The organism is Burkholderia sp. HI4860 (assembly GCF_002223045.2).
Taxonomy (GTDB): Bacteria; Pseudomonadota; Gammaproteobacteria; order Burkholderiales; family Burkholderiaceae; genus Burkholderia.
Map to the genome: position 1 here is coordinate 2200667 of NZ_NKFO02000003.1, position 112207 is coordinate 2312873.

Here is a 112207-nt window from a genome sequence, read left to right on the forward strand (position 1 = left end):
CGTAGTCCTTCAGCAGCTTGGCCGACTGGTTCACTTCGCCCTGCACGCTGAACGAGTTGTACGCGTCCGTGAACTGCTTCTTGTCGACGCCCTGCGTGGCCAGGAAGTCGGCCTGCGCCTGCGGCGTCAGCAGGTAGTTCTTCTGCTTGTGGATCGCGTTGAAGATCGCCGGCGTGACCTTCTCGGAGATGCCGAGCGCGGACACCGCGTAGAACAGCTTCGAGTGCGGGACGAAATCGTCACGGAATGCGACGGGGACGCGCTTGAAGTCGATGTTGTTGCCTTGTTTCTTCACCCAGGCTTCGATCGTCGGTTCGAATTCGTAGCAGTGCGGGCAGCCGTACCAGAAGAATTCGATCACCTCGACCTTGCCGGCCGGCGCGGACACCGGCTGCGGCGACTTCATCACCTCGAAGTCCTTGCCGGAGACCGGTGCGGCGGGCGAAGCCTGCGCGAGGCCGGCGGCCAGGCCCAGGGACAGAAGGAGCGTGCTAAGCAGTTTTTTCATGTTGTGAACGTCGAATCAGTTGCTCGGGTTACGAAACGTAACGGGTTCTGAGTGGGCTCGGCCGGTTGCTTACTGCTTCGTGAAACGGATCACCGCCGTGTCGACACCTGCATCGGACAGGCGCTGGCGAGCCGAGTTCATATCCTCGAATTTCGAGAATGGGCCGACACGCACGCGGAAATACGTCACGCCGCTGACATCGCGCTTCGACACCTTCGACTCGAAGCCCTGGAAGCCGAGGCGCGCGCGCTGCTGCTCGGCGTCGCCTTCCGTCTTGTACGCGCCCACCTGCAGGAAGTAGCCGGTATTCGCGTCGTTCGCGGTCGGCGGCTTTGCCGTCGCGGCGGCCGCGGCCGACGAGGTCGGCTTCGGCGTGTTCGCGGCCAGTTGCTGTTGCTGCTGCTTTTGCGCGGCCGCTTGCTGCGCCTGCTTCTGCGCGGCGAAGCGGGCGAGGTCGTCCTCGCCGCCTTGCTGCTGTTGCTGCTGCGCCTGCTGCGTCTTCTTCGGCGGCGGCGTGGTGTCGGCCGGCTTCGGCGCGACGGCCACGCCGTTGCTCGACGACGTGTTGTTCGACGCGGTCGAATTGTTCGAGCTGCCGGTGTTGTTCGAGCCGCTCGACCCGTTGGCCTGCGGCGGCACTTCGACGATTTGCGGCTCGGGCAGCAGGCCGCCCTGGGTCTGGTTCGCGGCCTGGCCGGGCGCGGTGTTCGGCGGCGCGGGCTGCGCGGCTTGCGGCACCGGCTGGCCCGGCGTCTTGCCCTGCAGCGCGCGGTTCGGATCGAACTGCTGCGGCTGGCTCGCGCCGTTGTCGGCCGGCGGCGGCGCGACCTTCGATACGAACGGCGACGGGGAACGCGTGATGTAGAGCGCCACCACCACGGCGATCGCGAGGCCGACGATCAGGCCCAGCACGATTCCAAGAAATGTCCCTCCGGCTTGTTTCGATTGCTTCGAAGTTCGGCGTGGTTGTGCCATTGCTTGAGTCACCTGCAAAAAGAATCGTGAAAAGGCTGCGACGGGCGCTCCAGCCGCAGCCATTCGCTGCCCGGTTCGGGCCGCTTACTGCCTTACATCTTGGCGGGCGCGGACACGCCGAGCACCGCCAGGCCGTTCTCGAGCACCTGCCGGGTTGCGGCGAGGAGTGCGGCGCGCGCATTGCGCGGCGCTTCGTCGTCGACCAGCACGCGCTCCGCATTGTAGAACGAGTGGAATTCGCCAGCGAGGTCGCGCAGGTAGAACGCAACGGCGTGCGGCGCCAGTTCGTTGGCCGCGTGCGTGAGCATGTCCGGGTACTCGGCCAGCTTTTGCATCAGCGACGCCGCTTGCGTGCTCGTCAGTTGCGACAGGTCGGCGCCCGGCAGCTGCGCGACGTCGACGTTGTAGCGCGACTTCAGCTCGTTGAGCACCGAGCAGATCCGCGCATGCGCGTACTGGACGTAGTAGACCGGGTTTTCGTCGTTCTGTTTCAGCGCGAGGTCGATGTCGAACACGAACTCGGTATCGGCCTTGCGCGAGATCAGGAAGAACCGCACCGCGTCACGGCCGCGCGTGATCGTCGCTTCGTCGATCAGGTCCGGCGCCGCTTCCTGGCCCGCCGCCGCGCCGCCCGACCATTCGATCAGGTCGCGCACCGTCACGTAGCTGCCCGCGCGCTTCGAGATCTTCACTTCCTGGCCGTCGCGCATCACGGTGACCATCTTGTGCAGCACGTAGTCGGGGTAGCCCTTCGGGATCCCGATGTGCAGGCCCTGCAGGCCGGCGCGCACGCGCGCGATGGTGCCGTGGTGGTCCGAACCCTGGATGTTGATCACCTTCGTGAAGCCGCGCTCCCACTTCGTCACGTGGTACGCGACGTCCGGCACGAAGTACGTGTACGTGCCGTCCGACTTGCGCATCACGCGATCCTTGTCGTCGCCTTCGTCGGTCGTGCGCAGCCACAGCGCGCCGTCCTGCTCGTAGGTCATGCCGGCCTTGATCAGCGCGTCGACCGTCTTCTCGACACGGCCTTCGCTGTACAGCGATGACTCGAGGTAGTACTGGTCGAACTTCACGCCGAACGCCTGCAGATCCATGTCCTGCTCGCGACGCAGGTACGTGACCGCGAACTTGCGGATCGCGTCGAGATCCTCGACGTCGCCCGTGCCCTTGACCGGCTCGCCGTCCGACGCGGCGACCGTTTCGCCGTTCAGGAAGTCGCGTGCGATGTCGGCGATGTACTCGCCGTTGTACGCGGCTTCCGGCCAGCCCGCGTCGCCCGGCTTCAGGCCGCGTGCGCGTGCCTGCGTCGAGATCGCGAGGTTGCCGATCTGCACGCCTGCGTCGTTGTAGTAGAACTCGCGGTGCACCGCGTAGCCCTGGCTCGCGATCACGTTCGCGAGCACGTCGCCGAGCGCGGCCTGGCGGCCGTGGCCGACGTGCAGCGGGCCGGTCGGGTTCGCCGACACGAATTCGAGCAGCACCTGCTTGCCTTTCTCGCGATCCGACGTGCCGAACGCGCGGCCCTGGTCGAACACGGCGGCGATCACCGCCTGCTTCGCGGCGGCCGACAGGCGCAGGTTGATGAAGCCGGGGCCGGCGATCTCGGCGGCTTCGACGAGGCCTTGCGCGCCCGGCTGGGCGGTGAGGGCGGCGACGATCTGCTCGGCGAGCTGGCGCGGGTTCGTGCCGAGCGGCTTCGCGAGCTGCATCGCGACGTTGCACGCAACGTCGCCGTGCGCGGCGACCTTCGGGCGCTCCAGCGTGATGGCGGGGGCGACGGATGCCGCGTCGGCGCCTTTCAGCGCGTGTGCGACCTGCTTGACGCTATCCGCGAGCAGGGCTTCGAGGGTCTGTTTGTGTGCTGGCAGCATGCTGGTAGAAGGCTTCGTTGGTGGCGGCCGGAAACGCCGGCCCGCCGGCGCGCTTTTTAAGCGCGCGTTTCAGGGATCGCAGAATTTTAACAGGTGCTAATATGCCGCTCAGGCGGCCCGCGTCCGCGAGGCCGGACGCCGGTCTGCCGGCGTTCCCCAACCGCGCCGCGCAGGCACAACAAGATGAAAAGGGAATTGTCATGATTACGTTCAAGAGCAAGGCGGCACAGGATCTCGACGTGCTGAAGGATTTCGCCGTGTATGTGCTGGGTCTCGTCGGCAAGCAGCTGGGCGAGCGCGGGGTGATTACGCACGACGAGCTGGACCACGCGATCGCCAAGCTGGAAGGCGCGGTCGCGCAGGCGAAGCAGGAGCGCGCCGAGCACGCCGGCCATTTCCACGAGGACGAAGCCGACCACGCGCACCACGAAGTGCCGGCGAGCCTGGCCCAGCGCGTTGCGCCCTTCCTCACGATGCTGCGCGAAGCGAAAGCCGGCGAAGCCGACGTGCACTGGGGCTTCTGAGCCTGCTTGCCCGGCCGGTCCGAAAGGATCGAAAGGCAGAAAAAGCCCGCGTTCGAGCGGGCTTTTTCTTTCGTCTGACGAAAGGTGCTGGGCGGTGGTGTACTCGAATCGGGTGGGGCGCTCGCCTTGACCGAAAGGTGAAATTCCTTATAATTCAACGCAAGACCATGTGAAAGCGGGTGCGAAAACATGGCGCCGCCCGAGCAATCGGGCCCCACCTGGAGTGGGTACTTCGTCGAAAGACGGAAAGAGAATCCCGCATACGACGGCTGCCGAAAGGCGGCCGTTGGCTTTTCTACGCCCGGATTTTGCGGCCCTCCAGGCTTGCGCGCAGCAGCGTGCGCAACGCCACCCTCCTGGCTTCCCGCTGGCGCCTGTTCAAGCCGCCATCCAGCATATAGGCCGACTGGACGCGCAGGATGAGCCGGCGTTTTCTGGCCCGGTCCCGCGAAACCTCGAAGAACACGGCATACATCCGCTGTACGCCATCCGACGAGGCTGTCTCTACCGTCACGAAATTGGGCTGTCGTTCATCGGCGACGACGATCCGGCGCGTCGCCAGCCCGACGATCACGTCGCGCAACAGGCGTCGCGACGCGTGGTACCGGTCCGCGCAGAGCACGCGCGTCTCGCGACCATCGTCGTAGATCTCGTCGTCCGGAATGGTGTCGCGGGGGCGCGGATCCCATTTGAAACTGCGGGTGAAGCAGTGACAGGAGAAGAGGACCAGCACCGTTACGTCGAAGCCGGTTTCCAGGTCGCACGAGAACGTCAATGGACGCAAATGACTCAGGTCCCAGTGTTCGCCGCGGTAGCGCGTCGGCGGGAACGGACTGGCTGCATCGATCGGCGTTTCGTTGATCCGGATCTCGAAGGTCGACATGGCGGGGCGAATTTCGGGCTAAGCGGAAAGGGCGACTCCTGCGCCTTTACCTGATGGCCAGGGCGTTTGCAGCCTGGGATGCACAATATTGAGATTAGGTATCCTGAGTGATTGGCGCGTTGTACAACGCGCCCCGTGAACGGGGCGCGCGATGGCGACGCGCGGCGGAAGCGCCGCGGTTCGATCGATCAGAGCTGCGGCGCGAGCGCGCGGCGCGCGTCGTCGAGCGACAGCGCCATGCGCTGCGCGTAGTCCTCGAGCTGATCCTGGCCGATTTTGCCGACCGAGAAATACGTGCTGTCCGGATGCGCGAGATAGAAGCCCGACACGCTCGCGGCCGGCAGCATCGCCAGCGAGTCGGTCACGCTCATGCCGATCTCGTCCGCGCGCAGCACGTCGAACATGTCGCGCTTCACGAGGTGGTCGGGGCAGGCCGGGTAGCCGGGCGCCGGGCGGATGCCCGCGTACTTTTCCGCGATCAGCGCATCGTTGTCGAGCGTCTCGCCGCTCGCATAGCCCCACAGCTCGCGCCGCACGCGCGCGTGCATCGCTTCCGCGAAGGCTTCCGCGAAGCGGTCGGCGAGCGCCTTCAGCATGATCGCGCTGTAGTCGTCGTGGTCGGCTTCGAACTGCTTTTCCTTCGCGTCGACGCCGAGGCCGGCCGTCACCGCGAACATCCCGATGTAGTCGGCGACGCCCGATTCCTTCGGCGCGATGAAGTCGGCGAGCGAGCGGTTCGGCCGCATCACGCCGTCGACCACCGGGCGCACGCTCTGCTGGCGCAGGTTGCGCCACGTGAGCAGCACTTCCGAGCGCGACTCGTCGCTGTAGATCTCGATGTCGTCGTCGTTGACGCTATTCGCCGGCAGCAGCGAGATCACGCCGCTCGCGGTCAGCCAGCGGCCCTGGATCAGGCGCGCGAGCATCGATTTCGCGTCGGAGAACACGCGCCGCGCCGATTCGCCGACGATCTCGTCGTTCAGGATCGCCGGGTACGGGCCCGCGAGATCCCAGGTCTGGAAGAACGGGCCCCAGTCGATGTACTGCGCGAGCTCGTTCAGGTCGTAGTTCTTGAACACGCGGCGGCCGATGAACTTCGGCTTCACCGGCTGGTAGGCCGCCCAGTCGACCTTGGTCTTGTTCGCGCGCGCTTCGGCGAGCGTGACCATCGGCTGCGCCTTGCGGTTCGCGTGCTGGTCGCGGATGCGTTCGTAGTCGGACTTCAGCTCGTCGAGGTACTTCGTCGCGCCTTCGTCGGACAGCAGGCTGGAGGCGACCGACACCGAGCGCGACGCGTCCGGCACGTACACCACCGGGCCTTCGTAGTGCGGCGCGATCTTCACGGCCGTGTGCACGCGCGAGGTCGTCGCACCGCCGATCAGCAGCGGGATCTTCTTCACGCGGAAGTAGTCGTCGCGCTGCATTTCGGACGCGACGTAGGCCATTTCCTCGAGGCTCGGCGTGATGAGGCCCGACAGCCCGATGATGTCCGCGCCCTCGACCTTCGCCTTCGCGAGGATCTCGTTGCACGGGACCATCACGCCCATGTTGACGACTTCGAAGTTGTTGCACTGGAGCACGACCGACACGATGTTCTTGCCGATGTCGTGCACGTCGCCCTTCACGGTCGCGATGACGATCTTGCCCTTCGCGCGCACGTCGCCGCCCGCTTCCGCGAGCAGGCGCTTTTCTTCCTCGATGAACGGGATCAGGTGCGCGACCGCCTGTTTCATCACGCGCGCCGATTTCACGACCTGCGGCAGGAACATCTTGCCCTGGCCGAACAGGTCGCCGACGATGTTCATGCCGTCCATCAGCGGCCCTTCGATCACGTTGATCGGGCGGCCGCCGGCCGCGGCGATCTTCGCGCGCACTTCTTCGGTATCCTCGACGATGAAGTTCGTGATGCCGTGCACCAGCGCATGCGAGAGCCGCTTCTCGACCGGCTGGTTGCGCCACTCGAGGTTCTCTTCCTTCTTCGCGCCGCCTGCCTTGAACTTGTCGGCGATCTCGAGCAGGCGGTCGGTCGAATCGTCGCGGCGGTTCAGGATCACGTCCTCGACGCGCTCGCGCAGCTCCGGGTCGAGGTCGGCGTACACGCCGAGCTGGCCCGCGTTGACGATGCCCATGTCCATCCCCGCCTGGATCGCGTGGTACAGGAACACGGTGTGGATCGCCTCGCGCACCGGGTCGTTGCCGCGGAACGAGAACGACACGTTCGACACGCCGCCGCTCACCTTCGCGTACGGCAGGTTCTGCTTGATCCAGCGGGTCGCCTCGATGAAGTCGACCGCGTAGTTGTTGTGCTCCTCGATACCGGTCGCGACCGCGAAGATGTTCGGGTCGAAGATGATGTCTTCCGGCGGGAAGCCGACTTCGTTCACGAGGAAGTCGTACGAGCGCTTGCAGATCTCGGTCTTGCGCGCGAACGTATCGGCCTGGCCGGTTTCGTCGAACGCCATCACGACGGCCGCCGCGCCGTAGCGGCGGATCAGGTGCGCGTGGTGGCGGAACGCTTCCTCGCCTTCCTTCAGCGAGATCGAGTTCACGATCGCCTTGCCCTGCACGCACTTCAGGCCCGCCTCGATCACGTCCCACTTCGACGAGTCGATCATGATCGGCACGCGCGCGATGTCCGGCTCCGATGCGATCAGGTTCAGGAAGCGCACCATCGCCGCCTTCGAATCGAGCATCGCCTCGTCCATGTTGATGTCGATCACCTGCGCGCCGTTCTCGACCTGCTGGCGCGCGACCGCGAGCGCCTCGTCGAACTGGCCGTTGAGGATCATGCGTGCGAACGCCTTCGAGCCGGTGACGTTGGTGCGTTCACCGACGTTGATGAAGAGCGTTCCGGACGTGACGTTGAACGGCTCGAGGCCGGCGAGGCGCATCATGTGATCGGTCATGGCGGTGCGAATTCTGGTGATGAAGGACGGGGGACGGTCGGGTCAGGCGTTGTCGCTGTACTGGTTCGGCCAGCGGCGCGGCTTCACGTCGGCGAGCGCCTTCGCGATCTCGGCGATGTGTTCGGGCGTCGTGCCGCAGCAGCCGCCCGCGAGGTTCACGAGCCCGGCTTGCGCGAATTCCTTCAGCAGGCCCGACGTGACGTCCGGCGTTTCGTCGAAGCCCGTCTCGGCCATCGGGTTCGGCAGGCCCGCGTTCGGGTAGCACGACACGTAGGTATCGCACAGCTTCGCGAGCTCGGCGATGTACGGGCGCATCAGCGCCGCGCCGAGCGCGCAGTTCAGGCCGAACGTGAGCGGCTTCGCGTGGCGCAGCGAATTCCAGAACGCCTCGACCGTCTGGCCCGACAGGATCCGGCCCGACGCATCGGTGACGGTGCCCGAGATCATGATCGGCAGGCGCTCGCCGGTGTCCTCGAACAGTTCGTCGAGCGCGAACAGCGCGGCCTTCGCGTTCAGCGTGTCGAAGATCGTCTCGACGAGGAACAGGTCGACGCCGCCGTCGAGCAGTGCCTTCGCCTGCTGGTAGTACGACGCGCGCAGCTCGTCGAACGTGACGTTGCGCGCGCCCGGATCGTTGACGTCCGGCGAGATGCTGGCCGTCTTCGGCGTCGGCCCGATCGCGCCCGCGACGAAGCGCGGTTTGTCGGGCGTCGCGTATTGCTCGGCCGCTTGGCGCGCGAGCTTCGCCGATTCGATGTTCATCTCGACGACGAGATCTTCCATCTCGTAGTCGGCCTGCGCGACGGTCGTCGCGCCGAACGTGTTGGTCTCGACGATGTCCGCGCCGGCCGCGAAGTACTGGTCGTGGATCTCGCGGATGATCTGCGGCTGCGTGATCGACAGCAGCTCGTTGTTGCCCTTGATGTCGCGCGGGAAATCCTTGAAGCGCTCGCCGCGATACGCGGCTTCGTCGAGCTTGTAGCGCTGGATCATCGTGCCCATCGCGCCGTCGAGGATCAGGATGCGCGATTTGAGCAGCGCAGGCAGAGCGGCGCCGCGCGTGTAGGACGCGTCGAGCGGGACGGAAGCGGCGAGAGGAGTCGCAGACATGGGCGAAAGACCGGCGAAGACGGGAAAACCGTCATTGTAGCCGGTGCGCATGGGCGCCGCCCGCTAGGGCCTGTTCACGCTAATAACGGGCTTGCGCTGGCCACCAGAAGGGCCGAGCGCAAGGATTGCGACGAAGCGAATACTCAACGTATTCGCGAGGAGCATGACGCGGCGATCGGCCCTTCTGGTGGCCAGCCCCACGAATGAATTTTCCCGAACAGGGGAACGCGCCTTGCCGGCCGTATTGCGGCGTCGATCGTCGCTTGTTTGGCTCGGCCAAACGGCGCTCCTCACTCCTTGCACTACGACCGGCAAGGCGCGTTCGCAAGCCCGTTATTAGCGTGAACAGGCCCTTGCGCCGCGCCGGCCGGGCCGCCAAATGAAAACCCCCGCCGGCGAAACGGGGCGGGGGCAGGATCGGAGTGCTCGCTACGCCGCGTCGATGCGCGGCGAATGGCCCGGCCGCACGAGGCGCCGGGCTGCGGGTCGTCAGTGCAGCACGACGGGCATCATCATCAGGCTGTCGAATTGTCCGAGGAATTCGTCGACTTCATCGAGCGACGGTTCATCCTCGATCAACTGCTTCACGTGCGCGCGGAATCGTTCGGCAAGTTCGCCGTCGATGAAGATTTCGCGCTGCGCGTTCTTGTCGACGATTTCATATCCGCCGGCATTCATCAGGTGGTGGCCGGCCTGCGGCGCGAATTCGACGACGCAGTAGTTGGGGCTGTTGTAGATCATTTGCATGGCGGCACTCCTCTTCGCAGTGGCATCTGGCCTTGTTGTCCCCTAGGTGGGGCGAGCCTTGCCGGTTTCAAGGGGCTTGCGCTGCACACCCCGTTCCCGTTTGCGTGGGGTGTATCGGTTAGAAGCCGATGTCTATGAAACGTTTCCCATTGTCTGCCGGTGGACTGAAATAGTTGTTAAAGAGTGTCATCGGCCATTTCACGGAAATCTGTAATCGGTCGAAATTGCCGAATCGCGTGCATTCGCGCGCGAGTTCACTGTGTGACAGGCGATGTGACAGGCGAGGGCGCGGGCGGTGCAGCCGGTGGTGCCGGTGGTTGCACGGGAGCCGGCGGCGCGGGTTGGGCCGGTTCCGCAGTGGGAGCGGCCGATGCGTCGGGCGTCGGCGTACCGGCGGGCGCAGGCGTTGCGCCGCCTGCGGGTGCTGCGTCGGCCGGCGCGCTGGGCGCCGCGAGCCGGCCATGCCACAACAGCTCGATCTGCGCGCCGTTCGGTTCGGTCTGCACGAGCCGCGCGGGCAGCCAGCCGAGCGACGGCGCGAGCCACATGTCGATGCGGCGCATGTCGCCGTCGCGTCGCGGCAGGCGCATGAAGTGCCGCGCGCCGATGATGCCGGCCTGCGTCTGCACCTGCTCGTCGCCGATCACGGTGATCGGCCAGGTTTCGCCGCTGTTGTTGTCGATCACGAAGAACTGCTGCGTGACGCCCGGCTTGTACGCGGACGGATTGCCGCGCACGAGCCCCGACAGCTGCATCAGCATGCTGAAGCGGTCCTGCACGCCGTCGGGCAGCGGCGCGTTGTTCGGCGTGCGCGTGAACACGACCTGCCGGATCTCGCGGTTGAAGATCGCGATGTCCTCCGGCCGCTTGCCGCGCTTCTCGACGTAGCGCTCGGGCGCGACGCCGAACGCGTCGATGCGGCCTTCGCTGCGGTAGGTGAACGGGCCGACGAACGGCACGGGCATCGACACCGACAGGTCGTAGGTGTGCCAGTCGGTGCGCCAGTGGATCGTGCCGATCATGTTCTGCATGCCGTTGTAGAACGTGTCGTACTGCAGGTCGCCGGACGGCGGCGCGTTGAACTTCACGCCGTTCGTCGCGGGGCCCGGAGTCGCGGTGACGGCGGCGCTGGCGGCGGCGGCAGCCGACGCGGCATGCGGGCCCGATGCGGCAGGCACACCACTCGCTGCTGCGGCGGCGGCCGGCGGCTCGCCGTGCTCGGCCGTTTGCGTCGACGTGAGGACCGGCTCGGGCGCGGGTTTCGGTGCGGCGGCCTTCGGGGCCGCCGGCGCGGGCGCGGCCGGCTGCTCGACCGGCTTCGGCGCGGGCGGCGCAGGCTGACGCTCGATCGGTTGCGGTTTCAGCAGCTCGATCTGCACGGGGACGTCGGCGGGGGGCGGCGGCGTGAACGAATCGCGGTTGCGCATCAGCGAGAACGCGGCGAGCGCATGCAGCACGAGCACGATCACGAGCGCAATGCCCACGCGCAGCCAGTGGCGGGGCAACGCGTGACTCGGGCGGGTATCGGCAGGCTGCATGGGCATCGGGACAGGATCGGGGCGTTCGCGTGAGCTCGGGCGCGCGGCGCGCGCCACAGGATTCGGACTGTCGAATGCGCCTCACGTTCGCGCTGCGTGACGGGCAGGTGCCGGGGGCGGTTACCGGATGCGTCAGGCGTCGCGCGCGTCGGGACTATAGCCGAGTTCGTAAGACAGTTTCTGCGCGCAGGCGCGCAGCGCCGTGTCGATCTCGCCGCCCCATGCGATGTCGAACGAGCCTTCCTGGCCGAGCGCGACGATCGCGAGCGCGAGTTCGCCGACCGCATCGAACACGGGCATGCAGAACGCGTGGATCGTCGGCAGCAGCATCCCCTCGACGCGCGCGGCCTCGTGCCGGCGCACGTCGGCGAGCACCGCGTCGACCTCGTCGAGCGTGCGCGGGCCGCCGTGGTGCGGCGAGCGGCGCGTATCGGCGAGTTCGCGCTCGAGCATCGCGGCGGTCTTGCTGCGCGGCAGGTACGCGGCGAACAGCAGCCCCGTCGCGGAGCCGAGCAGCGGCATCACGTCGCCGAGCTTCAGCGACGCCTTCGCCGGGTGGCTCGATTCCATCCAGTGCACGATCGTCGGCCCCTGGTTGCCCCACACGGCGATGCCGACCGTCTGGTCGAGCCGGTCGCGGAATTCGGTCAGCGCGATCCGCGCGAGCTTCACGCCGTCGACGCGTGCGAGCCGCGCGAGCCCCATCTGCAGCACGAAGCCGCCGAGTTCGTAGCGGCCCGAGACGGGGTCCTGCGATACCACGCCGAGCCGCGAGAAGCTGACCAGGTAACGGTGCGCCTTCGCAGGACTCATGCCCGCGCGCTGCGCGAGGTCGCGCAGCATCATCGCGCGCGGCTCGCTCGTCAGCACGTCGAGCAGGCGGAAGCCGACCTCGATCGACTGGATGCCGGAACGGACCTTCTCGCCGTGTTCGCCGGAAGCGGCGTCGTCGGTGTCGGAGTCGGCGAGATCGTCGTCGGGAAGCGGGCTGGCGGGCATGGGCGGCAGGGGCGCGAAAAGGCGGCAGGAAGCAGGCTGAAAAACCGGACTGAAAAACCGGGCCGAAGAATCGGGGCGAAAACGGCACGCACGATCGCCGCGCGCCGCAGGGATTCACCATCGTAAAATAGATTCCCTCCATCGTCACTACAACGCCAGAGTCCCCTATGAAACTTGCTTCGCTGAAGGACGGCACGCGCGACGGCCAGCTGATCGTCGTGTCGCGCGACCTGCACACCGCGGCGATCGCCGACGCGATCGCGCCGACGCTGCAGCGCGTCCTCGACGACTGGGCGTTCTACGCGCCGCAGCTGCGCGACCTGTACGACGCACTGAACCACGGCCGCGCGCGCAATGCGTTCGCGTTCGATCCGGCCAACTGCATGGCGCCGCTGCCGCGCGCGTTCCAGTGGGCCGACGGCTCCGCGTACGTGAACCACGTCGAACTCGTGCGCCGCGCGCGCGGCGCTCAGATGCCGCCCGAATTCTGGACCGATCCGCTGATGTACCAGGGCGGCAGCGACGATTTTCTCGGGGCCCGCGACGACGTCGTGTGCCCGTCCGAGGAATGGGGCATCGATTTCGAGGCGGAAGTCGCGGTGATCACCGGCGACGTGCGGATGAGCGCGACGCCCGACGAAGCGCTGAAGGCCGTGCGGCTCGTCACGCTGGTGAACGACGTGTCGCTGCGCAACCTGATTCCGGCCGAGCTCGCGAAGGGCTTCGGCTTCTTCCAGAGCAAGCCGGCCACCGCGTTCGCGCCGGTCGCCGTGACGCCCGACGAGCTCGGCGACGAATGGCGCGAAGGCCGCGTGCACCGGCCGATGATCGTCCACTGGAACGGCAAGAAGGTCGGCCAGCCCGATGCCGGCACCGACATGGTGTTCCATTTCGGCCAGCTGATCGCGCACGCGGCGAAGACGCGCAATCTGCGCGCCGGCTCGATCGTCGGCTCGGGCACGGTGTCGAACAAGGACGCGAAGCGCGGCTACTGCTGCATCGCCGAGAAGCGCTGCCTCGAGACGATCGAGCACGGCGCGCCGCAGACGGAATTCATGCGCTACGGCGACACCGTGCGCATCGAGATGTTCGATACCGCCGGCAAGTCGATCTTCGGCGCGATCGAGCAGTCGGTGGCGCCGCCCGACGGCGCGGCGTAAGTCGCGCGGCGCACGCAGCGCTGCGCTTGCGCGAAACCCGGGCCCGGCCCGCGCGCCGGGTTTCGCCTGATGTTTGCCCGCGCGGGCTTGGCTACACTCGATTCAGGGGCGCGAGAGCCTCGAGCAAGGAGCAGCGCATGGCCGATCTCGCCGCGTACGGCGGTTACGAAGCACTGAAGGTGACGCGCCGCGACCATGGCGTGCTCGACATCGTGATGAGCGGCGAGGGCGCGAACCGCAGCGGCCTCGCGACCGCGAACGCACGCATGCATCGCGAGCTCGCCGACATCTGGCGCGACGTCGACCGCGATCCCGACACGCGCGTCGCGGTGATCCGCGGCGAAGGCAAGGGCTTCTCGGCGGGCGGCGACCTCGCGCTCGTCGAGGACATGGCGAACGACTTCGACGTACGTGCCCGCGTGTGGCGCGAGGCGCGCGACCTCGTCTACAACGTGATCAACTGCAGCAAGCCGATCGTGTCGGCGATGCATGGCCCGGCCGTCGGCGCGGGGCTCGTCGCCGGGCTGCTCGCCGACATCTCGATCGCCGCGAAGGATGCGCGCATCATCGACGGCCATACGCGGCTCGGCGTCGCGGCCGGCGACCATGCGGCGATCGTGTGGCCGCTGCTGTGCGGGATGGCGAAGGCGAAGTACTACCTGATGCTGTGCGAGCCGGTGAGCGGCGAGGAGGCCGAGCGGATCGGGCTGGTGTCGCTCGCGGTCGAGCCGGCCGACCTGCTGCCGAAGGCCTACGAAGTGGCCGAGCGGCTCGCGCACGGTTCGCAGTCGGCGATCCGCTGGACCAAGTACGCATTGAACAACTGGCTGCGCACGGCCGGGCCGACCTTCGATACGTCGCTGGCGCTCGAATTCATGGGTTTTTCCGGGCCCGACGTGCAGGAAGGCATTCGCTCGCTGCGCGAGCGGCGCCCGCCCGAGTTTCCCGGCGACGCGCCGTTCTGACACGCGCCGGCGCTATGATCGACCCAGGCGCGGCTCGCGCGACGCACGGCGGCCGCCTCGCTCTCACCCAGTCAACCAGGATGCCCGTATGACGACCGATGCCTCCGGCTCCAACCCTTTCGCCGGCTTTGCCGGCTTCAAGCCCGCCGACATGATGGACCGGATGTGGGACATGATGCGGATGTCGCCGTTCGGCGGGATGACGTCGTTCCCGGGCGCCACGCAAGGGCTGCCGCCGTCGCTGTCGAGCATGTCCGACATGATGGCGCCGCTCACGAGCGTCGAGGAACTCGACAAGCGGATCACCGATCTGCGCGCGGTCGAGCAGTGGCTGAAGCTCAACCTCGGGATGCTGCAGTCCGCGATCCAGGCGCTCGAGGTGCAGCGCGCGACGCTCGCGACGCTGCGTGCGTTCGGCGCGTTCGCGCAGAGCTCGATGTCGGCGGCCGAGGAAGCGGCCGTCGCGGCCGCGCATGCGGCGAAACACGCGTCGGCGGCATCGGGCGACGCATCGCCGGCACCGGAAGCCGACGCGTCGGATGCGGCGGCGGGCGACGCCGCGCAGCAGGCCTTCGACCCGTCGGGCTGGTGGAACCTGCTGCAGTCGCAGTTCAACCAGCTCGCGAGCCTCGCGATGGCGCAGCCGGGCATGCAGCCCGCCGCGCCGGGCGATGCGCCGCCGGACGCGGCCGCTGCGCCGGAGCCGGCCGCGAAGCCGGCACCGGCCGCCGCCGCGCCGCGCAAGCCTGCCGCGAAGCGTGCGAAATCAGCCGGTGCGGCGGGTTCGGCCGCGGCGCGCGCGGCCGCCGCATCGTCGCCCGAAACCCGTCCGCCGAAGCGTTCGACGTGACGCGGCGCAGGTAGCAGGTCGATCATGCGGCTCGCGCTCGTGCTGATGGGAGGCGGCGCACGTGCCGCCTATCAGGTCGGCGTGCTGAAGGCGCTGGCCGAGATCGCGCGCGAGGCCGATCCGCTGCGGCACACGCTGCCGTTCGCGGTCGTGTGCGGCTCGTCGGCCGGCGCGATCAACGCGACGTCGATCGCGAGCCACGCGGACGACTTTTCCCACGGCGTGCGGCGCCTGCTCGAATTCTGGGAGCCGTTGCGCGCCGACTACGTATATCGCACCGACTGGCTCGGCATCGCGGGCGCCGGCGCACGCTGGCTGGCGACGATGACCTTCGGCTGGGCGGCCCGCCGTGCGCCGCGCGGGTTGCTCGACAACGCGCCGCTCGCACACCTGCTGCAGCGCGAGCTGAGTTTCCACCGGATCGAGCAGATGCTCGAGGCGCGCCTGCTGCATGCGCTCGCGGTGACGGCGCTCAGCTATTCGAGCGGGCGGCACCTCACGTTCTACCAGGCGGCCCAGCCGATCCAGGCGTGGCGGCGCGCGCAGCGCACCGCGCGGCTGGTCGACCTGTCGGCGTCGCACCTGCTCGCGTCGTCGGCGATTCCGTTCGTATTCCCGGCCGTGCCGCTCGTGCTCGACGGGCAGATCGAATACTTCGGCGACGGCTCGATCCGGCAGATCGCGCCGCTGTCGCCGGCGATCCACTTCGGCGCGGACCGGATCGTCGTCATCGGCGCGGCCGACCCGCGGCCCGAGATTCCGGCCGCGAACGGCCACGGGCTGGTGCGCGGCTACCCGACGCTCGCGCAGATCGGCCAGCAGGTGCTCGCGAGCGTGTTCCTCGACTCGATCGGCTCGGACATCGAGCGCATCGAGCACATCAACCGGATGATCGAGCACCTGCCGCACCAGGTCGAGTTGGACAGCGGCTGGCGGCACGTCGACGTGCTCGCGATCGCGCCGTCCGAGCGCATCGAGCTGATCGCCGCGAAGCACCTGAAGCAGATGCCGGCGACGATGCGCGGGCTGCTCGGCGCGATCGGCGGCAGCCAGCCGGCCGGCGCGTCGTTCGCGAGCTACCTGCTGTTCGAGGAGGCGTTCACGCGCGAACTGATCGAGCTCGGCTACCGCGACGGGCGCGCGCAGCGCGATACGCTGGCCGGCTGGATCGCGCGCGCGGACGGCGGCAGCGCGCCGGCGGCCGGCATGCCGCCGGAAGATGGCCTCGCGACCGGAGAAATACGGGTCTGATGCTTGCAGGAGAATGTAAGGTTGCGTTTTCGCGACGGTCGGCCGCGACCGATCGCCGCACCGCGATGGGCGGCGCACGACCGGGCGGGCGTCTCGGAACCGTCATGCACGCGTGATATCATGGCCGCCGCCGTATACACCATATCGAGCAGCCCGCCGATCCGGCATCCGCACGGGACCTTTCGGGGAACCCGCCTGGGGCAGGGGACGGGCGCGCCAACGAGCCGGCCAGCGCCGGCCCCCCACTCAGGCAGGCGTGCAGCCGGTTCCGTTCGCGGAGCGTGGCTGCGGCATGCCGCAACGGCGGCGGCGCGGCCGCCCGGCTGCCGGACGAGGAATCACCGTCCGGCTGGCCGGTTTCCCGCGTAAAATTAGAGTCTTGGCTGCAAAAGGCGCGCTCGGGCGCGCTTGCGCGGCAACAGTCACGTTTAGAGAAGTCGCATTGCGCAGAACAGGGGTGGGACCATCATGAACACGATGCTTTATCCGGAACTTTACCGATCGCTCGAAGCCGTCCGCTGGGACATGGAGAAGGACATTCCGTGGGACAAGTTCGACGCTTCGCTGCTCACCGACGAGCAGGCGAAGACGATCAAGATGAACGCGATCACCGAATGGTCGGCGCTGCCCGCGACGGAAATGTTCCTGCGCGACAACCAGCACGACAGCGACTTTTCCGCGTTCATGAGCGTGTGGTTCTTCGAAGAGCAGAAGCATTCGCTCGTGCTGATGGAATACCTGCGCCGCTTCAAGCCGGAAATGGTGCCGACCGAAGAGGAACTGCACGCGGTGCGCTTCCAGTTCGACCCGGCGCCGCCGCTCGAGACGCTGATGCTGCACTTCTGCGGCGAGATCCGCCTGAATCACTGGTACCGTTGCGCGGCCGACTGGCACACCGAGCCGGTCATCAAGCAGATCTACGAAACGATCTCGCGCGATGAAGCACGCCACGGTGGCGCGTACCTGCGCTACATGAAGAAGGCGCTGAACAACTGCGGCGACGTCGCGCGTGCGGCATTCGCGAAGATCGGCGTGCTGATGGCGTCGGCGCGACGCACCGAGAAGCCGCTGCACCCGACCAACCTGCACGTGAACCAGGCGCTGTTCCCGCGCGACACCGTGCAGTCGCGCCTGCCGGATCCGGAATGGCTCGAGCGCTGGCTCGACGAGCAGATCCGCTTCGACGGCGAATGGGAAAAGAAGGTCGTCGAGCGGATCCTGCACAACCTGTCGATCCTGTTCGAGCGCACGTTCGCGACCGCGCAGGAGCTGAACCGCTACCGCAAGGAAGTCACTGGCCGCCTGCAGGCCGAAAGCGGCTCGTCGTCGGCCGCGCAGCCGGCCTGAGGCCGGTCGGCGCCGCAGCCGGCGTGAATCGCGCCGGCCGCGTTGCGCGATGTCGTACCCGTTGCATGAAGCCCGCCCGGTCAGTCCGGCGGGCTTTTTATCTGGCGCCGCCGCCGCGCGCGCCATTGCCCACTTCGTCCGACCTCCATCATGTCCGCCACCTTCGAACGCAAGCTGATCACCCGTGATGCCCTCGTCGCCCTGCGCGCGTCGCTGCCGTCGCCCGTCGTGTTCACCAACGGCGTGTTCGACATCCTGCATCGCGGCCACGTCACCTATCTCGCCGACGCGAAAGCGCTCGGCGCGTGCCTGATCGTCGGCGTGAACAGCGACGCGTCGGTACGCATGCTCGGCAAGGGCGACGACCGGCCGATCAATCGCCAGGAAGACCGCGCGGCGCTGCTCGCGGCGCTGGAAAGCGTCGACTGGGTCGTGACGTTCGAGGAAAAGACGCCGGTGTCGCTGATCGAGGCGGTCCGGCCGGACATCCTCGTGAAGGGCGGCGACTACGACATGGATGCGTTGCCGGAATCGGCGCTGGTGCGTGGCTGGGGTGGCCGGGCGCTGGCGATTCCGTTCGAGCACGATCGCTCGACCACCGCGTTGCTGAAGAAGGTGCGCGCGCAGCAGTCCTGAGCGCGGCCCGGCGCCGTCAGGGTGCGGACGCGGCGAGCGGCTCGGCCGTGACGGACGGCGGCGCGATCGGGCCGCCGATGACGGGCTGGTCGGTGGCCCGTGCGAGCGGCGTCACGCGCAGCGCATCGGGCCGCACCTGTCGCGCCAGCACGCCGGGTTCGCGCGGGCCGGCCGCCGGCAGCGGCCCGAACACGCCGCGCGCCACCACGAACGCGAGCATGTTGGCGAGAAAGAGAACAGCGATCAGCCAGCGCAGCATCGTCGACACTCCTCGTCGTCATTGACGTGGTTCACGTCATTCAATCGGGCCGGCTGCATCGCCGGCGATTTCATTCCTTCTCGTTCCTGCCGTTGACCGTGCGCGCGGGGCCGGCATGGCGCCGCCCGTTCTTCACCGTCATCGTGACGCAGGCCCGCACGGGCTCGCGTTGCCGTGCGCCGGCGCGCTGCCGGCGCTTTTCCGTCACGCCTGCGTCGGCGTGGCGGTTGCCGCTTCCGCGGCGATCAGCGCCAGCCCGGACAGGATCAGTGCATCGTGCCGCGTATGCGGGAGCGTCAGCGCACGCGCGACGTCGTCCGCCGCGCCGCCGGCCAGCACCAGCCGCACGGGCGCCTGCCACGCATCCGCGAGATCGCGCCACGCGCGTTCGATCAGCCCGGCCTGCGCATACAGGCAGCCGGCCGACAGCGAGCGCGGCGTATCGACCTGGAACGGTTCGGCCTGGGCACCCGCGAGCAGGCTGCTCGCGATATCGGTGGTCAGCGTCGGCAACTGCGCGGTGTGCGTGCCGAGCGCGCGCATCATCAGCGCCCAGCCCGGTGCGATCAGCCCGCCCGTGAAGCGGCCGTCCGCGCGCAGCGCCTCGAGCGTCGTCGCGGTGCCGAACGTCGCGATCAGCAGGTGCTCGCCCGGAAACGCCGCGTGCGCGCCGATCAGGCCGGCCCAGCGGTCGCTGCCGAGCTGGTCGGGCGTCGTATAGCCGTTCGTCACGCCGCATTGCGTGTGACGCGCGCGTATCGTCGTGCGCGGCAGGCCCGGCCAGCGTGCGTCGAGCAGCGCGTCGAGCCGGGCGGCCACGTCGGCGCCCGCGACGTTCGAGATCCACGCGCCGCGCGGACGCGGCAGGGCCGACCAGTCGGGATCGGCGCCGCCGTCGCGGGTGTGGCCGAACGCGCCCGTCTCGACGAGCGTGCGCTGCGCATCGGCGAGCGCCCACTTGATCCGGCTGTTGCCGGCGTCGATCAGCAGGTGCGGCTCGTTCATTGCGCTTCGCGCAGCGACACGTCGCCGGCGGCGATCGCCTGCATGCCGTCCGGCGTGTCGAGCAGCAACTGGCCGGTCGCGTCGATGCCGGTCGCGATGCCGCGCACGCGTTCGACGCCCTGTTCGAGCAGCACGACTTCGCGCCCCGCGTACGCGTGCAGCGCGTGCCAGCGCGGCAGGAACGGCGCGAGCCCTTCGGCGCCGAACTGCGCGAGCGCGGGCGTGAGTGCGTTCAGCGACGCGGCGAGCGTATCGGTGAGGTTGGCCGACGCGCACGCGATCGACAGCGCGGCGGGCGGCAGCCCGCTCGCGAGCGTCGCTTCGCGCGCGCGCAGCGCGTCGACCTGCGCGGCGACGGCTTCCGCGCCGCGCACGTTGATGCCGAAGCCGATCACGACGGCGGTGGCGTCGGCGCTGGTCCACGCGGTTTCGATCAGGATCCCGGCGAGCTTGCCGACGATGCGCGGCGTGCCGTCGTCGGTGGCGGTCAGCAGCAGGTCGTTCGGCCATTTGAGCGCGACGCGCGTATGGGCGTCGAGCGGCAGCGCGGCCAGCCCTTCGGCGAGTGCAACGCCGATCGCGATGCTGAGGCCGCCGAGTGCTTCGACGGGGCGCGGCACGATGCAGCCGACCGAGCACAGCAGCGCATTGCCGGGCTGCGCGAACCACGGTCGGCCCTGCCGGCCGCGGCCGGCCGTCTGTTCGAACGCGACGCGCACGAGCGGCGCGGGCAGCGCGTTCGCATTGCGCGGCAGCGCCTTGAGCCGGGTGGCGACGTCGGCGTTGGTCGAGCCGGTGGCGGCGACGATGTCGAGCGGCCACGCACGCGGCGCGGCGTCCAGGTGCGCCTCGAGCCGGTTGCGCGCGATGTGCGCGTCGCCGGAATCGGGCGTGTCGGAGGAGGTGGGGGCGTTCATGGCGCCTATTGTAGCGACAGGGGGCGCTGGCGCGTCGGCAAGGGGGTAATGGTCATTTCCCCGGGAGGCAGGGGCCGATTGAAGTACGACGCTTCCCGCGAATGTGCTCGTACCGAATCGAGAGAAGTTGCATGCAGGTAATTGTGCGCATGCGAGCTGGATTCAATGTAGCTCGGACATTCCGGTTGATCGATCGACGAAACATCGTCGACCGATATCGATCGAGGAGGATTTCGAATTCGTATGATGGATTTCTTTGTGCCGATCGTGCATTTTGGTGCGGTGAGATTTGCGCTGATAGCGACGAGAGGGAATCCGGATGAATAGTCGTGAGCAATGGTTATTCGAGTCTTCGTTGGCTGTTGTCGGCCGGTTGATGGCTAGCGGCGGTCGGTATGCCGCTGGCAGGCCGACCGTCGTCGGATGGGTTGGACCCGGCACTTTCGCGGATGAGCGTTGCTCGGGCGCGATGAGCCGAGGTGACGCCGCATGATCCGCTATTTCCTCGCCAAGGGCGATCGGGGCGGTAGCGCGACGATCATCGAGGGACTGGAATGCGTCACGTGTTCCAATCCGCCGCCGCGTGTGCAGATCGCCACGCTCTACATGAAAACTTACTGCACGGCTTGCGAGCAGGTGGGGTTTGTCGCGCCGAAAGGCCCGCGCTTGCCCGGCAGGGCGCCGAATGGTCAGGGATGGGCGTTGAGTGGGGATATCAACGCATGCGGGTGCAGTCCGCCGCCGGTGTTCTATGCCGAGCGGGGCATGAGGATGCGGGTCGGTGACGGGGTGACTGAGCGGAAAGAACTGGGTGACGATCATTCTCACTCGTCCGTCGCTGGGGCGGAATGCGACGAGCAGTATGTATTGAAAAACGAGAAGACGGGGCAGCCCTTGGTATGTGTGCCTTATCGAATTCATACCAGTTCCGGCCGGGTCTTCAGTGGTATGACTGATCGTGCCGGGCACACACAGCGCGTAGCGACGCGTCATTCAGAGAAACTGCGAATTGAAATAGTGGAGCATGGCCGTGTCGCACGATGACTACGAATACGTGACCGTGCATGACTCGGCCATAACGAATACGACGCGTGGCTCGAAGGTTGAGCTTTTACTGGCAGTCGACGGGCCGCCCATCTGTAAAAACATGACCGATGCGGAATTCCGGAAGAAAGTCCTGACGTTGCGCGACGATGCCGTAAAAATAATCACGCAGAGAGTCGACGAACTCGATGTTTGGAGAGAGCCTGCGCGGGCGAGAGTCAGAGAGTGGTTCGGGATCGCCGACGAGCCCACTCGCGGTGCGCTGACGAACGGATTGGTGGCGTTGATCAAAGTCATGAAGGGATTGACGGCAAGGAATTTCGTTCGCTCCGATCCCGACCTTGATCGGGCTCTCGGCTGTACGCCAAATACCAAAAATCTAGACGGCGAAGTTGCGCACGTTTGCGGCCCCGATACCGCTATGCACACGATATCGATTTCCCCGAAATTCTGTGAGCTTCCGGATACGAGTGCGGGTACGTTTTCCTCGATGCAACTGACCATTGTTCACGAGTGTGTGCATTTTCGGGATACATTCGGAGCGATTGACTACAAGAACACCTATGGACAATTTCTCAGCAGGCGGCTCGCCAAAGAGGTCCCGACAATGGCGATCAGGAATGCGGACAATATTGCGTGGTATATCTTGTGCATCGATTAGCCTTGTGGGGCTTTGTGCTTCAGGCGTCGTGTTTGCTTGCAGCTTTTCCTTGCAATACGCAAGTAAGCTCGACCTCGGCGTCATGGCCATTTCGAATGCTGACCGGATTGCGCTCGCCACCTTGTTGGTGACCGTTCGGAACAGTGCGGCCAACAATGGTCCCGTCGTGATCTACGGATATGCCGACGAGCACGAGCGCGACGCAATGTCGATCGCCCGTGCTCGGGCCGATGCTGTCCGAGCGTATCTGCTCGATCTCGGCGTAGCAAAAGATCGGATTCACATGGACTCTAAAATCTGGCGAAGCAACTCCGTTGTTCCGTCGAGTGAGCGCAATCAGATAGAGATAGAGTTCATTCCAGCCTGTTCATCGGAAGGTTGCGAGAATCCGTGCGGTACGGTCATGCCGGAGCAGAAGTAACGACGTACGGCATTCGCATGCGAGATATCCCCGCAGTGGCGTTGCGTCGCGCCAGCGCTCCATCTGCTTAGCGCCGCATCTCCATCCGCTCCAGCGCCTTGATGTCCTCCTCGGACGTCATCTCGCAGGCCAGCAGCGTCTTGCCTTTCAGCGCCGGGCCCTGGCGGGCCGACACGAGGATCAGCGCGCCGCCCGGGCCGCGAACCGTCAGCCGGCGCGAATAGCCGACGGACGACGCGCCCAGCAGGTGGCCCTTCTCGAGGGTGAGCTGGTAGCGTTTCGCGAGCTGGTCGGCGACTTCGCCGTCCACGAGCACGCCGATCCCGGTACTGACGAACACGACCTGCTGCGTCGTGAAGCCGTCGCGGTGGATCGGCTCCGGCAGGCGATAGACGGCGGCGCCCAGCATCGATTCGTCCGGCTTCGGATCGGCCGCCTTGGCGATGTTGTAGATCGAATCCATCAGGTCCGACGTGAACGGCGGCTTGCAAAGCGCGGCGTTGAAGATGTCGGGCTGAGCGGGCGGCGCGGCGAGGGCGGTGAGCGGTGCGCCGGCAATGACGAGGGCGACGGCGCCGACGGCAGCGGCACCACGCCTGAAAAGGCGATGGGACATGGATGCAGTTCTCTCAGGTTTTATTGTGAGGCTGCATGTTAATGCATTGCCGCGTGTCGAACGGTCGACGTAGCGCAGCCGGATGGCGGCAATGCAACCGGCGCGCGAGCCCGACGCGTCGCGATCGATTCCGTTGCAGGGTGATCGATGCGCGGGGCGTCGGGGCATGCGCTTCATGCAGCCGGTGAGATGCCGGTGCGTGCGGACGAACCGTTACGGCGCGACGACCGGGTGCTTCAGCGCGTGCGCGGTCTCGATCCACTGCGCGTGGAATTCGTCCGCGTCGGGCTTGAGCCCGAGTTCGCCGTTGCGATAGGCCATCGCGAGCGTCTGCACGGCTTCCGGCAGCTCGTGCTCGGCGGCGCGGCGATACAGCGCCAGCGCGCGCGCCTCGTCGCGCGGCACGCCGCTGCCTTCGCGGTACGCGTTCGCGAGCATGAAGTCCGCGGCCGGGATGTCCGCGCGCGACGCGACGTCGAACCAGTGCGCGGCCTGCACGGGATCGGCGGCGACGCCGTAGCCGCTGCGATAGATCAGCCCGAGGTAATACGCGGCGGCCGGGTCGCCCTGCGCGGCCGCTTCGCCGAGCAGCGTGTGGGCGCGTGCGTAGTCCTTCGGCATGTCGCTGCTGCCGAGCAGCAACGCCTTGCCGAGCGCGAGCTGCGCACGCCGGGCGGCCGGCGCGTCGGCCTTGCTGTCTGCCGCCGCGGCCGTTTCCAGCCAGCCGCGCCCCTCGTCGCGCAAGCCCGGTTCGCGCGCGTCGACGAGCGCGATGCCGAGCGCCGCCTGCGCGTCGCTCGAGCCGCGGCGCGCCAGCGTGCGCAACTGCGCGAGCGCATGCGGCTCGGTGGCCTGCGTGACCATCGCCTGCCACTCGTCGAGCTGCACGGCGCTCGGCGCGGGGCCGGCGCCGCGCAGGCCGGCTGCCGCGACGACGGCCGCGACGGTCACGGCCGCCGCCGCGAGCAGCGCGGCCGGCGGGAGTTTCGCGCGCAGCAGGCGCCGCGCGGCGGCGGCGAGGCCGGTTTCGGCCGGCCGCATCGTCCGGATCGGTTGCATCGCGGGTCTCATTGCGTGAGGTCGATTTCGTAGGTGGCGAGGTTCTTGCCCGAGCCGTCGTCGGCCGCGACCTGCGTGATGCCGGTCAGGCCGGCCGCCGCCGCGTCGCCGAGGCGGTTCGGCGCGGACGCGAACTGCACGTGCGCGACCGAGCTCGCGAGCTTCGTGAAGCGCCAGCTGCGCTGTGCGCCGTCAGCCGCGCGCGTGATCGCGCCGCGCTTCTTGACGAACGCGATCAGCACGTCGCGGTTCGCGTCGGGGGACGCGAAGATCGTCTTGCTGCCGTCCAGGCCCGGGAAGTTGCCGCCGCCGCTCGCGCGGTAGTTATTGGTCGCGACGATGAACTGCGCGTTCGGGTCGATCGCCGCACCCTTGTACGTCAGGTTCTTGATCCGGCTGCCGACCGGTTGCGTGACGTCGATTTCATACGCGAGATCGGCCGACGTGAACATGTCGAAGTTGTAGCCGGGGAACGTGCTGACGAGCGGCTGCACGGTCGCCTTGGTCGGGTCGATCCGGTTGAAGCGCTTCGCGGCCGTTTCGAGCCAGTTCTTCACGTCGGCGCCGCTCACCTTCACCGCGTACACGGTGTTCGGGTACAGATAGAGGTCGGCCGCGTTGTTGATCGCGAGCGCGCCCGGCGCGACGTCGGTGTAGTCGGTGCCGCCGCCGAAGCCGCTCTTGAACGGCGCGCTGACCGACAGCACCGGCAGCGACGCGTATTGCGGCAGGTTCGCCTGCACGTAGGTCTTCACGTAGTCGGCCTGCGCCTCGTTGACGATCTGGATCGCGCCCGGATCGCCGACATCGGCGAAGTACGAGTTCATCCGGTAGTCGGTCGAGCCGATCGGCGTCTTCACGTAGTCGATCGTCGCCTGGTGCTCGGCGGCGATCGCGGCGGACACGGACGGATCGGCCGCGACGTAGCTCTTGTCGGCGTTCTGGATCGGCCGCGCTTCGACGGTGGTCTGCGACTTGTCGACGCTCCACGTCTTGCCGTCGAACTTCAGGCCGAGCTTGATCACGCCGAGGTGCTTGCCCCAGTAGTTGGCCATCACGGTCGGCACGCCGTTGACGGTGCCCTTGACCTTGTCGACGCCCGGCAGGTTGAACTGCGACACGGTGCTGTTCGCGTCCGGGAACACCTGGTGCGAGTGGCCGATCAGCATCGCGTCGATGCCGGTCACCTTCGACAGCCACCAGCTGCCGTTCTCCATCGTCGGCGAATACGCGGAATTGTCGAGGCCGCCGTGCGAGATCGCGACGACGAGATCGGCGCCCTTCGCGCGCATCTCCGGAATGTACTTCTCGGCGGCTTCCTTCAGGCCGGTCGTGTAGACCTTGCCGTCGAGCCAGCGCTTGTCCCAGTTCATGATCGCGGGCGGCGTGAAGCCGATGATGCCGATCTTCACGGGCGCGCTGACCGTCTTGCCGTCCGGCGTCGTCGCGGTCACGGTGCGGGTCAGGATCGTGTACGGCGTGAACAGCGGCGCGTTGGTCTTCGCGCTGATCACGTTCGCGAGCACTTGCGGGAAGTTCGGGCCCGCGCACTTCTTCTGCTGGGCCGGCGCCGGCAGGCCGTCGACCTCGAACGTGTTGCCGGTCACCTGCGACAGGTACGGCAGCCCGTAGTTGAATTCGTGGTTGCCGATCCCGCCGCCGTCGAATTTCGCCGCGTTCATCACCTTGTAGATCGCGAGCGTCTGGTCGCAGCCGACCGGCTTCACGAGCGCCTGGTAATCCGACAGCGCGGTGCCCTGGATCGTGTCGCCGTTGTCGAGCAGCAGCGTGTTCGGATACTGCGCACGCGCTTGCGCGATCAGCGTCGACACGCGCTCGAAGCCGAGCGAGTTGTCGGCGGCGAGCTTGAAATAGTCATACAACAGCACGTTGGTGTGCAGGTCGGTCGTCTCGAGCAGGGCGAGCGTGGCCGTCGTGCCGACGGGCGCCTGCGCCGCCGGCGGCGTCGCGGGCGGCGAGGTGACGTCGTCGCCGCCGCAGGCGGCGAGGATGAAGGCGAGGCTGGCGAGCGCGGCGATGGCCGGTACGCGACGGCGGGAAAGCAGGGGGAGACGCATCGGTTGTCCTGTTCGGTGTTCTGTTTTATGAAAGGCGAGAGTCGCAACGATTGGCGGCGCGGGGCGCCGACGGCCTGATGTGCGGCGCGTGAGAGTATCGAAAGGATTCGTGACGGAAGAATGAAAGGTGACGAAGCCGGCAACGGGCCCGGGGGCGGCGGCTTCCACGCGGCCCCCGGGCGGGCGTTCCCGGCCAGTCGCGCCGCCCGTCGCCCGCGGCCGGGCGCCGCACGGAAATCCTCACGTCGCGTCTCCGGGCGGTTCGCTACAATGGCCGCTGTCACCTTTTTGCAAACAACCTGCCCTTGGACTTCGAGACTCCTCCCGGCCTGTCGGTCGACGCCGGCGGCCAGGGCCAGACGGTGCGCCTGACCGGCCAGTGGACCGCGCTCGCGCTTGCACGCAATCGCGGCGCGGTGGCGCGCCGTATCGCGAGCATCGCGTCCGGGCGCGTGAGCGAATGGGATCTGTCCGGCATCGAGCGGCTCGACCACGTCGGCGGCCAGGCGCTGTGGCGCGTGTGGGGCCGCAAGCTGCCGGCCGGCGTCGCGCTGAGCACCACGCAGCGCACGATCTTCGAGCGCATCGAGCGGCTCGACAGCGCGCGCGAGGCGCCCGAGCGGGTGGTGCGCTTCGGCCCGATCACGCGCCTCGGCTTCATGCTGTTCGCGTTCGGCGAACACCTGAAGGGCGGTATCGCGATGTTCGGCCTCGTGATCCTCGATGCATTGTCGGTGCTGCGCCGCCCGAAGACGATGCCTTGGAAGGAAACCTCGGCGAACATCTACAGCGCCGGCGCGCAGGCGCTGCCGATCACCGCGCTCGTCGCGTTCCTGATCGGCATCGTGCTCAGCTACCTGTCCGCGCAGCAGCTGCAGATGTTCGGCGCGAACCGCTACATCGTGAACATCCTCGGGCTGTCGGTGATCCGCGAGCTCGGCCCGGTGCTGTCGGCGATTCTCGTTGCCGGCCGCTCGGGCTCGGCGATCACCGCGCAGATCGGCGTGATGCGCGTGACCGAGGAGCTCGACGCGATGCGCGTGATGGGCATCCCGCACGGGCTGCGGCTGATCCTGCCGCGCGTGCTCGCGCTCGGCATCGCGATGCCGCTGCTCGTGATGTGGACCAACATCATCGCGCTGACGGGCGGCGCGCTTGCCGCGAAGCTCGTGCTCGGCATCGACGTCAACTATTTCGTGCGCTCGCTGCCGGGCGTCGTGCCGATCGCGAACCTGTACATCGGGGTGGGCAAGGGCGTCGTGTTCGGCATGCTGATCGCGCTGGTCGCCTGCCATTTCGGCTTCCGGATCAAGGCGAACTCGCAGAGCCTTGGCGAAGGCACGACCACGTCGGTCGTGACGTCGATCACGGTCGTGATCCTCGCCGACGCGGTGTTCGCGATCCTGTTCCAGAACGTGGGGCTCGGATGAACGCATCGAACGAAACGACCGTGCACGCCGCGGCCATCGGCGCCGGGTCGGCGGGCAACGGGCCGGCCGCGGCGGCCGACGGCGGCGACCTCGTGATCGAGGTGCGCAACCTGACCAAGCGCTACGGGCGCAACATCGTTCACCAGAAGCTCGACTTCGACGTGCGGCGCGGCGAGATCGTGTCGATCGTCGGCGGCTCGGGCTCGGGCAAGACCACGCTCGTGCGGCAGATCCTCGGCCTCGAGCGGCCGACGTCGGGCACGATCAAGGTATTCGGCGAGGACACGGCGACGATCGACGACGCGAGCGCGCGGATGATGCGCACGCGCTCCGGGATGCTGTTCCAGCAGGGCGCACTGTTCTCGTCGATGACGGTGTTCGACAACGTCGCGCAGCCGTTGCGCGAGCTCGGCCGCGTGCCGCCGGACCTGCTGCACGACATCGTGATGCTGAAGCTCGAGATGGTCGGGCTGCCGTGCAAGCACGCGTCGAAGATGCCGGCCGCGCTGTCGGGCGGGATGGTCAAGCGGGTGGGCATCGCACGCGCGATCGCGCTCGAGCCCGAGCTGCTGTTCCTCGACGAGCCGACGGCCGGCCTCGATCCGCAGGCGTCCGACGAATTCGTCGAGCTGATCGCGACGCTGCACCGCACGCTCGGACTGACCGTCGTGATGGTGACGCACGATCTCGACACGATGGTCGCGCTGTCGACGCGCGTCGCGGTGCTGGCCGATCGCAAGGTGCTGGTCGCCGCGCCGGTCGAGGAGGCCGCGAACGTCGACCATCCGTTCATCCACGAATATTTCCTGGGGCTGCGCGGGCGCCGCGCATTGCAGGCGCTGCCGCCCGAGCGGCGCGCGAAGCTGCCGCCCGAGCGGCGCGCGAAGCTGCCGAAGGCGGCCCTCGAACCGGCGCTGTCGAGCGTCGAGCTGTAGGCACGAAGGAATCCGCGAATGGAAAACAAATCACATGCGTTCTGGGCCGGCCTGTTCACGATCGCGCTGACGCTCGCGATCGCGGGCACCGTGTTCTGGTTCAACGTCGACCGCACCGTGCGCGTGCCGTACGACCTGCTCGCGCGCACCAACGTGACGGGGCTGTTCCCGGACGCGGCCGTGCGCTTTCGCGGCCTCGACGTCGGCAAGGTGCAGTCGATCGGCTTCGATCGCGCGCACCCGGGCCAGATCCGGATCCGCATCCTCGTCGACCACGACGCGCCGATCACGCAGTCGACCTACGGCAGCCTCGGCTTCCAGGGCGTGACGGGCATCGCGTTCGTGCAGCTCGAGGACACGGGTCGCGATCTCGCGCCGCTGCCGTCGTCGACGAAGGCGATCGCGCAGATCCCGATGCGGCCGAGCCTGTTCGACCAGATCCAGGAGCGCGGCGACGTGCTGCTGCGGCAGCTCGAACTGGCCGCGAAGAGCGCGAATGCGCTGATGTCGCCCGAGATGCGCGAGCAACTGCGTGCGACCGCCGAAAGCCTGCAGCACGCGGCCGATGGCGCCGCCACGCTGACGAAGCAGCTCGGCCCGGCGGTCACCGCGCTGCCGGAAACGATGCACGAGGTGAATCGCGCGATGGCGTCGGCGAACACGCTGCTGCAGCCGAATGGGCCGCTCGCGTCGAACCTGAACAAGGCCGGCACGGCCGCCGAGCAGATCAGCGTCGCGCTGAACGGTCTCAACGCGCGTGTGCAGTACGACACGCTGCCGCGTTTCAACGCGCTCGCCGGCAACGTCGGCGACGCCTCGCGGCAATTGAAGGACGTGGCCGGTGAACTTGGCCGCAATCCGCGCAGTCTGTTGTTCGGTTCGCCCGGCGCGGCGCCGGGGCCCGGCGAGCCCGGCTTCGTCTGGCCGGGTGCGACGGCCGGGCAGTGACACCCATCGAAACCGGAAACATCATGCAGGAACACGCCATGCCACGAATCCTTGACCGCGCGCTGCGTCCCGCCGCGGCCGCGCTCGCCGTGCTGACGCTGTCGCTCGCGGCCGGCTGCGCCGGCAACAGCGCGGTGCTGTCGAATGTCCGCTACGACCTCGGGCCGGCCACGTCGGCCGTGACCGCAGGCCCGGGCCCCGCGCTGAAGGTGCTCGACGTCGCCGCGCCCGACGCGCTCGACTCCGACAAATTCGCGTACCGCCTCGCGTACGTGGACGCGCAGCACGTGGCCGTCTATCGCGACAGCCGCTGGACCGCGCCGCCCGCGCAACTGCTCACGCAGCGGCTGCGCGGCGCGCTGTCGTCGCGCGGCACGGTGCTCGAAGGCTCCGACGGCGTGCGCGCGCCGACGCTCAAGGTCGACCTGAACGAATTCGAACAGGTGTTCGACGGCCAGTCGCAGAGTCACGGCGCCGTGACCGCGCGCGCGACGCTGATGCTGGACGGCAAGGTGCTCGGCCAGCGCACGTTCGTGGCACGCGCGCCGTCCAGCACGCCGGACGCGGCGGGCGGCGCCCGCGCGCTCGCGACGGCGAGCGACCAGCTCGTGTCGCAGATCGCCGCGTGGGTCGGCATGCAGGCGTACGCGGGCACGCCGTGACGCGTGCCGTGCAGCCGCGATGAGCGCGACCGGCACCCCTCGCGCATCGCCGCTCGCGCGGCAGGCCTTTGCCGCTTATGCGGCCCTCATCGTCTACGCATCGCTGTATCCGTTCTCAGGCTGGATGTCGCTCGGCATCGGGCCGTTTGACTACCTGTTCGCGCCGATGCAGCGCTACGTGACCGCATTCGACGTGGTCACGAACGTGCTCGGCTACATGCCGTTCGGCGCGCTTGCCGTGCTCGCGCTGCACCCGCGCTGGCGCGGCGTGGCCGCGACGCTGATCGCGGCCGGGCTCGGCGTGCTGCTGTCGGGCACGATGGAAGCGCTGCAAACCTACCTGCCGACGCGCGTCGCGTCGAATCTCGATCTCGCGGCCAACGCGCTCGGCGCGCTGCTGGGCGCGGCGCTCGTCGCGCCGGCCACCGGTGCGCTGCTCGATCGCGGCGCGCTGCGCCGGCTGCGCTTCGCGTGGTTCGAGGACGACGGCGCGACGCCGCTGCTGCTCGCCGGGCTGTGGCCGTTCGCGATCCTGTTTCCGTCGCCGTTCCTGTTCGGCATCGGCGACTGGCCGGCCGCGCTGTGGGAGCGCGCCGACGTGTCGATGCAGGACGCGCTGCTCGCGTGGCTGCCGGCCGCGTGGCGCGTGGGCGAATGGCCGGAGCGCGTCGACGGCTGGCTGTCCGACTCCGGTTGGGAAGCCGCGCTCGGCGGGTTGATGCTGTTCGCCGCGCTGACGATCGCGTCGCTCGCGATGCGGCCGCGCGCGCCGCGCATCCGGCTCCTGATCGCCCTCGTCGTCGCGACACTCGTGCTGAAGGCGGCCGCGACCTTCATGCAGTCGGCCACCGGCCTCGTCGTCGTGTGGGCGACGCCCGGCGCACGGCTCGGGATCGAGCTCGGGTTCGCGGCCGCGCTCGTTGCGCTGCACGTGCCGGCGACCTGGCGCGCGACGCTTGCGGTGCTCGCGCTGCTGGCCGGCGTGGCGCTCGTGAACCTGCTGCCGGTCAATCCGTTCTTCGACTTCACGCTGTCGGGCTGGCGGCAGGGCCGCTACGTGCACTTCAACAGCCTCGCGCGCTGGCTCGCATGGATCTGGCCCTACGCGGCGCTGATCTGGCTCGGCCAGCGCGTCGAGCATGCGTGGCTGCCGGCCGTGCTGCGCCGCTGACGCGGGGGCTGATGTGGCGCGGCGGCGGTATCGCAGGCAGCGGCGTGCGCCGGTCGCTATAATCGTCCGAACCCGCCGCTGCCCCGCGCGGCGGCAACCGCTCCTCTTTCCGCACGGCCTCGCGCCGCGCCGCTCGTCACCATCATGGATTCCTACTACCAGCACCACGTCTTCTTCTGCCTGAACCAGCGCGAACCGGGCGCCGAACGCCCGAGCTGTGCGCAATGCGACGCGCAGACCATGCAGGAATACGCGAAAAAGCGCGTGAAGGAACTCGGTCTCTCTGGGCCCGGCAAGGTCCGCATCAACAAGGCCGGCTGCCTCGACCGCTGCGAGGAAGGGCCCGTGATGGTCGTGTATCCGGAAGGCACGTGGTACACGTACGTCGACCAGGCCGACATCGACGAGATCGTCGAATCGCACCTGCGCGACGGCAAGGTCGTCGACCGCCTGAAGATCTGAGCGGGCCGGCGCAATGAACGTTCATACGCAGAAGTCGCTGATCGCGGGCCCGGTCGGGCAGATCGAAATCGCCGTCGACCTCCCCGACGCCGTGCGCGAAAGCGGCGCCGCGCCGCGCGGCATCGCGCTCGTCGCGCATCCGCATCCGCTGTTCGGCGGCACGATGGACAACAAGGTCGCGCAAACCCTCGCGCGCACGCTCGTGCAGCTGAACTACGTCGTGTTCCGGTCGAACTTCCGCGGCGTCGGCGCGACCGAAGGCGTGCACGACAACGGCACCGGCGAAGCCGACGACCTGCTCGCGGTGCTCGCGCACATGCGCGCGCAGCCCGCGTATGCGGACCTGCCGCTCGTGCTCGCCGGCTTCTCGTTCGGCACCTTCGTGCTGTCGCACGTCGCGAAGCGGCTGCGCGACGCGGGCGAGACGATCGAGCGGATGGTGTTCGTCGGCACGGCCGCGAGCCGCTGGCAGGTGGCCGACGTGCCGGAGAACACGCTCGTGATCCACGGCGAAACCGACGACACGGTGCCGATCGCTTCCGTGTACGACTGGGCGCGGCCGCAGGAACTGCCGGTCGTCGTGATCCCCGGCGCCGAGCATTTCCTGCATCGCAAGCTGCACGTGCTGAAGCGCATCATCGTCGACGCGTGGCGCTAGCCAGTGCGCGGGTGCGGGCGTAACGCCGGCACCCGCGTCGCGTCTCACCCAGGATCTCCTGGCACGCGCCGGACGCGCGTTCCCCCACGCGACATCGCGCCGCGCCGTGCGGCGCCGCCTCACTTCCGCCTCGCCTGCGCATGCCTTTCGCACCCCTTCGCGTGCGATGACGGGCAGCTTGTCGTCACCCCGCGCCCGATGCGGATGCGCAACTGTCCGGCGCCAGGTTCGCGAAAACGCGCTGCGCGCCCACGTATAATGGCCGGATTCCGCGTCGCCCGCGGCCCGGCTGGGCGCATTGCGGCGCTCGTTTCGCCGCCTGTCCGCCCGCTCGCGACGGCCGCGAACCGAACGCGTCCGCACGAGTCCAACCGGCGCGTTTCGCGTCGCCCGATGATGTCGGGCGAGTGCCCGAAACGCCCGCCGCCTTGCCGTTCAACCCTGCGCGTTTCGCACCGCACTTTCTGCCATCAGCCTGAATCGATCATGCGTCTGTCTCCCCAAGGCCTCAAGTCCCTCGCTTCCTCCATCGCCTTCGGCACCGCCGCGCGCAACGTCGCGCTCGGCGTGATGCTGCCCGTCGCGCTCGCCTCGACGATCGTCGTCGCCGAGGCGAAGCCGGCCGCCAAGGCCAAGGCCGCGCATGCGGCGCCGGCCGCCACCGAGCAGTTCACCGGCGCGCCCGCGACCTACATGCCGGGCGCGGTGCCGCCGCCGGGCGTGAATGCGCGTTCGTGGGTGCTCGTCGATGCGACCAGCAACACGGTGCTCGCGTCGGGCAATGCCGATGAGCGCGTCGAGCCCGCGTCGCTGACGAAGCTGATGACGGCGTACCTCGTGTTCGAGGCGCTCGACAAGAAGAAGATCTCGATGGAGCAGATCATCACGCCGAGCGAAGCCGTGCGCCGCGTCGGCCGCGACGAGTCGCGCATGTTCATCGAGGCGAACAAGCCGGTGTCGGTGCACGACCTCGTGTACGGGATGATCATCCAGTCGGGCAACGACGCCGCGATCGCGCTGGCCGAACTCGTCGGCGGCAGCGAAGGGCAGTTCGTCACGCTGATGAACGACGAGGCGCAGCGCCTCGGCATGAAGGGCACGCACTTCGCCGACGTGAACGGCATGCCCGACCCGAACCACTACACCACGGCCGGCGACCTCGCGAAGCTGTCCGCCCACCTGATCCGCGATTTTCCGCAGTACTACAGCATCTTCTCGGAGAAGGAATTCAAGTACAACAACATCCGCCAGGGCAACCGCAACCGCCTGCTGTGGCTCGACCCGACGGTCGACGGCCTGAAGACGGGCCATACGCAAGCGGCCGGCTACTGCCTGATCGCGTCGGCGAAGCGCGCGATCCCGGGCGTGGACGGCCAGCGCCGCCTGGTGTCGGTGATGATGGGCGAGCAGAAGGAAAGCGAGCGCACGCAGGACAGCATGAAGATGCTGAACTACGGCTACAGCGCGTTCGATTCGGTGCGCCTGTTCAAGGGCGGCCAGGCGATGTCGACGCCGCGCATCTACAAGGGCAAGGACAACACCGTGCAGGTCGGCGTGAAGGCCGACCAGTGGGCGACCGTGCCGCGCGGCCTCGGCGACAAGATCAAGACGGAAGTCGACGTCAACGCGCCGCTGATCGCGCCGCTCGCGGAAGGCCAGCAGGTCGGCACCGTGAAGATCGTCGCCGACGGCAAGACGCTGTCGGAATTCCCGGTCGTCGCACTGCAGGCCGTGCCGGAAGCGGGTATCTTCGGGCGTATCTGGGACTCGATCCTGCTGATGTTCAGCAAGAAGAAGTAAGCACGACGGGCCTTTGTTTTCGCGACTTCATCCCCATCTGACATAGCTATGAGCCAAGCCGAATTCGAACCGATCGTCTACCTCAGCGTCTCGTCGCAGGAGGAAATGGTGCCGCTGTCGGAAGCCCGTGTACCGGTGCTCGACCGCGGGTTCATCTTCGGCGACGGCGTGTATGAAGTTGTCCCCGTTTATGCGCACGACGGCGCGCACGTGCCGTTCCGGATCGAGCAGCATCTGGCACGGCTCGAGCGCAGCCTGAAGAAGATCGGCATCGCGAGCCCGCACGACGACGCGGGCTGGCGGGCGTTGATCGAGCGCGTGGTCGCGGCGAATGCCGAAGGGCTCGGCGATGGCAACGCGCTCGTCTACCTGCAGGTGACGCGCGGTGTCGCGAAGCGCGGCCACGCGTTCCCGGCGAACGCGGTGCCGACGGTGTTCGCGATGACGAGCCCGCTGCGCCTGCCGTCGGAAGAGGAGCGTGCGAAGGGCGTGCGCTGCGTGACGGCCGAGGATCGTCGCTGGCTGCATTGCGACATCAAGTCGATCTCGCTGCTCGGCAACGTGCTGATGGCGCAGCATGCGGCCGAGCGCGATGCGTTCGAGACGCTGCAGCTGCGCGACGGCAACCTGACGGAAGGCTCGTCGTCGAACGTGTGGATCGTGAAGAACGGCGAGCTGCTCGCGCCGCCGCGCAGCAACAAGATCCTCGAGGGGATCCGCTACGCGCTGATCGAGGAACTGGCGGACGAATGCGAGATCCCGTTCGTCGCACGCGAGATCAGCGAAGTGGAGTTGCGCGCAGCCGACGAAATCATGATCACGTCGGCCACGAAGGAAGTGCTGCCCGTCACGTCGCTCGACGATCTGCCCGTGCATGGCGGCAAGCCGGGCCCCGTATTCGCGGCGTTGTACGACGCGTACCAGCGCGCGAAAGCGCGCGAGTTTGAACAGTTTGACCTAACCCGGAGCAAATGATGAGCGAACCGACCAAAACCATCGAGGTGTCAGGCGCAATCGATACCCGGAAGGAGTCGCTGCTGGAGTTCCCGTGCGATTTCCCGATCAAGATCATGGGCAAGGCGCACCCCGAGTTCAAGGACACGATCTTCAAGGTCGTCGCCGTTCACGACAACGAGATCGACGTCGAGAAGATCGAGGAGCGCGCGTCGAGCGGCGGTAATTACACGGGCCTCACGATCACCGTGCGGGCGACGAGCCAGGAACAGCTCGACAACATCTACCGCGCACTGACCGGCCACCCCATGGTCAAGGTCGTACTCTAAGCGCTTTCCATCCTCCTTCCTGCGCGCACTCGGCGGGGGTCTTCCCCGCCGCGCGCCGCGCGTCCAGCTCGTCGCATAGCCGCTTGTATTCGGCGACTTCCTGAAGCAGCCAGGTCCTGAACGCCTGCACGCGCGGCGTGTTCACGAGCGGCGGCGGACACACGAAAAAATAGTGCCACGGGCTCGGCCCGTCGATGTCGAACAGGCGCACGATGCGCCCGTCGAGCAGGTCGTGCACCGCGAGCGAGCGGCGCACCAGCGCGATGCCCTGGCCGTCGATCGCGGCCAGCAGCAGGTTCGACGAATCCTGGTACAGAATCCCCCGTTTCGGCTCGGTCAGCGTCTTGAGCCCGGCCGCGTCGAACCACGGCCGCCACAGCTCGTCGTCCGAGCGCAGCAGGTTGTAGTGCACGAGATCCGCGGGCGTTTGCGGCAGCTTGCCGCCGTTCAGCGTCGGCGCGCACGCCGGAAAGAACACCTCGTCGAACAACGGCTCGACGTGCAGCCCCGGATAGTTGCCTTGACCGAAGCGGATCGCGATGTCGACGTCGTCGCGCGCGAAATCGGTGAGCGAGTTGGTCGACTGCAGCTCGACGTCGATTTCCGGATGCCGCTCGATGAACGTGCCGATGCGCGGCGTGATGAAGCGCGCGGCGAACGACGACAGCATCGACACCACGAGCCGCCGGTCGCGGTCGCTCGCGCGCACGTCGCGGGTCGCATCGGCGATCACCATCAGCGCGGTGCGGATCTGCTGAGCGTAGCGCATGCCGGCGTCGGTCAGGCACAGCCGCTTGCCGTTGCGCGTGAACAACTGCACGCCGAGCTCCTCCTCGAGTGCGCGTACCTGGTGGCTGACCGCGCCGTGCGTGACGAACAGCTCGTCGGCGGCGCGCGAGAAATTCTCGTGACGGGCGGCGGCTTCGAACGCGCGAATCGCGTTCAGCGCAGGTAGCTGGCGGAGGTCCATTTGCTAATTTTCCTCACATCGACGTGAAAATTGGTCGTTTTGTCCGACGCCTTGAAGTGACTACGATTGTAGCCATCGAAGCACTTTTTGGCGGAGTCGATCATGCAAGAAATTTCTTCAAGCATCACGTTCGAAATCCCCGCGGGCGAAACCGTGCCGATGAAGGTACAACGCAGCACGCGGCTGATCGTCCAGCGCGGGCCGGTGTGGGCGACGCGCAGCAATGACGTCGACGACTACTTCCTGGTCGACGGCGAATCGCTGAAGCTGCGCCGCGGCGAGCGGCTGTGGCTCAGCGCGGAAGGCCGGGAGGGCACGTGCGTGGCGTTCTCGGTATCGCGGCCGCCCCGGGAGGTCGCGCTCGGCGGCCTGGCGCGGCTGCGTGAACGCCTGTCCGCGCTGCTTCACAACGGCTGGCGCACCGTCTGACCATCATTTCCTCCGACGGATACCGGCGATCCGTCCCCCTCCCCAGGCCGGCGAGACCCACGGGTTTTCGGTAAACTACCGCCCATGTCCGTTTCGCCGGTTTCCATCGTGTCCACGCCTGTTGCCGTTTCCGCATCGCCCACCGGGTCCCCGGATCAGCCGGCCGCGCCGGTCACCGTGCGGTGGCGGGGCGTCGAGACCTACGAGGCGAGCTTCGACGCGATGCGCGCGTTCACCGACACGCGCACGGCCGACACCGGCGACGAGATCTGGCTGGTCGAGCACCCGCCCGTCTACACGCTCGGCCAGGCCGGTGACCCGGCCCACCTGCTGGTGGCCGACAGCGGCGTGCCGCTCGTGAAGGTCGACCGCGGTGGGCAAATCACTTACCACGGCCCCGGCCAGATCGTCGCGTACCTGCTGCTGGACCTGCGCCGGCGCAAGCTGATGGTGCGCACGCTGGTGACGAAGATCGAGGAGGCCGTGATCGAAACCCTCGCGGCGTATAATCTCGCTTCGGTCCGCAAGGCGGGCGCGCCCGGGATCTACGTGGCGTCCGGCGTGCACGAAGGCGCGAAAATCGCGGCCCTCGGCCTGAAGATCCGCAACGGCTGCAGCTATCACGGGCTGAGCCTGAACGTGAAGATGGATCTGCGCCCGTTTCTTGCGATCAACCCGTGCGGCTATGCCGGACTGGAAACTGTCGACATGGCGAGCCTCGAGGTTGCCGCCGACTGGAACGACGTCGCCCACACGCTGGTGCGCCGTCTGATCGCCAACCTCGACGGCGCATCCGCGGCCGCCGACAAGCCGCAGGCACTGGAACAACATTCGAATGACTGACGTTACCGCTTCCCCCGCACCGGCCGATTCGGCCGCGACCCCTGCCTACGATCCGACCGCCAAGCAGAAGGCGCAGGCGAAGACGGCGCGCATTCCGATCAAGGTCATTCCGATCGAGAAGCTGAAGAAGCCCGAGTGGATCCGCGTGAAGGCGGCCACCGGCAGCTCGCGCTTCAACGAGATCAAGACGATCCTGCGCGAGCACAACCTGCATACGGTGTGCGAGGAAGCGAGCTGCCCGAACATCGGCGAGTGCTTCGGCAAGGGCACCGCGACGTTCATGATCATGGGCGACAAGTGCACGCGCCGCTGCCCGTTCTGCGACGTCGGCCACGGCCGCCCCGATCCGCTGGATCCGGACGAGCCGAAGAACCTCGCGCGCACGATCGGCGCGCTGAAGCTCAAGTATGTGGTGATCACGAGCGTCGACCGCGACGACCTGCGCGACGGCGGCGCCGGCCACTTCGTCGAGTGCATCCGCGAAGTGCGCGAGCAGTCGCCGGAAACGCGCATCGAGATCCTGACGCCGGACTTCCGCGGCCGCCTCGACCGCGCGATCTCGATCCTGAACGCCGCGCCGCCGGACGTGATGAACCACAACCTCGAAACGGTGCCGCGCCTGTACAAGGAAGCGCGCCCGGGTTCGGACTACGCGCATTCGCTGAAGCTGCTGAGGGACTTCAAGGCGCTGCATCCGGACGTCGCGACGAAGTCGGGCCTGATGGTCGGCCTCGGCGAAACCGAAGAGGAAATCCTGCAGGTGATGCGCGACCTGCGCGCGCACGACGTCGACATGCTGACGATCGGCCAGTACCTGCAGCCGTCCGAGCACCACCTGCCGGTGCGGGCGTACGTGCATCCGGATACGTTCAAGATGTACGAGGAAGAGGCGTACAAGATGGGCTTCACGCACGCGGCCGTCGGCGCGATGGTGCGCTCGAGCTATCACGCCGATCTGCAGGCGCATGGGGCCGGGGTGGTCTGAGCGCCGTTGCTTCGTCGTCTTCCGGCGAAACCAAAAGAAGCCCGCAGCGATGCGGGCTTTTTGTTGGCGCGGACGCGGAGCGTGGCCAAACGGCCGAATTGTGTGCCGGATGGGTGCCGTCGATGATGTATGCGACGACGAAGTGTTGGACGACGCGACACGTCAGAGTCCCGCTGTTGACGGTGCCCGCGTTGGGTGCGGTAGCGTATTGCCCATCAATGAATACCCTTTAAGGTATCCGATGAGAGCTGTTACAAGGGGTAATGGTTCTCGTTGGGGCTCTTAAGGGGTGCTCGCCCTTGAGATCCTGCTGTGTCGACTTATAATGGGTCTCATGGAAACCATTAAGTCAGATAAAGGCTCGGTTGAGAACCGTAAGGTTGAGCGACCTTTGCCCGTCATCGCGCAGCGTACGCTCAAGAAACTGGGTGGTGACATCAATCGTGCCCGGCGTCGGCGAGGGTTGACGCAGCAGGCGTTGGCCGAGCGTGTCGGAGCAGGACTCAGCACGATCAAGCGACTGGAGGCCGGTGATCCGCGCATGCAACTGCATGTGCTTGCGCGCGTGCTTCAGGTGTTCGGTGAGCTCGACCGGCTGAGCGATCTGCTCGACAGTGCACAGGACGACGTCGGGCTCGCGCTGATGGACGAGCAACTGCCCCAACGGATTCGCACGCCCAAGAAGAGCCCCCACGCATTTTGAGCAGCGAATGAACGGTAAAGCGATCAAACCGGATGTCAGCGACGCACTGGACTTGCACATCGGCACGGCCGGGTTGCCGGTCGGGCGCTTGCTCTATGTGAGTCAAGGGCGGCGCGAATTGTCCCAGTTCGTCTATGACGAGCGCTGGTTGACGCATCCCGATCGCTTCGAGATATCGCCGGATCTGCCGCTGCACGCTGGCTATCAGACCCGCCGCGCACCGCGCGCGGTGGATTCGGTCTTTCACTTCGCGCTCGCCGATACGGAGCCCGATGCATGGGGGAGACGCGTCATCGATCGAGCGCACGCCAAGCTGCGTCGAACCCAGCCCGACCTCAGGCCACTCAACGAGCTGGATTATTTGTGTGCGGTCGATGACTTCAGCCGGGTTGGTGCACTGAGGCTGTGTCGTTCGGGCCGGTATTTGCGGACCGAGGAGGGCGGGCGGCGGACCACGCCACCTTTCATCGAACTCGAGCGGATCGCCGATGCCACGCGCGCGCTCGAGGCGGGCACCGACACGGCCGCCGATCTGAGCTATCTGCAGGGCAAGGGTACGTCGCTGGGTGGTATGCGCCCGAAATGCACGGTGCTGGACGAGAACGGCAGGCTCGCCATCGGCAAGTTTCCCAGCATCGGGGATACGATCAACGTCACGCGAGCCGAGGTGCTGGCACTGCGTCTCGCTCGCATGGCCGGTATCGATGCGGCGGGCGCGCGATGCGTGACGGTGGGCGAGACGCCCGTCGCGCTCATCGAACGGTTCGACCGCACCGGCGACGATCTTCGTATTCCGTATCTGTCAGCCGCGTCGATGCTGCAGGCGTCCCGTGACGATGAGCACGCCTATACGGAGATCGTCGATGCGATGCGCCAGCATGGCGCCCGGCCGCTCGATGACGCGCGCGAGCTCTGGCGGCGTCTCGTGTTCAACCTCCTTATCACGAACACTGACGACCATCTGCAGAATCTCGGCTTCCTTTACGACGGCAATCGACGATGGCGGTTGGCACCGGCTTTCGACGTCAATCCGATGCCCGGCAAGCTGCGCGAATCGAAGACGTGGCTCACCGAGGATACGGGCCCGATCGATTCGATTGGCATGCTGCTCGATGCATGCAGTCATTTTTCGTTGACGCGCGACCAGGCGCTTGACGTGCTGGGCGGCGTGTTCGATGCCGTTCAGAGTTGGCGGCGTGTCGGTCAATTGGCGGATATCGGTTTGACGGTACGGGAACTCGACGATCTAGAGGACGCGTTCGAGCACCCGCAGACCGAGCTGGCGCGCAGGTATCTCGGCCGGCCGGTGCGACCCGCGACCCGCGAACGCTGACACACGCGTTCCGCGTCCCCGCACGACAATCGCCACCGGACCGGACGCGCAATCCGGTCAAGCATGGAAAGCAAAGCTGAAACGGCATCGATAGCTTCGCAGGATAAGTTCGCTCCCGCCGCGCGCAAAGCTCCTATAGTCGGCTCTCCCGCACCAATGCCCGCATTCCGAAGGAGAGCCGCATGTCCCGTTTCAGCTTCATCCGCCGCGCCGTCGTCGCGCTGACCGCCTTTGCCGCGTTCGGCGCGGCGCACGCCGAAACGCGCGAAGTCGTGATCGCGTACCAGGACATGGTGGTGCCGTGGCGCTACGCGCAGGCGAGCGGTGAAGTCGAAAAGGCGACCGGCTACAAGGTCACGTTCCGCAAGCTCGACAGCGGCGCCGACGTGATCCGCGCGCTCGCGTCGGGCTCCGTGCAGCTCGGCGAAGCCGGCTCGAGCCCGATCGCGGCCGGGCTGTCGCAGGGGCTCGACATCTCGCTGTTCTGGGTGCTCGACAACATCAACGACGCCGAGGCGCTCGTCGCGCGCAACGGCTCGGGCGTCACCAACATCGCCGCGCTGAAGGGCAAGAAGATCGGCGTGCCGTTCGTGTCGACGTCGCATTTCCACGCGCTCGTCGCGCTGCAGGCCGCGGGCGTCAATCCGAACGACGTGAAGATCGTCAACCTGCGTCCGCCCGAAGTCGCGGCGGCGTGGGCGCGCGGCGACATCGACGCGACCTACATCTGGGATCCGGTGCTCGCGAAGGTCAAGCAATCGGGCACCGTGCTGACGACGTCCGGCCAGGTTGCGAAAGAAAGTGGCAAGGCGACCTTCGACGGCTTCGTCGTGAGCCGCAAGTTCGCGCGCGAGAACCCCGAGTTCGTCACGCGCTTCGTGAAGGTGCTCGCGGCGGCCGATGCCGACTACCGCGCGCATGCGGCGGCGTGGACGGTCGGCTCGCCGCAGGTCGCGGCGGTCGCGAAGGTCTCGGGCGCGAACGCACAGGACGTGCCGGCCAGCCTCGCGCTCTATGCGTTCCCGACGGCGGCCGAGCAGGCATCGCCGACGTGGCTCGGTGGCGGCGCGCAGTCGGGTGCTGCGAAGTCGCTCGCGGCGACTGCCACCTTCCTCAAATCGCAAGGCACGATCCAGACGGTGCTCGCCGACTATTCGGCCGGCGTCGATCCGCAGTTCGTGCAGAAGGCCGCGCGCTGAGCGCGGCGATCATCGCGGAGTCCCGAGCATGAGCACGCTGGAAGTCCGTCAGGTATCGGTTGCCTATCCGGGCGAGCGCGGCAGGCCGACGACGCAGGCGCTCGCGCGCGTCGACCTGCGCATCGATGCCGGTGAATTCGTCGTCGCGCTCGGCGCGTCCGGGTGCGGGAAGACGACGCTCTTGAACTGCATGGCCGGCTTTGTCGCGCCGACGACCGGTGAGGTGTGCGTCGACGGCGTGCCCGTCACGGGCCCCGGCGCCGATCGCGGCGTCGTGTTCCAGAAGTACGCGCTGCTGCCGTGGCTCGACGTGCTCGACAACGTCGCGCTCGGGCTGCGCTTCGCACGCGTGTCGAAGGCCGAACGCGCCGCGCGGGCGCGGGAGATGCTCGCGCTCGTCGGGCTCGATGGTCACGCGCATGCGCGCGTGTACGAGCTGTCGGGCGGGATGCAGCAGCGTGTCGGCATCGCGCGCGCACTCGCGAGTGACCCGCGCGTGCTGCTGATGGACGAGCCGATGGGCGCGCTCGACGCGATGACGCGCGGCACGATGCAGGCGCTCGTGCTCGACGTATGGGCGCGTACCGGCAAGACGGTGTTCTTTATCACGCACGATGTCGAGGAGGCGCTGTTCCTCGCGACGCGTCTCGTCGTGATGACGCCCGGCCCCGGCCGGATCGCGGAAACCTTCGAACTGCCGTTCGCGCGCCGTTACGTCGAATCGCGCGATGCGCGCGCGGTGAAGTCGTCACCGGATTTCATCGCGTGGCGTGAGCGGCTGATCGCGTACCTGCATCGCGACGAAGCGGCCGAGGCGGCCGCGTGATGCATGAACTCGCGCGACAGGGCGCGTCGGTCGGACGCGGTCGGATCAGCACTTTGCACAGGCAGGACAGCATGAGCACGCAGGATTCGTGGACGGCCGACGGAACGGCCGCAGGTGTCGAGCAGGGTGATCGCACGCAGGCTCGAGCGACGGAGCGTCGTGCGCCATCGTCGCGCCGCTACCGGTTGCCGGGGGAGGGCAAGACGGCGGCCTTGAGCACGGCGACGGTCGCGGTGCTGGCCGTGGTGTGGTGGGTCGCCACGCATCGCCAGTGGCTGCCGCCGCTGTTCCTGCCCGCGCCGGAAGCCGTGTGGACGGCGTTCGTCGATGCGTGGCATGGTCGCATTCAGGGTGGGCTGCCGTTGTCCGAGCACCTGCTGTGGAGTGCGGCGCGCGTGTTCGGTGCGTTCCTGTTCGCGACCGTGATCGGCGTGCCGGCCGGCATCCTGATGGGCGTGAGCCGCGTCGCGCGCGGCGTGCTCGATCCGCTGCTGGAGTTCTACCGGCCGCTGCCGCCGCTCGCGTACCTGCCGCTCGTCGTGATCTGGTTCGGCATCGACGAAACGGCGAAGCTCGTCGTGATCTTCCTCGCATGTTTCGCGCCGATTGCGATGGCTGCGCGCGCCGGCGTGCGCGCGGCGACGGTCGAACAGATCAACGCCGCGTATTCGCTCGGCGGCAGTTTCGCGCAGATCGTGCGCCACGTCGTGCTGCCGGCCGCGTTGCCGGAGATTCTCACCGGGCTGCGGATCGCGATCGGCTTCGGCTGGACGACGCTCGTCGCGGCCGAGATGGTCGCCGCGACCGCCGGGCTCGGGCAGATGGTGCTCAACGCGTCGAGCTTCCTGCGCACCGACATCGTCGTGATGGGGATCCTGATCATCGGCGCGATCGCGTGGCTGTTCGATCTCGCGATGCGATGGGTCGAGCGGCGGATCGTGCCGTGGAAGGGGCGCGGATAGGCGGCGAGTCGCACCGGGGCGCGACGCAGGTCGATTGCTCCGCACCGCGAACGAGAGAGGGGCCGGGCTTCGCGTCGAGCGAAGCCCGGCCCCTGCCGCATGATGCCGGCGACTGCGAGAGGACGGCTTACCAGCGATACCCGGCGCCGGCGCCGACCGCAACCGTGCCGCGCGTATTGGTCGAACCGGATGCCTTGACCACCCAGCGCCCGTTGCGCGTGGCGGTGGACAGGCCGAACGCGACGGCCGACTGCCCGCTGTACGTGCCGCCGGCGATCGAGACCATGCTTTCGCCAGCCAGCGACGCCTGCGGCAGGTTCGCGATGGCGACGGCGGACGCGATGCCGCCGCTGGCGTCGCGACGATAGTGGTCGATGTCGTTACGCACGCTGCCGATCTGGTCGTGCAACTGCTGCACGTTCACGGCATCGGTCGGCGCGGTACCGGCCTTGACGTTGGTGATCTGCCGCTCCTGGCCCGGTGCGCCGACGGAGACCGTGTCGTCGCGATCGGCGACGGAGTTGTTGCCGAGCGCGACCGAGTTGTTGCCCGATGCCGTCGAGTTGTTCCCGAGCGTGAGACTGTCGTCACCGGATGCCTTCGAGTTCTGCCCGAGTGCAAGCGAGTTCGATCCCGTTGCGCCGGAGCCGTCGCCGAGCTGCGCGAAGTCGTTGCCGTGGTTGCCGCCGGGCGGTGGGCTCGTGGGTTTGTCGTTCTCGAAGTTCGTCAGGCGCGTATCGAGCAAGTCGATCTTCTGCTGCATCGTGAAGAGCTGCCCGCCGTTGACGGCTTCCAGGCTGCCCGCTGCGATCAGGCCGGGCGCGACGTTGGCAAGCAGCGTGCCGCCGACACCGCCGAGCGTCGCGCGGGCGAGTGTCAGATCGTCGTACACGAGCGCACCGAGCTGCTTGCCGTTCGGGTCGATCAGGCCGGTCGCCTTCAACTGCGCGATGGTCACGGCGTCGGTGTCGTCGACGCCGTTCGACAGTCCGGTCAGTACGCGCGTACCGTCCGTACCGGCGAGGCTTACCGACGTGCCGCCCTTGTTCGCGCCGATCGAGATCGCGAGGCTCGCGGGGTCCTGCCGGACGAGGCCGGTGGCGCCGTTGTCGAGGCGCGTGCCGAGATCGTCGACGTCGACGCGAATGGATTTGACGTCGCCTTCGATGTTCGTGACACGGCCGTCGAGCGTCGTGATCGATTGCGTGTTGGTCCTGGCGCGTTCGTCGAGATTCGTCAGCGCACTGCCGACGTCGTTGAACGACTGGCCGTCGATCTTGTAGTTCGGGCCGCGCACGCTCCCGTCCGCGTTGATCGCGGCATCGCCGCCGAGCGCCTCGACGACCGGCTTGAGCTGCGACAGGTTGACCGCGTCGGTATCCTTCGTGCCGGCGCGGAGATTGACGAGCTGGCGCTCGTTGCCGGCCTGGCCGATCGAGACGGTCTTCGCGCGGTCGGCGACGCTGCCCTGGCCCAGTGCCACCGAATCGTGCGCGGTCACTTTCGTGTCCGCGCCGAGCGCGAGCGCGCGGTTCGCAGTGACGCTCGACGATACGCCGAACGCGCTCGACCGGTCGCCGTGAACGCTGGCCCTTTCACCGATCGCAATCGTGGCTTGGCCATTGGCGCTGGCCTCCGCGCCGATCGCGATGGCCGAGTAATCGCCGCCGGTCTCGCCGTTTGCCTTCGCACCGGGCCCGATGGCAATCGAGCCGGCTCCCGAGGCAGTGGGCGTGCCGCCCGTACCACCATTGACGATGAGATTCTCCAGCACCAGATCGGCGGCCTGACCGTAGCCCGGTGCCAGCACGGCAATGGCGATGGCGAGTTTCGAGAGGCGGGTGGCGCAAGCGGCGCGGCGCAAGCGACCGGAAGAGCGGAGGGGGATGCTGGCCATTATATGAGTCGCAGTCCTTATTAATTTGGGATATTGAGTCGCAGGGTTGGCGCAGGCTGACGAGGCGCCGTCACGATACGGACGTGCCTTCGTCCCGGCGGCTCGTTGGCTGCGCGATGGTGCTGTGGTGGGGGACCGCAACATGCCGTCGCTGCCGACGACCTGCCTGGATAGGACTACGCCGATACGAGCGGCCGACTATACGGATTGACGCAAGGGCCGTCGATGAGACGAATACGAAATTGATGCGGATGGTGCGGGACACATGCGTGCGTCGAGCACGATGCGCAGGATGAACCGAGCGAGCGGACAGGGAGTGGTCCGCACGCGTCGGGCACGCCGACGCGTCGTCACGGCCAGGCGGCCGGACGACATCGCGTAGCGGGCCGCGCCGCCACGCCCGGGAACCCTCATTCCCCCATCGCCATGCCTTCGCGCCGCGGATCCGCGCCGCCGAACCACACCGTCTGCCCCTGCACGTTCAGCCGCTGGATCCCCTGCAGCCCCGAATTCATCTCGACGACCTGCACGTCGTGCCCGCGGCCCTTCAGCCCGTCGGCGAGTGCTTCCGACACGCGGCCGCGTTCAAGCTGCGTCGGCCCGTTCATCGACCCGAAGTTCGGCAGCGCGATCGCCTGCTGCATCGTCATCCCCCAGTCGAGCACGCCCACCAGCGTCTTCGCGACGTGATTGATGATCGCGGGGCCGCCGGCCGAGCCGACGATCATCGTCACCTGCTTCGTCTTCTTGTCGAACACCAGCTCCGGCGACATCGCCGAGCGCGGCCGCTTGCCGGCCTGCACGCGGTTCGCGACCGGCCGGCCGTTGTCGTTCGACACGAACGAGAAATCGGTGAGCTGGTTGTTCAGCATGAAGCCGCGCACCATCAGCCGCGACCCGAACGCGTCCTCGATGCTGGTCGTCATCGACAGCGCCTGGCCGTAGCGATCGACGATCGCGATGTCGGACGTCGACGGCAGCTCGGGGCTGCGGTCGTCGGCCATCGCGAGCGTCGCGCCCTGCGGCGTGCCGGCCTGCGCGACACCCATGCTGCTGTCACCGATCAGGTGCGCGCGCTGCGCGAGATAGGTCTTGTCGGTGAGGCTCGCCCAGCTGCCACCGGGCAGCGGCACGAAATCGGGATCGGCGACATAGCGCGCGCGGTCCGCATACGCGAGGCGCCCGGCTTCGCTGAACAGGTGCGCGGCGAACGGGGTCGGCTCGTAGCCGACGTCGTTGCGCACCGGCTTCTGCGCGCCGATCTGCTGCCAGTCGGGCATCGCTTCGAGGATGCCGAGCATCTGCGCGATCGCGAGGCCGCCCGACGACGGCGGCGGCATCCCGCACACGACCGAGCGCCGGTAGTCGGCACACAGCGGCGCACGCACCTTCGCCTTGTAGCGCGCGAGATCCTGCAGCGACAGCAGGCCCGGGTTGGTCGGGTGCTTGCGCACCTTCGTGACGATGTCGCGTGCGATCGCGCCGCTGTAGAACGCGTTCGCGCCGCGGTCGGCGACCTGGCGCAGCACGGTCGCGAGCGCGGGGTTCTTCAGCACCGTGCCGGCCGCCTTCGGCGTGCCGTCCGGGTTGTAGAAGTACGCACGGGCGGCCGGGTCGTTCTTCAGGTACTTGTCATTGGCGATCAGCGTCGCGAGCCGCGGGCTGATCGTGAAGCCGTGCTCGGCGAGCCGGATCGCCGGCTGGAACAGCCGGCGCCACGGCAGCTTGCCGTGCGCGCGATGCGCGGCGTCGAGCATGCGCAGCACGCCCGGCGTGCCGACCGAGCGCCCGCCGACGACACCTTCGTAGAAGCTCATCGGCTGGCCGGTCGGCCCGTAGAACAGGCGGTCGGTGGCAGCGGCCGGCGCGGTTTCGCGGCCGTCGTAGGCCTGCGTTGCCTTGCCGTCGAAGTACAGCATGAACGCGCCGCCGCCGATCCCCGACGATTGCGGCTCGACGAGCGCGAGCACCATCTGCGTGGCGATCGCCGCGTCGATCGCGGTGCCGCCGGCCTTCAGCATGTCGAAGCCGGCCTGCGTCGCGAGCGGGTTCGCGGCGGCGATCATGACGTGCTGCGAGGTCCAGCCCGGCTTGTCGGTCCAGCCGGACGACAACTCGGGCGCATGGAAGCCGGGCAGCGGCACGGCGGCGCCCGAGGCGGCGGCGACGGGCACCACCGCACCCGACGGCGGCGTGGACGGGGACGTGCAGCCGGCGTTGAACGCGACGAGCGCGACGGCGGCGAGCAGCGTCCAGGAGCGCGAATGCGGACGAATCCGGTCGAACATTGAACCCTCGGCAGCAGTGAATTCGAAGGAGGCGACGGTGCCGGCGCAACGCGGCTGCCCGCCCCGGCGCGCTATTGTCGCCGCGCGCCCGGCGGCTTGTCACCCGACAGGAAACCCTGACGCAGCGCGCCGGGCCCGCCCCGGCCGGTCTTTCCGGCCTGTTCGAGGATGAACTCTATGAACGTCGACGTCGCGCGCGTGTGGTGCCGGTTCGGCATGTAGAGCATGTACATGTGCGTGCCGAAGATGCTGAGCCGGTACGCGTCGAGCGACGTGACGACCGTGCCGCGCCGGATGTCGTCCTGCACCACGTAGTCGGGCACGATGCCGACGCCGATCCCGCCGAGGATCGCCTGCCGCAGGAACAGGAAGTTCTCCGAAACCAGCGTGGGCTCGAGCAGCACCTCGTGGCGCTCGTCGCCGAGATACGCGGCGATCCTGAGCTGCCGGCCCATCACCGTCGCGGTGACGACGGGGGCGGCCGACAACGCGCCGAGGCTCGCCGGCATCCCGTGCTCGGCCGCGAAGGCGGCCGACGCGCACGCGACGTAGCGCACCGCGCCCATGTCGCGCGCGACGAGGTTCTGCGGCGGCTCCGGCATCACGCGCACCGCGATGTCGATCTCGTCGCGCATTAGGTCTTCCACGCGGTTCTCGAACACGACGTCGAGCACGATGCCCGGATGCAGCCGCTTGAACGCGAGCAGCCAGTCGGACATCACCATCTGCCCGTAGCCGCTCGGCACCGACAGCCGCACGCGGCCCTGCAGGTCCTGGCCGAGCGTCGTCACCGATTCCTGCGCGGCGAGCAGTTCGTTGCGGATGCGCCGGCCGTGCTCGTACAGCTTCAGCCCGATCTCGGTCGGCTCGATGCGCCGCGTCGTGCGCCGCACGAGCTGCTGGCCGATCGAGCGCTCGAGCTGGTTCAGCCGGTAGCTGACGTTCGCGCGGCTCATCTTGAGCCGCCGCGCGGCCTTGCTGAGATTGCCGGCATCGAGGATCTCGACGAGCAGCGTCAGCGCGTTCAGGTCCATGCGTCGCGTCTCCTGGTCCGCCCCTTTAATGGTCGGAAGCATTCAGTGTCAAGTCAGACTTGACAGCTTGTAAAAGCGGAAGGGAATTGTCAATGAATCTGGATCAATCGAGAATCAGGTCATGCCCGGCGTACGGCCGGATCTTGTCCCGCTTCGTGCGGGACCGGGGCCGGTGCCCCGGCGCCACTCGTGGCCGTGAGCCACGAACCGGCGTCGACGCACCCGCCGCCGCGTCAAGGAGACACGATGAATTCACCCGCTTCCCCCGCCAGCCCGGCCGGCACCGTCACGCGCGAACGGCGCGACAAGGTGCTCGTCGTCACGATCGACCATCCGCCCGTCAACGCGCTGTCCGCCGAGGTGCGGCGCGGCCTCGCCGACGCGCTCGACGCCGCGCAGGCCGACGACGCGATCCGCGCGGTGCTGATCGTCGGCGCCGGCCGCAACTTCATCGCGGGTGCCGACATCCGCGAATTCGGCAAGCCGATCGTGCCGCCGTCGCTGCCGGATGTATGCGAGCGGATCGAATCGGGCACGAAGCCGGTCGTGGTCGCGCTGCACGGCGCGACGCTCGGCGGCGGCCTCGAAGTCGCGCTCGCCGCGCATTACCGGCTCGCGGTACCCGGCACGAAGCTCGGGCTGCCCGAAGTCACGCTCGGCCTGCTGCCGGGCGCAGGCGGCACACAGCGCGCGCCGCGCCTGATCGGTGCGAAGGCCGCGCTCGACCTGATGCTGACCGGGCGTCATGTGAGCGCGGACGAAGCGCTCGCGCTGGGCCTCGTCGACCGCGTCGCGCACAGCGACGACACGCTCGCCGAAGGCCTCGCGTACGCGCAGGAACTCGTGTCGCTCGGCGCGCCGGTGCGCCGCACGCGCGATGCGCGGGGGCTCGCCGATCGCGTGGCCGCGCAGGCCGCGATCGATGCGGCGCGCGCGGAATTGCCGAAGAAATCGCGTGGCCTGTTCTCGCCGGCGAAGATCGTCGACGCGGTCGAGGCCGCGCTCACGCAGTCGTTCGACGCGGGGATGAAGCTCGAGCGCAGCCTGTTCCTGCAGTGCATCGACAGCCCGCAGCGCGCGGGCCTCGTGCATGCGTTCTTCGCGGAGCGCGAAGCGGCGAAGGCGCCCGAGGCGCGGCGCGCGAGCGCGCGGCCGGTCGAGCGGATCGGCGTGGTCGGCGGCGGCACGATGGGCGCGGGCATCGCGGTCGCGGCGCTCGATGCCGGGCTGCCGGTGACGATGATCGAACGCGACGAAGCATCGCTCGCACGCGGCCGCGCGCACGTCGAGAAGGTATATGACGGCCTCGTCGCGAAAGGGCGGATGACGCCGGCCGCGCACGCGGCGCGGCTCGCACGCTTCAAGGGCAGCACGTCGTACGACGCGCTCGCGCAGGCCGACGTCGTGATCGAGGCGGTATTCGAGGACATGGCCGTCAAGCAGGCCGTGTTCGCCGAACTCGCGCGCGTGTGCAAGCCGGGCGCGGTGCTCGCGACCAACACGTCGTATCTCGACATCGACGCGCTGGCCGCCAGCATCGACCGGCCGGCCGACGTGATCGGCCTGCATTTCTTCTCGCCGGCCAACGTGATGAAGCTGCTCGAGATCGTCGTGCCTGCGCGCGTGAGCGCGGACGTCGTCGCGACCGCGTTCGCGCTGGCGAAGCAGCTGAAGAAGACGCCGGTGCGCGCCGGCGTGTGCGACGGCTTCATCGGCAACCGGATCCTCGCGGTCTATCGCACGGCGGCCGACACCCTGATGGAAGACGGCGCGTCGCCGTACCAGATCGATCGCGCGGTGCGCGAATTCGGCTTCGCGATGGGGCCGTTCCAGGTCGTCGACCTCGCGGGCGGCGACATCGGCTGGGCGACCCGCAAGCGCCGCGCGGCGACGCGCGACCCGCGTGCGCGCTACGTGGAAATTTCCGACCGGCTGTGCGAGCGCGGCTGGTTCGGCCAGAAGACCGCGCGCGGCTACTACCTGTATCCGGACGGCGCGCGTGTCGGCACGCCGGACCCGGAAGTCGAGGCGATCGTCGCGGAAGAACGCGCGAAGAAGGGCGTCACGCCGCGCACGTTCACCGACGACGAGATCCTGCGCCGCTACCTCGCCGCGATGATCAACGAAGGCGCGAACGTCGTGCACGAGAAGATCGCGCTGCGCCCGCTCGATGTCGATGCGGTGTTCCTGCACGGCTACGGCTTCCCGCGCTATCGCGGCGGCCCGATGCATTACGCGGACACGGTCGGCCTCGCGAACGTGCTCGCCGATATCCGCGCGTTCGCGAAGGAAGATCCGCTGTTCTGGAAGCCGTCGCCGCTGCTCGTCGATCTCGTCGCGCGCGGCGCGGATTTCGCGAGCCTGAACCGCATCGACTGACCGCCCACCGCATTCGCCACGGACCGAAGATGGACCTCAATTTCACTCCCGAAGAGGAAGCCTTCCGCACGGAAGTGCAGCGCTTCCTGCGAGCCGAACTGCCCGCGCGCATCGCGCGCAAGGTGAAGGGCGGCCTGCATCTCACGCGCGACGACATGCGCGAATGGCACGCGATCCTCAACGCGCGCGGTTGGCTCGCGAGCCACTGGCCGCGCGAATACGGCGGCCCCGGCTGGAGCGTCGCGCAGAAGTTCCTGTTCGACAACGAATGCGCGCTCGCGGGTGCGCCGCGCATCGTGCCGTTCGGCGTGAACATGCTCGGCCCCGTGCTGATCAAGTACGGCAACGACGCGCAGCGGCGCCACTGGCTGCCGCGCATCCTCGACGGCACCGACTGGTGGTGCCAGGGCTACTCGGAGCCGGGCGCCGGTTCCGATCTCGCGGCGGTGAAGACGAGCGCGGTGCGCGGCATCGACGCGCAGGGCGAGCATTACCTCGTGAACGGCCAGAAGACGTGGACCACGCTCGGCCACTACGCGAACATGATCTTCTGCCTCGTGCGCACCGCGACCGACGTGCGCAAGCAGGAAGGCATCAGCTTCCTGCTGATCGACATGAACACGCCGGGTGTCGAGGTGCGCCCGATCGTCACGCTCGACGGCGAGCACGAAGTGAACGAGGTGTTCTTCACCGACGTGCGCGTGCCGGCGGCCAACCTCGTGGGCGAAGAGAACCGCGGCTGGACCTACGCGAAATACCTGCTCACGTACGAGCGCACCAACATCGCGGGAATCGGCTTCTCGACGGCCGCGCTCGACCGGTTGCGCGCGGTGGCCGCGAAGGTCATGAAGAACGGCCGGCCGCTCGCGGACGATCCGTTTTTCGCGGCGCGTGTCGCGCGGGTCGAGATCGAACTCGAGAACATGCGCACGACCAACCTGCGCGTGCTGGCCGCGGTCGCGGGCGGCGGCGCGCCGGGTGCGGAAAGCTCGATGCTGAAGATCCGCGGCACGCAGATCCGCCAGGAGATCACCGCGCTGATGCGGCGCGCGATGGGGCCGTACGCGCAGCCGTTCGTCGACGAAGCGCTCGATGCCGATTACGACGGCGAGCCGGTCGGCCCGGACGACGCCGCGAGCGCCGCGCAGCAGTACTTCAACAACCGGAAGCTGTCGATCTTCGGCGGCTCGAACGAGATCCAGAAGAACATCATCGCGAAGATGATGCTCGGGCTGTAACGAGGGACGCGACGATGGATTTCCAGCACACAGAAGACCGCCGGATGCTGGCGGATACGTTGAACCGCTTCATCGCCGAACAGTACGCGTTCCCGGTGCGCGATCGCATCGCGCAGTCGGCCGAGGGGTTCGATCGCGCGATGTGGCAGCGCTTTGCCGAGCTCGGCACGGTCGGCGCGCTGTTTGCCGAAGCCGACGGCGGCTTCGGCGGCGCGGGCTTCGACATCGCCGTGGTGTTCGAATGCCTCGGGCGCGGGCTCGTCGTCGAGCCGTTCCTCGGCGCGCTGCTCGCGGGACGTGCGCTGTCGCTCGCCGGCGGCGCCGCGCATCGCGACCGGCTCGCGGCGCTGATTGACGGCAGCGCGAGCGCCGCGTTCGCGCATGACGAACCCGGCTCGCACTACGAACTGACGACCGTGCGCACGCGCGCCGAACGCTCGGGCGCCGGCTGGGTGCTGACGGGCGCGAAGGGCGTCGTCGACCAGGCCGCGCAAGCGGCGTTCTTCGTCGTCAGCGCGCGCGTGTCGGGTCACGACGACGATGCGGCCGGCATCGGCCTGTTCGTCGTGCCGGCCGATGCGCCGGGCGTATCGCTGCGCGACTACCGGAAGATCGACGGCGGCCGCGCGGCCGAGGTGCGCTTCGAGCGCGTCGTGCTGCCGGCCGACGCCGCGCTCGGCACGCACGACGGTGAAGCAGGCGCCGAGCTGCTCGAACGCGTGCTCGGCTACGGCTTGCTCGCGCTGTCGGCGGAGGCGCTCGGCGCGATGGACGTCGCGAAGGAATACACGCTCGACTACCTGCGCACGCGCAAGCAGTTCGGCTTGCCGATCGGCAGCTTCCAGGCGCTGCAGCACCGGATGGCCGACCTGCTGCTCGAAGTCGAGCAGGCGCGCTCGGCCGTGATCAACGCGGCCGCGCAGCTCGATGCGCCGCGCGCGGTGCGCGAACGCGCGCTCGCGGCGGCGAAGGTCACGATCGGCCGGATCGGCACGCTCGTCGCCGAGGAGAGCATCCAGCTGCACGGCGGGATCGGGATGACGTGGGAGCTGCCGCTGTCGCACTACGCGAAGCGCCTCGTGATGATCGATCACCAGCTCGGCGACGAGGATCATCACCTCGCGCGCTACATCGCGCTGTCGAAACAGTAAAGACGAACGACGCGAACGGAGGAGACAAGGATGACGAACGAATCGCACGCATTGCCGCTGGCCGGTGTGAAGGTGCTCGATTTCTCGCGCGTGCTCGCGGGCCCGTGGTGCGCGATGGTGCTCGCCGATTTCGGTGCGGAAGTAATCAAGGTCGAGCATCCGGCGCGCGGCGACGATACGCGCGACTGGGGCTTGAGGATCGGCGACACCGAGACGACCTACTTCAACAGCGTGAACCGCAGCAAGCGCTCGATCTGTCTCGACCTGCAGACTGAAGACGGGCGCCGGCTCGCGCGCGAGCTGGCCGCGCAGGCCGACGTGGTGCTCCACAACTTCAAGTTCGGCGGCGCGGAAAAGCTCGGGCTCGGCTACGACGCGCTGGCCGAGCTGAATCCGCGCGTCGTGCACTGCGCGATTTCCGGCTACGACCGCTCGGGTGCCGAGGCTGCGCGGCCCGGCTACGACCTCGTCGTGCAGGGCGAGGCCGGGCTGATGGCGCTGAACGGCGAAGCCGGCCAGCCGCCGCTGAAGTTCGGCGTCGCGGCGGTCGACCTGTTCACCGGGATGTATTCGGCGCAGGCGATCCTCGCCGCGCTGTACGAACGACACGCAACGGGGCGCGGGCGGCGCATCGAAATGGCGCTGTTCGACTGCGGGCTGATGATCACCGCGTACTACGGGCTCGACGCGCTGCTGATGGGCGAGGACCCACCGCGCTACGGCAACGCGCATCCGTCGATCGTGCCGTATGGCGTGTTCGACGCGGCCGACGGCCCGTTCGTGATCACGGTCGGCAACAACGCGCAGTTCGCGCGCTTCTGCGCGGTGATCGAACGGCCTGACCTCGCAGCCGACACGCGTTACAAGACCAACCTCGGCCGCTCGGAAAACCGCGCTGAGCTGCTGCCGGAGATTGGTCGTGAACTCGCCCGCCGGTCGCGCGCGACGTTGCTCGCGGCACTCGCCGAGGCGGGCATTCCGTGCGGCGAAGTGCTCGGGCTGCACGAGGCGCTGAAGTCGGAACGCGCGACGCGCGCGGGGCTCGTCACGCGGCAGCCGCACCCGGTCGCGGGCGGCGTCGACGTGCTGGCGCCGCCGTACCGGTTCGATGGCGCGCGGTTGCCGGTGCGCGGTGCGCCGCCGGTGCTCGGTGCCGATACGGAGGCGGTGCTCGGCGGCTGGCTCGGGATGTCGACCGACGAGGTTGCGCGGCTGCGGGCGGATCGCGTGGTCTGAGCACACGCCCACGCACGGGCGGGACACGTTGCATTGCACCGCTGGGGCGCGGGCGGATCGGTAGGCGCGCCATCCATCCACAAGACACCCCTCGCAATGACGAGGCGGAAATGGAGACACCATGGAGCTTTCCGTCATCGAATCGGTCACGGCGCGCCGTGACTACCAGCAGCTCGTGCGGGCGCGGCGCCGCTTCAGCTTCACGCTGACGGCGCTGATGATCGCCACGTACTACGGCTTCATCCTGCTCGTCGCGCTCGCGCCGCACGTGCTCGCCGCGCCGCTGTACCGCGGTGCGACGATGACGGTCGGCATCGCCGCCGGCGTCGCGATCATCCTGGTCGCGATCAGCCTGACGGCGTGCTACGTGCTGCGCGCGAACCGTGCGTTCGACCGCCGCGTCGACGCGATCCTGCAGCGTTCGTGACGGAGGCCGACATGCGACGACTCTCGACGGCGCTCGGCGCGCCTGCCGTTCTCGTTTCCTCCGCCGCGCACGCGGTATCGGTCGCGGGCCCGATGCCCGACAAGGTCGAACTGAACCCGGTCGCGATCGGGATGTTCTTCGCGTTCGTGTTCGCGACGCTCGCGCTCACGCGCTGGGCCGCGCGCCGCACGCGCTCGACACGCGACTTCTACACGGCCGGCGGCGGCATCACCGGGCTGCAGAACGGGCTCGCGATCGCGGGCGACTACATGTCGGCCGCGTCGTTCCTCGGGCTGTCGGGGATGGTGTTCATGTTCGGCTTCGACGGGCTCATCTACTCGATCGGCTTTCTGGTCGGCTGGCCGTTCGTGATGTTCCTGATCGCGGAACCCTTGCGCAACCTCGGCAAGTTCACGTTCGTCGACGTCGTCGCGTACCGCTTCGCGCAGCGGCCGATCCGGCTGCTGACGTCCGCGAATTCGCTGACCATCGTCGTGCTGTACCTCGTCGTGCAGATGGTCGGCGCGGGCAAGCTGATCCAGCTGCTGTTCGGGTTGTCGTACGGCACGGCCGAGCTGATCGTCGGCGTGCTGATGGTGGTCTACGTGTTCTTCGGCGGGATGACGGCCACCACCTGGGTGCAGGTGATCAAGGCCGTGCTGCTGCTGTGCGGCGCGACGCTGCTCGTCGTGCTCGCGCTCAGCGAATTCGGCTTCAGCATCGACGAGATGTTCCGCCGCGCGGTGGCCGTGCATCCGGGCGCGCTGTCGATCATGGGCCCCGGCAAGCTGATCCGCGATCCGGCCAACGCGCTGTCGCTCGGCATCGCGCTGATGTTCGGCACGGCCGGCTTCCCGCACATCCTGATGCGCTTCTTCACGGTGCCGAACGCGAAGGAGGCGCGCAAGTCGGTGCTCTACGCGACCGGCTTCATCGGCTATTTCTATTTGCTGACCTTCGTGATCGGCTTCTCGGCGATCGTGCTGCTCGCGCAGCATCCGGAGTTCTTCAAGCTCGGCGCGAACGGCACGTTCAACCTGACGCACGATCTGCTCGGCGGCTCGAACATGGTCGCGGTGAAGCTGGCGCAGGCGGTCGGCGGGAACTGGTTCTACGGCTTCATCGCGGCCGTCACGTTCGCGACGATCCTCGCGGTGGTCGCGGGCCTGACGCTCGCCGGCGCAACGACGATCTCGCACGACCTGTATGCGCAGATGTGGGCGCGCGGCAAGCCCGACGAGCGCGTCGAGATGCGCATCTCGCGCGCGGCGACGATCGCGCTGTCGGCGGTCGCGATCGGGCTGTCGATCCTGTTCGAGCACGTGAACGTCGCGTTCATGGTCGGCCTCGTCGCGGCGGTGGCCGCGAGCGCCAATTTCCCGGTGCTCGCGATGTCGATCTTCTGGCGCGGGATGACGACGCGCGGCGCGGTGCTCGGCGGCGGCCTCGGCCTCGTGTCGGCGGTCGCGCTCACGGTGCTGTCGAAGTCGGTGTGGGTCGACGTGCTGCACCACGCGCACGCGCCGGTGTTCCTCGACAACCCGGCGCTCGTGTCGGTGCCGCTCGCGTTCATCGGGATCGTCGTCGGCTCGCTCGCGGATCGCGGCGAGCGCGCGCGGCGCGAGCGCGACGCGTTCGCGCAGCAGGAGTTCTACGCGCAGACGGGCGTGCTGGCCGGCCGCGCCGTGCAGCACTGATTCATCGGATGAATGAATGCATCCGTCCGGATCGCCGGACGGATATTTTCCGGAAATCCGGAATCCCGGATTTCCTTGCCTGCCGCATTATGAGAAATACAATGAATACAAAGGCTTGACGGGTTTCAGGAACCTGGCATCGACCTTGCAATATAAAGCGCACGGCCGTCCCCCGGCCGAACTACTACAGCAAGCAAGGAGACAATCGATGACCACTGCCTTCCTCCCCCTCCGGATGTCCTGAGGCATCGCTTGTTGCGGCACGGCAGCCGCGCGGGCGAGTGAATCTCCCCTGTGACATTCGTCCGCGCGCGTGACGCCGTTTCCATCGGCTCATCTACTTCTGCAGGAACCATCGTGAAGAAGAAACCCTTCTACAAAGTGCTCTATGTGCAGGTGATCTTCGCCATCATCGTCGGCGTGATCCTCGGCCACTTCTATCCGTCGATCGCCACCGACATGAAGCCGCTCGGCGACGGCTTCATCAAGCTGATCAAGATGGTGATCGGCCCGATCATCTTCTGTACGGTCGTCACCGGCATCGCCGGCATGGAGGACATGAAGAAGGTCGGCCGCGTCGGCGGCAAGGCGCTGCTGTACTTCGAGATCGTGTCGACCTTCGCGCTGGTGCTCGGCCTGGCGGCCACCCACATCCTGCGTCCGGGCGTCGGCTTCAACATCGATCCGGCGACGCTCGACGGCAAGGCCGTCGCGTCGTACGCGGCGAAGGCGCACGGGCAGTCGACGGTCGACTTCCTGATGCACATCATCCCGAACACGATGGTCGATGCGTTCGCGCAAGGCGAGATCCTGCAGATCCTGCTGATCGCACTGCTGTTCGGCAGCGTGCTCGCGCACCTCGGCGAGCGCGGCAAGGTCGTCACCGATTTCATCGACGGGCTCACGCGCGTGCTGTTCGGCATCGTGCACATCGTCACGAAGCTGGCGCCGATCGGCGCGTTCGGCGCGATGGCGTTCACGATCGGCAAGTACGGCGTCGGCTCGCTGGTGCCGCTGCTCAAGCTGATCGGCACCTTCTACCTGACGTCGGTGGTGTTCGTGCTCGTCGTGCTCGGCACGATCGCGCGCTTCACCGGCTTCTCGATCATCCGCTTCGTGTCCTACATCAAGGAAGAGCTGCTGATCGTGCTCGGCACGAGCTCGTCGGAAGCCGCGCTGCCGCAGCTGATGGAAAAGCTCGAGAAGGCCGGCTGCTCGCGTTCGGTCGTCGGCCTCGTCGTGCCGACCGGCTATTCGTTCAACCTCGACGGCACCAACATCTACATGACGATGGCCGTGCTGTTCATCGCGCAGGCGACCAACATCGAACTGACGTGGATGCAGCAGCTCACGCTGCTGGCCGTCGCGATGCTGACGTCGAAGGGCGCGAGCGGCGTCACGGGCGCGGGCTTCATCACGCTCGCCGCGACGCTGGCCGTCGTGCCGACGATCCCGCTGTCGGGCATGGTGCTGATCCTCGGCATCGACCGCTTCATGAGCGAATGCCGTGCGCTGACCAACATCGTCGGCAACGGCGTCGCGACGGTCGTCGTGTCGGCCTGGGAGAAGGAGCTCGATCGCAACAAGCTGCGCCAGGCGCTGAAGGGCGGCGGCGAAGTGACGCCGACCGAGACGGCCGGCGTCTGACGTCATGAAGGAGCAGGCGGCGGCACCGCCCGCCGGCGGTGCGAGCCGCGGCGCTCGAGGCGGAAGGGCGGAGGCCTATGACACAATAGGCGATCCGCATCGCCAGGAAGCCTCGACCGTGACGCGCCGCCTGCTCATTCTCGTCGTGCTTGCCGCCGCGCTCGCCGCGGCGTGCACGCTGACGTGGACGATCACCTGGCGGCGCGGTGTCGCGGAGCTGCAGCGCAACGCCGCGGTGCGTGTCGACCGCACCACCAACGCGCTCAAGAGCACGCTCGACCGCTACGAGTCGCTGCCCTATCTGCTCGGCAGCCATCCGTATGTGCAGGACCTGCTCGCCGAGCCGACGCGCGCCGACTACACCGGGCGCGTCAATCGCTATCTCGAAGACCTCAACGAACACGCGCACGCGACCGTCACCTACGTGATCGGCGCGGACGGCCTGTGTGTCGCCGCCAGCAACTGGCGCGCGCCCGACAGCTTCGTCGGGATCGAATACCGCTTCCGCCCGTATTTCCTCGATGCGATGAACGGCCAGGTCGGCCGCTTCTTCGGAATCGGCACGATCTCGCGCGATCCCGGCTACTACATCTCGCAGCCCGTATGGCGCGACGGCAAGATCGCGGGCGTGGTCGTCGTGAAGCTCAACCTCGAATGGTTCCAGGGCGCCGATGCATCCGAGCCGCTCGTCGTCGTGGACGACCACGGCGTTGTGTTCCTGTCGTCGGTGCCCGCGTGGAAGTACCACACGCTGCGGCCGCTGACGGGCTCCGTCGCCGCGTCGATCTACGAGACGCGCCAGTACGCGCAGCAGCCCGTCACGCCGTTGCCGCTGCGCATCGAGCAGGTGCTCGGCCCCGATGCGGAGATCGTGCGCCTGGGCCCGGGCTTGCGCGCGCCGCGATTCCTCGCGAGCAAGCGCCGGATCGGCGAGCCCGACTGGCTGCTCGTCACGCTCGCGCCGATCGCGCCCGTCGATGCCGATGCGCGCAACGCGACGATCGTCACCGGTTTCGGCTTCGTGTCGGTCGCGCTGCTCGCGTTCTACTGGCGGATGCGCCGCGCGCGCGTGCGTGAAATGATCCGCGGCCGCGCGCTGCTGCAGCAGGCGTATGCGGAGCTGAACCGGCGCGTCGAGGAGCGCACGGCCGACCTGTCGGAGGCGAACGAGCAGCTGCAGAAGGAAGTCGGCGACCGGATCCGCGCGGAGCAGGAGCTGCGCGCCGCGCACGACGAACTGATTCAGGCGAGCAAGCTCGCCGCGCTCGGCCAGATGGCGGCCGGCATCACGCACGAACTGAACCAGCCGCTCGCGGCGCTGCGCAGTTTCTCGGACAACACGCGCGTGCTGCTCGATCGCGGCGAGCAGGCGGCCGCGCGGGAAAACCTCGAGGCGATCGCCGCGCTCACCGAGCGGATGGGCAAGATCACGAACCAGCTGAAGCTGTTCGTCGGCCGCGCGAAGCCGCGCAACGAGCAGGCGCTCGTCGTGCGTGCGCTGCGCAGCGTGCTGTCGCTGCTTGGCGAGCGCCTGAGCGGCGTCGCGCTCACGCTGACGCTGCAGGACGCGACCGTGTCGCCCGCGCAGGATGCGCCGCTCGACCTGGCGCGCGACTATCCCGAACTCGTCGCCCGTTGCGAGGATCTGCGCCTCGAACAGGTGCTGATCAACCTGCTCGGCAACGCGCTCGACGCGGTGGCCGGCGTCGCGGCGCCGGCGATCGAGGTGACGATCGCGGTGTCGGCGGCCACGCTCGCCGTCGAGGTGCGCGACAACGGAAGCGGTATTGCCCCCGACCTGCTGCCGCGCCTGTTCGAGCCGTTCTTCACGACCAAGGAAATGGGGCGCGGGCTCGGCCTCGGCCTCGCGATCTCGTCGTCGATCGCGAGCGACGCGGGCGGTGCGCTCACCGCGCGCAACGCGCCGTCGGGCGGTGCGCTGTTCGTCTTGACGCTGCGGCGCGCCCGCACGCATCATCCGGACTCCGTGTCCGAGCCGGCGGGCTCGCGCTAGGCGCGCCACGCCGCCCGCCCGATCGGCGCACGATCGGTATCAACGACGCCGCGCGCGCTGCCGCCGCGCGGCCCGTCAGGAGCAAGTGAGTACGATGGCCAACCGGCTGCAAGTGATCTATATCGAAGACGATGCGCTCGTTCGCCGGGCCAGCGTGCAGAGCCTTCAGCTGGCGGGGTTCGACGTCGCCGGCTTCGAGTCGGCCGAAGCGGCCGAGAAGGCGATCGTCGCGGACAACGCCGGCGCGATCGTCAGCGATATCCGGCTGCCCGGCGCGAGCGGGCTCGACGTGCTCGCGCAGTGCCGCGAGCGCGTGCCCGACGTGCCCGTGATCCTCGTCACGGGGCACGGCGACATCTCGATGGCAGTGCAGGCGATGCGCGACGGCGCATACGACTTCATCGAAAAACCGTTCGCGGCCGAGCGCCTGATCGAGACGGTGCGCCGCGCGCTCGAGCGCCGCGAGCTCGTGCTCGAGAACCACGCGCTGCGGCGCGAGCTGGCCGGGCAGAACGTCGTCGCGCCGCGCATCATCGGCCGCAGCCCGGCAATCGAGCAGGTGCGCAAGCTGATCGCGAACGTCGCGCCCACCGATGCGTCGGTGCTGATCAACGGCGACACCGGCGCCGGCAAGGAGCTGATCGCGCGCAGCCTGCACGAGCTGTCGCCGCGCCGCGACAAGCCGTTCATCGCGGTGAATTGCGGCGCGCTGCCCGAGCCGATGTTCGAATCGGAGATGTTCGGCTACGAGCCCGGCGCGTTCACCGGCGCCGCGAAGCGCCGCGTCGGCAAGCTCGAATATGCGTCGGGCGGCACGCTGTTCCTCGACGAAATCGAAAGCATGCCGCTCGCGCTGCAGGTGAAGCTGCTGCGCGTGCTGCAGGACGGCGTGCTGGAGCGGCTCGGCTCGAACCAGCCGATCCGCGTGAACTGCCGCGTGGTGGCGGCCGCGAAGGGCGACATGAGCGAGCTCGTCGCGGCCGGCACGTTCCGGCGCGACCTGCTGTACCGCCTCAACGTCGTGACGATCGCGCTGCCGCCGCTGGCCGAGCGCCGCGAGGACATCGTGCCGCTGTTCGAGCACTTCATGCTCGACGCGGCCGTGCGCTATGCGCGGCCCGCGCCGGTGCTGACCGACCGGCAGCGCGCGAGCCTGATGCAGCGCGACTGGCCCGGCAACGTGCGCGAGCTGCGCAACGCGGCCGACCGCTTCGTGCTCGGCGTGGCCGACATGCCGCAGGAGACGGGCGCGAGCGGCGATGGCGCCGACAACGAGCAGACGCTGAAGGAGCGCATCGAGCAATTCGAGCGCGCGGTGATCGCCGAGGCGCTGAACCAGACGGGCGGCGCGGTTGCCGCGACGGCCGACCGGCTGCACGTCGGCAAGGCGACGCTGTACGAGAAGATGAAGCGCTACGGGCTGTCGGCGAAAGGCGAAACCGAGCGCTGAAAAGCAAACGGACCGCGGAACCGGGTTGCCCGGTCGTGCGGTCCGTGGTGCGGGGAAGGGCGCGGTGCGCGGCCCTTCGAGCCGGATCGGGCGGCGCTCAGGCCGCGTTGCCGTCGAGTGCCTTCTTGAGCAGCGCGTCGAGTTCCGCGAACTGCGGTGCGCCGACGTAGCGCTTCAGGATCTTGCCGTCCTTGTCGACGACGAAGGTCGTCGGCGTGAGCTGCACGTTGCCGAACTGCTTCGCGACGCTGCCGTCGTCGAGCGCGACCTTGAACGGCAGCTGGCGCGTCTGCGCGTAGTTCGCGACGTACATCGGCGGATCGTAGTTCATCGCGACCGCGACGAATTCCAGTCCCTGACCCTTGAAGCGGTTGTAGGTATCGACCATCTGCGGCATTTCCTGCATGCAGGTGGCGCAGCTCGTCGCCCAGAAGTTCACGAGATAGACCTTGCCTTTCAGGTCGCCTGCCGTCGAGACTTTCTGGCCCGACAGCAGCGTGAACGTGGCGTCCGGCACGCTGGACTTGCCGTTGAACGCGAAGAAGCCGGCGACGGCGATCGCCGCGACGACGGCGGCGGCGACGATGTAGCGGACGGGGCCGGCGCTGCGCCGGACGGGAGGCGTGGTGTTCATCTGGTGCTCTCGGAGTCGGTCGATGACGCGGATCAATGCAAAGGACATCGAAATTCGACGCTTATTTTAGCGCGAATGCGGCTAGCGCACCGGCGGCGGCCGCACATCCCGGATTTCACGTTCGGCGGATAATGCCCGTTTTGCCTGCCCGATCCACGCCATGCCGAAGGAAGTCACCGTTTCGTTGCGCCCCCTTTTCCGTCCGCTGCGACACTTCGCCGCGCTCGCGTGCATGAGCGCGGCGCTGGCCGCGTGCTCGCCGTCGTACGACTGGCGCACGCTGCACAACGACGCCGGCTACACGATCGACCTGCCGGCGAAGCCGACCGTGGAGGAGCAACCGGTGGCGATCGGCGGCGCGTCGATGCCGATGCGGATGCAGGCCGCGCACGTCGACGGCGCGGTGTTCGCGGTCGGCACGCTGACGCTGCCGAACGACCGCGACGACACGCGCCGCGCGGCGCTCGAGTTCCTGCGTGCCGGGTTGTCCCGCAATCTCGAAGGCGCGCCGCAGACGGCTTCGGTGCCCGTGCCGCTTGCGGCCGGCGGCGCGGTGAACGGGGTCGAGCTGCGCATCGCCGGCGCGGCCGCCGGCGGCGATCGCGCGCACAAGACGATTGTTGCGCGACTCGTCGCGCGCGGCTGGCACGCGTACCAGGCCGTCGTGATTGCCGATGGCAAGCTCGCACAGGAGCAACTCGACCAGTTTTTCGGGTCGTTCAAACTCGACTGACGGTGGCCGGAGAGGGCGCTCAGACACGCTGTGACAACTGCAAGTTCATTCGCAGCTTTCGACGCTAGTCGCCGGATTTTGCGAGGTTTTTTCGGCTATCCACAACGCATGTGGATAACTTTGTTGAAAAGTCGCCCGGAATTCCCGCCAAGCCGCGCGGGACGGCCTTCCGGCCCGTTTGGTCGCTCGCTCGCGTTTTGATAAAAGTCAATCAAAACAACGGGATACGGATTCCGTGCTGCAAAGGTCTCGCCGAGCCCCGATCCGGGGCCGGATTCGCGGAATTGTGTATAAGTCAAGTCTTGACAGCCGGATTTTGTCCTCCGAGGGCGTTCAGAGCGCCGTCAGTGCGCGCCGGTAGCGGATCGCTTCGGCGATCTGCGCGGCTGTCGGCAGCGGGTCGCCGGCCAGGTCGGCGATCGTGCGCGCAACCTTCAGCACGCGGAAATACGCGCGCGCCGACCAGCCGAAGCGCTCGCCGGCCTCGCGCAGCAGCCGTTCGCCTTCGTCGGTCGGCCGGCACAGGTCGTCGGTCTCGCGGCCGCTCAGCATGTGGTTCGTCTTGCCCTGCCGATCGAGCTGCAGCGCACGCGCGTGCGCAACCCGCGCAGCGACCGCCGCACTCGGCTCGCCGGGCGCCGACGCGCGCGTCGCGAGCTCGGCCGGCGACAGCGCGGGCAGGTCGATCTGGATGTCGATGCGGTCGACGAGCGGCCCCGACAGCTTGCGCAGGTAGCGCGCGGCGACGTCAGGCGAGCAGCGGCAGCGCCCCGACGGATCGCCGTGCCAGCCGCACGGGCACGGATTCATCGCGGCAATCAGCTGGCAAGCGGCCGGGAAGTCGGCTTGCTGGGCCGCGCGTGAAATCGTGATGCGGCCGGCCTCCAGCGGTTCGCGCAGCATCTCGAGCACGTGCCGGTCGAATTCCGGGAGTTCATCGAGGAACAGCACGCCGAGGTGCGCGAGCGTGATCTCGCCCGGTTGCGGCGGATTGCGGCCGCCGACCAGCGCGGCGGCGCTCGACGAGTGATGCGGTGCACGGAACGGCCGCCGGCGCCACTGCGCGGGCGAGAAGCCGAGGCGGCTCGCGGAAAGGAGCGCCGCCGACGTCAGCGCCTCGTCGTCGGTCAGCGGCGGCAGGAGGCCCGGGAGTCGTGCGGCCAGCATCGACTTGCCGGCCCCCGGCGGCCCGACCATCAGCATATGATGGCCGCCCGCGGCCGCGACTTCCAGCGCGCGGCGGGCGCCGCGCTGGCCGACCACGTCGGCGAGATCGGGGGCGGCCGGCGTCGGCAGGCCGTCGAGGCACGGCGCGGCGACCGGCGCGAGCCGCCCGTCGGGTGCGCCGGTGAGGTGCGCGCACAGCGCGGGCAGGTCCGGCGCGCCGAACACGGTGACGCCCGGCACGAGCGCGGCCTCGGCGGCGCTGGCGAGCGGCAGGTACAGCTCGGGGGCGTTCGACGCGGCGGCGGAGCGCTTCGGGCCGGCCTCTTGGCCACCGATGCCGGAACCCAGGCCGGAAGCCGCGCCACTTTCCGCTGACTGCGCATCCCGCGCCACGCCACACGCCATCGCGAACGCGCCGCGCATCGGCCGCAGCGCGCCCGTCAGCGACAGTTCACCCGCGAATTCGCGGCCGGCCAGCGCGTCGGCCGGGATCTGGCCGTTCGCGGCGAGGATGCCGAGCGCGATCGGCAGGTCGAACCGTCCCGACTCCTTCGGCAGGTCGGCCGGCGCGAGGTTGACGGTGATGCGGCGCACGGGGAACTCGAAGCCGCAGTTCTGCAGCGCGGCGCGCACCCGCTCGCGGCTTTCGCGGACTTCGAGATCGGGCAGGCCGACGATCGAGAACGACGGCAACCCGTTGGCGAGATGGACTTCGACGGTGACGTCCGGCGCACGGCCGGAGGCGGGCGCGCGACTGCGCACCACGGCGAGCGACATGGCGAGGCTCCTGTAAGCAAGACGGACGACGGCCGTTCGAGGCCGCATGCCGCGGGAATCGGAGGAATCGGTGCGCGCTTGCCGGCGTGGCGCGGGAAAGAACGAGGCACAGCGGAACGACGGACTGCGAAGAGCGATGAACAGCGAAGAGCGGGGGTGCTGCGGGGAACGACGGACGACGAAGAGCGGTACGGTGACTTCAGTGCTTCAGTGCTTCACTGCTTGAGGCGGCGGGCGCGGGCCTCACGAGGCGGCCCGCGCCCGGACCTTGCGGCCGGTCAGGGCGTCAGGCTTGCGGCGCGGCGAGCTTCTGCTCGAGTTCCGCGACGCGTTTCTCGAGTTCCTCGAGGCGCACGCGGGTGCGGGCGAGTACTTGCGCCTGCGTGTCGAATTCCTCGCGCGTGACGAGATCGAGTTTCGAGAAGCCTTGCGACAGCATGGCCTTCACGTTGCGCTCGACGTCCTTGGCCGGCGAGTTTTTCAGCAGATCGCTGACGCGCGACTGCAGATCGTTGAAAACGTCGCTGGGTTGCTTCATGTGATTCCCCTTCCTTGCACAAAAAATGTGCATCTTCAGTTGCGTACGTGCCCATGATGCACGCATGACCGGAAATGGTGCGCCCGGAGCGCGAATTCCGGGCATGGCGCCCGCATGGGTGAATGGCCCGGCGATCCGGGACGTGCGTGCACTCTAGCAACGATCCTTTCGCCGCGCCAGCAAACCGGGCCACGTTGGCCATTCGGCCGGGCCTCCGCACCTTACATCACGCGATGCGACCCCTTGATGAAGCCCTTTGAAACGGTGCTCGAACCGACTTGGCATGCGAGTTGCTGAGAAGAGTCCGTTACAACATTCCAACCAATTCGACGGGACAACCCAGCGAGAGGACTTCATGAAACTCATTACCGCAATCATCAAGCCGTTCAAGCTCGATGAGACGCGCGAAGCGCTGTCGGCGCTTGGCGTCTCGGGCATCACGGTGACGGAGGTGAAAGGGTTCGGGCGGCAGAAGGGGCACACCGAGCTGTACCGCGGCGCCGAATACGTGGTCGATTTCCTGCCGAAGATGAAGATCGAGGCAGCCGTGTCCGACGATCTCGTCGACCAGGCGGTCGAGGCGATCGAGCGGGCCGCGCGCACGGGCAAGATCGGCGACGGCAAGATCTTCGTCACGGCGATCGAACAGGTGATCCGGATTCGCACCGGGGAGACGGGCGCTGACGCGCTGTAACAGAACAGACAAGACAAGCGACAAGAGGAAACCCAAGATGCGCAAACTTCTGATGTCCCTGCTGATGGCCGGCTCGCTGATCGCGGCCGGCGTCGGCCCCGCGCTCGCCGACGACGCGGCGTCCGCCGCGGCTGCGTCCGCGCCCGCCGCCACGGCTTCCGACGCGTCGGCTGCCGCCGCTCCGGCCGCCTCTGCGCCGGCTGCTACCGACGCATCCGCTCCGGCCGCCGCTGCTGCGCCGGCCTCGGGCGCCACCGACGCGTCGGCTGCTGCCGCGGCTTCGGCACCGGCCGCTCCCGCCGCGCCGACCGCCCCGTTCTCGGTTGATTCGTCGAAGATCAATGCGGGCGACACCGCATGGATGCTGACGTCCACCGCGCTCGTGCTGTTCATGACGATCCCCGGCCTCGCGCTGTTCTACGCCGGCATGGTCCGCAAGAAGAACGTGCTCGCGACCGTGATGCAGAGCTTCGCGATCACCGCGGTGATCACGGTGCTGTGGACGGTGGTCGGCTACAGCCTCGCGTTCACGCCGGGCAACGGCTTCATCGGCGGCCTGTCGCGTGCGTTCCTGCACGGGATGAACTACATCCACGGCGACAAGGCGACGACGCTGACCGTCAGCCACCTGGCCCCGACGATTCCGGAATCGGTCTACTTCGTCTACCAGATGACGTTCGCGATCATCACGCCGGCGCTGATCTGCGGCGCATTCGCCGACCGGATGAAGTTCTCGGCGATGCTCGTGTTCATGACGCTCTGGTCGCTGATCGTCTATGTGCCGATCGCGCACATGGTGTGGGAGCCGACCGGCTGGCTGTCGTCGGACGGCGTGCTCGACTTCGCGGGCGGCACCGTCGTGCACATCAACGCCGGTATCGCGGGCCTCGTGTCGTGCCTGATGCTCGGCAAGCGGATCGGCTTCGGCCGTGAATCGATGGCGCCGCACAACCTCGTGCTGACGATGATCGGCGGCTCGATGCTGTGGGTCGGCTGGTTCGGCTTCAACGCGGGTTCGGCGGTGGCGGCCGACGGCCGTGCCGGCTTCGCGATGCTGACGACGCAAGTCGCGACGGCCTGCGCGGCGCTCGGCTGGATGTTCGCCGAGTGGATCTCGCACGGCAAGCCGTCGGTGCTCGGCATCGTGTCGGGTGCGGTCGCGGGTCTCGTCGCGATCACGCCGGCGGCCGGCTTCGTCGGCGTGACGGGTGCCCTCGTGATCGGTATCGCCGCAGGTGTCGTGTGCTTCTGGTCGGCGACGTGGCTCAAGTCGAAGCTCGGCTACGACGATTCGCTCGACGCGTTCGGCGTGCACGGCATTGGCGGGATTCTCGGCGCGTTGCTGACGGGCGTGTTCGCGATCAAGGACATCGGCGGCGCCGACGGCAGCCTGCTGCTGCAGGCCAAGGGCGTGCTGATCACGCTGGTCTACAGCGGCGTGCTGAGCTTCGTGCTGCTGAAGCTGATCGACCTGACGATCGGCCTGCGCGTGTCGGAAGAAGAAGAGCGCGAAGGCCTCGACGTGGTCCTGCATGGCGAGCACGTCGAATAAGTCACAGGAATGACCGGCGGGCCGCCGCGACGACGGCGCCCGCCATGAATGAGCGCAGCGACTTGGGCCCGCCTCACCCGGCGGGCTTTTTTTCTCCTGCCACCCACTGCCGTAGCGCATAACCCTTTGCACTATCGGGTCAATAGCCGAAAACTTCCTCCAAACCCTTGCGAAGCCGGGAACAATCCCCAAATGGGCAGGGCAATTGCTCTACAATCTTCATTCTCCCGCTCGCGAGTGATTCATGGTTCCCCACCTCGTTACGGCGTTGAACGGTCCGCTGCTCGAACTCGAGCAGAAGATCCTCGACGCGACGCCTGCGATCGAACGCTGGTTCAGGCTCGAATGGCAGGAACATACCCCGCCGTTCTATTGTTCGGTGGACCTGCGCAATGCCGGCTTCAAGCTGGCGCCCGTCGACGCGAACCTGTTTCCCGGCGCGTTCAACAATCTGCCGTCTGAAGTGCTGCCGCTCGCCGTGCAGGCCGCGATGGCCGCGATCGAGAAGATCTGCCCGGACGCGAAGAACCTGCTCGTGATTCCCGAGCTGCCGACCCGCAACGCGTTCTACCTCGAAAACGTCGCACGGCTCGCGACGATCATGCGCCAGGCCGGCCTGAACGTGCGCTTCGGTTCGCTCGACCCGAGCATCACCGACATGACGCCGATCACGCTGGCCGACGGCCAGAAGATCGTGCTCGAACCGCTCGAGCGTTCGCAGCGCCGCCTCGGCCTGAAGAATTTCGATCCGTGCTCGATCCTGCTGAACAACGACCTGTCGGCCGGCATCCCGGCCGTGCTGGAAAACCTGCACGAGCAGTACCTGCTGCCGCCGCTGCACGCGGGCTGGGCCGTGCGCCGCAAGTCGACGCACTTCTCGTGCTACGACGACGTCGCGAAGAAGTTCGCGAAGATGGTCGGCGTCGATCCGTGGATGGTGAATCCGTATTTCGCGCACGTGGAAGGCGTCGACTGGCAGGCGCATGAAGGCGAGCAGGCGCTCGCCGACGCGATCGACGGCGTGCTGAAGAAGATCGCGCGCAAGTACCGCGAATACGGAATCAGCGAGAAGCCGTACGTCGTCGTGAAGGCCGACGCGGGCACGGCGGGGCGCGGCGTGATGACCGTGCACGACGCGGCCGAGATCGGCCGGATGTCGAAGGCCGAGCGCGCGCAGATGGCCGAGTCGAAGGCCGGCCTCGCGGTGCGCGACGTGATCGTGCAGGAAGGCGTCTATACGTTCGAGCGCGTCGGCGACGAAGTCGCGGAGCCCGTCGTGTACATGATCGACCGCTACGTGGTCGGCGGCTTCTACCGCACGCACGCCGGCCGCGAGCGCGACCAGAACCTGAACGCCCCCGGCATGCACTACGTGCCGCTCGGCTTCGAGCACACCGCGCTGCCGGATGCGGGCGCGAAGCCGGGTGCCGCGCCGCCGAACCGTTTCTACATGTACGGCGTCGTCGCGCGGCTGTCGCTGATCGCGTCGTCGATCGAACTGGAAAAGACCGATCCCGAAGCCATCCAGGTGTAACGGACCTTCGCCACGTACAGGACCTCATGGACATTCTCTTTATCGCCGACCCGCTCGAGCGCTTCAAGATCTACAAGGATTCGACCTACGCGATGATGGCCGAGGCGTCGCGGCGCGGGCATGCGGTGTACGCGTGCGAGCCGAACCATCTCGCGTGGACGGGCTCGGCCGTCGAGGCCGACGTGCGCCGCATCACGTTCGTCGGCGACCCGGACGACCTGCATCGCGAGACGTGGTACGAGGCCGGGCCGGTCGACGCGCGCCGCCTCGAATCGTTCGGCGCGGTGCTGATGCGCAAGGATCCGCCGTTCGACATGGAATACGTGACGTCGACCTGGCTGCTGGAGCTGGCCGAGCGCGCCGGCGCACGCGTGTTCAACAAGGCGCAGTCGATCCGCGACCATTCGGAGAAGCTCGCGATCGGCGAGTTTCCGCAGTTCGTCGCGCCGACGCTCGTCACGCGCGACGCGAAACGGCTGCGCGCATTCCACGCCGAGCACGGCGACGTGATCCTGAAACCGCTCGACGGGATGGGCGGGATGGGCGTGTTCCGCGTGAAGCCGGATGGCATGAACCTCGGTTCGATCATCGAGATGCTGAGCCACGACGGCACGCGTTCGGTGATGGCGCAGAAATTCATCCCCGAGATCAAGGCCGGCGACAAGCGCATCCTGCTGATCGGCGGCGAGCCGGTGCCGTTTTCGCTCGCCCGGATTCCGCAGGGCAGCGAAGTGCGCGGCAATCTCGCGGCGGGCGGCCTCGGCGTTGCGCAGCCGCTGACCGCGCGCGATCGCGAGATCGCCGACACGCTCGGGCCGGTGCTGGCGGCACGCGGGTTGCTGCTGGTCGGCCTCGATGCGATCGGCGACTGGCTGACCGAGGTGAACGTCACGAGTCCGACGTGCTTCCGCGAGATCATGGAGCAGACGGGCTTCGACGTCGCCGCGATGTTCATCGACGCGCTGGAGCGTGCGGCCGCGTAGGCCGCCTTCCCGCGCAACCCCGGCGGCGGCCGCGCAGGTCCCCCGTCGCCGGAGCAGTTCGACCGGCCTGCTACAATGCCCGCTTGTCTGGTGCCGCGCTCGCGCACCCAAGGCCCGGCGGTCGGGCCGAAACTGTTGCAAGGCTGAACATGGAACGTTTCCCTCACTCGCTACGCTCATTGCCCCGCCGCGGGGTGTTGGCCCGCCAGGGGCGGCCGGGAGCGATCTGACATGGCCGGGATCCTGATCATCGCGCACGCCCCGCTCGCCACCGCGCTGCGGGACTGCATCGCGCACATCTATGGCGGCGTGCCCGCCCGCATCGGCTGTATCGACGTGATGGCGGACAGCGATCCGACCCAGGTGATGGCGTTCGCGCACGCGGAGCTAGCGCGGCTCAAGGAAGAGAACGGCGTGGTCGTCCTGACCGACATGTACGGCGCGACGCCCGCGAACATCGCCGGCCAGCTGGCCAAGATCGACAACGTGCGCGTGCTCGCGGGCGTGAACCTGCCGATGCTCGTGCGGGCCGTCTGCTACCGCACCGTGCCGCTCGACAAGCTGGTCGACAAGGCGCTGTCCGGCGGCGCGAAGGGCGTCCACGAGGTGTCGGCCGGTACGCCGCCGCCGCCGACGGAAACCGGCTGCGGCCAGTGCGCGCCGATTCCGCCCGAGCCGCAGCCGCGTACCGAGTCGCACTGATTTCCCGTTTTCCGTTTTAGACCGCACCGCCGACGCGCGCCGCCGGCGGCCCCGACCGACCCGACCGAGAATCATGCTTCAACAAGAAACCACCATCGTCAACAAATTGGGGCTCCATGCGCGCGCATCGGCCAAGCTTACGCAACTGGCCGGCAACTTCCAGTCGGAAGTCTGGATGACGCGCAACGGGCGCAAGATCAATGCGAAGAGCATCATGGGCGTGATGATGCTGGCGGCCGGCATCGGCAGCACCGTGACGATCGAGACCGACGGGGCCGACGAGCAGGAAGCGATGGACGCGCTGCTGAAGCTGATCGCCGACAAGTTCGGCGAAGGCCAGTGATCCTCACGCGGGATCGTTGCCGTTTCCAGCCAGAATGCCGCGGATTCCGCGGCATTTTTTTCGTCGCAAGCATTGATGCGGAATGCGCAATGCTGCGGTGCATGCAGTCAGCGGGGAGTCGCGGAATTTATAATCGCTAACCGGGGTCATAAGCGCATCGCAGCAGTGTGCCGCGGCTTTACTTGTACAGAGGAGGTGCGCGTGTCCTTCACGCTGCATGGCATTCCCGTCTCACGTGGTATCGCGATCGGGCGAGCGTATCTGATCGCGCCGGCGGCGCTCGACGTCGCCCATTACCTGGTCGAGGCAAACCAGATCGATGCGGAGGTCGAGCGCTTCCGCACCGCGCTCGAGGTCGTGCATCACGAACTCGAAGCGCTGCGCGCCGACCTGACCGACGACACGCCGAGCGAAGTCGGCGCATTCATCGACGTCCACGCGATGATCCTGAGCGACGAGATGCTCGTGCAGGAAACCATCGACCTGATCCGCACGCGCCGCTACAACGTCGAGTGGGCGCTGACCGAGCAGCTCGAGCTGCTCACGCGCCACTTCGACGATATCGAGGACGAATACCTGCGCGAGCGCAAGGCCGACATCGAGCAGGTGGTCGAGCGCGTGCTGAAGGCGCTCGCCGGCGCGCCGTCCGCATCGCAGGCGCTCGACCGCGCGGCCAAGAACGGCACGAACGAGATGATCGTCGTCGCGCACGACATCGCGCCGGCCGACATGATGCAGTTCAAGTCGCAGTCGTTCCAGGCGTTCGTCACCGATCTCGGCGGGCGCACGTCGCACACGGCGATCGTCGCGCGCAGCCTCGGCATTCCGGCCGCGGTCGGCGTGCAGCACGCGAGCGCGCTGATCCGCCAGGACGACTTGATCATCGTCGACGGCGACCAGGGCATCGTGATCGTCGATCCCGCGCCGATCGTCCTCGAGGAGTATTCGTACCGGCAGTCCGAGAAGCTGCTGGAGCAACGCAAGCTCCAGCGTCTGAAGTTCTCGCCGACGCAAACGTTGTGCGGCACCAAGATCGATCTGTACGCGAACATCGAGCTGCCCGACGACGCGAAGGCGGCCGTCGAGGCCGGCGCGGTCGGCGTCGGGCTGTTCCGTTCCGAGTTCCTGTTCATGCATCAGAAGGAGATGCCGGAAGAGGAGGAGCAGTTCGCCGCATACAAGCGGGCCGTCGAGTGGATGAAGGGCATGCCGGTGACGATCCGCACGATCGACGTCGGCGCGGACAAGCCGCTCGAGGCGCTCGACGAAGGCTACGAGACGGCGCCGAACCCCGCGCTCGGCCTGCGCGCGATCCGCTGGAGCCTGTCCGAGCCGCAGATGTTCCTCACGCAGTTGCGCGCGATCCTGCGCGCGTCCGCGTTCGGCCAGGTGAAGATCCTGATCCCGATGCTCGCGCACGCGCAGGAGATCGACCAGACGCTCGACCTGATCCGCGAGGCGAAGCGCCAGCTCGACGACGCGGGGCTCGCGTACGACCCGAACGTGCGCATCGGCGCGATGATCGAGATTCCGGCCGCGGCGATCGCGCTGCCGCTTTTCCTGAAGCGGTTCGATTTCCTGTCGATCGGCACGAACGACCTGATCCAGTACACGCTCGCGATCGACCGCGCGGACAACGCGGTCGCGCACCTGTACGACCCATTGCATCCGGCCGTGCTGCACCTGATCGCCTATACGTTGCGCGAAGCGAAGCGCGCGGGCGTGTCCGTGTCGGTGTGCGGGGAAATGGCGGGGGACCCGGCGCTCACGCGCCTGTTGCTCGGGATGGGGCTCACCGAGTTCTCGATGCACCCGAGCCAGTTGCTGGTCGTGAAGCAGGAGATCCTGCGCGCGCACCTGAAGGCGCTCGAAAAGCCGACGGCCGACGTGCTCGCCGCGTTCGAGCCGGAGGAAGTGCAGGCCGCGCTGCAGCGTCTGTCGGTCGCGGAGCCGCGCGCGGATGCGGCGGCTTGAGGCGCTGGCGTCGCCGTTAATCGTAGCGAAGTGTCACCACGCATGCGCCGCCCGGCGCATGCGCGTCGCGCGTCAGTGCCGGCCCCCGCACACGGGGCAGTCGGCCTGACGCGCGATTTTCATCGTCGTCCATTCCATCCGCAGCGAATCGAGCATCATCAGCCGGCCGTTGAGCGTCTTGCCGATGTCGCCGATCACGCGCAGTGCCTCGGCGGCCTGCATCGCGCCGATGATCCCGACCGTCGGCGCGAACACGCCCATCGTCGCGCACGCGACTTCCTCGAACGGCTGGTCTTCCGGAAACACGCACGCATAGCAGGGCGCGGCCGGGTCGCGGAAATCGAACGTGCTGATCTGCCCGTCGAAGCGCAGCGCGGCGCCCGATACGAGCGGCACGCCATGCGCGACGCACGCGCGGTTGATCGCATGCCGCGTCGCGAAGTTGTCGGTGCAGTCGAGCACGACGCTCGCGTGCGGCACGTGCGCGTCGAGCCATGCATCGTCGACACGCTCCGCGACCGCGTGCACCGTCACCTCGGGGTTCAGCTGCGCGAGCGCGTCGCGCCCCGATTCGACCTTGTGGCGGCCGACCGACGCCGTCACGTGCAGGATCTGCCGCTGCAGGTTCGTGAGATCGACCGTATCGGCGTCGACGAGCGTGATCGTGCCGACGCCCGATGCCGCGAGGTACATCGCGGCGGGCGAGCCGAGCCCACCCGCGCCGACGACGATCGCATGCGCGTCGAGAAAGCGCTGCTGCGCCTCGATGCCGATTTCGTCGACGAGGATGTGACGGGAGTAGCGAAGGAGTTGATCGTCGTTCATGGGGAGTCGTGGCGAGGCGGCGTATGTGTCGTTATTTTAGGCGCGCATGAAAAACGGGCCATCGCGGTCTTCCCGCGATGGCCCGTCGGATGCCGGCCGGCGCTTACTTCGGCGCCGACGCGGGCTTCGGTGCGGAAGCCGGCTTCGCGCTGGCGCCCGATGCCTTCGAGGCCGTGGCGGCCTTGCCGGCCGGGCCCTTCGTGCTTTCGGCGAGCAGCGACTTCGATTCCTGGACCGGCTTGCCTTCGAGCTTGTTGAGCGCCTGCTGCATCATGAAATCGTCGGCGCTGCCGAACTCGATCGGCTTGCGATCGCGATCCTTCTGGCGCTGCTCCGGCGTCTTCTTGTCGTTCTGCTCTTCAAGCACGCGCAGCTGATCCATCCGGCGCTGCTCGCGGTCTTCCTGTTCCTTCTTCTCGTTCGGATCCTGCGTGTTCGCGAGGTGGTTCGTGTAGTCGACCTCGCGCGTCACGAGCACGTCGTCCGGATCGCCGTCCGCGTACTGATCGACCGGCACGTCCGGCGTGATGCCCTTGTTCTGGATCGAACGGCCGCTCGGCGTGTAGTAGTACGCGGTGGTCAGGCGCAGCGCGGTGTCGGCCGTCATCGGGCGGACCGTCTGGACCGAACCCTTGCCGAACGTCGTCTTGCCCATGATCTGCGCGCGCTTCGAATCCTGCAACGCACCGGCGACGATTTCCGACGCCGACGCCGAATAGGCGTTCGTCAGCACGATCATCGGCACGGTCTTGAAGACCGGCGGCAGGTTCTTCAGCGGATCGCCGTCGAAGGACGGCAGGCGATAGTTGTCGTACGTATCGCGGTAGACCTGCTTCGAATCTGCGATCTGGCCGTTGGTCGACACGACGACGGAGTCGGGCGGCAGGAACGCGCCGGCCACGCCGACCGCGCTTTGCAGCAGGCCGCCGCCGTTGTTGCGCAGGTCGAGGACGAGGCCCTTCAGGTTCGGCTGCTGGCGTGCGATATCTTGCAGCTTCTGCGCGAGATCGGGCGTCGTGCGCTCCTGGAAGCTCGTGATGCGGACATACGCATAGCCCGGATCGAGGATCTTCATCTTCACGCTCTGGACCTTGATGATCGCGCGCGTGACCGTGACCGGGAACGTGCGGTCGTCGCTCTTGCGGAAGATCGTCAGCGTGACCTTGGTGCCCGGCTCGCCGCGCATCTGCTTCACGGCCTTGTCGAGCGTCATGCCGCGCACCGGCTTGTCGTTGATGCGGGTGATCAGGTCGCCCGGACGGATGCCGGCGCGGAACGCGGGGGTATCCTCGATCGGCGAGATCACCTTGACGAGGCCGTCTTCCTGCGAGATCTCGATGCCGAGACCCGCGAAGCGGCCCTTCGTCTGCTCCTGCAGCTCGTCATAGTCGGTCTTGTCGAGGAACGACGAGTGCGGGTCGAGGCTCGACACCATGCCCTTGATCGCGGCCGTCAGCAGCTTCTTGTCGTCGACCGGTTCGACGTACTCGCGCTTGATCTGTCCGAAGACTTCCGCGAACAGGCGGAGCTGGTCGAGGGGGAGCGGCGCCGTGGCGGTCTGCTCGGCCGATGCGGAAACCTGCAGCGTGGCGAACACGCCCGTGGCGAGGCCCGCGGCAATCAGGCCGATGTTCTTCAATTTCATTCGCATAGAGATCTGGTGCGGTCGGGAAGCGCGTGGCGGTAGCGGGGATGATGTAGCGGACAAGTATAACTGTTCGTCCGATAACTCAGTGGAACGGCGCGAAAAGCGTCGAAAAGGGCCCGGAGCCGCTCAGGCGGGGCGCCGCCGGATGCGCTGCGGGTTCGAAAGCGGATTCGACAGCGCCGGAGTCGCGAAGGTTCGCGCGGTGCGCCGTTCGTTGCCAGGGGCCGGGCGGGCCGCACCGGACGCGGCCCGCCCGGCTCACCCGGCCGACGGGCGTCAGCCCGCCTTGCCCTGCTTCGCGACGGCGGCCTGCGCCTGCGCGATCGCGTCCTGGTCGCCGAGGTAATAGTGCTTGATCGGCTTCAGGTTCTCGTCGAGTTCATACACGAGCGGCACGCCGTTCGGGATGTTCAGGCCGACGATGTCGCTGTCCGAGATGCCGTCGAGGTACTTGATCAGCGCGCGCAGCGAGTTGCCGTGCGCGGCGATCAGCACCTGCTTGCCGGCGCGGACCGCCGGGGCGATCGACTCGTTCCACAGCGGCAGCACGCGCGCGACCGTGTCCTTCAGGCACTCGGTGAGCGGCAGCTGCTCGCGCGGCACCTTCGCGTAGCGCGGGTCGTTGAACGGCGCGCGTTCGTCGGTCGGCTCGAGCGCGGGCGGCGGCGTGTCGTAGCTGCGGCGCCACACGAGCACCTGGTCGTCGCCGAACTTCGCGGCCGTTTCCGCCTTGTTCAGGCCCGACAGCGCGCCGTAGTGGCGCTCGTTCAGGCGCCACGAGTGGACGACCGGCAGGTACATGAGGTCCATCTTGTCCTGCACGTGCCACAGCGTGCGGATCGCGCGCTTGAGCACCGACGTATACGCGATGTCGAACGTGTAGCCGGCCTCCTTGAGCAATTCGCCGGCCTGGTAGGCCTCGTTGCGACCCTGTTCGGTCAGGTCGACGTCGACCCAGCCGGTGAAGCGGTTTTCCTTGTTCCACGTCGATTCGCCGTGGCGGATGAGAACGAGTTTGTACATGGATCTTGCGGTCGGTAGTGAAGGAAGCTGTGGCGCGTCGTGCAGGACCCGACCCGGGCCCGCCATCGCGCAAGACGGTTATTTTATAATGGCGGGATTGTCCTCATCCGATTTCTCTTTTTCCGGCGGAATTCCGTGACGTTCTTTACCAATTACACCAACCTGGCCCTTATCGCGATCCTGGTGGTATCCGGCGGCCTGCTGGCCTGGCCCGCGCTGCGCCGCGGCCGCGGCGGCCTGTCGGCCGCGGAGGCGACGCAACTCATCAACCGCCGCAACGCGGTCGTGATCGACGTGCGCGCCGCGTCCGACTTCGCTGCCGGCCACCTGCCGTCGGCGCGCCAGGTCGCGGCGGGCGAGATCGGCACGAAGATCGCGCAGGTCGCGAAGAACAAGAGCACGCCGGTGCTGCTCGTCTGCCAGAACGGCCAGCAGTCGCAGAAGGCGGCGCGCGAGGTCGAGGCGGCGGGTTACGCCGAGGTGCACGTGCTCGAGGGCGGCGTGGCCGCCTGGCAGCAGGCCGGGATGCCGGTCGTCAAACAAGGAGTGGCGAAGTGAACAAGGTTTTGATGTACAGCACGCAGGTGTGTCCGTATTGCATCCAGGCCGAGCGCCTGCTGAAGCTGCGCGGTGTCGAGCAGATCGAGAAGGTGCTGATCGACCGCGATCCGGCCCGTCGCGACGAAATGATGACGCGCACGGGGCGCCGCACGGTGCCGCAGATCTATATCGGCGATACGCACGTCGGCGGTTACGACGATCTGTCGAAGCTCGACCGCGAAGGCGGGCTCGTCCCGCTTCTGCAAGCGGCCTGATTAGGGCAGAATGGCCGCCGGCCGCGCCGCGGCTTGGGCGCGCAGGATTCATCCGTGGCGGCCGGCGAGAAGGCGGGCCGCCCCGTCACCACTTTTAGGGAAACACCATGTCCGACGTCGAAAACCAACCGTTCTTCAACATCCAGCGCGTCTACCTGAAGGATATGTCGCTCGAGCAGCCGAATTCGCCGGCGATCTTCCTCGAGCAGGACATGCCGTCGGTTGAAGTCGAAGTCGACGTCAAGGCCGACCGCCTCGCGGAAAGCGTGTTCGAAGTTGTCGTGTCGGGCACCGTCACCGCGAAGGTGAAGGACAAGATCGCGTTCCTGATCGAAGCGAAGCAGGCCGGCATTTTCGACATCCGCAACATTCCGGACGAACAGCTCGACCCGCTCGTCGGCATCGCCTGCCCGACGATCCTGTTCCCGTACCTGCGTTCGAACATCGCCGACGCGATCACGCGTGCGGGCTTCCCGCCGATCCACCTGGCGGAAATCAACTTCCAGGCGCTGTACGAACAACGCCTCGCGCAGCTTCAGCAGCAGGCCGGTGCCGCAGCAGGCGCACCGAACGGCACGACGCTGAACTGACGTTTCACTCGGACCGGTGCTGGGTATGAAAGTAGCCGTTCTCGGCGCCGGTGCGTGGGGCACCGCGCTCGCGGGCCATCTGGCCGCGCGGCACGATACGCTTTTGTGGGCGCGCGATGCCGCGCTCATCGCCGGGCTGCAGGCCCGGCACGAAAATTCCCGCTATCTGGACGGCATCGCGCTGCCTGACGCGTTGCGCTACGACGCCGATCTCGGCGCCGCGCTCGCGCATGGCGCCGCGGACGACGCCCTGTGCGTGATCGCCGCGCCGGTGGCCGGGTTGCGCACGCTGTGTCACGCGATGCGCGACGCAGGCTGCGTGCCCGCGCATGTCGTCTGGGTCTGCAAGGGCTTCGAGGCCGACACGCATCTGCTGCCGCATCAGGTGATCGCGGCCGAGCTGCCCGAGCAGCTCAGCAACGGCGTGCTGTCGGGGCCGAGCTTCGCCCGCGAAGTCGGGCAGTCGCTGCCCGTCGCGCTGACGGTGGCGAGCACGTCCGCCGAATGCCGCGAGCGCACGCTCGCCGCGTTCCATCACGGCGCGATGCGGATCTATACGGGCGACGACGTGGTCGGCGTCGAGGTCGGCGGCGCGGTGAAGAACGTGCTCGCGATCGCGACCGGCATCGCCGACGGTCTCGGCCTCGGGCTGAACGCGCGCGCCGCGCTGATTACCCGTGGCCTCGCCGAAATGTCGCGGCTCGGTGTCGCGCTCGGCGGCCGGGCAGAAACCTTCACGGGCCTCACGGGCCTCGGCGACCTGATCCTCACCGCCACGGGCGACCTGTCGCGCAACCGCACGGTCGGCCTGCAGCTGGCGGCCGGCCGCACGCTGAACGACATCCTCGGCGCGCTCGGCCACGTGGCCGAAGGCGTGCGCTGCGCGCAGGCCGTGCTGGCCATCGCACGCGCGCAGTCGATCGAAATGCCGATCACCGAAGCCGTGTGCGGCGTGCTGTTCGACGGCATCGCGCCGCGCGACGCCGTCAGCGGCCTGCTGCGGCGCGACGCGCGCGCCGAGTAACGCGGCCCGGCGCCGCCTGGCGCCGTGTTCGCTGCGGGCGCGCGGCGTCAAAGCGCGCTACGCTTGAACAGTCTCCGGCATTCCGGGAGGTTGTCATGCTGCAGATCCATTCCACCACGCTCGATGCGCAGGTCGTCGACATCACCACGCTCGAGGTCGACGCGATCGTCAATGCCGCGAACGGTTCGCTGCTCGGCGGGGGCGGCGTCGACGGCGCGATCCATCGCGCGGCCGGCCCCGGCCTGCTTGCCGAGTGCCGCACGCTCGGCGGCTGCGAGACCGGCGACGCCAAGCTCACGCGCGGCCACGGGCTGCCGGCGCGCTACGTGATCCACGCGGTCGGGCCCGTGTGGCACGGCGGCGGCCGCGGCGAGGCCGACCTGCTCGCGTCGTGCTACCGGCGCGCGATCGAGCTGGCCGAGGAGGTCGCGGCGACGTCGATCGCGTTCCCGGCGATCAGTTGCGGCATCTATCGCTATCCGGCCGAGGAAGCCGTCGAGGTCGCGGTCGGCACCGTCGCCGAAATGCTGCCGCAGGCGCCGAACCTCGCACGCGTGGTGTTCGCGTGCTTTTCTCCCGACATCTACGACCTGTATCGCGCGCGGCTCGCACGGACGTGACGCGCGCCGCGGGGCGGGCTGCGCCGTGCAGGCGTCATGCGCCGCCTTCGAAGCCGGCCTGGCGCCATGCCTCGAACACGACCACCGCGACCGTGTTCGACAGGTTCAGGCTGCGGTTGTCCGGCCGCATCGGCAGGCGCACACGCTGTTCGTTCGGGAAGCGCTCGAGCAGCTCGGCGGGCAGGCCGCGCGTTTCCGAGCCGAACACGAACCAGTCGCCGGGCAGGAACGCGTGATCGTGGAAGCGGCCCGAGCCGCGCGTCGTGAACGCGAACATCCGCGCGGGGTCGGGCGTTTCCGCCGCGACGAACGCATCCCAGTCGCGGTGCACGCGCATCTGCGCATACTCGTGATAGTCGAGGCCCGCGCGGCGCATCCGCGCGTCGTCGAGCGGGAAGCCGAGCGGCTCGATCAGGTGCAGGCGCGCGCCCGTGTTGGCGCACAGGCGGATCACGTTGCCGGTGTTCGGTGGAATTTCGGGGGCGACGAGGACGACGTTGAACATGTTTCGGTCTGGCTGGGCCGGCCGGGGCGGCGCCATGTGCGCGTTCCCGGCCGGCCGGTTCGTGGCGGCCGCCGCCGTGTTCGGGTGGCTGGCCTCTCTATCTAATTAATCCCTGGCGGTGCGCAGCGCAACCAGATTCGTTACGCGCGCGGCGCCCGCCGCCTTCAGCGCGTGCGCGGCGGCCGCAAGCGTCGCGCCGGAGGTCATCACGTCGTCGACCAGCGCGACGTGGCGGCCCGCGACGCCACCCGCCACCGCGAATGCCGCCATCACGTTGTCGCGTCGTGCGTGCCGGTCGAGCCGCGACTGCGGCGCGGTGTCGGCGACGCGCGCGAGCAGCACCGCATCCGCGCGCACGCCGAGCCGCCGCGCGAGCGGGCGTGCGATCGCCCACGCCTGGTTGTAGCCGCGCGCAACGAGCCGCCGGTGCGACAGCGGCACCGGCGCCACCAGGTCGAAGCTGCCGGCGCCGGGCGTATCGTCGATCAACCGGGCGAGCCGCGCCGCGAATTCGGTGCCGAGCGCGAGCTGCCGGTGAAACTTCAGGCCGCGCGCGAGCCCGTCGAGCGGTGCGCGGTAATCCGCCAGCGCGAGCGTTGCATCGAACGGCGGCGGCGCGGTTCTGCACGCGTCGCAACGGTATGCGGTAACGCGGCCGGCGCGAGCGCCGCGCAGCGGGGGCGAACGCGATGGCCCGATGCCCAGCGGCAGCGCGCAGACGTCGCAGCGCAGCCGCGCTTCGTTCCAGTACGCGGCGTCGCAAGCACCGCAAATCACGGCGTGTGACAAATTGCCGCACAGCGCGCAGCGATTCGGCAGCGCGACCGCGGCGACGCGCGTTGCCAGCGCGCGAACCTGCGACAAAGCGACGCGCATCGTGCGCGGGGCGGAACTGCGGATCATTGCAACACTCCTGACACCCCGCCTCAATGAAGCCTGCGGGGCGAGCGAGTATACTTCGGGCTCTTCGCCAGTGTGCCCGACATGTCCCCAGCTTCGACTTCAACCGGCCGTCCGGCCAATGACGCAAGGCGCCTGCGGCGGATCTTCGACCGCCGTGCCGCCACGTTCGATGCGGTCGCGTTCCTGCCGCGCGAGATCGCGCAGCGCATGAACGAGCGTCTCGAATACATCAAGGTAAGCCCCACAGCCGTGCTGGACGCGGGCTGCGGTCCGGGCGACGACCTGCCGGCGCTGCGCGCGCGCTTTCCCGAGGCGCCCGTCTTCGGCGTCGACCTGTCCGGCGCGATGCTCGCGCGAGCAGGGCAGCGCGAGGTCGAGCAGACGAGCTGGCGCCGCTGGCTGCCGGCCTCGCTCGGCCGCGCACTGGGCCCGCGCGGCCCTCGCGTCGCGCAGGCCGATTTCGCCGCGCTGCCGTTCCCCGGCGGCGCGTTCGACCTGATCTGGTCGAATCTCGCCCTCCACTGGCATTCGCGCCCGGACGCGGTGCTGCCCGAGTGGCAGCGCGTGCTGCGCGTGAACGGGCTGCTGATGTTCAGCACGCTCGGCCCCGATACGCTGCGCGAACTGCGCGCGGCCTGCGCGGACGCCGAAGCGGCGCTCGGCATGGCGCCGCCCGCCGCGCGCGTGATCGATTTCGTCGACATGCACGACCTCGGCGACATGCTCGTCGAGAGCGGCTTCGAGATTCCCGTGATGGATCAGGAAGTGCTGACCGTCACCTACAAATCCCCCGACTCCCTGCTGGCCGACGTGCGCCGCTGGGGCGCCTATCCGTTCGATCGCGACGCGCCGCAGCGCGCGACGCGGCGCTTTCGCGCGGCGCTCTGCGACGCGCTGGAGGCCCGCCGGCGCGAGGACGGCACGATTCCGCTGACGTTCGAAGTGATCTACGGCCACGCGTGGAAGGCCGTGCCGCGCACGACCGCCGAAGGGCACGGGATCGTGCGCATCGAGGACATCGGAAAGGGGCGTCCGAAGAATCGGTAAAGCGGTAAAGAGGGGTTTTGTTATGTCTGAAATTAGCGGCGCAAAGCGGGGTCGAATTGGCGCCTAAAATGGCCGGAAAGCTTGTCGCGCTTGGCTCGCGGGCCGATAGTCGCTTGCTTGTGGATGCCATTGAACCCGCCTATAATGCGTCAGCTTGTCGTCCCGGGGTCCCCGCAATACGGGCCGACGAGTCCGATGCAGGCATGCATCGCATGCCATTCGCGTGAGGCGGCGATGGAAGCAGCGAGGGTGTTGGCGGAGACGACGAACGGCGAGCCGGTCCTCGAAGACTGGCTGATGAAACGCAACTGTTCGGCGTCGCCGCGCCAGTTCGTGCTGTTTTATGCGTCGCTCGCGAGCTTCTCGCTGGTGATCGCGACATTGCTGATGTGGCGGGGGGCTTGGCTCGTCATGCCCTTCACCGGAATCGAGTTGCTGGCTGTGGGTGTCGCATTTGCGATCTATGCTCGCCATGCGGTCGATTACGAACGCATCAGGTTGTATCCGCACCGGCTCGTGATCGAGCGGATGGATGCGGAGCGGCTCACGCAGATCGAATTCAACCCGCGCTGGGTGCGGGTCGAGCCGGGTGCGACGCCACGCGATCCGATTCGGCTGGTATCGCGCGGGCAGACCGTCGTAATCGGGCAGCATCTCGCGCAGTACAAGCGTGCGCAGTTCGCCGACGAACTGCGTATATCGCTCAGGCGCTGCGGCTGACGAGGCGCGGGCACCGGCGGATAGGGCCGGTCGCTTGCGACGGGGGAGGGTTTGAATGGAAATTTTGGGTAAGGATGCTATGAAAACAATCAAGCGAGCCCTCGCGGGCGTGCTGGCATGCAGCGGTTTGCTCTTTGCCGGTGCCGCCCTGGCGGTCGGTGATAGCCCGGGCGGCCCCCGTGTCAACGAGATCAACTTTCAGCCGCCTGTCACGAAGATCGCCGAGGAGCTCTACGATCTCCACACGATGATGCTCATCCTGTGTACGGTGATCTTCGTCGGCGTGTTCGGCGTGATGTTCTATTCGATCTTCGCGCACCGCAAATCCAAGGGCCACAAGGCCGCCAATTTCCATGAAAGCACGACCGTCGAAATCATCTGGACGATCGTGCCGTTCGTCATCGTCGTGCTGATGGCGCTGCCGGCGACGAAGGCCGTCGTCGCGATGAAGGACACGACCAACGCCGATCTCACGATCAAGGTCACCGGCTACCAGTGGAAGTGGGGCTACGACTACGTGAAGGGCCCGGGCGAGGGCATCGGCTTCCTGTCGACGCTCAGCACCCCGCGTGACGAAGTGATGGGCAAGAAGCCGATCACCGACACCTATCTGCAGGAAGTCGACAACCCGCTCGTCGTGCCGGTCAACAAGAAGATCCGCATCATCACGACCGCGAACGACGTCGTGCACTCGTGGTACGTGCCCGCGTTCGGCGTGAAGCAGGATGCGATCCCCGGCTTCGTGCGCGACACGTGGTTCAAGGCCGACAAGGTCGGTACGTTCCGCGGTTTCTGTACCGAGCTGTGCGGCAAGGAACACGCGTACATGCCGGTCGTGGTCGTTGTCCTGTCGGAAGACGACTACGCGAAGTGGGTCACCGCGCAGAAGGCCAAGCTGGCCAGCGCCGCAGTCGATCCGAACAAGGTCTACACGATGGCTGAACTCGTCGCGCACGGCGAGGAAGTCTACAAGGCGAACTGCGCGGCCTGCCACCAGGTGAACGGCAAGGGCCTCGGCGCCTTCCCGGCCATGGACGGCAGCCCGATCGTGAACGGCCCGATCGCCGGCCACGTCGAGCGCGTGCTGCACGGCAAGGGCGCGATGCCGTCGTGGGCGTCGCTGTCGGATCTCGACATCGCGTCGGTCATCACGTACGAACGCAATTCGTGGGGCAACCACAAGAACGACCTGCTGCAGCCGAAGCAAGTGGCCGACGCGCGTAACGGCAAGATGCCGGAAGACGCGGCGGGCGCAGCGGCAGCGGCACCGGCGGAAGCCGCTTCGGCACCGGCGCAAGCCGCGTCGGGCGCAGCCGAGCAGCCGGCGGCAGCGTCGGCATCGGCCGCACTGTCGACGATCTACTTCGAGACGGGCAAGAGCGTGCTGCCGGCCGACGCGAAGGCGGCGATCGCCGCCGCGGCCGACTATGCGAAGGCACATCCGGACGCGAAGCTCGCGCTGTCGGGCTTTACCGACAAGACGGGCTCGGCCGACGCGAACGCCGAACTGGCGAAGCATCGTGCACAAGCCGTGCGCGACGCGCTGAAGGCAGCAGGCGTGGCGGAAGACCACATTATTCTCAAAAAGCCGGAAACGATCACGGGCGGGGCTGACGCGAAGGAAGCCCGGCGTGTCGAGATCGGCCCGGCGGCTTGACGTGTCGCTGAGTTAGTCGACGTATTCGCATTAGGAGATTCTCATGTCTAGCATCGGGCACGACGTAGCCGCGGACCACGCGCACGACGACCACGCGCACGAAATGCCGCACGGCTGGCGCCGCTGGCTGTTCGCCACCAACCACAAGGACATCGGTACGCTGTACCTGTTGTTCTCGTTCATCATGTTCCTGTCGGGCGGCGTGATGGCGCTCGCCATCCGGGCCGAGCTGTTCGAACCGGGCCTGCAGATCATGCGTCCGGAGTTCTTCAACGAACTCACGACGATGCACGGCCTGATCATGGTGTTCGGCGCGATCATGCCGGCGTTCGTCGGCTTCGCGAACTGGATGATTCCGCTGCAGATCGGCGCGTCCGACATGGCGTTCGCGCGGATGAACAACTTCAGCTTCTGGCTGCTGCCGGTCGCGGCCGTGCTGCTGGTCGGTTCGTTCTTCGCGCCGGGCGGCGCGACGGCCGCCGGCTGGACGCTGTACGCGCCGCTGTCGACGCAGATGGGCCCGGGCATGGACTTCGCGATCTTCGCGGTCCACATCATGGGCGCATCGTCGATCATGGGCGGGATCAACATCGTCGTGACGATCCTGAACATGCGCGCACCGGGCATGACGCTGATGAAGATGCCGATGTTCGCGTGGACGTGGCTGATCACGGCTTACCTGCTGATCGCCGTGATGCCGGTTCTGGCAGGCGCGATCACGATGGTGCTGTTCGACCGCCACTTCGGCACGTCGTTCTTCAACGCGGCAGGCGGCGGCGACCCGGTGATGTACCAGCACATCTTCTGGTTCTTCGGCCACCCCGAGGTGTACATCATGATTCTGCCGGCGTTCGGGATCGTGTCGCAGGTGATCCCGGCGTTCGCACGCAAGACGCTGTTCGGCTATAGCTCGATGGTGTACGCGACGGCTTCGATCGCGATCCTGTCGTTCATGGTCTGGGCGCACCACATGTTCGCCACGGGCATGCCGGTGACCGGCCAGCTGTTCTTCATGTACGCGACGATGCTGATCGCGGTGCCGACGGGCGTGAAGGTGTTCAACTGGCTCGCGACGATGTGGCGCGGCTCGATGACGTTCGAAACCCCGATGCTGTTCGCGATCGGCTTCCTGTTCGTGTTCACGTTCGGCGGTCTCACGGGCCTGATGCTCGCGATGGCGCCGCTCGACATCCAGTATCACGGGACCTACTTCGTGGTGGCGCACTTCCACTACGTGCTGGTGGCCGGCTCGCTGTTCGCGCTGTTCTCGGGCTGGTACTACTGGGCGCCGAAGTGGACGGGCTGGATGTACAACGAGACGCGCGGCAAGATCCACTTCTGGGCGTCGATGATCTTCTTCAACCTGACGTTCTTCCCGATGCACTTCGTCGGTCTCGCAGGCATGCCGCGTCGCTACGCGGACTACCCGGCGCAGTTCACGGACTTCAACCAGGTCGCGACGATCGGCGCATTCGGCTTCGGCCTCGCGCAGGTGTACTTCCTGTTCGCCGTCGCGCTGCCGGCCTACCGTGGCGGCGGCGAGCTGGAAAAGGCGTCGGACAAGCCGTGGGATGGCGCGGAAGGCCTCGAGTGGACGGTGCCGAGCCCGGCTCCCTTCCATACGTTCGAGCAACCGCCGCACGTCGAGTAAGTGTCACAGTGCGCCCCGCCGCTGCCTGCCGCGCAGGCAGGCGCGGCGGGCGCCGAACCGAAGTGTCAGATGAACCGGAATCCACAAGAAAGACGAACGCCCGAGCAGATTCGCGCGGGCAACAAGCGGCTCGGCCTCATCCTGCTCGTCATCGCCGCCGTTTTTTTTGTGGGTGTCGTGATCAAGCAGTGGTGGTTGTCCACTCACTGATGCAGCAACAGACGCAGTAGCGAGGAAGTTGTCGTATGTCGAAGCCGGAAGAGGGCGCCGTCGATCGCGCGTTCAATCGTTCGATGCTGGTGAAGCTCTTCGTCGTGGCCGGGCTGATGTTCGGTTTCGGCTTCGCGCTGATCCCGATGTATCGGGCGATCTGCCAGATCACCGGCATCAACAACCTGGTGCAGCGCGATGTCAGCGAGCGCGAGGTGAAGAATTCGCAGGTCGATACCAGCCGCACGGTGTCGGTCGAGTTCGATGCGAATGCGCGCGGCCCGCTCGGTTTCAAGCCGGAGCACAACAGTCTCGACGTGCATCCGGGCGAGCTGACGACGATCGTGTACGACGTGACGAACGGGCAGGGCCGGCCGGTCGTTGCGCAGGCGATTCCGAGCTACGCGCCGAAGCAGGCGACGGAGTTCTTCAAGAAGATCGAGTGCTTTTGCTTTACGCAGCAGACACTGGCCGCGAACGAGTCGCGCAAGATGCCGGTGGTGTTCGTGATCGATCCGAAACTGCCGAAGGACGTGAAGACGATCACGCTGTCGTACACGTTCTTCGAGCTGAATACGCCGGCCACGCCGGCGCCGGCGCCGGGCAAGACCGCGGCGCAGGGCGCGGCGAAGCCGGACGCGTGACGACGGAGGCGGGGCGATGACGGAGAGCAAGCGTGGCGGGTCGTTCGGCCAGGCGCTGAAAGCGGTGCTGTGGTCGTTCTTCGGGGTGCGCAAGCGGCGCGACCTGGAGGCCGACGCGACGCAACTGAATCCGCTGCACGTGCTGATCGTCGCGCTGCTGGCAGCCGCTGTGTTCATCGGCGTGCTGATCCTGGTCGTGCGTGCCGTCGTGGGCTGAGGCCCGCGGCCACGAAAGAAGCATGCGGTGCGCGGCGCCACGGCGTCGCGTGCAGGAAGGAGCGGTGGTGGTCACGCCGCGCAAGAAATAAAGCCGGAGCGGTTTCCGGTACACAAATTGGACTGAAGTGGAGAATCAAGCATGAGCGGTCAAAACCAGACCCCGTACTATTTCGTGCCGCATCCGTCGCAGCATCCGATCAGCGCGGCCATCGGCCTGCTGGTCATGCTCGGATCGACAGCGCTGTGGATCAACGGTCACGACTGGGCGCCGTTTACGGCGCTGCTCGGCCTGCTTTGGTTGCTCTTCACGCTGTATCACTGGTTCGGCGACGCGATCGCCGAATCGGAAGGCGGTCACTACGGCAAGAACGTCGACAAGTCGTACCGCTGGAGCATGAGCTGGTTCATCTTCTCGGAAGTCATGTTCTTCGGCGCGTTCTTCGGTGCGCTGTTCTATGCACGTGAAATCGCGCTGCACCAGCTCGGCAGCCTCGACTACAAGCTGATCTGGCCGGATTTCTCCGCCGTGTGGCCGAACGAAGGCCCCGCCGCGCTCGCCGGTCACTTCAAGACGATGGGCCCGTGGCCGATCCCGACGCTGAACACCGCGTTCCTGCTGTCGTCGGGCGTGACGCTGACGATCTCGCACCACGCGCTGCGCGACGATCATCGCAAGAAGGCGATCGCCTGGCTGGCCGCGACGCTCGTGTTCGGTATCTGCTTCCTGTTCCTGCAGGGCTTCGAGTACTACCACGCGTACAACGAACTGAACCTGACGCTGAACTCGGGCGTGTACGGTTCGACGTTCTTCCTGCTGACCGGCTTCCACGGCTTCCACGTGTTTCTCGGCGGCACGATGCTCGCGGTGGTGCTGGTGCGGATGATCCGCGGCCACTTCAAGCCCGATCACCACTTCGCATTCGAAGGCGCCGCGTGGTACTGGCACTTCGTCGACGTCGTCTGGCTCGGCCTGTACGTCGTCGTCTACTGGCTGTAAATGGAACAGCGGCCCGCGCAGCAATGCGCGGGCCGTTTTCATTGGGTCGGCCGGGCAGCGTGACTGCCGGCTTTCACCACCCGGGCGCCGCCGCGACTCAGTCAGGCGGCGCTTTTGCTTGGTGCCGTGGCCGTGCGGCGAAATGCCACAGCGGCCGCGGCGGCGAATCGATCAATGCCCGATCGGCAGGCCGGTCGAATGGATCCAGCCCATCCCGTTCGCGATCAGGATGAGCAGGAACAGCGACACCGACAGCCCGACGCGGGTGGCGAGCGACCAGACCATGCGTTTCGTGTGGCCGCGGTCGTGCATCATGAAGTAGAGCGCCGAGCCCATGCTGGCAATGATGAGGACGAAGGCGATGGGAACGAGTATGTGCATGACACGAACCGGACGACGGCAATTCGAAAGGAAGAGGATAATTATCGCACTTCGCTTGTCGGCAGGTGCCGGGCGGGCCGCATGATGAAGATCCGCTGGCTGCCCGCGTTGCTGATCCTCGTCGTCGTCGCGGTCACGATCCGTCTCGGTTTCTGGCAGCGCGACCGCGCGCACCAGAAGGAAGCGCTGCAGGCGAGCATCGCGCGCTACGAGCAGGCGGCGCCCGTCGACATCGGCGCGCAGCCGATGCCGCTCGCGTCGATCGAGTTCCATCGCGTGCGTGCGACGGGCCGCTTCCTGCCCGAGCTGGCCGTGTTCCTCGACAATCGGCCGTATAACGACCAGCCGGGTTTTTACGTCGTGATGCCGTTTAAACTCACGGGCGGCGGCGTCGTGCTCGTGAACCGCGGCTGGCTGCCGCGCAATATTTCCGATCGCACGGCGATCGAGCCGTTCGCGACGCCCGCGGGCGACGTCGAGATCGTGGGCATCGCGCGCGCCGACGCGTCGCGCGCGTTCGAGCTCGGCGAAGGCGGGTCGGCCGCGCACCAGAAGATCCGGCAGAACCTGGACGTCGCCGCGTATGCGAAGGAAACGGGGCTGCCGCTGCAGCCGTTCGTGATCCAGCAGACGAGCGACGACGGCGACAAGCTCGTGCGCGACTGGCCGGCGGCGACGACCGGCGTCGAGCGCAATTACGGTTACATGTTTCAGTGGTGGGCGATGGCGGCGGCCGCGCTCGGCTTCGGCCTGTACGCCGCGCGGCGTGCGGCGAAGAAGTCGGCCGGCGCGTGAGCGCCATGCCAGGACGCGGCGCTCGCGCCGCGGGTTCGTTTCGAGAGGTCTGATTTGTCCATGCAATCTCCCCGTCAGGGTTCGGCCGCTGCGCCGATGTCGCCGGCGGCCCGCAAGCGCGGCCGCTGGATGCTCGTGCTGCTGGGTCTCGTGTGCGCCGCGCCGATGATCGCGTCGTACTTCACCTATTACGTGATCAAGCCGAAGGGCGGCTCGACCAACTACGGCACGCTGATCGAGCCGCAGCGCCCGATCCCCGCGGATCTGCAGGTAACCGACGAAACCGGCAAGACCGTGCCGCTGTCGTCGCTGCGCGGCGTGTGGCTGTTCGTGATGACCGACAGCAGCGCGTGCGACGAGGCCTGCGCGAAAAAGCTCTATTTCATGCGCCAGATCCGCGTCACGCAGGCGGGCGAGCGGCACCGGCTCACGATGGTCTGGCTGCGCAGCGATGCGGGCGCGATGCCGCAGAAGGTGCTGGACGCGTACCCCGACACGCGCCGGCTCGTCGCCGATCCGGCAGCGGTGGCCGCGTGGCTGCCGGCCGACGCCGGCACGAAGGACAGCGACCACATCTACATGGTCGACCCGAACGGCAACCTGATGATGCGTTTCCCGAAGGATCCGAACCCCGGCAAGATCAAGTCGGACGTGACGAAGCTGCTGAAGTGGTCGAGCATCGGCTAAGGCAACACGAGAGGCATTGAACCGATGGCGTATCTACTGCAACTCGGCCTGATCGGCTTCTGCATCGCGCTGCTGCCGCTGTCGTACGTGTGGGTGAAGGCCGACGACAACAAGTTTCGCAAGCTGGTGTGGATCACCACCTTCCTGACGCTCGACCTGGTGATGTTCGGCGGCTTCACGCGGCTGACCGATTCGGGGCTCGGCTGCCCGGACTGGCCCGGCTGCTACGGCACGTCGTCGCCGTTCATCGCGCACGCCGCGATCACGGCCGCGCACCAGGCGATGCCGACGGGCCCCGTCAGCATGTCGAAGGCGTGGATCGAGATGATCCACCGCTATTTCGCGATGGCGATCGGCGTGCTGATCATCGCGCAGGTCGTGATCGCGTGGTCCGCGCGGCTGCGCCGCCGCCCGCTGCACGTGTCGCCGTGGTGGCCGACGAGCCTGCTGCTGCTGATTCTCGTGCAGGGCGCGTTCGGCGCGTGGACGGTCACGATGAAGCTGCAGCCGGTGATCGTCACGATCCACCTGCTGCTCGGCCTCACGCTGCTCGGCACGCTCGGCTGGCTCGCGGCGCGGCAGACGCCGCTGCCGTCGCATGACCCCGAAGCCGGCCGCTATCGCGCGGCCGCGCTCGCGGCGCTCGTGCTGCTGGTCGTGCAGATCGCGCTCGGCGGCTGGGTGAGCACCAACTACGCGGTGCTCGCGTGCACCGACTTCCCGACCTGCAACGGCCAGTGGATCCCGCCGATGGACTTCCAGCACGGCTTCCACCTGTGGCGCGCGCTCGGGATGACGAAGGACGGCGAGGCGATCACGCAGGACGCGCTGGTCGCGATCCACTGGACGCACCGCACGTTCGCGTTCGTGGTGGTCGCCTACCTGGTCGCGTTCGCGCTGAAGATGCGCCGCTTCGAATCGCTGCGGCGGCCCGCGAACGGCGTGCTGCTGGTCGTCCTGCTGCAGTTCGTGACGGGCCTGACCAACATCGTGCTGCAGTGGCCGCTGCCGGTCGCCGTCGCGCACAACGGCGGGGCCGCGATCCTGCTGCTGCTCGTCGTCATGTTAAACTTTCGCATCCTTTCAAGCCGCCCCGGCCGTGTCGCGCAGCCTGCGCGCGACGCCGCCCCGGCGTGACCGCCCCCATGCAAAGCACCCTCTCCCAATCGCCCGGTAGCCGGTTTTCGCAGTACATGGCATTGACGAAGCCGCGTGTCACGCAGCTCGCGGTGTTCTGCGCGGTGATCGGCATGTTCCTCGCGACGCCGGGCATGGTGCCGTGGCACGTGCTGATCGGCGGTACGGTCGGCATCTGGCTGCTGGCCGGCGCCGCGTTCGCGATCAACTGTCTCGTCGAACAGAAGATCGACGCGATGATGCGCCGCACCGCGTGGCGCCCGTCCGCGCGCGGCGAGATCACGCCCCCGCAGATCCTGATCTTCTCGGCCGTGCTCGGCAGTGTCGGCGCCTGGACGCTCTATACGTTTACGAACCCGCTGACGATGTGGCTGACGATCGCCACCTTCGTCGGCTACGCGGTGATCTACACGCTGCTGCTCAAGCCGATGACGCCGCAGAACATCGTGATCGGCGGTGCGTCGGGCGCGATGCCGCCGGCGCTCGGCTGGGCCGCGGTCACCGGCGCGGTGCCGGGCGACGCGTGGATCCTCGTGCTGATCATCTTCGTGTGGACGCCGCCGCATTTCTGGGTGCTCGCGCTGTATCGCCGCAAGGACTACGAGAACGCGGGGCTGCCGATGCTGCCGGTCACGCACGGCGAGAAGTTCACGCGGCTGCACATCCTGCTGTACACGGTGATCCTGTTCGCGGTCACGCTGATGCCGTTCATCTCCGGGATGAGCGGGGCCGTGTACCTGACGAGCGCGGTGCTGCTCGGCGCGGTGTTCCTCGCGTATGCGTGGAAGATTCATCGCGACTACTCGGACGAACTCGCCCGCAAGGCCTTCCGCTACTCGATCGTCTACCTGTCGCTGCTGTTCGCCGCGCTGCTCGTCGATCACTATGCACGCCCGCTGCTCGGCGTGTAACCGCACGGTTTGAACGCAATGCTCCAATCACGGTTCGGGCGCCGCGCGCGCCAAGGCTGGATGCTCGCGTGCGCATTCACGGCAGCGCTGCTGCTCGCCGGATGCGACAACGCGCCGAAATTCCAGAATCTCGACATCACCGGCAACACGCAGTTCGGCAGCGACTTCTCGCTGCCCGATACGGCCGGCAAGGTGCGCACGCTCGCCGATTTCAAGGGTAAGGCCGTCGTGATGTTCTTCGGCTATACGCACTGCCCGGACGTGTGCCCGACGACGATGGCCGAGCTGTCCGAAGCGCTGAAGCAGCTCGGGCCCGATGCCGCGAAGCGCGTGCAGGTGCTGTTCGTCACCGTCGATCCGGAGCGCGACACGCCGGCGCTGCTCGGCCAGTACGTGCCCGCGTTCGATCCGTCGTTCATCGGCCTGCGGCCCGCCGACGAAGCGGCACTGAAGAAGGTCACGAAGGATTTCCGCGTGTACTACGCGAAGGTGCCCGGCAAGACGCCCGGCAGCTACACGATGGATCACACGGCCGCGAGCTACGTGTTCGACCGCGACGGCAAGCTGCGCCTGTTCGTGCGCGACGGCCAGGGCCCGGGCCCGTGGGTCCACGACCTGAAGCTGCTGGTCGACTGACCGGCAGCCGCCGGGCGCCCGGCCCGGCGATCACGTGACGGCCGCCTCGCGCCGTCACGTTTTCCCCTCTCTCTTCGTTATTTGCATGCGCCGCCCGGCGGGCGGCGTATCGGCCTGTGCGCGTATCGTGCAGAGGTCGCGCAGGCGTCGCGTTACGGCAGCGCGGGCACGTTGAAGCCGGTTGCGGCACGCGTGATCCGGAATTCCGTCACGCGATACGTGGCGAGCCCCTCGATGACGAACGGATCGGTATTCAGGATCGCGTCCAGTTCGTCGCGATCGATGCGGGCCGCGAGGATCACGCCGCCTTCGCGCGGCACCTTCGGCCCCGCTGCGATGAAGATGCCCTTGTCGAACTGCGGCTGAAGGAACGCGCGATGGCGTTCGAGTGCGTCGTCGATGCGCTCGAGCGATGCGGTGTAGTGAATGTCGATGACGTACATGGGTGGCCCTCGGAATGGCGCCGGCTCTTCGTGTGCCGGCTGGCCGGTCTTTTTAGCACAGCGGATGCGGACTGTCGCGCTGGCGGCCGCGGTGCGGCGCGGGCACGGGCGGCCTGTCGATCGCCGGTTCGCGGCGCCGGCCGTATTCAAGTTGTAAGCCTCGGTGCCGTAAATGAATGGGCAAGCGTTTGCGCGCGGCAGGCCGGTCGCGCGCAGCGTGCGCATCGACATCGACAAAGGCACGCAGATGAGCAGAATGAGTTTGAACCGCAAGCTGTGGCTCGCGCTTGCGCTGGTATGGATCGGTCTCCTGGGCGTCGGCGCATGGAGCGCGTACGAGACGCGCGCGACGATGCTCGCCGAACGCAAGGCAGGCATCGCGAATCTCGTCGATTCGGCGGCCGGCATCGTGAAGGCCTATCACGCACTCGCGCAGAGCGGCACGCTGCCGGAGGCCGATGCGAAGCGCGACGCGCTCGCGAGCCTCGCCGCGATGCGCTACGGCGATTCGGGCTACGTGTTCGTGATGGACTCGAAGCCGGTCGTGCTGATGCATCCGACGCTGCCGAAGCTCGTCAACACGCAGGTCGGCGACTATCTCGACCCGGACGGCAAGCCGCTGTTCGTCACGATCCTGAACGCCGCGAAGGAAACCGGCAGCGGCTTCGCCGAGTATCGCGGGCGGCTGCCGCACAGCGAGACCGCCGTGCCGAAGATCAGCTACGTCACGCGCTTCGCGCCGTGGGACTGGAACATCTCGAGCGGCGTGTTCCTGAAGGACATCGACACCGTCTATTACCGGACGCTGCTCGGCCACCTCGCGGTCGTGTTCGTGATCGGCTTCGTGATCAGTGCGGCGATGCTCGTGATCATCCGCAACGTGCGCAGCAGCCTCGGCGGCGAACCCGACGAAGCGGCCGCGCTCGCGACGCGCATTGCGCAGGGCGACCTGACGCAGCCGGTGCCGGTTCGCGCGGGCGACCGCACGAGCATGATGGCCGCGATGCACGACATGCAGGCACGGCTGCAGGCGACGATCGGCGGGATTCGCCAGTCGGCCGGCTCGATCGCGTCGGCGAGCCGCCAGATCTCGGCCGGCAACGACGACCTGTCGCAGCGCACCGAGGAGCAGGCCGCATCGCTGGAAGAAACCGCCGCGAGCATGGAGCAGCTGACTGCAACGGTGAAGCAGAACGCCGACAACGCGCGGCAGGCAAGCGGGCTTGCGAACAGCGCATCGGAGATCGCGCGCACCGGGAGCGACGTCGTGAACCGCGTGATCGGCACGATGGGCCAGATCGACGACAGCTCGCGCAAGATCGCCGACATCATCGGCGTGATCGAGGGCATCGCATTCCAGACCAACATCCTCGCGCTGAACGCGGCGGTCGAAGCCGCGCGCGCCGGCGAGCAGGGCCGCGGCTTCGCGGTGGTCGCGGGCGAAGTGCGTTCGCTCGCGCAGCGCAGCGCGACGGCGTCGAAGGAGATCCGCGAGCTGATCGTCGATTCGGTCGAGCGCGTGCGCAACGGGTCGACCCTGGTCGGCCAGGCCGGCACGACGATGGGCGAGATCCTGCAGGCCGTCGCACGCGTGACCGACATCATGGGCGAGATCGCGGCGGCGTCCGAGGAGCAGGCGAGCGGCATCACGCAGGTCGGGCGCGCGGTCACGCAGATGGACCAGGTGACGCAGCAGAACGCGGCGCTCGTCGAGGAGGCCGCCGCGGCCGCCGCGTCGCTGCAGGAACAGGCCGCGCGACTGCGCGATACGGTCGGTGCGTTCCGGGTCGGCGGGCAGATGGGCGAGCCGGCATTCGAGACGAAGTCGGCCCACCGGGCCGCAGTGGCGTAACGCGCTCGGGCCGATGCGCGATGCGCATAAACGCAACTAACGGCCGAGTCGCGCCACCCCTGCCAGCACCGCTGCGGTGCATACCCATATGAGCGGGATGTATTTCACTTCCCGCGGATCCTGTGACACCATTTGCCCCTTCGTGTGAGTCGGGGCATACCCGTATCGCGCCCCATTTTTAGTCATCCCGTAAGCAAGAAAGCGAGAAACAGATGAAGCGTCGCAGTCTCCTGAAGGTATTTTCCGTGCTGGCCACCGGTGCAGCACTGACGCTGTCGGCAGGCGCGCACGCCGAAGACAAGGTGATCAAGGTCGGCACGGTCGCCGGCCCGGATTCGGAAGTGTGGCAGCTCGTGCAGAAGGTCGCGAAGGAGAAGGAAGGCCTGAACGTGAAGGTCATCGAGTTCAACGACTACGTGCAGCCGAACGCGGCGCTCGACTCGGGCGACCTCGACGCCAACAGCTTCCAGCACCAGCCCTACCTCGACAGCCAGGTGAAGCAGCGCGGCTACAAGCTGGTCAGCGCGGGCCTGACCTACATCTCGCCGATGGGTGTGTACTCGAAGAAGTTCAAGGCGCTGAAGGATCTGCCGCAAGGCGCGAAGGTCGCGGTGCCGAACGATCCGTCGAACGAGAACCGCGCGCTGCTGCTGCTGCAGACGCAAGGCGTGATCAAGCTGAAGGCGGGCGCCGGCACGGGCGGCAACAACGCGACGGTGCTCGACATCGCCGAGAACCCGAAGAAGCTGAAGATCTCCGAACTCGACGCCGCGCAACTGCCGCGCGTGCTGTCGGACGTCGACGCGGCCGTGATCAACACGAACTACGCGCTCGCCGCGAACCTGCAGCCGACCAAGGACGCGATCGCGCTCGAATCGCTGACGAGCCCGTATGCGAACCTGATCGCCGTGCGCGCGAAGGACAAGGACCAGCCGTGGGTGAAGAAGCTGGTCAAGGCATACCAGTCGCCGGAAGTGCGGGAATTCATCAAGAAGCAGTTCAAGGGCTCGATGGTCGCGTCGTTCTGAACGCCGCACCCCCGCCTAACCGCTGAACGAAAAGGCCTGCATCGCGCAGGCCTTTTTCATTGGCGCGGCCGCTCGACGACGGCCGCGCGGTGGGGCGCGTGCAACGCCGGCTCACATCTCGCCGCGCCGCGAGCAGATCGACATGATCTGCTGGATCGCATAGTTGTCGCGCACGCCCGGCAGCGACTGCACGACGCACTCGTGAAAACGCCGCTCGCGCGGCAGCAGCATTGCGTTGTTGCGATACAGCGCGTCGCACGAGCGCTGGATCAGTTGCGCCGCCGCGCCGTTGCGGCTTTCGCGCAGCGCATTGAGCATGCAGTCGTCGTATTGCGCACTGCCGTCGGTCAGTGCGAATGCCGCACCCGGCAGCGCCAGCGCGACGGCCGCGCATGCGATGACTCGGCTCCCCCGTTTCATGTGCCCTCCGATGGCGTGGACTGGGTCGGCCGACAGCATAACGTAAAGCCGCGCGCGCGGCTGACGCGTTGTGCCGGGGCCGGCCGGAACCCCTGCCGGACGGGCTTCACGCGCGCTCGCGCACGTCGGCGCGCGCTGCAATCCGGGGGGCGATGCGAAAGCCTGGAGTCAGGCGGTGGTCTGCGGAAATGGTATCCTCGTGCGTTCGCCGCCGCACGCTTTCCCGGAGCGTGCGCGGGCCGCTCGCCAGCGCGTCGTACGCATGGCGGCGCCCGCCTGACGGCGGCGGGAATCCATCATCCAGAACCGACACAATACGGGGGAGACACACCCATGAAGCGTTTCAAGACTTTCGCGATCCGTTCGATCACGGCCGGCGTGGCCGCGCTCGCGCTGGCCGGTGCCGCGCACGCCCAGACCGTCAAGGTGCTGTCGATCGTCGACCACCCGGCGCTCGACGCGATCCGCGACGGCGTGCGCGCCGAGCTGAAGGCGGAAGGTTACGGCGACGACAAGCTCAAGTGGGAATACCAGAGCGCGCAGGGCAACACGGGCACGGCCGCGCAGATCGCGCGCAAGTTCGTCGGCGACCAGCCCGACGTGATCGTCGCGATCGCGACGCCGGCCGCGCAGGCGGTGGTCGCCTCGACGAAGAGCGTGCCGGTCGTCTATTCGGGCGTGACCGATCCGGTCGCCGCGCAGCTCGTGAAGGGCTGGGGCCCGTCGGGCACCAACGTGACGGGCGTATCCGACAAGCTGCCGCTCGATCGCCAGGTCGCGCTGATCAAGCGCGTCGTGCCGAATGCGAAGACGGTCGGCATGGTCTACAACCCGGGCGAGGCGAACTCGGTCGTCGTCGTGAAGGAACTCAAGGAGATCCTCGCGAAGCAGGGGATGACGCTGAAGGAAGCGGCCGCGCCGCGCACCGTCGACATCGGCCCGGCCGCGAAGAGCCTGATCGGCAAGGTCGACGTGATCTACACGAACACCGACAACAACGTCGTGTCCGCGTACGAAGCGCTCGTGAAGGTCGCGAACGAAGCGAAGATCCCGCTCGTCGCCGGCGACACCGACAGCGTGAAGCGCGGCGGCATCGCGGCGCTCGGCATCAACTACGGCGACCTCGGCCGCCAGACGGGCAAGGTCGTCGCGCGCATCCTGAAGGGCGAGAAGCCGGGCGCGATCGCGTCGGAAACGAGCAGCAACCTCGAGTTGTTCGCGAACACGGGCGCGGCCGCGAAGCAGGGCGTGACGCTGTCGCCGGATCTGCTCAAGGACGCGAAGACGGTCATCAAGTAAGCCGCGGTTCGACCGCCGCGCTTGCGGGCCCGATCCGGGCCTGAACGACACCGCCGGACGGGCGGCTCCCACCCGGGGCCGCCCGTTCGCTTCGCCCGGCCGTACACGTCCGGCCGGGAAGCAACAGGATTTCCCCATCATGTCTCTGTTCTCGTTTCTGGGCGCACTGGAGATCGGCCTGATCTTCAGCCTCGTCGCCCTCGGGGTGCTGATCTCGTTTCGCATCCTCAACTTCCCCGACCTCACTGTCGACGGCAGCTTTCCGCTCGGCGGCGCCGTTGCCGCGACGCTGATCTCGGCCGGCTACGACCCGTTCAGCGCGACCTGCATCGCGATCGTCGCGGGCGCGGTGGCCGGCTTCGTTACCGGCTGGCTCAACGTGCGCCTGAAGATCATGGATCTGCTCGCCAGTATCCTGATGATGATCGCGCTCTATTCGGTGAACCTGCGGATCATGGGCCGGCCGAACGTGCCGCTCATCACCGAGCCGACCATTTTCACCGTGCTGCAGCCGGACTGGATGCCCGACTACGTGCTGCGCCCGGCGCTGCTCGCGATCGTCGTCGTGGTCGCGAAGCTCGGCCTCGACTGGTTCTTCTCGTCGCAGCTCGGCCTCGCGATGCGCGCGACCGGCGCGAACCCGCGGATGGCACGTGCGCAAGGCATCGCGACCGGTCGCGCGACGCTCGCCGGGATGGCGCTGTCGAACGCGCTCGTCGCGCTTGCCGGCGCCTTGTTCGCGCAGACGCAGGGCGGCGCGGATATCTCGATGGGGATCGGCACGATCGTGATCGGGCTGGCCGCGGTGATCATCGGCGAGACGCTGCTGCCGGCGCGCCGGCTCGTGCTGACGACGCTCGCCGTCGTGCTTGGCGCGATCGTCTACCGCTTCTTCATCGCACTTGCGCTCAACAGCGAATTCATCGGGCTGAAGGCGCAGGATCTGAACCTCGTGACGGCGGCGCTCGTCACGATCGCGCTGGTGCTGCCGGCGACGCGCAAGAAGCTGTTCGCGCGCAAGAACGGAGGCGCCTGACATGCTGTCCGCACAAGACCTGAAACTCACGTTCAATCCCGGCACGCCGATCGAGACGCGCGCGCTGCGCGGGCTGTCGCTCGAGATTCCCGACGGCCAGTTCGTCGCGGTGATCGGCTCGAACGGCGCCGGCAAGTCGACCTTCCTCAATGCGGTCAGCGGCGACCAGGCCGTCGATGCGGGACGCATCTCGATCGACGGCACCGATGTGACGCGCAAGGCCGCGTGGGATCGTGCGCACCTCGTCGCGCGCGTGTTCCAGGATCCGATGGCCGGTACCTGCGAGGCGCTGACGATCGAGGAGAACATGGCGCTCGCGATGGCGCGCGGTGCGCGGCGCGGCTTCCGGGCCGCGCTCGACCGGCCGTCGCGCGAGCTGTTCCGCGACAAGCTGCGGCTGCTGAACCTGGGCCTCGAGAACCGGCTGACCGACCGGATCGGGCTGCTGTCGGGCGGCCAGCGGCAGGCGGTGAGCCTGTTGATGGCGTCGCTGCGGCCGTCGCGGATCCTGCTGCTCGACGAGCACACGGCCGCGCTCGACCCGAAGACGGCCGCGTTCGTGCTGGAGCTGACCGCGCGCATCGTCGCCGAGAGCAAGCTGACGACGATGATGGTCACGCACAGCATGCGGCAGGCGCTCGACTACGGCGACCGCACGGTGATGCTGCACCAGGGGCAGGTCGTGCTCGACGTGTCGGGCGACGCGCGCCGCGGGCTCGACGTGCCGGATCTGCTGCAGATGTTCGAGAAGGTGCGCCACGAGCAGCTCGACGACGACGCGTTGCTGCTCGGCTGACGGGCGGCTGATGGACCGGCGCGGTGTGCGGGGTGTGCATCGTGACGGTTGGCCAGCCGGGTCGGGCTCTGCTCGGTTCGGCCCGGCTGCGCGATTCGATTCGCATGCGCCGCATCGGCGCCCGAGGGGTGTGGCGGGCGTCCGGGCGGTGCGAGCCGGTGATGCCGGGGGTGACCCGCCGTCATAGCGTGGGCCTGCCGGCTTTTCACCCGTCTTTCATCTGACGAAATACCGGTTTCGTACCAGTACTGTGCGGCGTGGACGCATTGCCATATACTGTATATCCATACAGTTGTGGGTGGCATCATGCTCGCATCCTCCATTTCTCCCGAATCCCTTCATCCATCGCTGTGGCGCGGCTCGCAGCTCGCGCGCGGCGGCCCGCGCACGATCGAGACCGGCTTCGCGCCGCTGTCGGCCGAATTGCCGGGCGGTGGCTGGCCGGTCGGCGGGCTCGTCGAACTGCTGGCCGCGCAGCCGGGCTGCGGCGAGATGCGGCTGCTCGCGCCTGCGCTCGCGCGCACCGTCAGCGCCCGGCGCCCGCTCGCGCTCGTCGCGCCGCCGCAGTCGCCGCATGCGACCGCGCTCGCCAGTCTCGGCGTGCCGGCCGACGCGCTGCTGTGGCTGCGCGCCAGCAGCCGCACGGATGCGTTGTGGGCCGCCGAGCAGGCACTCAAGACCGGTTGTTGCGGCGCGCTGCTGCTGTGGCAGGACGCGCGGCCCGATGCGCTGCGGCGCCTGCATCTCGCGGCCGCGCGCACGGGCGACACGCTGTTCGTGATGCTGCGTCCGCTGTCGGCCGAGCGGCAACCGTCGCCGGCCGTGCTGCGCGTCGCGCTGTACCCGGTGCCGGGCGGCGTGTCGCTCGACATCGTCAAGCGGCGCGGCCCCGCCCGCAGCGAGCCGCTCGTGCTCGACCTGCCGTCGCCCATCGTGGAGAGCCGCTATGCGCGTCTTGCTCGGCATCCATCTGCCGCGCCTGCCGCTCGACGTGTGCGTCGCGCTTCCGTCTGACGGCGAGGCGGGCGAGGCCGGCGGTGCAGGCAGTGCGGTGCTCGAGCAGGGTGTCGTGCTGATCGCCGACGCGGCCGCGCGCCGGCAGGGCGTGCGCGCGGGCATGAAGCGCGGCGGCGTGCTCACGCTCGCGCCGCACACGCAACTCGTCGAACGCGACCCCGCGCGCGAGGCCGATGCGCTGCGCGCGGTCGCGCTCGCGTTGCTGCGCTTCTCGCCGTGCGTCGCGCTCGGCGACGAAGCCACGCTGCTCGTCGACGTCGGCCCGAGCCTGCGCCTGTTCGGCGGGCTGCCGTCGCTGTGCCGCCAGGTGCGCGCGACGCTCGCGGCGCTCGGCTATGCGGCGCGCCTGTCCGCCGCGCCGACCGGGGGCGGCGCGTGGCTGCTCGCGCGTGTGTCGGCCCGTGCGCGTATCCGGCGCCGCGTCGCGAGCCCGGCCTCGCTTGTCCGTGTGCTCGACCGGCTGCCCTGTGTGCTATTGCCCGATGCGCGTCCGTATGCGGGCTGGTTCGACGGCCTCGGTTGCCGCACGCTCGCCGATCTGCGCGGCCTGCCGCGCGCGGGGCTGCAGCGCCGTTGCGGTCCCGCGTTGCTGGCCGCGCTCGATCGTGCGTATGGCGACGCGGTCGAGCCGCTTGCGTGGATGGCGGTGCCGCCCGTGTTCGACGTGCGGCTCGAATTGCAGGAGCGCGTCGAATACGCGGAAGCCGTGTTGTTCGCGGCGCGGCGGCTCGTCGTGCAGCTGTGCGGCTGGCTCGCCGCGCGGCACCTGTCGCTGGCCGCGATGACGTTCGATCTCGAGCACGAGCGCGGCCGCCAGGCCGTGCCGCCGACGCCGCTCGAACTCGCATTCGCGTCGCCCGTGCGCGACGACGCGCATTTCATGCGGCTACTCGGCGAACGGCTCGCGCGCGTCGAGTTGCCGGCCGCGGTGATTGCGGTGCGTCTGAAGGCCACGCGCGTCGAATCGGTCGCGCCGCCGGCCGACGATCTTTTCCCCGAGCCGGGCGGCACGCGCGAGACGCGTGCGCGGCTGTTCGAGCTGCTGGTCGCGCGGCTCGGCGCGGACAACGTGCTGCGCGCAGCGCCCGTCGCCGATCATCGGCCCGAGGCCGCGAACCGCTGGCTGCCGCTCGATGCGCAGGCCGGCAAGCCGGCTCCCGGGCCGCCCGCCGTGCCGCCGAGGCCTGCGTGGTTGCTGGCGGAGCCGCTGCCGCTGTTGATGCGCGGGGAGCGGCCGGTATTTCATACGCCGCTGAGGATGATGTCGTCGGTGGAGCGGATCGAGGCCGGGTGGTTCGACGGTCAGCTCGCTGCGCGCGATTACTGCGTCGCGCAGGACGAGGCCGGGGCGTGCTACTGGGTGTTCAAGGAGCGGGCGGGGAGCGAGGCCGAGCCGCGCTGGTTCCTGCACGGCCTGTTCGGGTGAGCGGTCATGGTTGCGGAATTCAGCTGGCTGCCCGATTACGCGGAGTTGTTCTGCCGTTCGAACTTTTCGTTCCTGCATGGCGCGTCGCATGCGGAGGAACTGGCCGAGCGCGCGTCCGAGCTCGGCTATCGCGGGATCGCGATCACCGACGAGTGCTCGCTTGCCGGCGCGCCGCGCATGCACGTCGCGGCGAAGGCGAAAGGGCTGCCGCTCGTCATCGGGTCGTATTTCGACGTCACGCCGGATGAAGTCGCGCCCGGCCACGATCCGGGCCCCGGCGCGTTCGGGCTCGTGTTGCTGGCGCAGAACCGCGAGGGCTACGGCAACCTGTCCGAGCTGATTTCGTGGCGGAGGATGGCGTCGCCGAAGGGCACTTACAAGCTGACGTCGCGGATGCTGTCGGCGCCGCCTGCGGAGTTTGCGCATTTGCGCGGCATGCCTGACTGCTTCGCGATCCTCGTGCCGACGTATCCGGTACGTGCCGATGTGCTCGATGCGCAGGTCGCGTGGTTTCGCGCGACGTTCGGCGAGCGGGCGCGGCTCGGGCTCGTGCAACTGCAGCGCGCGCTGGACGGTGCGCAGCGCGAGGAGATTCGTGCGGCCGGCGAGCGGCGTGGCGTGCGTGTCGTCGCGCTGGGCGACGTGACGATGCACCGGCGCTCGTGCAAGGAACTGCAGGACGTGATGACGGCGATTCGCGTCGGCATGCCGGTTTCCGAGTGCGGGTATGCGCTTGCGCCGAATGCGGAACAGCATTTGCGCGGGCGGAACCGGATCGGGAATCTGTTCTCGCCGGAGGAGATTGCGCAGACGTGCGCGATTCTCGATGCGTGCAATTTTTCGCTTGGTGAGTTGCGGTACGAATATCCACTCGAACTCGTGCCGCGCGGACACACGCCGACCAGTTACCTGAAGCAAGAGACATGGGCTGGAGTAGCTCGACGTTATTGGAATGGTGTGCCGGAGAAAGTGGCAAGGCAGATCAGGTATGAACTCGCCCTGATCGCGAAACTCAATTACGAGCCGTTCTTCCTGACCGTCTACGACATCGTCAAATACGCGCGCAGTCAGAACATCCTGTGTCAGGGCCGAGGTTCGGCTGCGAACTCGGTCGTCTGTTATTGCCTCGGCATCACCGAAGTCAATCCCGATCAGAGCACGATGCTGTTCGAGCGTTTCATCAGCGAGAAACGGGGAGAGCCGCCCGATATCGACGTCGATTTCGAGCATCAGCGCCGGGAAGAGGTGATTCAGCATATCTACGAAAAATACGGACACAACCGCGCAGCACTTGCAGCAGCCGTATCGACCTATCGTCCGCGCGGCGTGCTGCGCGAAACCGGCAAGGCACTTGGCGTCGATCCGATGCTGGTCGATCGTGTCGCGAAGGGGCATCGCTGGTTCGACGGTAGCCGCGACCTGCTGCAGCAATTCTCGACGATCGGGCTCGATCCCGAGACGCCGCTCATCCAGTCATGGGCCAAACTTGCCGCGCGGCTCCTCAATTTTCCGCGTCACCTGTCACAGCATTCGGGCGGTTTCGTGATCAGCCGCGGCAAGCTCACGCGACTCGTGCCGGTCGAAAATGCAGCGATGGACGGGCGGCGCGTGATCCAGTGGGACAAGGACGATCTCGAAGCGCTCGGGCTGATGAAGGTAGACGTGCTGGCGCTCGGCATGCTGTCGGCACTGCATCGCGCGTTTGACCTGCGCACAGCGTGGCGCGGGCCGCCGTCACCGGATGGCAAGCCATTTACGCTGAAACACATTCCGCAGGATGACAAAAAGACCTACGACATGATCTGTCGCGCCGATACGGTCGGCGTGTTCCAGATCGAATCGCGCGCGCAGATGTCGATGCTGCCGCGCCTTCGACCGATCAACTACTACGACCTCGTGATTCAGGTGTCCATCGTGCGGCCCGGCCCGATTCAGGGCGGCGCGGTGCATCCGTATCTGAAGCGGCGCAGGATCATGGCGGGCGAAGAGGAGGGCGAGGTGACTTACCCGAGCGACGCGCTCAAGGAAGTGCTCAAGCGTACGCTTGGCGTGCCGATTTTCCAGGAACAGGTGATGCAGATTGCAATCGTCGCGGCCGGTTTCACGCCCGGCGAAGCGGACGATCTGCGCCGCGCAATGGCTGCATGGAAGCGCAAGGGCAATCTCGAGAAGTACCACGACAAGATCGTCCACGGCATGCTCGAACGAGGCTACACACGTGAATTCGCCGAACAGATCTTCGAACAGATCAAAGGCTTTGGTGAATACGGTTTCCCCGAAAGCCACGCAGCCAGCTTCGCGAAACTCGCGTACGCCAGCAGCTGGCTCAAATGCCACGAACCGGCGATCTTCCTCGCCGCGCTGCTGAACAGCCAGCCGATGGGTTTCTACCCGCCGTCGCAACTCGTGCAGGACGCGAAGCGGCACGGCGTGCGGGTGCTGCCGATCGACGTGACGCAAAGCAACTGGGAAGCATCGCTGGAAGCGCTGCCCGACCAGCCGCCGCCGCACGGTCAGCCGGCCGTGCGGCTCGGCCTGTCGCTCGTGCGCGGGCTCGGCGAAGCCGCCGCACGCCGCATCGAAGCCGCGCGCACGGCGGCCGGCCGGTTCGACAACGTCGACACCCTCGCGCGCCGCGCGCAGCTCGAACGCCGCGATCTCGAAGCGCTCGCCGCCGCGAACGCGCTTGCGACGCTCGCCGGCCATCGCCGCGATGCGCTCTGGCAAGCGGTTGCAGCCGCCCCCGAGCGCGACCTGCTCGCGACCGCGCCGATCGACGAAGCGGAGAAGCCCGCGCTCGGCGCGCCGTCGGAAGCCGACGACATCCTCGCCGACTATCACACCACCGGCCTCACGCTGAACCGCCACCCCGTCGCGCTGCTGCGGCCCGAACTGCGCGCGCGGCGGCTGTCGTCCGCGGCCGAATTGCATGACCGCCCCGACGGCCGGCTCGCGCGTGCGTGCGGGCTCGTGACCGCGCGGCAGATGCCGGGCACCGCGAAAGGCGTGATGTTCATGACGCTCGAGGACGAAACGGGCTGCGTGAACCTGATCGTCCGGCCCGAGCTGCTCGCGCGGCAGCGCCGCGAAACCCTCGATTCGCGGCTGCTTGCCGCATCCGGCGTGTGGCAGGTCGCGAGCGACGTGAGGCACCTCGTCGTGCAGCATTTCGAGGATCTGACGCCGCTGCTCGGCGGCCTGCGCACGTCGAGCCGCGAATTCCACTGATTCCACTGACGCAGCCGGCGCGCGCCGCCGAACGCGCGTTGCCTCGTCACCGTGCATACCAGTTGGCCAAACTGGTTCTATCCAGGTCTCATATTCGCGCCCCAAACCAGGCCGAATCGCGTACTGGAACTGTCCCCTTGCATACCAATCCGGGTAAATCCCTACCCCGTACTTCGTTGTAAACAAAGGGTTTGTGAGAACTAAAACGCTTGCCGGGCAAGGCTTCCGGCGATTTCGGCGCCCCTAATACCAGTTCGTTGACTGGTATTATGGTGGTTATATAATGCCCTCACTTTCGACGGCCTGCGGTCGTCGTCCGACACCCGGAGGCACATGGAAACCGGCTGGTCCGAACTGGCGCCCGATCCCCTCAGCGATACGCCGCTCTATCTGCAGCTCGCCCGCAACCTGGCGAGCGCGATCCACGCCGGCGCGTGGCGCGCCGGCGAGGCGCTGCCGTCGGAGCGGCTGCTGTCGGTATCGGTCGGCGTGTCGCGGATCACGGCCCGTCGCGCACTCGCGCTGCTGGTCGAGCAGGGGCTGATCAAGCGGGCGCGCGGCGCGGGCAGCTTCATCACGCCGCGCGTCGCCGATCCGCTGTCGCGTCTCGTCGGCTTCACCGCGAAGATGCAGCAGCGCGGCTTCGTGCCCGATTCGGTGTGGCTGTCGCGCACGCTGCGTGCCGCAAACCGCGACGAGATCACGCGTCTCGGCCTCGCGCCCGGCGCGACGGTGGCGCGGCTCGAACGGCTGCGCCGCGCGGACGGCATCGTGATGGCCGTCGAGCACTCGACGCTGCCGGCCGCGGTGGTGCCCGATCCGCAGGTGCTCGGCGCGTCGCTGTACGAATACCTCGAAGCGCGCGGCATGACCGTCGTGCGCGCGCTGCAGCACTTTCGCGCGGCGAACGCGACGCACGCGATCGCGAAATGGATGGCGGTGAAGCCGGGCTCGGCCCTGCTGGTGATCACGCGGATCGGCTACGGCGCCGACCAGCGCGCGATCGAAGTGAGTGAAACGTATTGCCGCGACGATTACTACGACTTCGTCGCCGAACTGAAACGCTGACGCGCGAGACTGCCCCGCGCGCGACACGCGTGAAGCAACGACACGGATTGGCAAATCACGACGCGGATGCCCGCGTCACCAGATCATCAAGAGAACGTCATGCTGACTGGAAACATCCTTACCCCCGACGGCTGGATTCACGGTTCGCTCGATAGCGAGAACGGCCGCATCACGACCCTCGACGGCACGCCCGTCGACCCCGCGAAGAACGACGCGCCTTACATCCTGCCCGGCTTCATCGACCTGCACGTGCATGGCGGTGGCGGCGCCGACGTGATGGAAGGCGGCGACGCGATCGAGACGATCGCCCGCACGCACGCGCAATTCGGCACGACGAGCCTGCTCGCGACGACGATGACCGCGCCGCGCGACGAACTGATGCAGGTCGTCGCGAACCTCGGCACCGTCGCGCGCACCCGCACGCCGGGCGGCGCGCGCGTGCTCGGCGTGCACCTCGAAGGCCCGTACATCAACCCCGGCAAGCTCGGCGCGCAGCCCGACGCGGCCGTGTCGGCCGTGCTCGACGAAGTGCTGAAGTACCTGTCGATCGCGCCGATCCGCGTCGTCACGCTCGCGCCGGAAATCGCCGGCCACATCGAGATCATCGGCGAGATGGCCGCGCGCGGCGTGCGCGTGCAGCTCGGCCATTCGCTCGCGACCTACGACGACGCGGTGGCCGCGCTCAAGCACGGCGCGTGCGGTTTCACGCACCTGTTCAACGCGATGTCGCCGCTGCATCACCGCAACCCGGGCCTGGTGGGGGCGGCGCTTGCCCACGCCGAATACGCGGAAATCATCCCCGACCTGCTGCACGTCCATCCGGGCGCGATTCGTGCTGCGCTGCGCGCGATCCCGCGCCTGTACGTCGTGACCGACAGCACGTCCGCAACCGGCATGCCCGACGGCGAATACCGGCTCGGCAGCCAGCACGTGACGAAGTGCCTCGGCGGCGTGCGCCTCGCCGACGGCACGCTCGCCGGCAGCACGCTGACGATGGACCAGGCGCTGCGCAACCTCGTGTCGCTCGGCCTGCCGATCGCCGACGTGTCGAACCGGATGTCGCGCTACGCGGCCGACTACCTCGGCGTCGCCGATCGCGGCCGCCTCGAGCGCGGCGCATGGGCCGACCTCGCGGTGTTCGACCGCGACCTGAACCTCACCGCGACCTACGTCGAAGGAGAATCGATTGTCGAATATGCTTAAGGAAGCGCGCGAGTCCGCCCAGGTCGTCGCCGCGCAGATCGCCGACACGACGCGCGTCGAAGCGCTCGCCGGCCAATTGCTCGATCACCCGCCGGCCGTCGCGCTGACGGTCGCGCGCGGCAGCTCGGATCACGCCGCGAGCTATTTCGCGAGCCTGACGATGAGCCGCCTCGGCGTGCCGGTCGCGTCGCTGCCGATGTCGGTCGCGACGCTGCAGCAGGCGCCGCTGAAGGTGCAGGACCAGCTCGCGATCGCCTTCTCCCAGTCGGGCAAGAGCCCCGATCTCGTCAATACGATGGCCGCGCTGCGCGAAGCCGGCGCGCGCACCGTCGCCGCCGTGAACGTGCTGCCGTCGCCGCTCGCCGACGCGTGCGAGCACCAGCTGCCGCTGCTCGCCGGCCCCGAACTGTCGGTGGCCGCGACGAAGAGCTATATCGCGATGCTGTCGCTGTCCGCGCAGATCGTCGCGTACTGGCAGCGCGACGCCGCGCTGATGACCGCACTGCGCGGCCTGCCCGACGTGCTCGCGCAGGCCGGTCAGCTCGACTGGTCGCAGGCGGTGGCCGCGCTGGCGGGTGTCGAGCGGATGATCGTGATCGGCCGCGGCCTGGGCCTCGCGATCGCGCAGGAAGCCGCGCTGAAGCTGAAGGAGACGTCCGGCATCCAGGCCGAGGCGTTCTCGAGCGCCGAAGTCCGTCACGGCCCGATGGAGCTGATCGACCGCGACTATCCGCTGCTCGTGTTCGCTCCGCCGGGGCCTGAACAGGCCGGCCTGCTGCAGCTTGCCGCGGACATGCGCGCCCGCGGCGCCGCCGTGCTGCTCGCGGCGCCCGCCGGCACACCCGGCGCGACGCTGCCGCTCGCGCAGTCCGCCCATTCGGCGCTCGACCCGATCGCCGCCATTCTTTCGTTCTACGTGATGGCGGCGGATCTCGCCGTTGCGCGCGGCCGCAATCCCGACACGCCGCGCCACCTGAACAAAGTCACCGAAACGCACTGATAGCCGAGACCGCCGATGAGACGCGCCGAGGAGTCCCAGTTGAAGAGCCCCACCCACGATCAGATCGTCCTGCTTAGCCCCCTGACGGGGCCGATCGTCGCGCTGGCCGACGTGCCCGATCCGGTGTTCTCCGGCGGGATGTTCGGCGACGGCATCGGTATCGACCCGCTCGCGGGCCAGCTCGTCGCGCCGTGCGCGGGCGTCGTGTCGCATCTCGCGCGCACGGGCCACGCGGTGACGATCACGACGCCGCAAGGCGCGGAAGTGCTGCTGCACATCGGCATCGACACGGTCGAGCTGAACGGACAGGGTTTCATCGCGCACGTCGAGGCCGGCGCGCGTGTCGAGGCCGGCACGCTGCTGATCGAGTTCGACCAGGACGCGGTGGCGCGCAGCGCGCATTCGCTCGTGTCGGTGATCGCGATCGCCAACTCGGATGCGTTCGAGGTCGTCGATCGTGCCAGCGGCTTCGCGACCGCCGGCGAGACGCCGCTGCTCGTGCTGCGTGGCAAGGGCGAAGCGGCCGTGCAGGCGGCGCAAGCCGGCGCCGCCGCGCAGAACGAAGTGCGCCGTGAAATCGTGCTGGCGCAACCAGGCGGCCTGCATGCGCGGCCGGCCGCGCGGGCGCGTGAAGCCATGCGCGGGTTCGACGCGACCGTCGACGTGCTGTTCGACGGCCGCAAGGCGTCGATCGCGAGCGTCGTCGGCCTGCTCGGCCTCGGCGCCGGCGAAGGCGCGACGGTCGAACTGGTCGGCCGTGGCGCGCATGCGCAGCAGGCCGTCGATGCGGTCGAGCACGAGCTGCTGCGCGAAGCGCACGGCGAAGTCGAGGAAAAGCCGGCGCGGCTGAAGTCGCCCGCGCCGCAGACGCTCACACGCAACGTCGGTGCTCCGCGCGACGGCGCACCGATCGACCCGAACACGCTCGCAGGCGTGTGCGCGGCGCCCGGCATCGCGGTCGGCACGCTGGTGCGTCTCGACGATGCGGAAATCGTGCCGCCCGAGCAGGCTGCCGGCACGCCGGCCACGGAAAGCCGCCAGCTCGACCAGGCGCTGAAAGCCGTCGACGCCGAACTCGACGAAACGGTGCGCAACGCATCGGCGCGCGGCGCGGTCGGCGAAGCGGGCATCTTCGCGGTGCACCGCGTGCTGCTGGAAGACCCGACGCTGATCGACGCGGCGCGCGACCTGATCAGCCTCGGCAAGAGCGCGGGCTTCGCCTGGCGCGCGACGATCCGCACGCAGATCGACACGCTGTCGAAGCTCGACGATGCGCTGCTCGCCGAACGCGCGGCCGACCTGCGCGACATCGAGAAGCGCGTGCTGCGCGCGCTCGGTCATACGAATGGTGCTGCACGTGCGCTGCCCGACGAAGCGGTGCTCGCGGCCGAGGAGTTCACGCCGTCCGACCTGTCGTCGCTCGATCGCCAGCGCGTGACCGCGCTCGTGATGGCGCGCGGCGGCGCGACGTCGCACGCGGCGATCATCGCGCGGCAGCTCGGCATTCCGGCGCTGGTTGCGGTCGGCGATGCGCTGTACGCGATTCCGGACGGCACGCAGGTCGTCGTCGATGCAAGTGCGGGCCGGCTCGAACACGCACCGACCGCGCTCGACGTCGAACGCGCGCGGCACGAACGCCAGCGCCTGGACGGCGTGCGCGAGGCGAACCGGCAACTGGCAGGTGTTGCGGCCGCGACCGTCGATGGCCGCGCGATCGAGGTCGCCGCGAACATCGCGACGCTCGACGACGCGAACACCGCGGTCGACAACGGCGCCGACGCGGTCGGCCTGTTGCGTACCGAACTGATGTTCATCCATCGCCAGGCCGCGCCGACGGTCGTCGAGCACCAGCAGAGCTACCAGTCGATCGTCGACGCGCTGCAGGGCCGCACGGCGATCATCCGCACGCTCGACGTCGGCGCCGACAAGGAGGTTGACTACCTGACGCTGCCGCCCGAACCGAACCCGGCGCTCGGCCTGCGCGGCATCCGTCTCGCGCAGGTGCGCCCCGATCTGCTCGACGATCAGCTGCAGGGCCTGCTCGCGGTGAAGCCGTTCGGCGCGGTGCGCATCCTGCTGCCGATGGTGACCGACGCGGGCGAGCTCGTGCGCCTGAAAAAGCGCATCGACGAATTCGCGCGCGCCCTGGGCCGCACCGAGCCGATCGAGGTCGGCGTGATGATCGAGGTGCCGTCCGCCGCGCTGCTGGCCGACCAGCTCGCGCAGCACGCGGATTTCCTGTCGATCGGCACCAACGACCTGACGCAGTACACGCTCGCGATGGACCGTTGCCAGGCCGATCTCGCTGCGCAATCCGACGGCCTGCATCCGGCGGTGCTGCGCCTGATCGACATCGCGGTGCGCGGCGCGGCGAAGCACGGCAAGTGGGTGGGCGTGTGCGGCGCACTCGGCGGCGATCCGCTGGCGGTGCCGATCCTGGTGGGCCTCGGCGTGACCGAACTGTCGGTCGACCCCGTATCGGTGCCGGGCGTCAAGGCGCGGGTGCGCCGTCTCGATTACCAGTTGTGCCGTCAGCGCGCGCAGGATCTGCTCGCGCTCGATTCGGCACAGGCGGTAAGGGCAGCAAGCCGCGAGGTCTGGCCGCTCGACTGAGCGTCGACGGCAGGTTCGCGACCGGTTTCAAGACGAAAGCAATTAGGTCAACGACGATTAATGACGAGACAAGGATTGGAGGACTGAATGAACGGGAATCCGTTTCTGAAAA

General features: G+C 67.8%; 106 protein-coding genes (2 of these 106 cut by a window edge). 76 read left to right on the forward strand and 30 right to left on the reverse strand.

All coding sequences use genetic code 11. From position 1 onward, the window contains the following. The 3 genes from CFB34_RS25480 to argS form a co-directional block, all read right to left on the reverse strand. Positions 1 to 508, reverse strand: partial view of a thiol:disulfide interchange protein DsbA/DsbL gene (locus CFB34_RS25480; RefSeq protein WP_089441130.1) — the 5' portion only. Its footprint begins 131 nt before the window's first position; only the first 508 of its 639 coding nucleotides appear in the window; its start codon is at positions 506 to 508; its stop codon lies off the left edge, out of view. A 69-nt stretch (positions 509 to 577) separates the two neighbouring features. Further along, positions 578 to 1483: an SPOR domain-containing protein gene (locus CFB34_RS25485; RefSeq protein WP_089441129.1), complete on the reverse strand. Its 906-nt coding sequence runs from the start codon at positions 1481 to 1483 to the stop codon at positions 578 to 580. A 92-nt stretch (positions 1484 to 1575) separates the two neighbouring features. Beyond that, entirely contained in the window at positions 1576 to 3357 is a 1782-nt protein-coding gene (gene argS, locus CFB34_RS25490; protein WP_089441128.1) for an arginine--tRNA ligase, read from the reverse strand. Positions 3358 to 3557: 200 nt separating this feature from the next. Between argS and CFB34_RS25495 the strand changes: the two genes are divergently transcribed. Continuing rightward, positions 3558 to 3881: a DUF1840 domain-containing protein gene (locus CFB34_RS25495; protein WP_089426439.1), complete on the forward strand. Its 324-nt coding sequence runs from the start codon at positions 3558 to 3560 to the stop codon at positions 3879 to 3881. Between the two features lie 295 nt (positions 3882 to 4176). Here the strand turns inward: CFB34_RS25495 and CFB34_RS25500 are convergent, their stop codons facing one another. The 6 genes from CFB34_RS25500 to CFB34_RS25525 all read right to left on the reverse strand — a co-directional run bounded on the left by CFB34_RS25500 (position 4177) and on the right by CFB34_RS25525 (position 12064). Continuing rightward, a complete protein-coding gene (locus CFB34_RS25500) occupies positions 4177 to 4764 on the reverse strand; it encodes a hypothetical protein (RefSeq protein ID WP_089441127.1) in 588 nt (195 codons plus the stop codon). Between the two features lie 188 nt (positions 4765 to 4952). Beyond that, positions 4953 to 7670: a methionine synthase gene (gene metH, locus CFB34_RS25505; protein ID WP_179243663.1), complete on the reverse strand. Its 2718-nt coding sequence runs from the start codon at positions 7668 to 7670 to the stop codon at positions 4953 to 4955. A gap of 42 nt (positions 7671 to 7712) precedes the next feature. Next, positions 7713 to 8780, reverse strand: a complete 1068-nt coding sequence (locus tag CFB34_RS25510; protein WP_089441336.1) for a homocysteine S-methyltransferase family protein — start codon at positions 8778 to 8780, stop codon at positions 7713 to 7715. 489 nt (positions 8781 to 9269) lie between these two features. Further along, positions 9270 to 9527 carry a DUF3567 domain-containing protein gene (locus CFB34_RS25515; protein ID WP_006477667.1) on the reverse strand — a complete coding sequence of 86 codons (258 nt, stop codon included), beginning with the start codon at positions 9525 to 9527 and terminating at the stop codon, positions 9270 to 9272. Between the two features lie 254 nt (positions 9528 to 9781). Then, positions 9782 to 11071 (reverse strand): DUF3108 domain-containing protein, encoded by a 1290-nt coding sequence (locus CFB34_RS25520; protein WP_089441126.1) that lies wholly within the window; start codon positions 11069 to 11071, stop codon positions 9782 to 9784. Positions 11072 to 11197: 126 nt separating this feature from the next. Continuing rightward, positions 11198 to 12064 (reverse strand): IclR family transcriptional regulator, encoded by an 867-nt coding sequence (locus CFB34_RS25525; protein WP_089441125.1) that lies wholly within the window; start codon positions 12062 to 12064, stop codon positions 11198 to 11200. A 167-nt stretch (positions 12065 to 12231) separates the two neighbouring features. Between CFB34_RS25525 and CFB34_RS25530 the strand changes: the two genes are divergently transcribed. The 6 genes from CFB34_RS25530 (at position 12232) to rfaE2 (ending at position 18273) form a co-directional block, all read left to right on the forward strand. Next, the gene (locus CFB34_RS25530) at positions 12232 to 13224 is read left to right on the forward strand and encodes a fumarylacetoacetate hydrolase family protein (protein ID WP_089441124.1); all 993 of its coding nucleotides are present in this window, start codon (positions 12232 to 12234) and stop codon (positions 13222 to 13224) included. A gap of 137 nt (positions 13225 to 13361) precedes the next feature. Then, positions 13362 to 14189, forward strand: coding sequence for an enoyl-CoA hydratase/isomerase family protein (locus CFB34_RS25535; RefSeq protein WP_039346345.1), 828 nt, complete (start codon positions 13362 to 13364; stop codon positions 14187 to 14189). A gap of 88 nt (positions 14190 to 14277) precedes the next feature. Beyond that, positions 14278 to 15039 (forward strand): PhaM family polyhydroxyalkanoate granule multifunctional regulatory protein, encoded by a 762-nt coding sequence (locus CFB34_RS25540; protein WP_089441123.1) that lies wholly within the window; start codon positions 14278 to 14280, stop codon positions 15037 to 15039. A 24-nt stretch (positions 15040 to 15063) separates the two neighbouring features. Next, the gene (locus CFB34_RS25545) at positions 15064 to 16290 is read left to right on the forward strand and encodes a patatin-like phospholipase family protein (protein WP_089441122.1); all 1227 of its coding nucleotides are present in this window, start codon (positions 15064 to 15066) and stop codon (positions 16288 to 16290) included. Positions 16291 to 16758: 468 nt separating this feature from the next. Then, positions 16759 to 17637, forward strand: a complete 879-nt coding sequence (locus CFB34_RS25550) for a diiron oxygenase (protein ID WP_089441121.1) — start codon at positions 16759 to 16761, stop codon at positions 17635 to 17637. A 150-nt stretch (positions 17638 to 17787) separates the two neighbouring features. Further along, positions 17788 to 18273 (forward strand): D-glycero-beta-D-manno-heptose 1-phosphate adenylyltransferase, encoded by a 486-nt coding sequence (rfaE2, locus tag CFB34_RS25555; RefSeq protein ID WP_089426432.1) that lies wholly within the window; start codon positions 17788 to 17790, stop codon positions 18271 to 18273. A 16-nt stretch (positions 18274 to 18289) separates the two neighbouring features. On the opposite strand, the gene CFB34_RS25560 is transcribed toward rfaE2, so the two are convergent. The 3 genes from CFB34_RS25560 to CFB34_RS25570 all read right to left on the reverse strand — a co-directional run bounded on the left by CFB34_RS25560 (position 18290) and on the right by CFB34_RS25570 (position 20454). Continuing rightward, positions 18290 to 18532 (reverse strand): hypothetical protein, encoded by a 243-nt coding sequence (locus CFB34_RS25560; RefSeq protein WP_089426666.1) that lies wholly within the window; start codon positions 18530 to 18532, stop codon positions 18290 to 18292. Positions 18533 to 18736: 204 nt separating this feature from the next. Further along, entirely contained in the window at positions 18737 to 19537 is an 801-nt protein-coding gene (locus tag CFB34_RS25565) for a type III pantothenate kinase (protein ID WP_089441120.1), read from the reverse strand. Beyond that, entirely contained in the window at positions 19534 to 20454 is a 921-nt protein-coding gene (locus CFB34_RS25570) for a biotin--[acetyl-CoA-carboxylase] ligase (RefSeq protein WP_089441119.1), read from the reverse strand. The genes CFB34_RS25565 and CFB34_RS25570 overlap by 4 nt, the downstream gene beginning before the upstream one ends. Before the next feature lie 489 nt (positions 20455 to 20943). Between CFB34_RS25570 and CFB34_RS25575 the strand changes: the two genes are divergently transcribed. The 3 genes from CFB34_RS25575 to CFB34_RS25585 all read left to right on the forward strand — a co-directional run bounded on the left by CFB34_RS25575 (position 20944) and on the right by CFB34_RS25585 (position 22580). Further along, entirely contained in the window at positions 20944 to 21498 is a 555-nt protein-coding gene (locus CFB34_RS25575) for a hypothetical protein (protein ID WP_089441118.1), read from the forward strand. Next, the gene (locus CFB34_RS25580) at positions 21485 to 22159 is read left to right on the forward strand and encodes a M35 family metallo-endopeptidase (RefSeq protein ID WP_242808702.1); all 675 of its coding nucleotides are present in this window, start codon (positions 21485 to 21487) and stop codon (positions 22157 to 22159) included. Before CFB34_RS25575 ends, CFB34_RS25580 begins: the two co-directional genes overlap by 14 nt. A gap of 82 nt (positions 22160 to 22241) precedes the next feature. Then, positions 22242 to 22580 (forward strand): OmpA family protein, encoded by a 339-nt coding sequence (locus tag CFB34_RS25585; protein WP_179243662.1) that lies wholly within the window; start codon positions 22242 to 22244, stop codon positions 22578 to 22580. 67 nt (positions 22581 to 22647) lie between these two features. On the opposite strand, the gene CFB34_RS25590 is transcribed toward CFB34_RS25585, so the two are convergent. The 3 genes from CFB34_RS25590 to CFB34_RS25600 form a co-directional block, all read right to left on the reverse strand. Next, positions 22648 to 23196 carry a hypothetical protein gene (locus tag CFB34_RS25590; protein WP_089441115.1) on the reverse strand — a complete coding sequence of 183 codons (549 nt, stop codon included), beginning with the start codon at positions 23194 to 23196 and terminating at the stop codon, positions 22648 to 22650. A gap of 213 nt (positions 23197 to 23409) precedes the next feature. Then, on the reverse strand, positions 23410 to 24255 hold the full coding sequence (locus CFB34_RS25595) for a tetratricopeptide repeat protein (RefSeq protein ID WP_089441114.1): 846 nt from the start codon (positions 24253 to 24255) through the stop codon (positions 23410 to 23412). Between the two features lie 8 nt (positions 24256 to 24263). After that, positions 24264 to 26333 carry a bifunctional 2',3'-cyclic-nucleotide 2'-phosphodiesterase/3'-nucleotidase gene (locus CFB34_RS25600; RefSeq protein ID WP_089441113.1) on the reverse strand — a complete coding sequence of 690 codons (2070 nt, stop codon included), beginning with the start codon at positions 26331 to 26333 and terminating at the stop codon, positions 24264 to 24266. A 305-nt stretch (positions 26334 to 26638) separates the two neighbouring features. Here CFB34_RS25600 and CFB34_RS25605 point away from each other — a divergent pair, with 305 nt between their 5' ends. The 10 genes from CFB34_RS25605 (at position 26639) to CFB34_RS25650 (ending at position 35682) form a co-directional block, all read left to right on the forward strand. Further along, a complete protein-coding gene (locus CFB34_RS25605; RefSeq protein WP_089441112.1) occupies positions 26639 to 27763 on the forward strand; it encodes an ABC transporter permease in 1125 nt (374 codons plus the stop codon). After that, a complete protein-coding gene (locus CFB34_RS25610; protein ID WP_089441111.1) occupies positions 27760 to 28698 on the forward strand; it encodes an ABC transporter ATP-binding protein in 939 nt (312 codons plus the stop codon). The genes CFB34_RS25605 and CFB34_RS25610 overlap by 4 nt, the downstream gene beginning before the upstream one ends. An 18-nt stretch (positions 28699 to 28716) precedes the next feature. Further along, positions 28717 to 29646, forward strand: coding sequence for an MlaD family protein (locus CFB34_RS25615; RefSeq protein ID WP_089441110.1), 930 nt, complete (start codon positions 28717 to 28719; stop codon positions 29644 to 29646). 38 nt (positions 29647 to 29684) lie between these two features. After that, positions 29685 to 30308: a PqiC family protein gene (locus CFB34_RS25620; RefSeq protein WP_089441335.1), complete on the forward strand. Its 624-nt coding sequence runs from the start codon at positions 29685 to 29687 to the stop codon at positions 30306 to 30308. A gap of 19 nt (positions 30309 to 30327) precedes the next feature. Next, positions 30328 to 31479: a VanZ family protein gene (locus CFB34_RS25625; protein WP_089441109.1), complete on the forward strand. Its 1152-nt coding sequence runs from the start codon at positions 30328 to 30330 to the stop codon at positions 31477 to 31479. A gap of 144 nt (positions 31480 to 31623) precedes the next feature. Continuing rightward, positions 31624 to 31941: an NAD(P)H-dependent oxidoreductase subunit E gene (locus tag CFB34_RS25630; RefSeq protein ID WP_089441108.1), complete on the forward strand. Its 318-nt coding sequence runs from the start codon at positions 31624 to 31626 to the stop codon at positions 31939 to 31941. A 13-nt stretch (positions 31942 to 31954) separates the two neighbouring features. Continuing rightward, on the forward strand, positions 31955 to 32599 hold the full coding sequence (locus CFB34_RS25635) for an alpha/beta hydrolase (protein WP_034198940.1): 645 nt from the start codon (positions 31955 to 31957) through the stop codon (positions 32597 to 32599). A gap of 486 nt (positions 32600 to 33085) precedes the next feature. Continuing rightward, positions 33086 to 34399, forward strand: coding sequence for a D-alanyl-D-alanine carboxypeptidase family protein (locus CFB34_RS25640; RefSeq protein ID WP_089441107.1), 1314 nt, complete (start codon positions 33086 to 33088; stop codon positions 34397 to 34399). A 48-nt stretch (positions 34400 to 34447) separates the two neighbouring features. Further along, complete coding sequence (locus tag CFB34_RS25645) at positions 34448 to 35374, forward strand: D-amino acid aminotransferase (protein WP_089441106.1); 927 nt, start codon at positions 34448 to 34450, stop codon at positions 35372 to 35374. Beyond that, positions 35374 to 35682, forward strand: a complete 309-nt coding sequence (locus CFB34_RS25650) for a YbeD family protein (RefSeq protein ID WP_089441105.1) — start codon at positions 35374 to 35376, stop codon at positions 35680 to 35682. Before CFB34_RS25645 ends, CFB34_RS25650 begins: the two co-directional genes overlap by 1 nt. Here CFB34_RS25650 and CFB34_RS25655 read toward each other — a convergent pair. After that, positions 35666 to 36652 (reverse strand): transcriptional regulator GcvA, encoded by a 987-nt coding sequence (locus CFB34_RS25655; protein WP_089441104.1) that lies wholly within the window; start codon positions 36650 to 36652, stop codon positions 35666 to 35668. The genes CFB34_RS25650 and CFB34_RS25655 overlap by 17 nt on opposite strands. A 102-nt stretch (positions 36653 to 36754) precedes the next feature. Here CFB34_RS25655 and CFB34_RS25660 point away from each other — a divergent pair, with 102 nt between their 5' ends. The 8 genes from CFB34_RS25660 to CFB34_RS25695 all read left to right on the forward strand — a co-directional run bounded on the left by CFB34_RS25660 (position 36755) and on the right by CFB34_RS25695 (position 43932). After that, positions 36755 to 37081 carry a DUF2917 domain-containing protein gene (locus tag CFB34_RS25660; protein ID WP_089441334.1) on the forward strand — a complete coding sequence of 109 codons (327 nt, stop codon included), beginning with the start codon at positions 36755 to 36757 and terminating at the stop codon, positions 37079 to 37081. Between the two features lie 84 nt (positions 37082 to 37165). After that, on the forward strand, positions 37166 to 37924 hold the full coding sequence (lipB, locus tag CFB34_RS25665) for a lipoyl(octanoyl) transferase LipB (protein WP_089441103.1): 759 nt from the start codon (positions 37166 to 37168) through the stop codon (positions 37922 to 37924). After that, positions 37917 to 38909, forward strand: coding sequence for a lipoyl synthase (lipA, locus tag CFB34_RS25670; RefSeq protein WP_089441102.1), 993 nt, complete (start codon positions 37917 to 37919; stop codon positions 38907 to 38909). The genes lipB and lipA overlap by 8 nt, the downstream gene beginning before the upstream one ends. Positions 38910 to 39243: 334 nt before the next feature. Then, positions 39244 to 39612, forward strand: coding sequence for a helix-turn-helix transcriptional regulator (locus tag CFB34_RS25675; RefSeq protein WP_089441333.1), 369 nt, complete (start codon positions 39244 to 39246; stop codon positions 39610 to 39612). Between the two features lie 7 nt (positions 39613 to 39619). Then, complete coding sequence (locus CFB34_RS25680) at positions 39620 to 40945, forward strand: type II toxin-antitoxin system HipA family toxin (RefSeq protein ID WP_089441101.1); 1326 nt, start codon at positions 39620 to 39622, stop codon at positions 40943 to 40945. A 182-nt stretch (positions 40946 to 41127) separates the two neighbouring features. Beyond that, the gene (tauA, locus tag CFB34_RS25685; protein WP_089441100.1) at positions 41128 to 42144 is read left to right on the forward strand and encodes a taurine ABC transporter substrate-binding protein; all 1017 of its coding nucleotides are present in this window, start codon (positions 41128 to 41130) and stop codon (positions 42142 to 42144) included. Between the two features lie 28 nt (positions 42145 to 42172). Then, on the forward strand, positions 42173 to 42970 hold the full coding sequence (locus CFB34_RS25690; protein WP_089426414.1) for an ABC transporter ATP-binding protein: 798 nt from the start codon (positions 42173 to 42175) through the stop codon (positions 42968 to 42970). After that, positions 42970 to 43932 (forward strand): ABC transporter permease subunit, encoded by a 963-nt coding sequence (locus CFB34_RS25695; protein ID WP_089441099.1) that lies wholly within the window; start codon positions 42970 to 42972, stop codon positions 43930 to 43932. The genes CFB34_RS25690 and CFB34_RS25695 overlap by 1 nt, the downstream gene beginning before the upstream one ends. 127 nt (positions 43933 to 44059) lie before the next feature. Here CFB34_RS25695 and CFB34_RS25700 read toward each other — a convergent pair whose 3' ends face one another. From CFB34_RS25700 to CFB34_RS25710, 3 genes are all read right to left on the reverse strand, one after another. Next, complete coding sequence (locus CFB34_RS25700) at positions 44060 to 45742, reverse strand: YadA-like family protein (RefSeq protein ID WP_242808703.1); 1683 nt, start codon at positions 45740 to 45742, stop codon at positions 44060 to 44062. Positions 45743 to 46239: 497 nt separating this feature from the next. Beyond that, positions 46240 to 48117 (reverse strand): gamma-glutamyltransferase, encoded by a 1878-nt coding sequence (gene ggt / locus CFB34_RS25705; protein WP_089441097.1) that lies wholly within the window; start codon positions 48115 to 48117, stop codon positions 46240 to 46242. Between the two features lie 71 nt (positions 48118 to 48188). Further along, entirely contained in the window at positions 48189 to 49151 is a 963-nt protein-coding gene (locus CFB34_RS25710; protein ID WP_089441096.1) for a LysR family transcriptional regulator, read from the reverse strand. A 246-nt stretch (positions 49152 to 49397) separates the two neighbouring features. Here CFB34_RS25710 and CFB34_RS25715 point away from each other — a divergent pair, with 246 nt between their 5' ends. From CFB34_RS25715 to CFB34_RS25755, 9 genes are all read left to right on the forward strand, one after another. Next, entirely contained in the window at positions 49398 to 51530 is a 2133-nt protein-coding gene (locus CFB34_RS25715) for a 3-hydroxyacyl-CoA dehydrogenase NAD-binding domain-containing protein (RefSeq protein WP_089441095.1), read from the forward strand. 29 nt (positions 51531 to 51559) lie between these two features. After that, positions 51560 to 52768: an acyl-CoA dehydrogenase family protein gene (locus CFB34_RS25720; RefSeq protein ID WP_089441094.1), complete on the forward strand. Its 1209-nt coding sequence runs from the start codon at positions 51560 to 51562 to the stop codon at positions 52766 to 52768. Between the two features lie 14 nt (positions 52769 to 52782). After that, entirely contained in the window at positions 52783 to 53919 is a 1137-nt protein-coding gene (locus CFB34_RS25725; RefSeq protein WP_089441093.1) for an acyl-CoA dehydrogenase family protein, read from the forward strand. A 30-nt stretch (positions 53920 to 53949) separates the two neighbouring features. Then, a complete protein-coding gene (locus CFB34_RS25730; protein ID WP_089441092.1) occupies positions 53950 to 55155 on the forward strand; it encodes a CaiB/BaiF CoA-transferase family protein in 1206 nt (401 codons plus the stop codon). A 121-nt stretch (positions 55156 to 55276) separates the two neighbouring features. Next, positions 55277 to 55582: a DUF485 domain-containing protein gene (locus CFB34_RS25735; RefSeq protein ID WP_039346261.1), complete on the forward strand. Its 306-nt coding sequence runs from the start codon at positions 55277 to 55279 to the stop codon at positions 55580 to 55582. An 11-nt stretch (positions 55583 to 55593) separates the two neighbouring features. Continuing rightward, entirely contained in the window at positions 55594 to 57279 is a 1686-nt protein-coding gene (locus tag CFB34_RS25740; protein WP_089441091.1) for a cation acetate symporter, read from the forward strand. 357 nt (positions 57280 to 57636) lie between these two features. Further along, positions 57637 to 58926: a dicarboxylate/amino acid:cation symporter gene (locus CFB34_RS25745; protein WP_039346259.1), complete on the forward strand. Its 1290-nt coding sequence runs from the start codon at positions 57637 to 57639 to the stop codon at positions 58924 to 58926. Between the two features lie 4 nt (positions 58927 to 58930). After that, a complete protein-coding gene (locus CFB34_RS25750; RefSeq protein ID WP_089441090.1) occupies positions 58931 to 60940 on the forward strand; it encodes an ATP-binding protein in 2010 nt (669 codons plus the stop codon). 94 nt (positions 60941 to 61034) lie between these two features. Further along, the gene (locus CFB34_RS25755) at positions 61035 to 62390 is read left to right on the forward strand and encodes a sigma-54 dependent transcriptional regulator (RefSeq protein ID WP_089441089.1); all 1356 of its coding nucleotides are present in this window, start codon (positions 61035 to 61037) and stop codon (positions 62388 to 62390) included. Positions 62391 to 62487: 97 nt separating this feature from the next. Here the strand turns inward: CFB34_RS25755 and CFB34_RS25760 are convergent, their stop codons facing one another. Beyond that, a complete protein-coding gene (locus tag CFB34_RS25760) occupies positions 62488 to 63024 on the reverse strand; it encodes a TlpA disulfide reductase family protein (protein WP_089426404.1) in 537 nt (178 codons plus the stop codon). Positions 63025 to 63184: 160 nt separating this feature from the next. Between CFB34_RS25760 and CFB34_RS25765 the strand changes: the two genes are divergently transcribed. Then, the gene (locus CFB34_RS25765; RefSeq protein ID WP_089441088.1) at positions 63185 to 63757 is read left to right on the forward strand and encodes a hypothetical protein; all 573 of its coding nucleotides are present in this window, start codon (positions 63185 to 63187) and stop codon (positions 63755 to 63757) included. A 333-nt stretch (positions 63758 to 64090) separates the two neighbouring features. Here CFB34_RS25765 and CFB34_RS25770 read toward each other — a convergent pair whose 3' ends face one another. Further along, on the reverse strand, positions 64091 to 65701 hold the full coding sequence (locus CFB34_RS25770) for a YifB family Mg chelatase-like AAA ATPase (protein ID WP_089441087.1): 1611 nt from the start codon (positions 65699 to 65701) through the stop codon (positions 64091 to 64093). A 286-nt stretch (positions 65702 to 65987) separates the two neighbouring features. After that, positions 65988 to 66239, reverse strand: coding sequence for an accessory factor UbiK family protein (locus CFB34_RS25775; RefSeq protein ID WP_006489451.1), 252 nt, complete (start codon positions 66237 to 66239; stop codon positions 65988 to 65990). Positions 66240 to 66594: 355 nt separating this feature from the next. On the opposite strand from CFB34_RS25775, the gene CFB34_RS25780 reads away from it, so the two are divergent. From CFB34_RS25780 to ptsP (CFB34_RS25810), 7 genes are all read left to right on the forward strand, one after another. Continuing rightward, positions 66595 to 66933: a P-II family nitrogen regulator gene (locus tag CFB34_RS25780; RefSeq protein ID WP_027789049.1), complete on the forward strand. Its 339-nt coding sequence runs from the start codon at positions 66595 to 66597 to the stop codon at positions 66931 to 66933. A 37-nt stretch (positions 66934 to 66970) separates the two neighbouring features. Then, entirely contained in the window at positions 66971 to 68485 is a 1515-nt protein-coding gene (locus tag CFB34_RS25785; RefSeq protein ID WP_089441086.1) for an ammonium transporter, read from the forward strand. A gap of 244 nt (positions 68486 to 68729) precedes the next feature. Next, positions 68730 to 70019, forward strand: a complete 1290-nt coding sequence (gene gshA, locus CFB34_RS25790; RefSeq protein WP_011353295.1) for a glutamate--cysteine ligase — start codon at positions 68730 to 68732, stop codon at positions 70017 to 70019. A gap of 26 nt (positions 70020 to 70045) precedes the next feature. Further along, a complete protein-coding gene (gene gshB / locus CFB34_RS25795) occupies positions 70046 to 71002 on the forward strand; it encodes a glutathione synthase (RefSeq protein ID WP_089441085.1) in 957 nt (318 codons plus the stop codon). Positions 71003 to 71233: 231 nt separating this feature from the next. Then, positions 71234 to 71704, forward strand: coding sequence for a PTS fructose transporter subunit IIA (locus CFB34_RS25800; protein ID WP_089441084.1), 471 nt, complete (start codon positions 71234 to 71236; stop codon positions 71702 to 71704). A gap of 73 nt (positions 71705 to 71777) precedes the next feature. Beyond that, entirely contained in the window at positions 71778 to 72047 is a 270-nt protein-coding gene (locus tag CFB34_RS25805) for an HPr family phosphocarrier protein (RefSeq protein ID WP_089441083.1), read from the forward strand. Positions 72048 to 72248: 201 nt separating this feature from the next. Next, complete coding sequence (gene ptsP, locus CFB34_RS25810) at positions 72249 to 74021, forward strand: phosphoenolpyruvate--protein phosphotransferase (RefSeq protein WP_089441332.1); 1773 nt, start codon at positions 72249 to 72251, stop codon at positions 74019 to 74021. A 72-nt stretch (positions 74022 to 74093) separates the two neighbouring features. Here ptsP (CFB34_RS25810) and moeB read toward each other — a convergent pair whose 3' ends face one another. From moeB to gpmA, 3 genes are all read right to left on the reverse strand, one after another. Then, positions 74094 to 74846, reverse strand: a complete 753-nt coding sequence (gene moeB, locus CFB34_RS25815; RefSeq protein WP_089441082.1) for a molybdopterin-synthase adenylyltransferase MoeB — start codon at positions 74844 to 74846, stop codon at positions 74094 to 74096. Positions 74847 to 74949: 103 nt separating this feature from the next. Continuing rightward, complete coding sequence (locus tag CFB34_RS25820) at positions 74950 to 76497, reverse strand: S41 family peptidase (protein WP_039346234.1); 1548 nt, start codon at positions 76495 to 76497, stop codon at positions 74950 to 74952. A 273-nt stretch (positions 76498 to 76770) separates the two neighbouring features. After that, a complete protein-coding gene (gene gpmA / locus CFB34_RS25825; protein ID WP_027789056.1) occupies positions 76771 to 77517 on the reverse strand; it encodes a 2,3-diphosphoglycerate-dependent phosphoglycerate mutase in 747 nt (248 codons plus the stop codon). 135 nt (positions 77518 to 77652) lie between these two features. On the opposite strand from gpmA, the gene CFB34_RS25830 reads away from it, so the two are divergent. The 5 genes from CFB34_RS25830 (at position 77653) to CFB34_RS25850 (ending at position 80566) form a co-directional block, all read left to right on the forward strand. After that, positions 77653 to 78075: a rhodanese-like domain-containing protein gene (locus CFB34_RS25830; RefSeq protein ID WP_089426395.1), complete on the forward strand. Its 423-nt coding sequence runs from the start codon at positions 77653 to 77655 to the stop codon at positions 78073 to 78075. Beyond that, positions 78072 to 78332 carry a glutaredoxin 3 gene (gene grxC / locus CFB34_RS25835; RefSeq protein ID WP_039346228.1) on the forward strand — a complete coding sequence of 87 codons (261 nt, stop codon included), beginning with the start codon at positions 78072 to 78074 and terminating at the stop codon, positions 78330 to 78332. Before CFB34_RS25830 ends, grxC begins: the two co-directional genes overlap by 4 nt. A 107-nt stretch (positions 78333 to 78439) precedes the next feature. Beyond that, positions 78440 to 78922, forward strand: a complete 483-nt coding sequence (gene secB, locus CFB34_RS25840) for a protein-export chaperone SecB (protein ID WP_089426394.1) — start codon at positions 78440 to 78442, stop codon at positions 78920 to 78922. Positions 78923 to 78947: 25 nt separating this feature from the next. Further along, the gene (locus CFB34_RS25845; protein WP_089441081.1) at positions 78948 to 79946 is read left to right on the forward strand and encodes an NAD(P)H-dependent glycerol-3-phosphate dehydrogenase; all 999 of its coding nucleotides are present in this window, start codon (positions 78948 to 78950) and stop codon (positions 79944 to 79946) included. Between the two features lie 95 nt (positions 79947 to 80041). Beyond that, entirely contained in the window at positions 80042 to 80566 is a 525-nt protein-coding gene (locus CFB34_RS25850; protein ID WP_089441080.1) for an O-acetyl-ADP-ribose deacetylase, read from the forward strand. 34 nt (positions 80567 to 80600) lie between these two features. On the opposite strand, the gene trmL is transcribed toward CFB34_RS25850, so the two are convergent. Together trmL and CFB34_RS25860 are read right to left on the reverse strand one after the other, a co-directional pair. Beyond that, complete coding sequence (gene trmL / locus CFB34_RS25855) at positions 80601 to 81071, reverse strand: tRNA (uridine(34)/cytosine(34)/5-carboxymethylaminomethyluridine(34)-2'-O)-methyltransferase TrmL (protein WP_011353282.1); 471 nt, start codon at positions 81069 to 81071, stop codon at positions 80601 to 80603. 105 nt (positions 81072 to 81176) lie between these two features. Beyond that, entirely contained in the window at positions 81177 to 81974 is a 798-nt protein-coding gene (locus CFB34_RS25860; protein WP_089441079.1) for a phosphoribosyltransferase family protein, read from the reverse strand. An 81-nt stretch (positions 81975 to 82055) separates the two neighbouring features. On the opposite strand from CFB34_RS25860, the gene CFB34_RS25865 reads away from it, so the two are divergent. The 8 genes from CFB34_RS25865 to CFB34_RS25900 all read left to right on the forward strand — a co-directional run bounded on the left by CFB34_RS25865 (position 82056) and on the right by CFB34_RS25900 (position 89119). Next, entirely contained in the window at positions 82056 to 83021 is a 966-nt protein-coding gene (locus CFB34_RS25865; RefSeq protein WP_089441078.1) for a methyltransferase domain-containing protein, read from the forward strand. A 195-nt stretch (positions 83022 to 83216) separates the two neighbouring features. Further along, positions 83217 to 83741, forward strand: a complete 525-nt coding sequence (locus tag CFB34_RS25870) for a DUF2244 domain-containing protein (protein WP_089441077.1) — start codon at positions 83217 to 83219, stop codon at positions 83739 to 83741. Positions 83742 to 83796: 55 nt separating this feature from the next. Continuing rightward, positions 83797 to 85398, forward strand: coding sequence for a cytochrome c oxidase subunit II (gene coxB, locus CFB34_RS25875; RefSeq protein ID WP_089441076.1), 1602 nt, complete (start codon positions 83797 to 83799; stop codon positions 85396 to 85398). A 43-nt stretch (positions 85399 to 85441) separates the two neighbouring features. Beyond that, positions 85442 to 87049: a cytochrome c oxidase subunit I gene (ctaD, locus tag CFB34_RS25880; protein WP_069248929.1), complete on the forward strand. Its 1608-nt coding sequence runs from the start codon at positions 85442 to 85444 to the stop codon at positions 87047 to 87049. Positions 87050 to 87118: 69 nt separating this feature from the next. After that, positions 87119 to 87259 carry a cytochrome oxidase small assembly protein gene (locus CFB34_RS25885; protein WP_006760728.1) on the forward strand — a complete coding sequence of 47 codons (141 nt, stop codon included), beginning with the start codon at positions 87119 to 87121 and terminating at the stop codon, positions 87257 to 87259. A gap of 35 nt (positions 87260 to 87294) precedes the next feature. Continuing rightward, the gene (locus CFB34_RS25890) at positions 87295 to 87903 is read left to right on the forward strand and encodes a cytochrome c oxidase assembly protein (RefSeq protein WP_011353276.1); all 609 of its coding nucleotides are present in this window, start codon (positions 87295 to 87297) and stop codon (positions 87901 to 87903) included. A 16-nt stretch (positions 87904 to 87919) separates the two neighbouring features. Further along, positions 87920 to 88120 (forward strand): DUF2970 domain-containing protein, encoded by a 201-nt coding sequence (locus CFB34_RS25895; protein WP_089441075.1) that lies wholly within the window; start codon positions 87920 to 87922, stop codon positions 88118 to 88120. A gap of 141 nt (positions 88121 to 88261) precedes the next feature. After that, positions 88262 to 89119 carry a cytochrome c oxidase subunit 3 gene (locus CFB34_RS25900; RefSeq protein WP_039346195.1) on the forward strand — a complete coding sequence of 286 codons (858 nt, stop codon included), beginning with the start codon at positions 88262 to 88264 and terminating at the stop codon, positions 89117 to 89119. A 171-nt stretch (positions 89120 to 89290) separates the two neighbouring features. Here the strand turns inward: CFB34_RS25900 and CFB34_RS25905 are convergent, their stop codons facing one another. After that, positions 89291 to 89500, reverse strand: coding sequence for a twin transmembrane helix small protein (locus CFB34_RS25905; protein WP_089441074.1), 210 nt, complete (start codon positions 89498 to 89500; stop codon positions 89291 to 89293). 84 nt (positions 89501 to 89584) lie between these two features. Between CFB34_RS25905 and CFB34_RS25910 the strand changes: the two genes are divergently transcribed. From CFB34_RS25910 to CFB34_RS25930, 5 genes are read left to right on the forward strand one after another with little or no spacing between them, the layout of a single operon-like run. Next, a complete protein-coding gene (locus CFB34_RS25910) occupies positions 89585 to 90295 on the forward strand; it encodes an SURF1 family protein (protein ID WP_242808733.1) in 711 nt (236 codons plus the stop codon). 60 nt (positions 90296 to 90355) lie between these two features. Beyond that, positions 90356 to 90982: a cytochrome C oxidase subunit I gene (locus CFB34_RS25915; protein WP_089441072.1), complete on the forward strand. Its 627-nt coding sequence runs from the start codon at positions 90356 to 90358 to the stop codon at positions 90980 to 90982. Between the two features lie 24 nt (positions 90983 to 91006). Further along, complete coding sequence (locus CFB34_RS25920; protein WP_039346192.1) at positions 91007 to 92119, forward strand: COX15/CtaA family protein; 1113 nt, start codon at positions 91007 to 91009, stop codon at positions 92117 to 92119. An 8-nt stretch (positions 92120 to 92127) separates the two neighbouring features. After that, positions 92128 to 93030, forward strand: a complete 903-nt coding sequence (gene cyoE / locus CFB34_RS25925; protein WP_089441071.1) for a heme o synthase — start codon at positions 92128 to 92130, stop codon at positions 93028 to 93030. An 18-nt stretch (positions 93031 to 93048) separates the two neighbouring features. Continuing rightward, positions 93049 to 93666: an SCO family protein gene (locus CFB34_RS25930; RefSeq protein WP_043187233.1), complete on the forward strand. Its 618-nt coding sequence runs from the start codon at positions 93049 to 93051 to the stop codon at positions 93664 to 93666. A gap of 152 nt (positions 93667 to 93818) precedes the next feature. Here CFB34_RS25930 and CFB34_RS25935 read toward each other — a convergent pair whose 3' ends face one another. After that, the gene (locus tag CFB34_RS25935; protein WP_089441070.1) at positions 93819 to 94109 is read right to left on the reverse strand and encodes a YciI family protein; all 291 of its coding nucleotides are present in this window, start codon (positions 94107 to 94109) and stop codon (positions 93819 to 93821) included. 247 nt (positions 94110 to 94356) lie between these two features. On the opposite strand from CFB34_RS25935, the gene CFB34_RS25940 reads away from it, so the two are divergent. Both CFB34_RS25940 and CFB34_RS25945 read left to right on the forward strand, forming a co-directional pair. After that, positions 94357 to 95961 (forward strand): methyl-accepting chemotaxis protein, encoded by a 1605-nt coding sequence (locus CFB34_RS25940; protein ID WP_089441331.1) that lies wholly within the window; start codon positions 94357 to 94359, stop codon positions 95959 to 95961. Between the two features lie 212 nt (positions 95962 to 96173). Next, a complete protein-coding gene (locus CFB34_RS25945; protein WP_089441069.1) occupies positions 96174 to 96989 on the forward strand; it encodes a MetQ/NlpA family ABC transporter substrate-binding protein in 816 nt (271 codons plus the stop codon). 111 nt (positions 96990 to 97100) lie between these two features. Here the strand turns inward: CFB34_RS25945 and CFB34_RS25950 are convergent, their stop codons facing one another. Further along, positions 97101 to 97409, reverse strand: coding sequence for a VF_A0006 family four-cysteine protein (locus tag CFB34_RS25950; protein WP_089441068.1), 309 nt, complete (start codon positions 97407 to 97409; stop codon positions 97101 to 97103). Positions 97410 to 97742: 333 nt separating this feature from the next. On the opposite strand from CFB34_RS25950, the gene CFB34_RS25955 reads away from it, so the two are divergent. From CFB34_RS25955 to nagE, 11 genes are all read left to right on the forward strand, one after another. Continuing rightward, a complete protein-coding gene (locus tag CFB34_RS25955; RefSeq protein WP_011353263.1) occupies positions 97743 to 98708 on the forward strand; it encodes an ABC transporter substrate-binding protein in 966 nt (321 codons plus the stop codon). A gap of 139 nt (positions 98709 to 98847) precedes the next feature. Then, positions 98848 to 99744: an ABC transporter permease gene (locus CFB34_RS25960; RefSeq protein WP_089441067.1), complete on the forward strand. Its 897-nt coding sequence runs from the start codon at positions 98848 to 98850 to the stop codon at positions 99742 to 99744. Between the two features lies 1 nt (position 99745). Then, positions 99746 to 100540, forward strand: coding sequence for an ABC transporter ATP-binding protein (locus CFB34_RS25965; protein ID WP_039346172.1), 795 nt, complete (start codon positions 99746 to 99748; stop codon positions 100538 to 100540). Positions 100541 to 100846: 306 nt separating this feature from the next. Further along, positions 100847 to 101554, forward strand: coding sequence for a translesion DNA synthesis-associated protein ImuA (gene imuA / locus CFB34_RS25970; protein WP_089441066.1), 708 nt, complete (start codon positions 100847 to 100849; stop codon positions 101552 to 101554). Then, entirely contained in the window at positions 101487 to 102983 is a 1497-nt protein-coding gene (locus CFB34_RS25975; protein ID WP_089441065.1) for a DNA polymerase Y family protein, read from the forward strand. The genes imuA and CFB34_RS25975 overlap by 68 nt, the downstream gene beginning before the upstream one ends. Positions 102984 to 102989: 6 nt before the next feature. After that, on the forward strand, positions 102990 to 106211 hold the full coding sequence (locus tag CFB34_RS25980; RefSeq protein WP_089441064.1) for an error-prone DNA polymerase: 3222 nt from the start codon (positions 102990 to 102992) through the stop codon (positions 106209 to 106211). Positions 106212 to 106544: 333 nt separating this feature from the next. Next, positions 106545 to 107279, forward strand: coding sequence for a GntR family transcriptional regulator (locus CFB34_RS25985; RefSeq protein ID WP_043187255.1), 735 nt, complete (start codon positions 106545 to 106547; stop codon positions 107277 to 107279). A 99-nt stretch (positions 107280 to 107378) separates the two neighbouring features. Continuing rightward, positions 107379 to 108482 carry an N-acetylglucosamine-6-phosphate deacetylase gene (nagA, locus tag CFB34_RS25990; RefSeq protein ID WP_089426373.1) on the forward strand — a complete coding sequence of 368 codons (1104 nt, stop codon included), beginning with the start codon at positions 107379 to 107381 and terminating at the stop codon, positions 108480 to 108482. Then, the gene (locus tag CFB34_RS25995) at positions 108475 to 109482 is read left to right on the forward strand and encodes an SIS domain-containing protein (protein ID WP_085042153.1); all 1008 of its coding nucleotides are present in this window, start codon (positions 108475 to 108477) and stop codon (positions 109480 to 109482) included. The genes nagA and CFB34_RS25995 overlap by 8 nt, the downstream gene beginning before the upstream one ends. A gap of 15 nt (positions 109483 to 109497) precedes the next feature. Continuing rightward, positions 109498 to 112095 (forward strand): phosphoenolpyruvate--protein phosphotransferase, encoded by a 2598-nt coding sequence (gene ptsP, locus CFB34_RS26000; RefSeq protein ID WP_089441062.1) that lies wholly within the window; start codon positions 109498 to 109500, stop codon positions 112093 to 112095. Between the two features lie 87 nt (positions 112096 to 112182). Continuing rightward, positions 112183 to 112207: the start of an N-acetylglucosamine-specific PTS transporter subunit IIBC gene (gene nagE / locus CFB34_RS26005; protein WP_089441061.1), read on the forward strand. 1745 nt of this gene lie beyond the right edge of the window; the window shows 25 of its 1770 coding nt (coding positions 1–25); the start codon lies at positions 112183 to 112185; its stop codon lies beyond the right edge, outside the window.

What these genes read in the sequence shown, in the direction of transcription:
- CFB34_RS25535 (WP_039346345.1), top strand. Translation starts at nt 13,362, where the DNA reads ATGGCCGATCTCGCCGCGTACGGCGGTTACGAAGCACTGAAGGTGACG.
- CFB34_RS25610 (WP_089441111.1), top strand. Translation starts at nt 27,760, where the DNA reads ATGAACGCATCGAACGAAACGACCGTGCACGCCGCGGCCATCGGCGCC.
- CFB34_RS25595 (WP_089441114.1), bottom strand. Translation starts at nt 24,255, where the DNA reads ATGCAACCGATCCGGACGATGCGGCCGGCCGAAACCGGCCTCGCCGCC.
- CFB34_RS25960 (WP_089441067.1), top strand. Translation starts at nt 98,848, where the DNA reads ATGTCTCTGTTCTCGTTTCTGGGCGCACTGGAGATCGGCCTGATCTTC.
- CFB34_RS25640 (WP_089441107.1), top strand. Translation starts at nt 33,086, where the DNA reads ATGCGTCTGTCTCCCCAAGGCCTCAAGTCCCTCGCTTCCTCCATCGCC.
- ctaD (WP_069248929.1), top strand. Translation starts at nt 85,442, where the DNA reads ATGTCTAGCATCGGGCACGACGTAGCCGCGGACCACGCGCACGACGAC.
- CFB34_RS25655 (WP_089441104.1), bottom strand. Translation starts at nt 36,652, where the DNA reads ATGGACCTCCGCCAGCTACCTGCGCTGAACGCGATTCGCGCGTTCGAA.
- CFB34_RS25625 (WP_089441109.1), top strand. Translation starts at nt 30,328, where the DNA reads ATGAGCGCGACCGGCACCCCTCGCGCATCGCCGCTCGCGCGGCAGGCC.
- CFB34_RS25530 (WP_089441124.1), top strand. Translation starts at nt 12,232, where the DNA reads ATGAAACTTGCTTCGCTGAAGGACGGCACGCGCGACGGCCAGCTGATC.
- argS (WP_089441128.1), bottom strand. Translation starts at nt 3,357, where the DNA reads ATGCTGCCAGCACACAAACAGACCCTCGAAGCCCTGCTCGCGGATAGC.
- CFB34_RS25930 (WP_043187233.1), top strand. Translation starts at nt 93,049, where the DNA reads ATGCTCCAATCACGGTTCGGGCGCCGCGCGCGCCAAGGCTGGATGCTC.
- CFB34_RS25620 (WP_089441335.1), top strand. Translation starts at nt 29,685, where the DNA reads ATGCCACGAATCCTTGACCGCGCGCTGCGTCCCGCCGCGGCCGCGCTC.
- CFB34_RS25905 (WP_089441074.1), bottom strand. Translation starts at nt 89,500, where the DNA reads ATGCACATACTCGTTCCCATCGCCTTCGTCCTCATCATTGCCAGCATG.
- CFB34_RS25500 (WP_089441127.1), bottom strand. Translation starts at nt 4,764, where the DNA reads ATGTCGACCTTCGAGATCCGGATCAACGAAACGCCGATCGATGCAGCC.
- imuA (WP_089441066.1), top strand. Translation starts at nt 100,847, where the DNA reads ATGCTCGCATCCTCCATTTCTCCCGAATCCCTTCATCCATCGCTGTGG.
- gshA (WP_011353295.1), top strand. Translation starts at nt 68,730, where the DNA reads ATGGTTCCCCACCTCGTTACGGCGTTGAACGGTCCGCTGCTCGAACTC.
- CFB34_RS25935 (WP_089441070.1), bottom strand. Translation starts at nt 94,109, where the DNA reads ATGTACGTCATCGACATTCACTACACCGCATCGCTCGAGCGCATCGAC.
- CFB34_RS25860 (WP_089441079.1), bottom strand. Translation starts at nt 81,974, where the DNA reads ATGATCCGCAGTTCCGCCCCGCGCACGATGCGCGTCGCTTTGTCGCAG.
- CFB34_RS25715 (WP_089441095.1), top strand. Translation starts at nt 49,398, where the DNA reads ATGAATTCACCCGCTTCCCCCGCCAGCCCGGCCGGCACCGTCACGCGC.
- CFB34_RS25720 (WP_089441094.1), top strand. Translation starts at nt 51,560, where the DNA reads ATGGACCTCAATTTCACTCCCGAAGAGGAAGCCTTCCGCACGGAAGTG.
- moeB (WP_089441082.1), bottom strand. Translation starts at nt 74,846, where the DNA reads ATGAACGACGATCAACTCCTTCGCTACTCCCGTCACATCCTCGTCGAC.
- CFB34_RS25515 (WP_006477667.1), bottom strand. Translation starts at nt 9,527, where the DNA reads ATGCAAATGATCTACAACAGCCCCAACTACTGCGTCGTCGAATTCGCG.
- cyoE (WP_089441071.1), top strand. Translation starts at nt 92,128, where the DNA reads ATGCAAAGCACCCTCTCCCAATCGCCCGGTAGCCGGTTTTCGCAGTAC.
- CFB34_RS25485 (WP_089441129.1), bottom strand. Translation starts at nt 1,483, where the DNA reads ATGGCACAACCACGCCGAACTTCGAAGCAATCGAAACAAGCCGGAGGG.
- CFB34_RS25865 (WP_089441078.1), top strand. Translation starts at nt 82,056, where the DNA reads ATGTCCCCAGCTTCGACTTCAACCGGCCGTCCGGCCAATGACGCAAGG.
- CFB34_RS25765 (WP_089441088.1), top strand. Translation starts at nt 63,185, where the DNA reads ATGCCGAAGGAAGTCACCGTTTCGTTGCGCCCCCTTTTCCGTCCGCTG.
- CFB34_RS25600 (WP_089441113.1), bottom strand. Translation starts at nt 26,333, where the DNA reads ATGCGTCTCCCCCTGCTTTCCCGCCGTCGCGTACCGGCCATCGCCGCG.
- gshB (WP_089441085.1), top strand. Translation starts at nt 70,046, where the DNA reads ATGGACATTCTCTTTATCGCCGACCCGCTCGAGCGCTTCAAGATCTAC.
- CFB34_RS25900 (WP_039346195.1), top strand. Translation starts at nt 88,262, where the DNA reads ATGAGCGGTCAAAACCAGACCCCGTACTATTTCGTGCCGCATCCGTCG.
- coxB (WP_089441076.1), top strand. Translation starts at nt 83,797, where the DNA reads ATGGAAATTTTGGGTAAGGATGCTATGAAAACAATCAAGCGAGCCCTC.
- CFB34_RS25760 (WP_089426404.1), bottom strand. Translation starts at nt 63,024, where the DNA reads ATGAACACCACGCCTCCCGTCCGGCGCAGCGCCGGCCCCGTCCGCTAC.
- CFB34_RS25575 (WP_089441118.1), top strand. Translation starts at nt 20,944, where the DNA reads ATGATCCGCTATTTCCTCGCCAAGGGCGATCGGGGCGGTAGCGCGACG.
- CFB34_RS25980 (WP_089441064.1), top strand. Translation starts at nt 102,990, where the DNA reads ATGGTTGCGGAATTCAGCTGGCTGCCCGATTACGCGGAGTTGTTCTGC.
- CFB34_RS25850 (WP_089441080.1), top strand. Translation starts at nt 80,042, where the DNA reads ATGCTGCAGATCCATTCCACCACGCTCGATGCGCAGGTCGTCGACATC.
- CFB34_RS25645 (WP_089441106.1), top strand. Translation starts at nt 34,448, where the DNA reads ATGAGCCAAGCCGAATTCGAACCGATCGTCTACCTCAGCGTCTCGTCG.
- CFB34_RS25560 (WP_089426666.1), bottom strand. Translation starts at nt 18,532, where the DNA reads ATGCTGCGCTGGCTGATCGCTGTTCTCTTTCTCGCCAACATGCTCGCG.
- CFB34_RS25585 (WP_179243662.1), top strand. Translation starts at nt 22,242, where the DNA reads ATGGCCATTTCGAATGCTGACCGGATTGCGCTCGCCACCTTGTTGGTG.
- CFB34_RS25740 (WP_089441091.1), top strand. Translation starts at nt 55,594, where the DNA reads ATGCGACGACTCTCGACGGCGCTCGGCGCGCCTGCCGTTCTCGTTTCC.
- tauA (WP_089441100.1), top strand. Translation starts at nt 41,128, where the DNA reads ATGTCCCGTTTCAGCTTCATCCGCCGCGCCGTCGTCGCGCTGACCGCC.
- CFB34_RS25695 (WP_089441099.1), top strand. Translation starts at nt 42,970, where the DNA reads ATGCATGAACTCGCGCGACAGGGCGCGTCGGTCGGACGCGGTCGGATC.
- CFB34_RS25570 (WP_089441119.1), bottom strand. Translation starts at nt 20,454, where the DNA reads ATGAACGCCCCCACCTCCTCCGACACGCCCGATTCCGGCGACGCGCAC.
- CFB34_RS25975 (WP_089441065.1), top strand. Translation starts at nt 101,487, where the DNA reads ATGCGCGTCTTGCTCGGCATCCATCTGCCGCGCCTGCCGCTCGACGTG.
- CFB34_RS25950 (WP_089441068.1), bottom strand. Translation starts at nt 97,409, where the DNA reads ATGAAACGGGGGAGCCGAGTCATCGCATGCGCGGCCGTCGCGCTGGCG.
- CFB34_RS25550 (WP_089441121.1), top strand. Translation starts at nt 16,759, where the DNA reads ATGAACACGATGCTTTATCCGGAACTTTACCGATCGCTCGAAGCCGTC.
- CFB34_RS25800 (WP_089441084.1), top strand. Translation starts at nt 71,234, where the DNA reads ATGGCCGGGATCCTGATCATCGCGCACGCCCCGCTCGCCACCGCGCTG.
- CFB34_RS25495 (WP_089426439.1), top strand. Translation starts at nt 3,558, where the DNA reads ATGATTACGTTCAAGAGCAAGGCGGCACAGGATCTCGACGTGCTGAAG.
- CFB34_RS25845 (WP_089441081.1), top strand. Translation starts at nt 78,948, where the DNA reads ATGAAAGTAGCCGTTCTCGGCGCCGGTGCGTGGGGCACCGCGCTCGCG.
- ggt (WP_089441097.1), bottom strand. Translation starts at nt 48,117, where the DNA reads ATGTTCGACCGGATTCGTCCGCATTCGCGCTCCTGGACGCTGCTCGCC.
- CFB34_RS25725 (WP_089441093.1), top strand. Translation starts at nt 52,783, where the DNA reads ATGGATTTCCAGCACACAGAAGACCGCCGGATGCTGGCGGATACGTTG.
- CFB34_RS25780 (WP_027789049.1), top strand. Translation starts at nt 66,595, where the DNA reads ATGAAACTCATTACCGCAATCATCAAGCCGTTCAAGCTCGATGAGACG.
- CFB34_RS25750 (WP_089441090.1), top strand. Translation starts at nt 58,931, where the DNA reads ATGAAGGAGCAGGCGGCGGCACCGCCCGCCGGCGGTGCGAGCCGCGGC.
- CFB34_RS25920 (WP_039346192.1), top strand. Translation starts at nt 91,007, where the DNA reads ATGGCGTATCTACTGCAACTCGGCCTGATCGGCTTCTGCATCGCGCTG.
- ptsP (WP_089441062.1), top strand. Translation starts at nt 109,498, where the DNA reads ATGAGACGCGCCGAGGAGTCCCAGTTGAAGAGCCCCACCCACGATCAG.
- CFB34_RS25955 (WP_011353263.1), top strand. Translation starts at nt 97,743, where the DNA reads ATGAAGCGTTTCAAGACTTTCGCGATCCGTTCGATCACGGCCGGCGTG.
- CFB34_RS25540 (WP_089441123.1), top strand. Translation starts at nt 14,278, where the DNA reads ATGACGACCGATGCCTCCGGCTCCAACCCTTTCGCCGGCTTTGCCGGC.
- metH (WP_179243663.1), bottom strand. Translation starts at nt 7,670, where the DNA reads ATGACCGATCACATGATGCGCCTCGCCGGCCTCGAGCCGTTCAACGTC.
- rfaE2 (WP_089426432.1), top strand. Translation starts at nt 17,788, where the DNA reads ATGTCCGCCACCTTCGAACGCAAGCTGATCACCCGTGATGCCCTCGTC.
- CFB34_RS25870 (WP_089441077.1), top strand. Translation starts at nt 83,217, where the DNA reads ATGCAGGCATGCATCGCATGCCATTCGCGTGAGGCGGCGATGGAAGCA.
- CFB34_RS25755 (WP_089441089.1), top strand. Translation starts at nt 61,035, where the DNA reads ATGGCCAACCGGCTGCAAGTGATCTATATCGAAGACGATGCGCTCGTT.
- CFB34_RS25895 (WP_089441075.1), top strand. Translation starts at nt 87,920, where the DNA reads ATGACGGAGAGCAAGCGTGGCGGGTCGTTCGGCCAGGCGCTGAAAGCG.
- CFB34_RS25770 (WP_089441087.1), bottom strand. Translation starts at nt 65,701, where the DNA reads ATGTCGCTCGCCGTGGTGCGCAGTCGCGCGCCCGCCTCCGGCCGTGCG.
- CFB34_RS25995 (WP_085042153.1), top strand. Translation starts at nt 108,475, where the DNA reads ATGCTTAAGGAAGCGCGCGAGTCCGCCCAGGTCGTCGCCGCGCAGATC.
- CFB34_RS25910 (WP_242808733.1), top strand. Translation starts at nt 89,585, where the DNA reads ATGAAGATCCGCTGGCTGCCCGCGTTGCTGATCCTCGTCGTCGTCGCG.
- CFB34_RS25775 (WP_006489451.1), bottom strand. Translation starts at nt 66,239, where the DNA reads ATGAAGCAACCCAGCGACGTTTTCAACGATCTGCAGTCGCGCGTCAGC.
- CFB34_RS25590 (WP_089441115.1), bottom strand. Translation starts at nt 23,196, where the DNA reads ATGTCCCATCGCCTTTTCAGGCGTGGTGCCGCTGCCGTCGGCGCCGTC.
- secB (WP_089426394.1), top strand. Translation starts at nt 78,440, where the DNA reads ATGTCCGACGTCGAAAACCAACCGTTCTTCAACATCCAGCGCGTCTAC.
- CFB34_RS25945 (WP_089441069.1), top strand. Translation starts at nt 96,174, where the DNA reads ATGAAGCGTCGCAGTCTCCTGAAGGTATTTTCCGTGCTGGCCACCGGT.
- CFB34_RS25630 (WP_089441108.1), top strand. Translation starts at nt 31,624, where the DNA reads ATGGATTCCTACTACCAGCACCACGTCTTCTTCTGCCTGAACCAGCGC.
- CFB34_RS25710 (WP_089441096.1), bottom strand. Translation starts at nt 49,151, where the DNA reads ATGGACCTGAACGCGCTGACGCTGCTCGTCGAGATCCTCGATGCCGGC.
- CFB34_RS25985 (WP_043187255.1), top strand. Translation starts at nt 106,545, where the DNA reads ATGGAAACCGGCTGGTCCGAACTGGCGCCCGATCCCCTCAGCGATACG.
- lipB (WP_089441103.1), top strand. Translation starts at nt 37,166, where the DNA reads ATGTCCGTTTCGCCGGTTTCCATCGTGTCCACGCCTGTTGCCGTTTCC.
- CFB34_RS25820 (WP_039346234.1), bottom strand. Translation starts at nt 76,497, where the DNA reads ATGCGAATGAAATTGAAGAACATCGGCCTGATTGCCGCGGGCCTCGCC.
- CFB34_RS25565 (WP_089441120.1), bottom strand. Translation starts at nt 19,537, where the DNA reads ATGAACGAGCCGCACCTGCTGATCGACGCCGGCAACAGCCGGATCAAG.
- CFB34_RS25965 (WP_039346172.1), top strand. Translation starts at nt 99,746, where the DNA reads ATGCTGTCCGCACAAGACCTGAAACTCACGTTCAATCCCGGCACGCCG.
- CFB34_RS25615 (WP_089441110.1), top strand. Translation starts at nt 28,717, where the DNA reads ATGGAAAACAAATCACATGCGTTCTGGGCCGGCCTGTTCACGATCGCG.
- lipA (WP_089441102.1), top strand. Translation starts at nt 37,917, where the DNA reads ATGACTGACGTTACCGCTTCCCCCGCACCGGCCGATTCGGCCGCGACC.
- CFB34_RS25890 (WP_011353276.1), top strand. Translation starts at nt 87,295, where the DNA reads ATGTCGAAGCCGGAAGAGGGCGCCGTCGATCGCGCGTTCAATCGTTCG.
- nagA (WP_089426373.1), top strand. Translation starts at nt 107,379, where the DNA reads ATGCTGACTGGAAACATCCTTACCCCCGACGGCTGGATTCACGGTTCG.
- CFB34_RS25675 (WP_089441333.1), top strand. Translation starts at nt 39,244, where the DNA reads ATGGAAACCATTAAGTCAGATAAAGGCTCGGTTGAGAACCGTAAGGTT.
- CFB34_RS25660 (WP_089441334.1), top strand. Translation starts at nt 36,755, where the DNA reads ATGCAAGAAATTTCTTCAAGCATCACGTTCGAAATCCCCGCGGGCGAA.
- trmL (WP_011353282.1), bottom strand. Translation starts at nt 81,071, where the DNA reads ATGTTCAACGTCGTCCTCGTCGCCCCCGAAATTCCACCGAACACCGGC.
- CFB34_RS25885 (WP_006760728.1), top strand. Translation starts at nt 87,119, where the DNA reads ATGAACCGGAATCCACAAGAAAGACGAACGCCCGAGCAGATTCGCGCG.
- CFB34_RS25690 (WP_089426414.1), top strand. Translation starts at nt 42,173, where the DNA reads ATGAGCACGCTGGAAGTCCGTCAGGTATCGGTTGCCTATCCGGGCGAG.
- gpmA (WP_027789056.1), bottom strand. Translation starts at nt 77,517, where the DNA reads ATGTACAAACTCGTTCTCATCCGCCACGGCGAATCGACGTGGAACAAG.
- CFB34_RS25940 (WP_089441331.1), top strand. Translation starts at nt 94,357, where the DNA reads ATGAGCAGAATGAGTTTGAACCGCAAGCTGTGGCTCGCGCTTGCGCTG.
- CFB34_RS25785 (WP_089441086.1), top strand. Translation starts at nt 66,971, where the DNA reads ATGCGCAAACTTCTGATGTCCCTGCTGATGGCCGGCTCGCTGATCGCG.
- CFB34_RS25735 (WP_039346261.1), top strand. Translation starts at nt 55,277, where the DNA reads ATGGAGCTTTCCGTCATCGAATCGGTCACGGCGCGCCGTGACTACCAG.
- CFB34_RS25680 (WP_089441101.1), top strand. Translation starts at nt 39,620, where the DNA reads ATGAACGGTAAAGCGATCAAACCGGATGTCAGCGACGCACTGGACTTG.
- CFB34_RS25545 (WP_089441122.1), top strand. Translation starts at nt 15,064, where the DNA reads ATGCGGCTCGCGCTCGTGCTGATGGGAGGCGGCGCACGTGCCGCCTAT.
- CFB34_RS25730 (WP_089441092.1), top strand. Translation starts at nt 53,950, where the DNA reads ATGACGAACGAATCGCACGCATTGCCGCTGGCCGGTGTGAAGGTGCTC.
- CFB34_RS25520 (WP_089441126.1), bottom strand. Translation starts at nt 11,071, where the DNA reads ATGCCCATGCAGCCTGCCGATACCCGCCCGAGTCACGCGTTGCCCCGC.
- CFB34_RS25635 (WP_034198940.1), top strand. Translation starts at nt 31,955, where the DNA reads ATGAACGTTCATACGCAGAAGTCGCTGATCGCGGGCCCGGTCGGGCAG.
- CFB34_RS25510 (WP_089441336.1), bottom strand. Translation starts at nt 8,780, where the DNA reads ATGTCTGCGACTCCTCTCGCCGCTTCCGTCCCGCTCGACGCGTCCTAC.
- CFB34_RS25915 (WP_089441072.1), top strand. Translation starts at nt 90,356, where the DNA reads ATGCAATCTCCCCGTCAGGGTTCGGCCGCTGCGCCGATGTCGCCGGCG.
- CFB34_RS25805 (WP_089441083.1), top strand. Translation starts at nt 71,778, where the DNA reads ATGCTTCAACAAGAAACCACCATCGTCAACAAATTGGGGCTCCATGCG.
- CFB34_RS25650 (WP_089441105.1), top strand. Translation starts at nt 35,374, where the DNA reads ATGAGCGAACCGACCAAAACCATCGAGGTGTCAGGCGCAATCGATACC.
- CFB34_RS25525 (WP_089441125.1), bottom strand. Translation starts at nt 12,064, where the DNA reads ATGCCCGCCAGCCCGCTTCCCGACGACGATCTCGCCGACTCCGACACC.